Genomic DNA, 115343 nt, shown 5'->3' with positions numbered 1-115343 from the left:
TATTAACAGAGATGCAGGCAGAGCAAGATCAAATAAACTATATCGTGATTGGGATTGGTATAAATGTTAATCATGAACAAAACGACCTTCCAATAGATGTCCAATCTAAAGCAACATCAATAAAAATAGAAACAGGGAAGACTTGGGATATAACTAAATTAATTCAAAACATATTCGTTACCTTTGAGAAAGCATATTCAGATTATATGTCACAAGGCTTTTCTATAGTAAAGAATAAATGGGAAAGTTACGGTTATCGTCTAGGGGAAAAAACAACCATTAAGACTTTTCAAGATGTCCAGGAAGCTACTATTGTGGGAATTGCTGAGGATGGGGCATTACTTGCGAAATACAATGATGGTTTGATAAAGAAGGTCTATTCCGGAGAAATTGATTGGTTTCAAAATCATTGATAATGGTGTGGAAGAGGTATCTCTTAGGCCAGAGATGCCTTTTCATCTTTCAATAAATACGGTGGCCTTTAATAAAAATATCCAATCAAGTTTAAACTATGAAGTGAAATAGAAAGGTGGTGAGGATATGAATCGTTTTGTTGTATTAGATTTAGAAACCACTGGGAATTCATCTGCCAACCAAGATAAAATCATTGAGGTAGGTATTGTAGTAATTGAAAATGACCAAATTATCGATGAGTTTTCCACCATGCTTTACCCTGATAAAACGATACCACCATTTATTACCAAGTTAACAGGAATTAAAGACGAGGATGTAAAAGACGCCCCGACTTTTAGTGAAATGGCAGACACCATTGTAAATTTACTGGAAAATAGTTATTTAATAGCACATAACGTTCCATTTGATATGGGATTTTTAAATGGGGAATTACGTGCAATTGGAAAATCAGGACTAAGAAATCCAGTAATAGATACGGTGGAACTAACAAGGATATTGTACCCTCAGGCACCTGGATTTAAGCTAGGTCTTCTTGCAGAGTATTTAAATATTGAGCACAATAATCCACATCGTGCATTATCGGATGCATTTGTAACGGCAAAGCTATTTATAAAACTAATGAACAAAATTTCTTCATTACCTTATGAGACATTAGAGCATTTATTAAAAATAGAAAAATCACTCAAATCAGACCTTTACGAGATATTAATAAATTATAAAGAAACCAAAGCATTTTCTACTGAAGAGTCAATATTTACTTCATACAATGGATTGGCTTTTCGTAACAATTCTCCTACTAATCGAGATAAAGTTTCTATAACTACTTCCTTTGGTGAATATCTAGACTCCATTTATGAAGAGAATGGAACGATGGAAGCACAAATGAAGAAATATGAGAAGAGAACAGGTCAACGGATAATGTCTGAGGATATCTATGATTCCTTTCAGGCGAAAATGCATGCTTTGATAGAAGCGGAAACAGGGACAGGAAAATCCTTAGCATATCTAATCCCAGCGGTTTACGAAGCGGTTCAATCGAGTAAAAAGCTAGTAATAAGTACATATACGACCCAGTTACAATCACAGCTATTAGAAGAAGAGGTACCATTAATCAGAGAATTAGTCTCATTCCCATTTAAGGTTGCTCTTTTAAAAGGTAAGCAGCACTATATTAGTATTGAAAAGTTCGCCAATGAACTGTATACATCCCAACAGGATAATTACGATATTGCACTGACAAAAGCAATGATCTTAGTATGGTTACTGGAAACAGAAACTGGCGATATTGATGAGCTACATTTACCGTCACATGGTCAATTATTTTATAAAAGAATATCTGCAGATACCGAAGGACAAGCAGATCCTTCATCTCCCTGGTATAAGTACTCCTTCTACCAAAAGGCTAGAAGAAATGCACAACTTGCAGACATAATAATCACCAATCATGCATTATTATGTGCAGATATTTTTAATGATTACCAGTTCCTTCCTAGTTATGAAAAAGTTATTATTGATGAAGCCCACCATTTGGAAGAGACAGCTTCTAAGCATTATGGGTTAAAGTTAGATTATGTTAATATGCAACATGTCTTTAACCAGATTGGATCTATTGGGGAAGGGAAATGGATCGATAAAATTATGGAAAAACAGAATCCATCGGCAAATGATTCATTCCAAGAGAAATGGAACGAATTGTTAACCTTAACGAAATATGAGTTGGATGATTTATTTCGATCGATTTTCCAATATGTAATCAAGCAGGAAGGAACTAAGAAAGTTTTAAGTGATGTTGGTCGCATGCAATATCGTTATGAAGGTAGAAAAGAAAATGAAAAAAGTTGGAATACAATAAAGGAAATGGCAACAAGGTTAATCTTCTATGTCCGTGATCTTATCCATCAACTTACCAAGTTAAGCCAACATCTTACAGAGAAACACAGGAAGGATGAAACGGAACATCGTATAGAAATTTTACAATCATGTATTGACGGTATTGAACAACTCTTCTTAATCGACAATGATTCTGTTGAGGTAAAATGGATAGAAATTGAGGCGTATGGAGCTAAGAATGCTGTTTATTTATATAGTGAACCAGTTAATATTTCCTCAGTGTTGCATGAGAGATTCTTCAATGTAAAAGATAGTGTGATCCTTACGAGTGCTACTTTAACAATGAAAAATTCCTTCCATTTTATCCAAAGGAGACTTGGGGTACAACAGACACGCTTGTTTTCGAGGAAAATAGAATCTCCATTCTCTTATCAAGAGCAGGTTCGTGTTATGGTACCTAGTGATTTTCCAGAGCTAAGCTATGGAAATACAGAAGACTTTGTAATTGCTACATGTGAGGCCATTCTATCTTTAGCAGAAATTACAAACGGAAGAATGATGGTTTTATTTACCTCCTATGATATGCTTAAAAAATCCTATTACCTATTAAAGGAAACGATGGAAAATGAAAAGTTCGTGTTAATTGCACAGGGGATATCAAGTGGAAGTAGGGAAAGATTAAAGAAAAATTTTCAGACATTCGAACAATCCATATTATTAGGAACTAGCTCTTTTTGGGAAGGAGTAGATATACCTGGTGACGACTTATCTTGTTTAGTAATCGTAAGGCTACCTTTTCAACCACCCAATCACCCTGTTTACGAAGCGAAGGCATTGGATATGAAGAAGAATGGTGGGAATGCATTTTATGATTTAGCTTTACCCAATGCTGTTATCCGATTTAAACAAGGGTTTGGTCGATTAATCCGATCCACTAATGATAGAGGTATCGTGTTTGTTTGTGATGCGAGAATAATGAAATCATCCTACGGGAAGTATTTTATCGATTCAATTCCAAAAGTACCAATTGCTTTTGATTCGACAAAGGAATTAATGCAAAGGGCGAAAGAGTGGTTTTAAGTCGATTTGGCAGTTACAGTTGGGAAACAATAATTACACCATTTTGGGCAATAAAAAGAACTGATGCTGCAGCATCAGTTTAATAAGGTGGTATGGTGTTTAGAATTTTTTGGTTGAAATAAATAAAAACAAAACAAAAAACAAGAATTGCTTGGTATAATATAGGTGTTTCATCTTATTTAAGTTCAACGTAGTAATAGTATAAGCACTAGTTAGAGAAGTATGATTAACAATAATTGATAAGAATAGAAGCATTTTAATAGGTATAGTTAAAAATGGAGGGTTTCAAAATGGATTATCATCAAGTTGATAAAAATATAATTAGAAACAGACTTATAAATGTATAAGCGAGAAGTAAGGTTACCCTCCTGGACTAAATGGACACTTCTTTCTGTCTTTCTTTTAATTGTTGCAATAATAATTTATCTTCTGTTTCTATATCATGATGTTCAACAGAGTAAAACGGCTGGTTTTGATAACGCTGAAGAAAGAGTTATCAGAGATACTGAAGTTAATCAGATTGTTAAAACAATGAGATTTCATGGGAATAGCCTATATTATATAGTATACGGAATTACAGCTAGCGATGAAGAAGTTATTGTGTTTGTTCCACAAGATTCAGAAGTTGACGTGAGAGTCGTGTATCAAAGTGAGATTATACCTGAAGACGCATTGATACAGAAATGGGCAAAAGACTGTGTTGGTTGTGAGTTCATAGAAATTACTCCAGCTTACATAGACGATACTGCACTATGGGAGATTACCTACTTAGATGAAGTAGGACGTTATGTTCTGGATTATGTTTCGATTGTTGATGGTACGAAGTATGAAGAGTTTCGCTTTAATAAAATGTTCAATTAAGTGAGGGACCGACAAATGGAAATGGCAAATAGAGTGAAAACATTAACACCTTCGTCAACTTTAGCTATAACTGCTAAAGCGAAGGAACTTAAGAACAGTGGTCATGATGTCATTGGCTTAGGGGCGGGAGAACCAGACTTCAATACACCTGAATATATTATTCAAGCCGCAAAAGCAGCAATGGACCAAGGATTCACGAAGTATACAGCTACAGGTGGTATTAATGAGTTAAAACAATCCATTGTAGATAAGCTAAAAAGGGAAAATAACCTTGTATATCAGTTAAATGAGGTAATTGTAACATCCGGTGCTAAGCATGCGCTTTACACCCTATTTCAAGTGCTTTTAAATGATGGTGATGAGGTAATCGTTCCTACACCATACTGGGTGAGCTATCCTGAACAAATCAAACTAGCAGGAGGTAACCCCGTATTTATCGATGGTATGGAAGAAAACGAATTTAAAATAACACCAGATCAATTAGAAACCGCTATTACTAGTAAAACAAAAGCAATTATAATCAATTCACCTAGCAACCCTACTGGGATGATGTACAGTGAGAAAGAGTTGAAAGCTTTAGGGGAGCTGTGCTTGAAACATCATTTAGTAATTATCTCGGATGAAATTTATGAAAAATTGATTTATACAGATGATAAGCATGTTTCTATTGCACAAATTTCTACTAAGTTAAAGGAACAAACAGTAGTAATTAACGGAGTTTCTAAATCCCATGCGATGACGGGCTGGAGAATAGGATATGCAGCAGGTCCACAAGCCATTATTAAAGCTATGACCAATTTAGCATCTCATTCAACTTCCAATCCAACTTCAATAGCACAATATGGAGCACTTGCTGCATATGAGGCTGAAGAAGATCCGACCATTGAAATGCGTAAAGTATTTGCAGAAAGACTCAATGCGTTATATGATTTAATCGTGACTATTCCGGGTGTAACTTGTAAAAAGCCTCAAGGAGCTTTTTACCTATTTCCAAATGTGGCTGAAGCTGCTACATTAAATGGTTTCGATTCAGTTGATGATTGGGTTGCTACTTTATTAGAGGAAGAAAAGGTAGCAGTAGTACCGGGTTCTGGTTTTGGCGCACCCAATAATGTTCGTTTATCCTATGCCATATCGAAAGAACAATTAGTGGAAGCAGCTAATCGGATCAGAAGATTTGTAGAAAAAAACAAGCATTAAGGAATTCATCCAGATGGAGTAAAATATAGACTAATGGAGGTTTTTTGATTGAAAACAACAATCGCACAAGTATCCAAATATGAGGGACAAAAAGTAACAATTGGAGCATGGCTTGCCAATAAACGCTCAAGTGGTAAAATCGCATTCCTACAATTACGTGACGGGACTGGATTCATGCAAGGTGTAGTAGTTAAAAGTGATGTTAGCGAGGAAACATTCCAACTAGCAAAAAACATGAGCCAAGAATCATCGATGTACATAACTGGTACTATTGTAGAAGACACACGCTCGCCATTAGGCTATGAAATGCAAGTATCAGATATTGAATTAATTCATGAGGCTGTTGATTATCCGATAACGCCTAAAGAGCATGGTACCGAATTCTTAATGGATCATCGTCATTTATGGTTACGTTCTAAACGCCAACATGCAGTAATGAAGATTAGAAATGAAATTATCAGATCTACATACGAGTTCTTTAATGAGCATGGCTATGTAAAGATTGATCCACCGATATTAACAGGTGCATCAGCAGAGGGAACTACTGAGTTGTTCCATACGAAATATTTTGATGAAGATGCTTATTTATCACAAAGCGGTCAATTGTATATGGAAGCGGCAGCAATGGCATTAGGTAAAGTTTTTTCATTCGGTCCAACATTCCGAGCAGAGAAATCAAAAACACGTAGACATTTAATTGAATTCTGGATGATAGAACCGGAAATGGCGTTTGTAGATCATGATGAAAGTCTAGAAGTACAAGAGAACTATGTGAGTCATATCGTTCAATCTGTTCTTAAAAACTGTAAATTAGAACTAGATGTATTAGGTAGAGATACTGCAAAGCTTGAAAAAGTAAAAGCGCCATTCCCAAGGATAACTTATGATGATGCAGTAGCTTTATTACAGGAAAAAGGGTTTACAGATATTGAGTGGGGGGAAGACTTTGGAGCTCCTCACGAAACAGCAATTGCGGAAAACTTTGATATGCCAGTATTTATTACAAACTGGCCAAAAGATATTAAAGCATTCTACATGAAGCCAGACCCAAACAGAGAAGATCTCGTTCTTTGTGCAGATCTAATCGCACCAGAAGGTTATGGCGAAATTATCGGTGGTTCACAACGAATTGATGACTTAGAGTTAATGAAACAACGCTATGAGGAACATGGGCTGACTGGTCCTGCTTATAAGTGGTATCTTGAGCTTAGTCAATATGGAAGTGTCCCACACTCCGGCTTTGGTTTAGGCTTAGAACGTACTGTTGCATGGTTATCAGGTGTTGAACATGTACGAGAGACTATACCGTTCCCTAGATTATTAAACCGTCTTTACCCATAAATAAATCTGTTTTTGTGGCTGTCCCAAATAATGGGTCAGCCCTTTTATATAGCTTTAAATTATTAGTATTGATGTCGAATCATGCTATACTATGTATGAGGTGCAATGAAATGAAAAAATCTATTCCAATTCAAGAGATATTAAACAATCAAATAACAATACCTAATAAATTATTACTTAATTATAAAGCATTAGGACTCAATGAAACAGAGTTGATAGTAGTTTTACAGATATATCGATCCACCTTACACGGGAACTATTTTCCTACTATCCAAGAATTAACTGAAATACTAACCATTGAGGAAAATGACTGTTCTAAGATATTACGGAAATTAATCCAAAGGAATTTAATGAAGATTGAACGTACCGAAAATAGTCAGCAACAATTAAGTGAAGTATATTCTCTTGAACCATTATGGGAAAAGTTATTTCAACCGGTGATGGAGGAAAAGCCTGAATCTTCGGAGGATGGATCTTTATTTATTTTATTTGAACAAGAATTTGGTAGACCATTATCACCATTCGAGATAGAAACAATCAATGTATGGTTAGATGAAGATGAACTTTCTCCTGCATTAATTAAGGCTGCATTAAGAGAATCGGTTCTAATGTCAAAGTTGAATTTTAAGTATATAGACCGAATTCTTAGAGAGTGGAAGAAAAAGGGGATTCATTCCGTTGAACAAGCAAGAGAGGCAACAAAGAGATTTCATGATAACCAAACAACAAGACAAACCAAAACCACTACATCAAAAAGGGATACATCGTTTTATTATAATTGGTTAGAGGGAGAGGACTAATGTTAAATAAGAAACAAATACGATTTTGCTTAAACGAAATAGGAAAAATGTTTCCAGATGCTGAATGTGAATTAACACATCGTAATCCATTTGAACTTGTTATAGCAGTCTTATTATCTGCTCAATGTACTGACGCACTGGTTAATAAAGTGACGAAAGATTTATTTGAGAAATATAAGACACCTGAAGATTATTTAGCAGTTGAGCTTGAAGAACTGCAACATGATATACGTTCTATCGGTTTATTTCGGAATAAAGCAAAAAATATTCAGAAACTATGTAGAGTCTTATTAGAAGAATATGGTGGGGAAGTACCAAGAGAAAAGAAAGAACTAGAGAAGTTAGCTGGTGTTGGTAGAAAAACAGCAAATGTCGTAGCATCGGTTGCATTTGGTGAACCAGCAATTGCTGTAGATACCCATGTGGAGCGAGTATCGAAAAGACTAGGTATTTGTCGTTGGAAAGATTCCGTCATAGAGGTAGAAGAGACATTAATGAGAAAGATACCGAAGGAAGAGTGGAGTGTTACACATCACCGGTTAATTTTCTTCGGAAGGTATCATTGTAAAGCTAAAAATCCTAACTGTCCAGAATGCCCATTGCTAGAGATATGTAGAGAGGGTCAGAAAAGGATGAAAAATAGGGTAGCAATATAAAAAGCTGTCACATCGCTGTGACAGCTTTTTTCTAATTATTCTTCTTCATCATCACCGATACCTGGTATAGGGATCAGTGTTTCATCTGATTCTGATTCTTCCTCTGGATCTGGTTCTCCTGGAATTTCAACTGAAGTACTTCTAGTTTCGCTTCGGCTTCCTTCATTAGCACCATTTCGACCTATAGCAGTAACATAAATGGTGTATGTCTGACCTGGTTGAAAATTCCCATTGATTTCAATTCCTTTAGACTCAACTACTTGCGTTCCACCTTGAGGTCCTTCAACTGTAACTTCAAAAGCAGCTGGAGGTCCATTATACCCCCAAGATACATCAATAAATGATTGTTCTGCGTTGTATACAGCCGTTAGACTGTCTACAGGTCCTATAGGGGAATTAGCTTCCTCGTTGTCTATTTTAACACTAACTGTTTGAGGATCACTACGACTTTCACCATTCTCATTACTTACTACAACAACTTGAACCGTATATTCCGCATCAGGACTAACTTCTGATATTTCAATTCGCTTTTCATTAGTAGAAGAAAGAACCTGCATTTCTCCTCCGTTTACACTCGCTGAGATTTCAAAGGATACATCTTCATCGGAATCATATTCCCATTCAGCAATAATGGCATTATTACCTTTACTATATTCCGCTTTGAGTTTTTCTACAGGATCTAACTTATCATACTTCTCGGAAGTCTTGCTTGGCTCTGTTCCCTTAACAAATAGTTCGGTAACAATTTCTGACTCTGGTGTATACTTACTTGGAAGGGCAGCTGGATTAGATCCTTTTTCAACTGCAACCTCAACTACTGAATCGGGCTTAGCAAAGTCAGCAGTTTCCTTGCCCTCATGCATTTTAGTCATAATATGCTTAAACAGGGAATGGGCGAGCCATTTTTCATCTTCCATAGTCCTTTTATTTTCAGCATCATCGTAACCAATCCATATTGCTGTCGTATAATTTGTTGTATACCCCGCAATCCATGAATCTTTTGCCCCAGCAACATCCTTAAAGTTTGTTGTACCTGTTTTAGCCGCAACTGGTAGACCAGAAATACGTGCAGGTCCTCCGGAAGATCCTTGTGCTAAAGCAGTTTTTAACATGTCAGATACCATATAAGCAGTATAATCTGACATGGCAACCTCAGGTTCAGGTGCCAAATCAATTGATGGTCCATCTGGGTAGACAACTTTTGTTACAGCATAAGGTTCATAGCGAATCCCCTCATTACCGAATGCTTGATAAGCACCAGCGAGCTGCAATGGATTTACATTCGTCTCAGCACCACCAATGGCATCTGTTAATTGTGGGCGGCCATTTTTAAATTCAATTCCCAAGTTATTACCGAATTTCTGTGCATTATCATAGCCTGCTACATCTACAAGCACTTTTAATGTTGGAACATTTAATGATTCTTGAAGGGCATATCTAGCAGTCATCCAACCTTGGTATTTACGGTTCCAGTTTCGAACTGGTTCACTATCTGACCCAGCTATTTCGTATGGTTTATCATCATTAATTTGATGGTAAGTAGACATTTTTTGATATTCAATAGCTGGGCCATAGGCAACGATCGGTTTAAAGGTTGAACCAGGCTGACTACCACCTTGAATAGCATAATTAAAACCACTTTGATAATTTCGATCACCACCGATAGCACGGATTGCACCAGATTTTGTATCCAGTACAACTAAACCAGCATGCAAGTCATCGTTAGGGTAGGTGATAGGGTTATTTTCTGAATTAGATAAGACTAATTCGACATAATCTTGTGCTTTTTTATCTAGAGTCGTATAAATCTCTAAGCCTTCTGTATAGATATCTGCACCATCAAGTTTTTCTACAACTTCTTGTTCAACTTGTGAAATGAAAGCATCATATGGGTTGGACGCTTCCTTTTTTTCAACCAATAGAGAAGTGATATCCACCTTTAATGCTTCATCCGCTTCTGCTTGCGTAATTTTGTCATGTCGAACCATTAATTTTAATACTGTTTCCATTCTTTCCTTCGTTAGGTCAGGATTTTTAAAAGGATCATAAGCAGAAGGTCTTTGTGGCAACCCCGCTAAAATAGCTGCTTCTGGTAATGTTAGTTCGTGTAAATCCGTCTTTCCAAAATAAGTTTCAGCTGCTTTAGCAACACCATAAGCACCTGAACCGTAATAGATTTTGTTTAAGTACATCTCTAAAATTTGTTCTTTGGAAAAATCCTTTTCCAATTGAAGTGCAAGCCATTGTTCTTGAACTTTTAATTTTATTTTCTTGTCAGGGTCTAGGAATGATTTTTCCACAACCTGTTGGGTTATTGTACTTGCACCTTCAGAACCAAACCCATTTCGAATATTTCCGAGGACGGCTCCAAATATACGACGAATATCAATTCCAGGATGATCGAAGAAGCGAGCATCTTCTGTAGCAGTAACCGCATCTTCTAGAACTATAGGTATATCATCATATTGAATTTTTGTACGTTTAAATTCTCCAAGGTCGGCAATAAGTTCACCATTCATATCATAGACCTTAGAAGATAAAGGGTCTGACAATTGGGATGTATCAATATCTGGTGCTGTGGAAATATAATAAGTGAATAAACCAGCAACCCCAATTCCGATGGCGATACCTATTAGAAATAATGTTAAAAAGATTCTTTTCCATAATGGTTTCTTTTTTGACTTTTTTTGTTTTCTTCGTGCAGTGCGACTTTGGCTTGAATTTGCCATTTCTCACTACCTCCAATCTAAAAATAAAGCTGATCAATAATAGCAAGATAATCAACTCTAGTTTGGTATTTGAAAGGTATTAGGTGACCTTTTTGCTTTATTTGATTGTATGGTATTGATTTTCTACCATCCGCTTCCTTTTCATACCAAAAAGAGAATAATTTATCTGCTTCTAATAAATAAGTCTCATCGTGAAAAGCAAATCGGATTATCATAAAGCATATGCCACCATGTTTTACAGAGGCTTCCATATGTTTTATTTGATGTTCATGGACGTTCGCCAAGGGAAAGGACGTTTTATTTTTAGTTTCTTTCGCCTCAAAATCTACATATCGATTTCGATATAATCCATTATAATCCGTTGTTGATGCTTGTTTGAAATAAGCTTCAGTAATAACAGCAGCACTACGCTTTGGATAATTTACTTTAACGATTTGAATAGGAGTAGGCTTTTTATGAATGACCGCCATATCCCTATCTAAGTAGTATTGATTCGTTTGATTGATGTCTTCTTCAAGAGTCATCCCACGATTTGAGAATGTTTGGTTATTAACTTTACTAATGGATGTGGATTGTTTCCCGTTTGGATAATTCATGAAAATGCCCCCTAGCATAAACAGTATCATATCAAAAAAACACCTGCAGTGTAACTTTAAAGTCTAAAATTTAAAAAAATATCACAGATTAAGGCAGGGTTTATCTCATGAAAGTAGCAAAAAATGAGCGAGACTATCTTCATTATATAATAAATGAAACTAGGAAGCATAATATAGACAACATATCACGCACGAAAGCATATCAAAACTTCTACATAAAACACCAAGAGATTAAATGGTCTCTACTTGCTAGCGTTGTCTCTCGTAATGCTGGATGGAATATGACTGACTTAACATTACCCCCTTATAAAAAAATGTTAGGTGATAATGAAAGAAATAATTTATTTATGACTTATGAGCGTGCTAATTGGCTTATTTTTTCTGATGCATACCCGCAACTATTAGTATATAAATTATCGCTAAAATACGATGTCCCATTTCGTGAATTATTAGAGGAGCTTCAAATATCAACTTTTATGATTCGAGAATGGGAGATATTTAGAAAAAAAAGAGATAAGAACCGATTAATGATCGCTTTAATTATTAATGAACAAAATGTCATTCATAACCCTGTCATCCGACAACCATATTTTAAAAAGAAAGTATTCTTCAGTTTTCCTTATATATTACAGAATCAATTTTTAATTAATGCAGTGTTACTTCCAACGAGAGAAGGGAGGTTATATGGTACCTTTATTCAAGGATTTACTAATATAGATAACCGAATAACAATTGGCAAAAATCTTGCCACACAACTATTCCATCGAGATGTTTATCCGGCAATCATGGATTTTATTCTCCATGTTGAACATACTGGTTCCAGAATTGATTATGAGAGATATCTCTCTATTCACTTACCTAAGAGTTCCATGCTTCGTATGACTTTTCCAATAATAGATCATCAAGATAATATTCGAAATGATTGGTATTTATTGGGGGGTATGAAAAAGAAGTGGTTCAAACCTTTACAAGTTGATCCTTTGGAAATAGGGATGTCTTTTTATCAGAAACGACACCTATTATATGCGTATTATCATATTAAGAGTATGTTTGATTAACAACGTAACTATCTATAACTCATCAACCAAATAGAAAAGGATTTGCAAATAGCAAATCCTTTTCATCAAGTAGATGGTCGATTTGGACCATTTAATTTCTTGTCTCCAGTTTTTAATGATTTACCATTTTCTACTTCTTTTTGTTTGTTTTTTTGTTTGTCTTTCATGATGAATACCTCCTTTACTTGTAGTTTGTCTAATAACCGAAAAAAAATGAGTTAAAGCACTAGTTTTGTTTCATTACTTCTAGTTTTGTCGAACGTGAAGGATACTAGCTATCATACATAGAATTATGATTTAACACACTAATAATCTGTGAGGTGGAAATGATGGGATTAGCGTTATTGAAAGAAAATGAACCAATCGGAGTCGTACGGAAAGATTTTGAAGAAGCATTACTTCAACTAGGAGATATGGCAAGGATTAGCGAGCAAAGACTAACACTTAAAGTTGATCATTGGATTGATGAAACTTATCAAGTGCAAAAGAGAGAAATAGAACAAGTATGTTTAGCGATTCAATCTTATAAGAAATAAGTGTAGTCGTATCCGAGCATGGTATAATGCCTTGAAACTATAAACATGTTAAAATGTAGATAGAATCGTATGAATAGAGGCGTTACAATGGTAATAATTGATTATACCTTACAGCTTAAGGACGAATTAAATAAACTGAAGGACATTTTTGAACAAAACAATCCTCCTGAGGATCTTAGAGATAAAATTTTTTTTGAATCGGTAAAAGAAAAGACTTTGCCTGTTTATGAATTACTAGAGAAATGGGAAAAGCTTGCATTAGAAATAATTAAAGAGAGTAAGATAAGTGTACACCCAAATCAAATTGTTTCAACTAGAGAAAACATGGAGCTATTACTTATGCATAGTTATTTTGTAGATGTAAGAAGAAGACGCTATATGGAGTTAAACCAATCCATAATTTACGTTTTTGACCAATTACTTCGAGCGGTTGAATAGTCTTTTTTCTTTACAATTCTGATAACTTTTAATATAATTAGCTTCCAAACATCGAGAGGGGGAAGGGTAATGTCTAAAAATGAGTTAATCGACAAGGCTATTCAAATTAGAGAACGTGCTTATGTCCCATATTCAAACTTTCCAGTTGGCGCTGCTCTAGTTACGAAATCAGGAAAAGTATATACCGGTTGTAATATAGAGAATGCAGCATACCCTGTTTCTTTATGCGCTGAGAGAGTAGCTATTTTTAAAGCAATTTCTGAAGGGGAGACGGAGTTTGTCGAGATGGCTGTTGCAGCAGACACGGAACGACCTGTACCTCCTTGTGGTTCTTGTCGTCAAGTGATGAGCGAGTTCTTTCACTCCGATATGAATATACATTTAACAAACTTAAATGCGAATACGATGACGGTGAAAATGGATGAATTATTACCATTCTCATTTCAAAAATCGGATATGGAAAAGTAATACATACATTTTAAGTAAGAAGCGGATTGTCCTGCTCCTTACTTTTTTGCTATAATAAAATATAGAACACGTACATATAGTAAAATAACTTGTTCCAAATTAAAGTTACAAGCATTAGAATAAAATATGAAAAGAATGTTACGGGGTGAAGATACATTATGAATAATCGAGTTCAACTTAATGGGAAAGAAATTTTAGAAAAAGATTTCAAAACCGCTATGCGTGGGTATAATCAAGAAGAAGTAGATGAATTTCTAGATGTTGTTATTCAGGATTATGAGGCATTTGGACAAGAAATCGATCGACTAAAACAAGAAATTCAGCGTTTGAAAAAGTCTGGAGAAGGACAAGGCAGAACAAGGGCTACAAGTCCAGCACCACAGCAGGTTAACTATGATGTACTCAAACGTTTGTCTAATCTAGAAAAAGCTGTTTTTGGAAGTAAATTTGCTAATGCAGATTCATAAAGTTTACTATTATTACCAATGAAAAGCTAGGTTAATTATGTTAAGATAAATCTTAGTTAATTGTTGAATGCTCATGTAATCGCTGCATGCTTATGCAGAGGAAAGTCCATGCTCACACAAACTGAGATGTTTGTAGTGTTCGTGCTTGATGAATTCATAAGTCAAGGTAGCCATCTTTAGGCTAACGGCAGGTGAAGTTCCTAAGTTCTTCTAGAATATGGAATTATATCCTTGAAAGTGCCACAGTGACGGAGCTAAAGTGGAAACACTTTAGGTGGAACGAGGTAAACCCCACGAGTGAGCAACCCAAATTATGGTAGGGGCATCCTCTATTAGGGAAATGAACCGAACGAGGGACAGGTAATTACCTGTAGATAGATGATTACAACCTAAGTACGAGGCTGACCACCGTTTGGAGTACAATGGTACAGAACATGGCTTATCGAGTATTCAACGGTCTATAATATGAAAAATGTTTCATAACCTTTCTGCACATTTAGATGCAGAAAGGTTATTTTATTTATATACTAGATTTGTGGTAAACTAACCTTACTGTTAATACCAACAATGAAGGGATTTTGTAAATGTCTAAACATATAAAATTAATCGCAACAGCAGCCATGGGTTTGGAATCTGTAGTAGCAGACGAAGTAAGAGGACTCGGTTATGAGGTGCAAGTAGATAATGGGAAAGTAATCTTCGAAGCGCCAATCTCTGCTATACCTAGATGCAATCTTTGGCTTAGAACTGCAGACCGAGTTAAACTAGTAGTAGGAGAGTTTAAAGCAACTACGTTTGATGAACTTTTTGAAGGAACTAAAGCACTTCCTTGGGAAGATTTTATTAGTGAAGATGGACAGTTTCCTGTATCAGGAAAATCGGTAAAATCGACGTTGTATAGTGTACCAGATTGTCAAAAAATCGTAAAAAAGTCAATTGCTGAGCGTTTAAAAAGAAAGTATGGAATGATATCGAATATGCCAGAAACTGGCGCAATGTATAAAGTGGAGATTTCTTTATTAAAGGATATTGCTCTGTTGACTATTGATACTTCAGGAGTAGGTTTACATAAACGCGGATATCGTGTCGGCCAAGGGGAAGCCCCTTTAAAAGAAACGATGGCAGCGGCATTAGTATTACTTACAAATTGGCGGCCAGAATACACACTTGCTGATCCGTTTTGCGGTTCAGGTACCATTCTAATTGAAGCAGCATTAATTGGACAGAATATTGCCCCTGGTTTTAATCGGGAATTCGCTTCAGAAGAATGGCAGCTTATTCGACCGAAACTATGGGATCAGGCTTTCCAAGAGGCAGAGGACCTGGCGAAATATGATCAACCTTTAGAAATTATGGGTAGTGATCTGGACCACAAGATGATAGAAATATCTAAGGCAAATAGTTTGGAAGCAGGATTGGGAGATTTAATTATTTGGAAGCAAATGCAAGTAAGTGATTTAACAATCCGCAGGGACAATGGCTATATCATTGCTAATCCTCCTTATGGTCAGCGTATTGGTGACGAAGAGAGCGTACAAACCATTTACCAGGATTTTGGAAATGTAATGAAAAACCATCCTTCCTGGAGTGTTTATGTACTTACTGCCTTTGAAGCATTTGAAAAATACTATGGTCAATCCGCTACTAAAAAAAGAAAGCTATTTAATGGATTTATCAAAACAGACTATTATCAGTATTTCGGGAAGAAGATCAGGGAGGAATCGTAATGGCCAATCTTACAGAAAAAGAGCAGGCATTCCAAGAGTATTTAAAAGAAATGAATGCCATACGAGAAGCAGTGACATTAATTCAATGGGATCTACGAACTAAAATTCCCAAAAAAGGGGTAGAGCAACGCTCTGAAGTAGTGGGTTATTTATCTCAAAAGCTCCATCAAATGCAAGTTTCTGATAAGATGAAAGCTTTTATTGATGAACTTAGAGATAGGACAAAAAATGAAATTATCCAAAAGTCAGTACTAGAATGCTTAGAAAACTATGAGCGAAACAGAAAAATACCAGATTCTGAATACAAGGAATATGTCATGCTTCAATCTAAATCGGAAGCCATTTGGCAAGAGGCGAGAGAGAAAGCTGATTTCTCATTATTTCAACCGTATTTAGAAAAACTGGTAGCTTTTAATAAAAAGTTTGCCAATTATTGGGGATATGAAGACAATATATATGATGCGCTTCTAAACAATTATGAACCTGGAATGACTGTTAAAACGCTTGATGAAGTATTCCCAAAAGTACGCAAATCGCTTACAGAGCTACTTCAAAAAACGCAAGGCAGTTCTGTTAAACCTAATACTGAACTATTAAGTACGCATTTTCCTAAGTCCGACCAAGAATTGTTCTCTATTGAAATTTTAAACAGAATGGGATATGACTTTGAGGCAGGACGCTTAGATGACACGATTCATCCATTTGAAATTACAATCAATCTCAATGATGTACGAATTACAACTCGCTATGATGAACAAGATTTTCGAACGGCAGTTTTCGGAATTATTCATGAAGCGGGACATGCATTATACGAACAAAATATTGATAAAAAATTAGAAGGTTCACCGCTTGCTTCTGGTACGTCCATGGGAATCCATGAATCGCAATCACTGTTCTGGGAGAATTTCTTAGGTAGAAATAGAGTTTTTTGGGAATCTCATTATGACCTATTTAAAAAGTTTGCACCTAGTCATTTTGAGCGTGTAGAATTAAAAGATTTTTATCATGCAGTGAATGAAGTAAAACCATCACTTATTCGAATTGAAGCGGATGAATTAACTTACCCATTACATATAATGGTTCGTTATGAACTAGAGAAGGCATTAATTAATGATGAAATTCAAGTTAAAGACCTTCCGAAACTTTGGAATGAGAAGATGGTGGAGTACTTAGGAGTTGAACCACCATCAGATAGAGAGGGAGTTTTACAAGATATACACTGGGCTGGTGGTGACTTTGGTTATTTCCCTTCCTATGCGTTAGGTTATATGTATGCAGCACAGTTTAAGCATAAGATGAGTGAAACGATTGATATCGATGCTGCGATAAAGTCTGGTGATCTATCGCCGATTAGAAGCTGGTTAACGGAGCACATCCATCAGCATGGGAAAATGAAGAAACCACTAGAAATATTAAGCGATGTAACTGGGGAAGGGTTAAATCCGGATTACCTCATTAATTATTTGACTACAAAATACCAAGATATTTATAAGTTTTAATTTTAATATCATGATAATATAGAAGCCCGTTCCTAATTGTGGAACGGGCCTTTAGTTTGTACTTAGTTATCTTCCAATCGGGAAGTCGAATGGTACGGATTCTGGTGGTGATGTTTGCAGAATCTCTATAAATGGTTTTGTGTAAGCAGCAAGGATTAAGGCTACTGTAATACCAATCAATAACTTCCAATTTTCAAAGAATGCTGGAGTAGGTTCTGCGTCATCTTCTTCTTCAGCAATAGGGAATTCTTCTACACCATTTGGAGCAAAGAATGTAAGTTTAATAAAGATGTAAACCATTAATACGATACCAATGAATAAGATGGTTCCTCCAATAGCCTGAGCCATTTGGTATTTAACCCATTCCGTAACTTGTTCGTCACCACCATACTCAGAGTAAGAGAGCATCTTGGTGCGCCTAATAAACCTTGGATAGCATCGTGCCTGACATAATTGTCATACCAACAGTCCATGTAATGGCTTGAATGATACATAATCGATTAATTTTTGGTGTTAAAATCAACACAGCAGCTGAAACACCTAGTGATGCTATAAACCATAATAATGTATTAATTGTAACCATGAATGCAAGTAGTGGTGTTTTTTCAGGATGTGCTTTTTTCCATACTCTTAACTGTGACCAATTAACAAATCCTGCAACCCAACTACCAACGATAACTAAGGCAAGACCAATATAAAATGCAGGATGAGGTCATAATGGAGCATAAAACGTATAAAGAACACTTGCTTCACCATAAAGAAATGTAACTGCAGTCATTACTGTACCAATTACCTTAATCCAGAATGCGATCCAAGCAACTTTTCGTTGTTTTAATGAATTCCTACCGTTTTTCCCATTAATGAGAAATGGAAACCAATAATAAAGTAAGTAGTTAGTACAAGACCTAAGATTACACCATGCACTGTCAGAACTTGATAGTAATCAATTCCAGCTGGTAGAGTGAACTTTCCTGATCGTACTAGTACTTGTAGTAAACCCATTAATCCACCTATAAATACTGAAATAAAAGAAACAGAAATATAAGACATATAAAGCCTTGATTCAGGTATAGAGGTAGGTAGAGCTTCGATAGATGTTTTTGTATGAGTCTCATGTTTTGCTAAATGCATTATTCATACACCTCCACAGTGGCATACATCATGTGATGCCCAATTCCAAATAATAACCAAATATTTTCATACTTATGGAAATGCATAATTCATTCACACTCCCTTTTTGCTATAGTTACCTCGAAATAAATAACACAAAAGCTCCAACCCAAGAAATAATAATTAAGACACTAAAACCTTTACCGAAATGATTGTTCCTTTTAGACTGGGCTTTTCTTTCTCAGATGCTTCCTGAACTTCATCTTTTCGCATTAGAGATTGCCTCCCTTTTTATTTGTAGTCGTTGTTACAATTTCATCATACACAAATTTCACGCCAAAAAAATACCGTTATTCTAACGCTCAATTTTTGTGAAATAGTCGTTATGAACCCTTGTTATTCCACGTTTTTAACCTTTTTGCCCAAGTGAATTTTGGCAGAAGATGTAAAAAAAAGTAATAAATTATGAAAACCGTTACAAACTAACTCTAAAAATTGCTTTTTGAAAGGTGAGACAATGGCGATTATATGTTCTGTAGGTAAGGCTCTGCCAAAGTATGAATTAGAGCAAAATAGAGTTAAAGATATGGTCAAAAATATATTTAGTTATACAGACCGTGAAATAAATCGATTGCTACCAGTATTTGATAATGCATCAATTCATCATAGACAATTTGTTGTAGGAGAAGAGTGGTTTTTAGAAGATCACAGTTTTCAAGAAAGGAATCGCTTATACCATCAGAACGCCATTGAGTATTCATTAGTAGCTATGGATGATTGTTTAGCAAAAGCTAATTTGCATAAAAAGATATCATATGAGGATATTGATTTAATCGCATTTGTATCAAGCACAGGAATCTCAACGCCATCAATTGACACATTTCTCATGAATGAGCGTCCATTTAGAGAACAAGTAGAACGTATGCCGTTATGGGGATTAGGCTGTGCTGGAGGAGCTATAGGTCTATCTAGAGTATTTAATTGGCTAAGGGCAAATCCAACGAAATCAGCACTGCTTGTTAATTGTGAGATATGTAGTTTAACATTTCAAAAAAGCGACCATAAAAAAAGCAATTTAATTGGAACAGCATTATTTGGCGATGGAATTAGTGCAGCTTTGCTTATTGGAGAAAATTCACCATTTCGTAGTCAATTATCGAAGGCGTCCCCAATTATTAAGGATTATAGTTCTTATACCAAAAAAGATAGTACAGATGTTATGGGGTGGAAGGTAATCGATTCAGGGTTTGAAGTTGTTTTTTCAAAAAGTATTCCAGCACTAGTGGACTCGATATGGAAGAGCCATATGGAAGACTTTCTTCAATATAAAGGAATAACAGTAAAGGATATAGCTGGGCTTATTGCACATCCTGGGGGTAAGAAAGTAATTGATGCGATGAAAGATGCACTCTCCATATCCAATGAACAGATACATTATTCCTCTGAGGTACTTCAGGATCATGGTAATATGTCTTCAGCAACGGTCCAATATGTGTTACAAAAGTGGCTACAGGCCGATATGAATATGGGCGATAAGGGGATACTATGTGCATTAGGACCAGGTTTTAGTTCAGAAATATTATTATTGGAGTGGGATAAATAATGGAAGTATGGATGAGCTTATTAATTTTAATAATTATTGGGCAACGTCTTGTAGAGCTTGTTATTGCCAAAAATAATGAAAAATGGATGAAGGAAAGAGGGGGCATAGAAACTGGTAACGAACATTATAAGTGGTTCATTTATTTACATACACTCTTTTTTCTAAGTGTATTACTGGAGACGATGGTAAAGATAAACAATCAAGAAATAGCATTTAATTATTTTTACTTTTTGGTGTTTATTGCTGCACAACTAGCACGAATTTGGTGCATCTATTCTTTGGGACGGTTTTGGAATACGAAGATTATCGTGCTGCCAAGAGTTGCTTTAATAAAGAAGGGTCCATATAAATATGTTAAGCACCCGAATTATATTATTGTAGCAGTCGAATTATTTATTATTCCCATGCTTTTTGGTGCCTACATCACTGCCATTGTTTTTCCAATTCTCCATATAATGCTATTACGTATTCGTATTCCAGCAGAAGAAAAAGCATTATCAACAAATGTTAAGGTTTAAGAACAAAAGCGCAAGCGCCCGTTTAGGGACTACGGACTGGACTGAGCCGAAGGAGATAAAGGAAACACGACGACCGGAGGGAGTCGATGTTGACTTATCGTACGGAGGTGAGGGAAGTCTCGCTAGTCCCTGGGCGCTGGAGCTGGACGTGGCCGTTTATGTCTATTTATCCACAGGCAGTTATTATATATTTTTTTAAGGTATTAAAAAAACGGTAATCTAGTCGATTACCGTTTTTATTATATAGGTTTCTTTTACTTTTTAACTACATTTGCAGCTTGTGGTCCACGATCGCCATCAACGATTTCGAAGGTAACTTCTTGACCTTCTTCTAAAGACTTAAAGCCTTCACCTTGAATAGCAGAGAAGTGAACAAATACATCGTCTCCACCTTCAGTAGAAATAAAACCATAACCTTTTTCTGCGTTAAACCATTTTACTACTCCGTTTTCCATGTTAAATAATCCTCCTAAAAACTTTCACGTAAAACGTGTTAATACAAATCAGAAAAATGAGTATCAAAAAAGGTAACTAAGACAGAAAGATTGGATCAAATTAACCCACTTCTTTTAAGTCGAAGTCACCATTTTAATGATCCATAAATCCTCTTTGCTTGTGTCAACTATAGCTCATTTTAAAAAGTCAGTCAAGTTGCAAATTGGTACATAATGCTGAATAATCCAACCAATCTGTCTGTTATTTAACTGACATTCATTGTATAATTATATTATATCGATATTATGGTTATTTATGTACGTTTTAATCAGTTTTAAAGTCCAAAAAATGGTTGAAAGGATGGGAACATGAAAACAGATATTGAAATTGCCCAAGAAGCGACATTACTACCAATACATAAAATAGCTGAAGATCTTAATTTAACTTATGAAGATTATGAGCCGTATGGACATACGAAGGCCAAATTATCAGACAAGCTTCTAGAATCATTAGCTCATAAAACAAACGGTAAAGTAATTTTAGTTACTGCAATCAGCCCAACACCTGCAGGAGAGGGAAAATCTACTGTTACAGTGGGATTAGGCCAAGCATTAAATAAAATCGGTAAAAAGGCTGTTATAGCCTTGAGGGAGCCATCGCTTGGTCCGGTAATGGGAATTAAAGGTGGTGCAGCAGGGGGAGGTTATTCTCAAGTGTTGCCAATGGAGGATATCAATCTCCATTTCACTGGTGATCTGCATGCAATAACAAGTGCCAATAATGCATTAGCTGCAATGATTGATAACCATATTCATCAAGGCAATACGTTAAATATAGATCCAAGAAGAATTGAATTTAAGCGAGTTATGGATATGAATGACCGCGCTCTAAGGCAAATTGTGGTCGGACTAGGTGGACCTTTACGTGGTGTACCTAGAGAAGAAGGCTTTAATATTACCGTCGCTTCAGAAATTATGGCTATTCTTTGCTTGTCCAATAACTTGCAGGATTTAAAAGAGCGAATCTCGAATATAATGATTGGTTATACATATCAAGAAGAGCCTATATATGTCCGAGATTTAAAAGTGGAAGGTGCTCTAACACTATTACTGAAAGATGCTATTAAGCCAAATTTAGTCCAAACAATCGAAAATACACCAGCTATTATTCATGGTGGACCTTTTGCTAATATAGCTCATGGGTGTAATAGTATTATTGCAACCAAAACTGCAGCTAAACTTGGTGACTATGTGGTTACGGAAGCGGGATTTGGAGCAGACTTAGGTGCTGAGAAATTTCTAGATATTAAAACTAGAGCTGGTGATATTGATACTGATGCAGTTGTCATAGTAGCTACTGTTCGAGCTTTGAAAATGCATGGGGGAGTACCTAAGGACCAATTAACTAATGAAAACATTGATGCATTAAAAGCGGGTATGGAAAATCTGCAAAAGCATATAGAAACTATCCAATTCTTTGGTCTACCTTTCGTCATTGCCATTAATAAATTTCCGACAGACACATCTAATGAAGTGGAATATATTAAAGCTTGGTGTGATGAAAAGGGCTATGAGGTTGCCCTAACAGATGTTTGGGCTAAGGGTGGAGAAGGTGGATTAGAACTTGCTGAAAAAATCGTCCAGACTGTTGAGACGAAAGAGAAAAACTTTAAGCGAGTGTATGATTTAGAAGATTCGATAGAAACAAAAATTGATAAAATTGCTAAAACTGTATATGGAGCTGCGGGTGTGGAATTTTCTTCGAAAGCGAAGAAACAACTCGCATACTTTGAAAAGCAAGGCTGGGATAACTTACCGGTTTGTATGGCTAAAACACAATACTCTCTTTCGGATAACCCTGCTCTGTTAGGAAGACCAACAGGATTCACGATTACAATTAGAGAGTTACGACCATCTATCGGTGCTGGATTTATTGTAGCATTGACTGGCGATATCATGACAATGCCTGGTTTACCGAAGCGACCAGCTGCATTAAATATGAACGTAACAGATAATGGAAAAATAGTAGGGTTATTTTAATGAATTCTCACGAACGGATTAAGTTAATACAAGGTTATTGCCAGGAGCTGTTTGGAAACGATTCAACTGGACATGATTACTTTCATCTAAGGCGGGTGGCTAATATAGCTAGCAAGATTGCCGAAGAAGAAGGTGCAGATAACTTTATTTGTACAGTTGGAGCGTGGCTACATGATGTAGGTGATAAGAAGCTCTTCTCTGAACCTGTCAAAGCATTAAATGAAATGGATAACTTTCTCATTTCTATAAATGTTACCAAGGAACAATTGGAGAAGATTCATCTAGCAATTGATGATGTTTCTTTTAGTCAAGGTAAAGTCCCGATGACGATGGAAGGGAAAATCATTCAAGATGCTGATCGAATTGATGCTATTGGAGCGATTGGTATTGCTAGAACATTTGCCTATGGGGGCGCTAAGGGACAGCTTTTGTATCACGATGAAGATAAGGATGGCACCTCTGTCCAACACTTCTATGACAAAATTCTAAGGCTAAAGGACACGTTACATACTGACGCTGCTAAGATTATTGCCACGAAAAGGCATGCCTTTATAGAAACGTATTTAGAGCAATTTTTTGATGAGTGGAAATGATGCTGGAAGGAGAATGATGAAACTATGTCATTCTCTTTTTTTTACAGAGAGGGTAGACTTAAAATAGGGGGAATATTTTTGCCAAAAGCAATTTTTATAGATAGAGATGGTACGATTGGTGGATCTGAACATGTAATTTATCCAGGAGAATTTGAGTTGTATCCGAATGTCGAAACATCGATAGTCGACTTAAAGGAATTAGATTTTCTTATTATTTCATTTACCAATCAACCAGGAATCTCCAGAGGTGAAGCTAAAAGAGAGGACTATGAGAAAGAGCTAAAAGGATTCGGGTTTGATAAGGTCTTTATTTGCCCACACCAACATATGGAAGGTTGCTCCTGTAGAAAACCTTCTATAGGAATGTTGCTTCAAGCTGCAAAAGAGAATAATCTAGAACTGGAAGAATGCATTGTTATTGGAGATAGGTGGACAGATTTGATAGCCGCTAACGAGGTAAAATGCCTAAAAATACTAGTCAAGACTGGTGCTGGTAAAGAAGCATATCATAAATATAAGAATCAAGAATATTTTGGTAGTTGGGCAGATGTGGAACCTGACTTTATTGCTGAGAACTTTCAGGAAGCTGTATGTTGGATCAAGAACAGGGAAAGTCGATTTAAATAGGTGATTATACTCACTAATATAAATGCTAACTAGTTTGTTCATCAAGAATAAAGGAGCTTGAATCCAATTTCAAGCTCCTAGACATTTAATTACCACCAATTCGCTTTGCTCCTAAGTATCGTTGTTGCCAGTATGCTTCTCCCATGTTGCTTACTTCTACACCGTTATTACCTGCATGAATAAATTGACCATTTCCTAAGTAAATACCAGCATGTGATGGTCCAGGCTTATAGGTTTCATAGAAGACCAAATCACCTACGGATAGTGAGCTAACTGGAGAAGCAAAATTCCAAAGATCACTAACAGTTCTCGGAAGTGTTACACCGTGCACACTGTGAACATACTGTAAAAAACCACTACAATCAAATCCACCTGGAGATGTTCCTCCCCAGACGTACGGGGTTCCTACATGAGCATATGCAGTTTGAATAATTGCTGAATAGTTGGCAGAGACGGTAACATTTTTTATGTTGGCTTTAGGTTTAGTTTGTGCACTAGCAGTGACAGCCTGTTGTCTTTCCGAATTATACATGGCTGATAATGATTGCCGTGGAGCTTCATCAAGAAAATCAATATCATGCTTTTCCTCTGCAATTTCAACAGCCTTTTTCGTTAAGGGACCATACATCCCATCAATCTCACCTTCATAGTATCCAAAGTATTGTAATGACTCTTGCACAATCTCTACATCTTCGCTTTGCAATCCAGGATAAACAGAGTCAGATAAATTTTCAAGTCTTTTGATGTGTCTGTCAATATCTACTTCGATAAGTGCAAGAATTGTCTCTTTGTCTGCTTGACCTGTAATGGTCATATTATGATCACGCTGAAATTTTTTGATTGCGTGCTCTGTTAATACACCAAGCTCACCATCAACTTGGTCCTCATAGTAAGATAGCTCATTTAATTTATATTGTAATATTCGTACTGCTTCACCGTGGTCACCATATTCTAATTCCTCGGCTTCCAGTAATGTTTTATTTTCAAATATAGGATAAACTCCAGCATAAAGGGCAAATGGCTGACTCAATACAAAGCTATATAATAGCGTGTTTTTTGCTATACTTTCAACCGTACCGTTTAACATGCACAATAACCCCTTTCAGATGAACTCTTGTTAACTAGATTTATTGCTAATATAATGGAATTATGAATTACGATTATGTTACAAGAATGATACAATAGTAATAACTAGATAGATTTGGAGGAGAATTCACAATGGTAGCAGGAGAAAAAGCATACTTAGAACTATGTAACTATATATTAGAGAATGGCACACAACGAGATGACCGAACGAATACAGGTACTTATTCCGTATTTGGTTACCAAATGCGTTTTAATTTACAAGAGGGGTTTCCTCTATTAACCACCAAAAGAGTTCCATTCCGCTTAGTTGCAAGTGAATTACTATGGTTTATAAAAGGTGATACGAATATCCGTTACTTATTAGAAAACAATAATAATATATGGAATGAATGGGCATTTAAAAATTGGGTAGAAAGTGATGAATATACTGGACCTGATATGACAGATTTCGGAAACCGTAGTCAGGTTGATGCTGATTTTAATATAATTTACGAAGAACAAATGGAACATTTTAAACAAAATATTTTGGAAGATGACCAATTTGCTCAAAAGTATGGTGATTTGGGTTCTGTTTATGGTAAGCAATGGAGAGCATGGAAAACTTCTCAACATGAAACAATTGACCAGTTGAAAGAAGTAATTGAAGCAATTCGTAGTAATCCAAACTCACGTAGACATATCGTGTCCGCATGGAACCCTGAAGATGTCCCTAATATGGCGTTACCGCCGTGTCATACATTATTCCAATTCTATGTCGCTGATGGAAAACTTTCATGTCAACTTTACCAACGGAGTGCTGATGTGTTCCTAGGCGTGCCATTTAATATTGCAAGCTATGCCTTACTCACACATTTAATTGCACATGAAACAGGTTTAGAGGTTGGGGAATTTGTTCACACAATAGGTGATGCACATATCTATGCAAACCATATCGAACAAGTAAACATCCAACTGGAACGGGAAATTAAAACGATGCCACAGCTAAAGATAAACCAAGATAAAGAATCTATCTTTGATTTCGAATTAAGTGATTTTGAAATTATTGGTTATGAACCACATCCTACTATTAAAGCTCCTATTGCGGTATAAGGAGGAATTCGATGATATCACTACTTTTTGCAATGGATCGTAATCAAGTAATTGGTGCTAATAATGATTTGCCTTGGCACTTACCAAATGATCTGAAATTTTTTAAAGAAAAAACTACGGGACACACGATCGTTATGGGAAGGAAAACATTTGATTCCATCGGTAGAGCACTTCCTAACCGTCGTAATATTGTCTTAAGTAGGAAAGAAATAGGACTTCCTGATGGAGTAGAATTAATCCGTGATATAGAGGCAATTCTTGATATAAACCAAGAGAACCCGAATGAAGAGCTATTTGTAATTGGTGGAGGAGGTTTATTTGAACAGATTCTACCATATGCAGATCGAATGTATATAACCTTAATTGATGAGGATTTTCATGGAGATGTGTTGTTCCCTAGCTTTTCTATGGAAGAATGGGCGGAAGTCTCAAGGGTTAAAGGTGTAAAAGACGAAAAAAATCCTTACGATTATTATTTTATTCAGTATAACCGTTTGAAGTAACAAGGGTACTAGTTGTATATTGAAGCTTTAACTGATAAAATAAAGGTGGTTATTGGACATAACCATCTTTATTTCATGAACTTTTTGTGATATTTTCTGTGATACATATCAATTCATAGTTTTTTAATCTATAATGACATTAATTAGATAGAAGAAGGTGTAATGATGGGTCCTATAGGTATTCCAGGGTTAATATTAATTCTTATTATTGCGTTAGTTATATTTGGTCCAAAGAAGCTTCCCGAAATCGGAAAAGCTGCGGGGCAAACCTTGCGCGAATTCAGAAAATCAACGAAGGATTTAACCGAGGATGTAACGGATGAAATAAAAGATACAAAAGATATTGTACAAGGAAAAGAGAATAAATAAATCTTTTGGAGTGAACAATCATGGGTAATATTGGTGTTGGTGGGTTAATCTTAATTCTTATTGTTGCATTAGTAGTTTTTGGTCCCTCTAAGTTGCCAGAGATTGGAAAGGCTTTTGGTAGTTCACTGCGAGAATTCCGTAATGCTGCAAAAGATATTGTTTCAGAGGACAGCAATCCAGAAAAGTCGTCTAACGAAATGAAAACAACTATAAAAAATGATTAAGGAAAGGTGTGAGGTTCTTAACCTTGCATCTTCTTTTCTGTTCAAAGAAGTGTTGCTTCAAGCGCCTGGCGCTTTTCTTGAAAACAGATTATTAGCATTTGAACTCTTGGGGTGTAAATATGGCACGTAAAAATAAAGAGAAAGATATGAATTTTACCGGCCATTTGTCGGAACTTAGAAATCGGCTAGTTGTCACGGCTATTTTCTTTGTAGTGTTTTTTATAACCAGCTATATTTTTGTAGAAGATATTTATAAGTTTTTTGAAAGTCACATAGATTTTAAGTTAACTTTAATAGGTGTAGCAGAAGTTTTCTGGGTCTGGTTTACAATCGCAGGTATTGTAGCACTTGCAGCAACAATTCCCATTATTGCATTTCAACTATGGATGTTTATTAAACCAGGTTTAACTCCACGGGAAAGAAGAGCATCACTAGCATATATTCCAGCAATATTCCTTTTATTTGTTGGTGGACTAGTTGTTGGCTATATAATGTTTATTAATTTGATTCTTCCATTCCTATTATCGTTAAATAATGGAATGTTCAATGAGATGTTTACGGTAGAAAAGTACTTTAAGTTTATTTTCCAAATTACCTTACCATTTGCGATTATCTTTGAGATTCCAATTTTTTCTATGTTTTTAACTAGTATTGGTATCTTATCACCAAGCTTTATGAGAAAAATTCGCAAGTATGCTTATTTTATTTTAATTATCGTTTCTACGATGGTAACACCACCAGACTTTTTGCTACCAATTATCGTGTCGATTCCATTTTTTCTTTTATATGAAATTAGTGTTTATCTTTCAGCAATTGTGTATAAAAAGAAGGAAAGAAAGCACCAAGAATTTATGGAATCTTAAATCTGTATTTTGAGGTGTCCTTTATGCGTTCGTTTTATCATTTCATGATGAGCTACCGAGGAAAAAAGAAGCCAGATGAAGAAAGCAAACTAGCAGATTGGATGTTTGAGGATCACAACTTTCCGAAGCATTCTGATAGCTATGATGTGATTAGCGAGTATTTGGAATGGAATAGTCCGTTCACTGGTTCACTGTCAGTATTTGATTCACTATGGGAAACCTATTTAATAAAAGAAAAAGATTTATAGGAGAGGGTCTGTCCCCAAAGGGCAGCCCTCCTATTTATTCCACACGATAAATATCTGTAAATGGAACAGCTGTTTCTTCCTCACTACTTTGGATAACCACCGTTTGACTTAGCTGGTCAAACTTCTTGATCCCACCACGTATATTTACCATTCGACCTTTTTGATAATATTCTATTTGAATTAGTTGCTGTTCATTGTAAGCTTCTAACAAACGTATGTTTAAAACCTCTAGCTCCTGCTCATCTAATTTTGGTCTTGTAACTCGCTTATCTTCACTCCATATTGTTCGAAGCAATTCAACATGTTCAGGAAGCATTAATGATGTCCATTTGATTGAGCCTCTATCATTCACCATTTATCATCACCTCACTAACATTATATGCGAACACTTGTTTGTTTATCAAGAAAATATTATACTGTAGATAGAATAAACATGATAAAATTAGTAAAGAAAATTCACAAGGGGGAAGGTATCATGAAAATATTACACACCGCTGATTGGCATCTTGGAAAGATTGTAAACAGTGTTCACATGACAGTGGAACAGGATTTTGTTTTAAGCCAATTAATCAATATTATTCGGTCAGAACAACCAGATGTAGTGATCATAGCAGGTGATTTATATGACCGTGCAGTACCACCAAAAGAAGCAGTTGATTTACTAAACCGAGTGTTTACTACCCTTGTAACTGATATTAAAGTACCAGTCTTGGCGATATCAGGGAACCATGATAGTCCCGAACGATTAGAATTTGGAACAGAATTGTTTAGAATGCAACATCTTCATATTGAAACAAAGTTAAGTAGAAGTCTTAAACCAGTAGTTATCGAGGACGAATATGGACCGGTATACTTTCACCTAGTTCCATACATTGAGCCTGCGGAGGCGAAAGAATTATTTGATGATGATCGTATTCATTCTCATCAAACCGCAATGGAGGCAGTAATTAATTATATAAAAGAGAATAATGATCTTCGTGAACGTCATATTTTTGTTGGACATGCATTTGTTGCAGGTGGAATGGAATCTGAATCGGAAGAACGCCTTTCTATGATAGGTGGTTCTCCATATATAGATTCAAACATCTTTCAGGATTTTGTGTATGTTGCCTTAGGCCATTTACATCAGCCACAGCGGATTAAGCGCGATGTAGTTCGTTACAGTGGTTCCATCTTAAAGTATTCCTTTTCGGAAGCAAATCATAAAAAATCAGTCACTATTGTAGAAATCGACGGAGAAGGAAAGTGTAATATTAATCTTATTCCTTTAGTTCCTAAACACGATTTGCGGATCGTAGAAGGTTATTTTGATGAATTACTTTCTCATCCTTTAGACAATAATGAGGATTACTTGCATATCCGCCTACTTGATAAAGGTCAAATAATGGATCCGATGTACAAGCTCAGAAAAGTTTACCCAAATATTTTGCGACTAGAACGTGCTGGATTCTCAACTACCAAAAGTCTCTCTGATTTACAACAAATTCGCCAAAAACAAACACAATCTCATACCGAGTTATTTGCTTCGTTCTACCAAGAGATTACCGGTGAAGAGATGGATGATAAACGTATGGAATACATTGAAAAGACAATTTCAACTGTAATTCATAAAGAAAGAGGGGAATAGAATGCGCGCAATTAAACTCAGTATGACTGCATTTGGCCCATATTTAGAGAAGCAAACTATAAATTTTGATATGTTAGGTGATGAATCTATCTTTCTTATTACAGGTCCGACTGGAGCAGGAAAAACTACAATCTTTGATGCCATTTGTTATGCCTTATATGGAAAAGCTAGCGGATCAGATCGTGACCAAGATTCCTTAAGAAGTCATTTTGCAGCAGTGGAGGAGCCAACTGAAGTAGAATTTCAATTTGCATTAAATAATCATGTGTATGAAATTATCCGTAATCCTAAGCAACTAAAGAAAAAGGACCGCGGAGAAGGATTTACGGAAGAACCAGCTAAAGCTGTTTTATATGAAATTATGGATGGGGAGAAGCAGCTTATTTCATCACGCATCAAAGATGTTAATGAAACAATAGAGGAAAGATTAGGCTTTGACTATGAGCAATTTAGAAAAATGGTATTAATTCCACAAGGAGAATTTCGAAAGTTAATCTCTGAAAACAGTAGAGAAAGAGAAGCAATTTTACAGAAAATCTTTCGGACACATTTCTATGAGAAGATGACCGAAGAATTGAAGGCTCAATCCAAAGATTTAGAAGCAGGAATTAAAAAGCTAGAAGCGGACATGGAATATGAGTTTTCTAGAATTAGTTGGAAACAAGTGGAAATAGATGAAAACGATTCAGAGGAAGTTCGATTAGAAAAGCTAGAAACAGAAATAAAGGAAACGAAGAATATAGAACAAGAACAAAATAAATTAAAGGAAAATCAACAGGAAAAGGTAAAGCTTGCTGAAGAAAAGCTTCGAAATGCTAGTCTAATTGAGGAGAAGTTTAAGGAACAAGAAACTCTAATGAAAGAAAATGAACGATTAGAGCAGATGAGGGAATCAATAGTAGTAAAAAAAGAAAAACTTCATCTTGCAAAAAAGGCTCAACAAATAATCCCACTAGAAGAGCAATCCGCTTCCAGAAAATTAGAATGGCAAACACAAATTCAAAAATTACAAGAACAGGAAAAACGATTAAGCCAAATCCAAAGAGATTTTGAACATGCTAAAGCGAAGTATGTAACGGAGTCAAACAGGGAGCAAGAACGAGAAGATTTAAAAGAAGAGATTAAGCAAGCTAAGAAGCAATTGGAATATGTGAAAACATATCAAGTAATGACGCAAAAGGTCGGTGATCTTAAACAAAAGAAAACTGATAACAGTAGCAAGCTAAACCAGTTGCAGACAGAAATACAAAATAATGAAGCTACAGTTGCAGACTTGGAAGTGCAACTCAAAGAAGAAAGTAATCTTACGCAAGCATTATACGAAACAAAGGATGCTTTAAAGACGCAAGAGGAAATCCGCAAAAAAATAGCTGAATTTAAATTAGAAAATCAAAAGCTAATTGGTTTGCGTCAGAACTATACTAATGCGAAAAATACTTATATTGAGAAACAAGAAGAATTGAAAAAGTTAAAGGAAAAACATGATGAATTGGATCGTGCACAAAGAGACCAATTTGCGTTCATACTTGCTCACCAATTGATTCCAGGCGAGGCATGTCCTGTCTGTGGATCAACTGAACATCCAAATAAAGCAGCACATGATACTGTACAAGATGATTTTCAAGAATTAGAGCAGTTAAAGACCTTGATACGAAAAAAGGAAGTTGAATTTGACTCTCTACAGCAGGATTTTGTTAATCATAAGACTAATGGACAGACACAACGAACTGTAGTAGATAAAATTCAAGGAGAATTGAATGGAATATATCCAAACTATTCTGCTGAAATGATCCCATCTATTGAAGCTAGCCTAGATAATGAAATCAAAAGTATAAATAGAAAATTAGATGGAATTGCTAACAAACAGCAGGAAATAAAAACATTTCAAGATAAAAAAGCATCTCTACAAAATAAGAATATAGAATTAAAACAAACGTTTGATTTAATTACTAAGCATGCGCAGGAAATCAATGATGAGTTGGTTCGCACTGTTACTCAATTAGAAGAGTTGGAGAAACAGCTGCCTGAAGAATTACAGGATCCATATGAATTTACCAAAGCATTAGATGAAAAGGAAAAGTATTATTTACGCATCGTAAAAGAGTGGGAATTAGTAAAAACTACTTATGAACAGACAAACGAGCTCATGCAGAAACAAGCTACTGTGATAGAGCAACTACAGAGTTTTGAAAAGGACACGAAGAAAAAGTATGAATTGCAGTACGATAAGTTTCTTTCAGCTACTCAGGAGAGTGGATTTGATAATCTTGAATTATATAACCTTGCCAAGCTATCGAGCGAACTACAAAAAAAGATAGAAGTCGAAATTGACGATTATGAATCAAACTTTAAGAGAATTCGTTTTCGTTTAGAGGAGCTAAATAAACAGCTAACTAATATAGAGAGAGCTAATCTAGAAGTAATAGCTGTTGAGGTAGAGACTAATAAACATGAGTTGCAAGTTATTCAAGAGAAGCTATTAGAGCTGCAGTCTAAGATAAAGCATGACGAGGATACGAAGAGACGCCTTCAAGCCATTTTGGAAAATAGAAAGGATTTAGAGGCAGACTATTATATCGTTGGTACATTAGCGAACCTATCTAGTGGAAATAATACGTTGAGGTTATCCTTTGAACGGTATGTCCTAGCATCATTTCTAGAAGAAATATTATTACAAGCAAATGTTCGATTGGATCGAATGACAGATCATCGTTATCAGCTCGTGCGAAGTGGAGAGGTAGCTAAACGTGGTGCACAGAGTGGACTAGATTTAGAGGTAATGGATCACCATACTGGGATTACGAGATCTGTAAAAACACTTTCTGGTGGGGAAGGATTTAAAGCTGCACTTAGTCTAGCTTTAGGATTAGCAGATGTCGTACAAGCACATGCAGGTGGGGTACAGTTAGATACCTTATTTATTGACGAAGGATTTGGTACATTAGATGAAGTCTCCCTACAGCAAGCTATTGATTGCTTAAAAGACCTGCAGGAGAGCAATCGATTGCTTGGAATTATTTCCCATGTTCCATCGCTAAAGAATGAAATTCATACGAAGTTAGTAATAGAACCATCACACAGGGGATCTAATTTAGCGTTTCGATTTGGTAATTAGTCATATCAACACCAGGAAGCTCAATAATCTGCGCAGATTCGTCAATAAACGCACTAAAACGCATATAAAATGTTGTTTTCTGCGGTTACCCGGGAAATATAATTACTCTCTATTTATGATAATTTGTTTCGTGCGCCTACACGCTTTGTTGGTCACTACGTACAATGAACTAGATACAACAATTGAAATGAGGGATGGCTTTATGATATTCCCACCGCAGAGGCAATCGAGAAGCCTCAGGCCTAGAAATGATTTTATGTTTCCTAATCAAGGGCATGGACAGATGCCGACTAGAAATAATCCGATAACAGGGTTATTACAACAATTTATGGGACCTAATCAACATGTAGGACAAATGGCTACAAAAGGGGTAGACGGATTATCAAAAACCTTAAATGGAGTTCAACAATTCCTTCGAGTAGTAGATACTGCAGCACCTCTTGTAAAGCAATATGGTCCAGTGGTTAGAAACTTACCTACGATGTACCGAATGATGAAGGCATTTAAAAATTTGGAAAGTGCAGATACTGATATAGAAAGTGAAAATATTGAGAGTAGCAGTCTAAGATTTATTGAGAGTAGTGCTATATCAAATGAAGAATCACTTAACAATAGTGACAGAAGAGGGCAATCTACACCAAAATTATTCATCTAATAAAGCACCATACTTGATTTTTATAAGAAAACAAGAAAGAATGAATCATAGCAGCAATTAATGGAGGTAGTATATATGACAAAATCTATCGAAAAAGCAACCTTTGCGGGTGGTTGTTTTTGGTGTATGGTTGAACCATTTGACAGACGTCCTGGTGTCATCAGCATTGTATCTGGATATACAGGCGGTCACATAGAAAACCCAACTTATGAAGAGGTTTGTTCCAATACGACCGGACATGTTGAAGCAGTACAAATAACATATGATCCTGAACTAATGCCTTTTGAACAATTAGTGGATACATTTTGGCAACAAATCGATCCAACTGATCCGGATGGGCAATTCAATGATCGAGGAGAATCTTATCAAACTGCTATTTTCTATCACACGGAAGAACAGAAATTGATTGCAGAAAAGTCGAAGCAGAACTTAGAAGAAAGTGGAAAGTTTTCGAAACCAGTTGTTACCCAAATTCTTCCTGCCAAACCTTTCTATGAAGCCGAAGAAGCGCATCAAGATTATTATAAAAAACAATCTTTTCATTATCGTCTTTATAAAAAAGGATCTGGCAGGGAGGATTTTATCAAGAACACATGGAATATAGACAAATCTGACCTTAAAGAAAAGCTAACCCCTCTTCAGTATCACGTAACACAAGAAAAAGGTACAGAACGACCTTTTCAGAATGAATACTGGAATAATCTAGAAGAAGGAATCTATGTAGATATCGTTTCAGGTAAGCCGTTATTTTCTTCTAGGGATCAATATGATGCGGGTTGTGGTTGGCCAAGCTTTACGAGGCCGATTGATTCTTATGAAGTAGTTGAGGAGTTAGACACTTCTCATGGGATGGTTCGGACAGAAATACGAAGTAGAACCGCTGATTCTCATTTAGGACATGTATTTGAAGATGGTCCAAGGGATCAAGGTGGCTTACGTTATTGTATGAATTCAGCAGCAATGCGTTTTATTCCTAAAGCAAAAATGAAAGATGAAGGGTATGCGCATTTAGTTAATTTATTTGAACAATAATTAATATACCGTAATTACTTAATATTAACTGGAGGAGAAAGAATAGTATGATGCATCTAAAATGGGAAAACAATCCAACAACGAAACGAATTGAGTGTGTGCATGCAAATGCGAAAAAGTTTGTAGTAGATAATAAACTAACTCCAGGTAAGCTTTACGATGTCAAAAATGAAACCGAAGAATTTTACTTCATCTTTGACGATAGCAATCGTATTGGAGGATTTCGAAAGGATTATTTTAAGGTAGTATAATTACAAAAGCCGGTTATAAATGACCGGCTTTTTATTTTTTACTTGTTTTAAATTAAATCTTTACTATGGTACAATTTGTTCTATAATATTTGCCCCCGTATAGACTTCTACGATGAGAACAACTAAATAACTTACATATTTCTTCATACACATCTGTCATTTGCTATAATACGATATACTTTCAAAAATGAAACTTGATAAGTTAGGAGTTGATAGTTATGCATGCAATAAACTTAGAAACAGAGAACGTTCAAACTTATGTCAATCATTTATATGAAATGGTAAAAGTACGTAATCCAAGTGAAGTAGAACTTCATCAAGCGGTAAAGGAAGTATTTAACTCTTTAGTACCTGTATTAGTTAAAAACCCTTTATATATTAAACAACGGGTACTTGATCGTATTGTAGAACCAGAACGGTTTATCACATTCAGAGTGCCTTGGGTTGATGATGAGGGCGTAGTACAGGTGAATCGCGGTTATCGAGTTCAATATAATAGTGCTCTTGGTCCTTATAAAGGAGGCTTAAGGTTTCATCCGTCCGTCAATGCAAGTATTATTAAATTCTTAGGCTTTGAACAAGTATTTAAAAATGCATTAACAGGACAATTTATCGGAGGAGGCAAAGGTGGTTCTGACTTTGACCCCAAAGGGAAGTCGGATATGGAGATCATGCGATTTTGTCAAAGCTTTATGACAGAATTAAGCAAACATATCGGGCCGGATAAAGATGTACCTGCTGGAGATATTGGTGTAGGAGCAAAGGAAATAGGTTATTTGTTTGGCCAATATAAAAAGCTAAAGGGCGTATATGAAGCCGGTGTATTGACGGGGAAAGCCATTGATTCTGGCGGAAGTCTCGGACGCATGGAGGCTACAGGTTATGGGCTTGTTTACTTTGTTGAAGAAATGCTTCGTGAAAAAGGATTAAGCTTTGAAAATAGTAATGTCGTTATATCAGGTTCAGGTAATGTGTCCATCTATGCAATGGAAAAAGCAATACAACTTGGGGCAACTGTGATTGCATGTAGTGATTCCAGTGGTTACGTTTATGATCCAAGTGGAATTAATCTAGACACTGTTAAGCGGTTAAAAGAAGTAGAGAATAAACGAATTAAAGAATATGTCATATCACATCCCGAAGCAGTTTATCAACCAAATTATAAAGGGATTTGGAACGTACCTTGTGATATCGCTCTACCGTGCGCTACTCAAAATGAATTAGATATAAAATCTGCCAACCAATTAATAAAAAATGGTGTAAAAGCTATAGGTGAAGGCGCCAATATGCCAACTACAATAGAGGCAATGGATGAATTTCAAGCAAATAGCGTACTTTTTGCTCCTGCAAAAGCTGCCAATGCTGGTGGAGTTGCGGTATCTTCGCTAGAAATGGCTCAAAATAGCTCTCGTGTCTTCTGGACACAGGAAGAAGTGGACGTAAAATTAAGGGATATCATGAAAAATATATATAAAAAGAGCATGGATGCATCTCAAGAATATGGCTATCCAGGGAATCTAGTCATTGGTGCCAATATTGTTGGATTTGTCCGAGTAGCAGATACGATGATTGCTCAAGGAGTCATTTAAAATTTTAGTAGCCTATTTTGTATTCAATACCAAAACAGGCTATTTCTATGTAAGCTATTAATTTGACAAAGAATATTTTAATATTTATCGTTAATATAGTAATAATTTTTGCAATGATTCGTTAGGCTTCATCCACTATCTAAAGCAATCAGTGCAATACATAAGTTTACACGAGTGACTGAAAGTACTAAGGAGGAAAAATATGAAGATTGTAGCACTTGTAGGAAGTATTAGAGAAGAATCCTTCAATATGCGATTAGCTAAGTTTATGCAAGATCGATATGCAGAAGAAATGGAAATGCAAATTGCGGATATTCGTTCATTACCATTTTTTAATCAAGATGAAGAAAATGACCCTATTCAAGTAGTAAAGGATTTCAAAGAATTAATAAAAAATGCTGATGGAGTTGTAATCGTTACTCCGGAGTATAATTGGTCTGTTCCAGGAGTGCTAAAGAATGCACTGGATTGGACTTCGCGCGTAGAAAGAGTCTTTATGAATAAACCAGTAATGCCACTTGGTGTAACTCCAGGAATGATGGGAACAATTCGTGCGCAATTACATTTACGTGAGATTCTTTCTGCTCCTGGTATTCAAGCTAGAATTCTTCCACCAGCTGGTAATGAAGTACTGATCAATATGGCTGGGCAGAAGTTTGATGAGCAAACTGGTCAATTGAACGATCAGAGTACAATAGAATTTCTTGATAGCAAAGTAAAAGCATTTATTGAATTTGTAAAAGTTCAACGCGGTTAAAGTGGATAAACTATATAAATAATAAACTCTTTATAAGTCTCGTATGCCAATTCATTCTTGAATTCGCTATACGAGTTTTTTATTACATGTTGTTTGACATCAAACAAAGAAAGCTGAATAGTAATTGCATCAAGTATTGATTAGTAAATCTATAAATATATTAGCAAAGAAGAAGAATAGAAAAGAGCAAAAAGCATTCTCCTTTCTATTCAAAAATTACATATACAAATTCGCTAGTAGAATTCCGAGTGTTTCTTCATAGATCTCATTAAATTGTGAAATTGGTAATGGATTAACACCCGTTCCTAGCTCTACTGTGTACCCTGGTCTGCGATATACCATAATAAACCAATCTTTGAAACCAGCATAACTATCAATAAAGCGGATTGGATTATACCCACTAACTCGAGCATATTCACTCACAATCGTTTCCGCCTCTGGTGGTTCTAATCCTTCGTATCCCCAATAAATGACTTCGCCTTGTGTGTGAAGGGCATTCATTCTTCTAAAATTTCGATTACCTGTAAGTTCTGCCATAGCTACTGCTTCAGGTTCAGTTAGTGGCTGGTAACCAGGAAAATCTCTCGGTGCAGGGGATATTGGTTTTCGAGCTGCTTCGACTTCCCATTTAGCAGGATACTGATTATTTAAATCCACTCCACGAATATTCGCCTTCCAATTAGAAAAATCGGTATTGTTGTTGTTAATCGCTAGTACCTCACTTTCAAAACCACCAGCTACAGAAGAACCTTCGATAACAAGATCTACTCCATCAGGATTAACCATCGGTACAGCCGAGAGCATCGTCTGCACGAAATAAGGTAGCATATAGAGGCCACGAATGGCTTGATTATTTGTAAGTGATAAAGCATATTGGTTAAGAAAACGCATAATAACAGGAGTAGTAATCCATTCATTAGCATGGAAGGAACCATTTATATGCACTTGCTTGCTTCCAGAACTTATCTGCAACTCGATTAAGTCTTTTCCAAGCACAGATTGGCCAATTGTGTTTTTTTGAATAAAGGGATATATGTTTATTAGCCTATTTATATCTCGAAGCATTTTATCATAAGTATAATTTGATGGATCTGTAACCACAATGTTGGTAACGCGATAAGGGACTAAGATCAGTTGGCCAATTTGTAAATTATTAGGATTTATATTAGGATTTGCTCGTACTAAAGCATCGATACTGATGTTTTGTTTGGTTGCAATCTGCCACAATGTGTCATTTTGCTGGACTCTGTAAGATTGCATCTCATAGCCAGGTATTTGAATGGACTGGCCAATACTTAATTGTGAGGGTGAAATAGTAGGGTTTGATTGAATAATTAACGGGAGCGGAACATTAAATAATTGGCTATAATACCATAATGAATCACCACTACGTACGACTACTTGCATACTATCTCTCCTTTATTTCTACTAGTTAATCGTATGAAAGAAATGAAAAAAGGTGATTCTATTAGTAATTGCTTGAACTAAAAATTAAATTTCTGTAGTATAATTACTATAATATGGCATTTATATTGGTTTATATATTATAGAAGGAGGGGTCTTACATGGCATTCGTAATTACATCACCATGTAAAACGGAGAAAGCTGCCGAATGTGTGGAAGTATGTCCTGTTGATTGTATCGAAGAAGGGAAAGATATGTTTTATATAGATCCAGATATATGTATTGATTGTGGAGCTTGTGAAGCGGTATGCCCAGTAGAAGCAATCTTTATGGAGGATGAAGTTCCTGAAGAGGAAAATGAATATATTTTATTAAATCGAAAGTTCTTTGAAGAACGCTAATCCAAAAATGCTATCCATAGGGTAGCATTTTTTATTTTTGTAACGCTTGTCTATTAATAGATACAACTCAATATCGTAGGTCCTCCCACTAATGAACTTATGAAGCTTACTAACAATCTTTTTTTTAAAGACTAATACCAAATAATAGTAAAGGCAATTGGAGATACTGTTAGATGATGGTATATGTAGTCTTTAGAAGTTATTAAAAGGAGTGATTTGGATGGCTGAATCAAAAGATATGCCGCAATTTCCAGAACCATACTGGCGAGATCAGGTAGAATTTCCAAAGTTTAATAAGTTAGAGGAGAATATTAAAGTAGATGTTGGTATTGTTGGTGGGGGAATAGTAGGGATTACGGCAGCATATTTACTCTCGAAACAAAATTTAAAAGTGGCTTTGATAGATGCGGGTGTTATTCTAAATGGTACAACCGGACATACAACTGCAAAAATTACTGCACAACATGATATTATCTATGATGAATTTATTAAGCACTTCGGTAAAGATAAGGCCAAACTTTACTATGAAGCACAAATCGAAGCGAAGGAATTTATTGAGAAAGCAGTTAAAGAGCTTAATATTGATTGCGATTTCAAAGAACAAGATGCGATTATTTATACGAATGCAGATGACTACATAACCCAATTAGAAAATGAGAAAGCAGCATACGATGAACTAGGTATTGAGGGAGAACTCACGGATTCCGTTCCATTAAATGTGCCACACAAAAAAGCTTTAATTATGAAGAATCAGGCACAATACCATCCGTTAGATTTTTTAAAAGTGTTGGTTGAAGAAAGCGTTAAAAACGGAGCTCAGTTCTATGAAAATACGACAGCAATTGATGTTGAGTATAATAAGCATCCGGCCATTATTACAAGGGATGGGCACCGCATTGTGAGTAAGTTTGTTTTTGTAGCTTCACACTTCCCGTTCTATGACGGACAAGGGTTTTATCCTACTAGAATGTATGCGGAAAGAGCTTATGTCTTAGCAATAAAAGCAAAAAAGAAATATCCTGGTGGAATGTACATTTCAGCAGAACAGCCTACTCGCTCTTTACGTTCTGTTACGATCAATGGGGAAGAGGCGTGGCTTGTTATTGGTGATAGTCATAAGACTGGACAAGGTAAATCTACTATTGAGCATTATAAAGCCCTCCAGGACTTCGCGGAAGCGCATATTGGTATAGAGGATATTTTATATCGTTGGTCAGCACAAGACTTAATCACACTCGATAAACTTCCGTATATAGGACCGATCTCAGAGCATGAGAACGCAGTATTTGTGGCTACTGGATTCCGGAAATGGGGAATGACAAACGGAACAATCGCTGCGAAAATTATCACAGACAAGATCGTGGGTAAAGATAATCCGTATGAGGAGCTATATTCTCCATCTCGTTTCCAAGCAGATCCTTCTTTACGAAAGTTCACGAGTATCAATGCGGATGTCGCGAAACATCTTATCAAAGGAAAATTAGAGTTTACAGATAATAATATACAAACGCTATCACCAGATGATGCTACCGTAACTAGGGTGAATGGAAAACGTACAGGTGTTTACAAAGATCAAGAAAATAAGCTTCATGCTGTGGATACCACTTGCACTCATATGGGATGTGAGGTGGAATGGAATTCTGGTGAAAGAACGTGGGATTGTCCATGTCACGGCTCTAGATTTACTTACACTGGTGAAGTAGTTGAAGGACCTGCAAAACGGCCTTTAGAACAAATAGAGTTAGAGTAAAGTCTAGTATCAAGCTTAAATATCTGCACTCCAAGTAGGTACTTTTGGGGTGCTTTTAGTTTTTTCTAAATATGACAGGATAACTTTAGTGTGGGATCTATCTGTTAAATAATTATTTGTAGTATTTTTTAGTAAACAAAAAGGAATAGCAACCTATGTATCTAGCTCCTATTCCTTATTCAAGTAGTCCTAAGGGTATAAATTAAGCTTCCTTTGAGCGAACAATAAATAACATTAAAAAAGAAATAACAACAATAGAAATTACCCATAACCATGCTAGAGCCATGTTACCAGAATCCATTGCAACATAGATAGCAGTTGGAATTGTCTGTGTCACACCTGGAATATTTCCCGCAAACATTAATGTTGCACCAAATTCACCCAATGCACGTGCAAAACTTAATATACAACCTGATAGTAACATTCTTGAAGCAAGCGGGATGGAAACAAATATTAAAACCTTTTTCTCGTTCGCTCCATCTAAGCGGGCAGCTTCTTCGATAGCTCGATCAACACTTTGAAATGCCGATTTCGCTGATTGATACATAAGAGGGAAAGAAACTACTGCAGCTGCAATAACTGCAGCAAACCAAGTGAACATAATTGGTTGATTGAATAACCATTCTATAGCTCTACCCGCAAAGCTATTTCGCCCAAAAATAACAATGAGGAAAAATCCAATGACAGTAGGGGGGAGGACCATCGGTAGCATCATAATAGTTTCAATTACAGACTTGCCTTGAAAAGACTTCCTAGAGAAATATCTCCCTACTAATGTCCCGAAGAAAATGACTATAATACCTGCTAACGAAGCAATCTTCAGCGATAACCATATTGGATGTAGAAATTCTTCAGATAATATATTATTTAGTAATGAATCCATAATCTTCAAATACCTCTAATGAATTTTGTTTTTGTATATAGTTGTAAAAGTCCTTAGCAGCTATATAATTTTTGGTTCCATTAATAATACCTATTGGATAAACAATTGGTGAATGCAAGTTTGCGTCTGCTGTAGAAATAATGGTAACTTTTTCGGATTGAAGGGCATCGGATTTATAAACGATTCCCGCCTCAACATTTCCGGTTTCCACGTATGACAAAACTTGTCTAACATCTTTAGCAAAAACTATTTTCGATTCGATTTCTGTCCAGATTTTTAAGCTTTCTAATGTCTCTTTTGCATATTTTCCAGCAGGTACTGTTTCTGGTATACCAATGGAAATATGGCTAATCTCTCTATGTATTAAATCTTCAAATTTTGTTATATCGTAAGTATTATCAGTAGGAACAATAAGGACTAATTCATTCTGTAATAATGTAATACCATTGTCCTCCGCAATAAACCCTTCATCAACGAGCTTATTAAATTTATCTTCAGATGAAGAAAAGAATAGATCTACTGGCGCACCTTGAGCAATTTGTTGCTGCAACGAACCTGATCCACCGAAATTATACCTTAGTTTCACATTTGGATATTCTTTCTCATAGGATTGTTGTATTTTCTCCAACGATTCCTTTAGGCTTGCTGCTGCAGAGATGGTTAATTTTACTTCATCGGTTGGCTCATTAGATGAACAACCTGAAACTATAATTAGCATAACTATCGTGATAATAATAAATACTTTATGTTGGAACAATGGATTCACCTCATTATTTAAAAAAACAAGTAAGCTAGTATTAGTTTACTACAATTTTTTATTCTTTTCTGTAATTATTAATTAACTAAAATGAAAGGAAGAGATAAATTGCATTAATTCTTTATCAACTTGCTGTTCATTCTTGTAAACAAAATACATACTTGCCTTAGGGATTTCAATAAAGTGAGCAGGAATCTCTATGAATCTACCTTCCAGTAATTCCTTATTGACACTTGATTTAGGCAAAAAACTAACACCCATACCTTCTAATATAAAACGCTTCGTTATATAGGATTGATTGACCTTCATCGTTCTTATAGAAGGTATCTTTAGCGTAAACTGCTCCTTTAACTGATTCCAATAAAATGGATGATTATCCGTGAACACAATATTTTGCTCAAGAATCTCCATTGCATCAAGGATAGGTCCAGATTCAGCATCATATCCATCATGACGGGCTACCAATATCACATCCTCTTCATGAAATGGTGAGCTAATAACGAGACTTGTGCCAGGCAAACATGATAACCCTATATCTGCATGACCCATCTCAATACAATGAGATATTTCAGTTGACTCCATAACTTGAATGGTTAATTCTACAGTCGGATTCGATGTCATATATCGATGTAAAACAGAAGGCAAAATAGTGTCAGCAAGCAATGGAGAGATAGCAACCCGAATTAGTTTATGAAATCCTTGTTTAAATTGATTCATGCGATGTACACTTTTATCATATTGAGAAATAATTTCTAATGCTTCTTGATAAAACATTCTCCCGTATTCTGTTAGTGCGATATTTCTTCCATGCTTCATAAATAAAGAAGCTCCTAATTCTTTTTCTAATTGTTTCATTTGAAATGTAATAGCAGGTTGTGACACATATAGTTTTTCGGCAACTTCGCGATAATTTTCATACTCTGCTGCAAGAATAAAGGTCTTAATTGTTCGTATATCCATCAATACACCTCATTAATAAGGATTATTTATTATTATATTAAAAAATACTAAATTTTAATAATCTTTTACTTGAACTATAATTGTGTCATAAGGGAGAGGAGAGTGGAGGAAGTGTTTCAACCAGGGTTAAAAGGGGTAAACGCAGTTCAGACAGAATTAAGTAATATTGACGGACAGGTAGGTTTATTAACCTATCGTGGTGTACCTGTCAATAATTTAGTCGGTAATTATTCGTTTGAGGAGGTTGCTTACTTCTTGCTGTTCGGTAAGTTTCCAGAGCAGGATAAGTTAGAGCAATTTAAGGAACAATTAAAGACGTATCGGTCATTACCCGGATATGTAGAAAGCATTCTTGAAGAACTTCCTAGAGAAATGCCGCTGATGGATATATTAAGAACGATAGTGTCTGCTTATTATATGGATGAAACGGAAGATATCTATGAAAAAGCAATTAAATTGATAGCAATAATGCCAACGATAGTAGCATATCGGTATCGACAAATAAGTCAATTGCCTATAATCTCACCTCATCCTAAGTTAGATCATGTTGAGAATTTTATATACATGCTAAAGGGAGAAAATAACATAACACATGCTAAAATCCTCGAAACATATTTAATATTAACTATGGAACATGGGCTTAATGCATCTACATTTGCTGCAAGAGTTACGATTTCCACTGAAAGTGATCTCGTTTCTGCTGTAGCAAGTGCACTTGGTACTATGAAAGGTCCGTTACATGGGGGTGCGCCTTCAGGAGTCATTTCATTGTTGGAGGAAATTAGAACAATCGACAGGATTTGTGAAGTTATTCACAATAAGTTAGAAAATAAAGAAAGAATAATGGGATTTGGTCATCGCGTCTATAAAACAGTTGATCCACGCGCGGTAGCGTTAAAAAATACTATATTGAAAATAAATAACGTACCAGATTGGATTTCCTTGGCATTAGAAACAGAGACACAAACCATCAAGATTTTAAAGGAATTAAAACCAGGTAAAGAATTATATACAAATGTAGAGTATTATGCAGCAGCAATTATGAAATCGATAAACATAGACGATAGTATTTTTACTGCGATATTTAGCTCTAGTAGAATTGTTGGCTGGTGTGCACATGCAATTGAACAATTAAATAACAATACAATATTTAGACCGACTGCGATATATGTAGGTAAATAAATTGCACCAGGATTAAACGCTAAAAATATATTTAACGTATTTTTAGCGTTTTTTTCATTTTGTCTCACTATCAGGAGTAAACTTGGATTCTGAGATTAAATTAACTATTTTCCGCATAACTTCCCATAATAGATATTATGTCTACTAGAAAAAATATAAAAAAATACAACCCTTTAAGGTTGATGAGTAAATGTTCGCCTCTCTATTGTTTGTTTCTTTCACTAAGTGCATGAAAACATGGAACTTAGCATGTTAATGATATAAACAATTAGGTACATATAAACTATTGAAGACATCATAAGTGGTAATAAAACAATTAATAGAGCTCGTAACATATCCAATACAATCAGTAAACGTTTCTTATTTAGCCGATCTATAATGGTCCCAACCCAAAAGCTTGTAGTTATTGTTGCAAGCGGTTTGATAACATACAATAGCGATACCGCCAAAGGAGAACCTGTGATATCATAAACAATTAGATTTAAAGCTAAGAAGTATACCCACTCTTCGATATTAGAAACACCTATACCGAATAATAAAATAAAAGCATATTTTCTATCATCTTCTTGATCAATGCCATGTGATTTTCCCCCCTTCTATAAAACAAATAAAAATCCCGTCCTCAAGACATAAGTCTTGAGGACGGGATTATATACGTGGTGCCACCTCTATTTGTTAATATAACAATAATTAACCTTTTTCCGTAACGGGGATACCGTCAAACAATCATCCATAGATTCCTGTATGAAGCTCTGAGTCTTGTTTCAGTAATGAAATCTTACTCCATTCCAGCAACTGGAGCTCTCTGTAAAAAAATTCAATTACTTACTCTTCTCTTCTTCGCTTTTCCTTCATTTAATTGTAAATTAAAAATTATTATAATTAGCCCAATTCAGTTTGTCAATAGAGATCAATCAATCAAACAATTATTTGTTTTTTCTGTTTTTCGCTTCTAATAATCGCTTCATCCGCTCTTGAGAACTCTCTTGTTCAGTATTATCTTTGATTAGAGGCTCTTGTTTGGATTTTTCTTCTTTGTTAGGTTTACTTTTCTTTTGAGAAACTTCTGGATTATTAATTGGCTTGTTCTCTAGTTGGTTATTTGATACTCGTTTCGTAGTAGCAGTTTTCAATTGATCAAATGTTTGATTTAATTGCTGTTTCTTAACTTCGCGTTTTGCAGCGGTATTACCTTGTTTTTGCTTAAGTCTTGCAAATAGCGAAATTATACCAAATCGCCTAACAGCAATCTCTATGAAGAACAATAAAAACGCTAACAATAAGAGCTGACTATATATAGGTCTTTTCTCCACTTTTCCATTGTCTAATTCCCGAAATGCATCTTCTGGTTCTTCTAATATAATTCCACTACTAAGATCGGTAATTTCAGTAAGTATTAGTTTATTTTGGACGTTTAGTTCAAATTCCTTTGAATAAGGAACTACTATACCAGTTTGAAAGGTACTGGTGATTTTCTCATCCTCGACTCTCGCTAACTGAAGGTAATAAATCCCCGTATCAGCTTGGAATGTAATTTCATGCTCTCCAGGTGCAGTTGGCCTGATTTGCGCTTCAATTTCATTTCCTTTCTCATCAATTACGCTTGCTTGAATCGGCAAAAGACTAGCATTTTCTGAGGTAACTGTTAAGGTTATATCTTTACCGTTTACCTTCTGCTGGACATGGTACATTTCTTGCTGGTAGGATGGAAGACTCCAGGAAACCATTTCGTTCCATAGCATTGGCCACTTTTCCCAAGTTGGCCAATCTCCTGACCACGTTCCAAGAATATCCGATGTCCAGGCAATCGTATTTCCAAGACCATATTGCCACCTTATAAGAACAGGATCTCCTTTATCACTAATTAAAATAGATTCTGCTCGCGACTTTGGATCTGTAGCAACATAAACATTCATTTGTGGAACACCTTCTGAAAATATAGGATTCCACTCATTACCTTCAATCACTGTAGGATAAAAAGGATTATCTTCAATATAGGTCCTAGTCGTTAGGATCGTCTCACGTGATAGAATACTTGGAATAGTAGATGCATCGTATACATCATAGTAACGTCCGGTCCCCTCTTCTGCTAATTCTTCTAATAATGCATGATCTGCGTCACTACCAATCGCCACAGTGGATAGCGTTATGTTGTTCTCAAGCCCTTCTCCGATTAACTCTAGGTAATCAAAATTAGTAGCTGAATGTCCATCTGTTAAGAGAATAATATGCTTCCTTTTAAGGTTTAATGGTTCTAGTTGTTCGTAAGCCTTTTCTAAAGCAGGGAAAATATTAGTACCTCCACCTTCTGTGATGGAGCGTATTTGTTCTGCAGCTTCTTCTTTATTAGCTAAAGGACCTGTTTCAATAATTTGCCATGGCTGGTCATCAAATGCAATAAAACCTAGTGTGTCTTGCTCGCGAAGTAATTCTACGGAACGCGCAGCAGCCTCTTTTGCTAAATCCATTTTATAGCCAGACATACTGCCGGAACGGTCTAACACGATAACCATTCCTAATGATGGTAATTCTTTTTTCCCTTTTAAATCCATTTCTACAGGTAGTATCTGTTCGATTGGTGTTTTAAAATAGCCTCCTAAACCAAAGCTCTGATTTCCACCAGTCATTATGAAGCCAATACCAAAATCTTTAACCGCACTTTCTATAATATCCATTTGTTCTTGCGTAATATCCGTTGCTGATACATTACTGAAGATAATAGTCTCATAGTCTAAAATTCCTGTTAACGTCGTTGGAAGAAGGTCAGGCCTACTAGAGTCTACTATTAGACCAGATGCCTCAAAAACGGAAGCTATATTCCTACCCTCATCTGGCGTTCCTTCAACTAGCAAAACACTAGGAGTTCCTTGAACATTAGAAATTGCATAACTCACATTATTTTGTGGTATGCCATCATCGGGTGAACTAATTTCAGCTTGAAAGCTATGAGAACCAGTTGACTCGATTAAATAATCGAAAGAATACACATTTGTCCCTTGTTTAACTGGTATTTCTTCATCAATAATGGTTTCATTATTTTTACTAATACGAAGTCTTGTAGTTGTGTCGATTGTACTAGTTATTGTCGTATTTATTGTTGTTTGTTCACCATGAAATAAATTATTAGGTACATCAAAATTTTCTAGGACAACATCTCGTTCAATTGATGTTTGGAAAGGAAAAACATCTACTTCTATTTGTTGTGAATTTAATAAATTAACCTGGCGTTTCACATCCCCCATATTTTCATTACCGTCTGTCATTAGCACTATTCGACCATTAGAATTTGATGATAATAGACTTGATGCAACTTGTAGACCGTCTTCCAAATTAGTAAAAGCATTTTTTTCTACTATATTAGTTGAAATAATACCTTTTTCACGAGTAGAAATAGTCTGGGAAACTACCGCTTCTTCAGCAACCGTGACTATTGCATAAGAATCTTTTTCGTTCATCCCCTCAATCGCTTTTTCAATGGTTCCGTACATTTCTTGTTGCTGGTTCCGTACACTTTCCGAATGGTCCACAACAAATACTGTTGTTACCCCTTGAACAGGTAGTTTAATAAATGGACCACATAATGCTAATATAATAAAAGAAAAAATTAATAATCTTAAAAATAGAATGATTCTTTTTTCTAACATGGACTGAAGAGAGACACTTGTCCAAAAGAGAAAAGAAACAGCGATTACGGGTATTAATAATAGGAGGAATAATGGTTCATCAATTTGAAATCCCACGGCGATAGACCTCCCATTCTAAAAATAAAACGAGTAATGCTAGGATAGCAAAAATCGTCCAAATTTCATTAGGCTTTTCTTGATTTGTATTACTATTTTCATGCTTACCCTCGATTGAAAAGCTCGTATTTGGTTGAATATTCTTTTCCTGGGCATCTATAGAAACGGCAAATAATTTCTCTGATCGTCTTCCTAAATCACTTTCGGTTATCATTTTATACAAGCCGGGGTGGCTTGGAGCTTGGAAGGTTGGTTCGTCCAAGTTTATGTCTAGTACTTTCTCCTGATTTTCATTCAAGATAACACCACTTGTTGTACCAGCCTCAATGTTGATACTTAGTGATTCGCTTGGCTTCACATAACCCAATGCTTCTTGTTTCTCATTTAAGTAGTTAATTGCATTATATAAGAAGATTGGAAAGCTAGTATGCAATGGCCAATCGGTATCTGCTATATCAAAGCCCACCAAAATTAGTGGATTACCTTTATAATATCCTTTACTAATAAGCGGTGTTTCACCACTTGCCAGAATTGTGTCGAGTTCAGTTGCTTGAAAAGGAGAACTAGATTGAATATAAACCTCTCCAATGTCAACATACCTTAGGATTGCATCTTCCCTTATTGTTTTTACTTCAGCCTGCAGGTTCTCTTTTGGTGATACAGGAAAAGATTCTCCATTTGTAGGAGAAAATACTAGTGTGGGTCCATTAGGCCATTTGGTGTCAGGGATTTCTTCTAATACATAAATCACATTATCCCCAGAAACTGCTGTATCTTGATTGTATTGAACAACATCTGTACTTAAATAATGTAATGCTTTTGACGTAAAAGAATTCACATCACCAATTAAATGAATGGTAGGTGGTGTGTTATTCCCTAAAAATGAAAACAACTCATTATCAGCTTTATAGTCATCCTCTGTCGTTAACACTGCTTTATAGTAGGACTTAGCAGGTAAATCATTAATAGCTAATTGTTTTAATTTTCCTGGTTCTATCAGTTCTTGAATGGTGATGATGGATTCTCCATTACTTTCAATTGTGATTCTCGCAAGCTTTTCTTCATCGGACTCATTGAAAACCGTTAATATGCCGCTAATTTGCTGGTTGTTTTGTGATACTCCAAGCGTATGTAATGAAAGGTTATTTTTAGACATTCCGATATTATGTACAACCAACTTATTCGTTAAGTAACTAGTGTCCAGACTTTCTTTCGCAACACTATCGGAAAATACGTGAATTTCTCCACTTGTTCCCGACAATAATTGATTTGCTAGCTGAATAGATTTTACTATATCTGCAAATTGAAAAGAGGCTTCCACATCCTCAATACGAGATTTCATCGTTTGTTCTTCTGTTTCCGTAGAAAACAAGATTGTAGGAATTTCTTCGGCTAAAATAACAGTTAATTGCTGATCATCTAGTTGTTCAACGAGTTCAAGGGCTTCTTGTTTTGCGGTATCGAAGCGGGTCGTCTCTTCCTCCTCTACGGTCATAGAAGCAGATGTATCTAGTACAAATACAATATGTTCTCCTGACAATTCATTCACACCTAAAAATGGCCGAGCTAAAGCAAGCATCAGGAATAACAGTATCAGCAGTTGTAGGTAAAGTAGTAAATAGTTTTGTAATTTCCTCCACCACTTTGTAGCTTGCCATTCCTGCATAACTTGTTGCCAAAGAAGAGTTGATGGTATGATTTGACTCTCATACTGCTTTCTAAACAAATAGAAAAGAATAACTCCGATGATAAATACGATTAATGTAAAAAAGATAGGTGTTATAAAATTCATGAAATCACCCCTGGTTAAATCCACCCTTTTGCTGTCATACGGTTAAACAGAATATTCTCTAATGAATTCGCTACTTCACAAGAAAGATAACCAATGCCACGCTCAAAACAAAATCTTTCTAACTGTTCCCGATGTGTATTTAGTCGTAGTTGATAGCTGTTTTTAACCGCTCTATTCATCGTCACATTTACCTTATCTTGTGTTTCACTATCCAGCAGTTCAATATCCCCTTGATAGAATGGATCGATTTCTTCTTTTGCTAGTGGTTGAATGATAATAAGCTCTTGTTTGTATGCTTGTAATTTCTTAATCGCTTCTTCAATTAATTCGATTGGTTCCAGTAAATCACTTATTAAAACCGAAATACTAGATTTAGGCTGTATGTATCTTCCAACAGACTCAGAGAATGTAAACGAAGCCTCATCAGAAACTATTGTATCTACATAATGAACAAGGCGATTAGAAAAAGCTTTGCCTTTTTTATAGGCAAAGGGATGAGTTTGCGCACCAATTGGAAATATACCAACACGATCATCGGCACTCAAGGACATATAACCTAGTGCAGCAGCGAGTCCTTTAGCAAATCGCCACTTCTCTGGAATGAGAGTCATAGATTTCGTACAATCGAGAAATATAGAAACGACCATTTCTTGTTCATCTAAAAAGCGTTTGATATAATGCTTATTCGTTCTTGCAAACACATTCCAATCTATTTGTCGTAGATCATCTCCTGGTTGATACTGGCGATAATCGGAAAATTCTAGTGAAGTTCCTTGTTTAGTTGATCTTCTTGCACCTTTATGATGCCCTCGCTTCCTATTACGAGTCTGGAAGCGATGCTTGTCCAACCGATACATTAAACTACTAGTAAGTAGGGCTTCACTCATGACCTCTCACCAATCTTGGATAATACCTCATCAATTACCTCATCACTTGTAATTCCAGTTGCTTCTCCTTCAAAATTAAGGAATAAACGATGACGTAACACTGGTTTAGCTGCTTGTTTAATATCGCCTTTTGAAACATGAAAGCGACCAAGTGATAAAGCACGAACTTTAGCAATTCGAATTAATGCTTGAAGGCCACGTGGACCTGAACCATATCGAACATATTTTTTCACTGAATCCGTACTTTGTTCTTGATCTGGATGGGTTGCCATAATAAGATTCACAGCGAAATCTAGCATTTCATCAGAAACTAGTATTTCTGTAGCTAGACGTTGAATCGCTTGAATCGAATTACCATCCATAATTTTAGCAACTTTTGGTGTATCTAATCCTGTCGTGTGTAAAACAATCTGTTTTAATTCATCTTTCGTTGGATAGTTAACGTTTATTTTTAATAAAAAGCGGTCCATTTGCGCTTCTGGTAATGGATAGGTTCCTTCTAAATCAAGTGGGTTCTGAGTAGCTAAAACAAAAAAGGGCTCTGGTAGTTTTTTCGTACTCCCCATCACTGAAACAGTCTTCTCCCCCATTGCCTCAAGTAACGCACTTTGTGTTTTTGGTGTCGCCCGATTAATCTCATCTGCTAATACGATATTGGAAAATATCGGACCTTCATGAAAGGTAAATACTTGTTTACCACTTTCACTTGGTTCGATAAGCATCGTTCCAGTTATATCCGAAGGCATTAGATCAGGAGTAAATTGTATTCTAGAGAATCTTAAATCCATTACATCGGAAATTGTCCGTACTAACATCGTTTTCCCTAAACCGGGTAATCCCTCGAGTAAGGCATGACCACCAGAAAGAATAGTCCATAGTACTTGGTCTATGACGTCACTCTGTCCAACGATAAAAGAATTTATTTCTTGTTTTACTTTTACGATTTGTTCGGTTACTTCTTGCAATTGCTTCTCTTTTGATTCTAAATCAATCAAGATTCATTCTCCTTCCGGGTCTAGATCACTAAAATAATCTTTTACAACATCTTCTAGATATGCTGGCAATTCTAATCGTTCTACACTATTACGATAAGAACTAGCATAATCTCCATAAACTTCTTCATAGGAGCGAACAGAACCTTTTATAACTAATCCTTCAGGAGTAGTCTGAAATTCACTACTTCCTTCAGCAAATTCGCCAAAGTCTTCTTCAATCATGTCATTGCCTTCGATTTTCTCTGGAATAGTTAATTCTCGTGACCCTTGGCCGAATCCTGCACCTGCTCCACCTGAACCCGTTCCACCGCTGCCAGAGCCGCTTCCAGTTCCAGAACCTGAACCATTGCCTGTTCCGCTTCCATCACCACTTCCATTCCCAGAACCGTCACTACCCCCATTCCCATCACCATTTCCTTCAGAGGGATTTTGGCCACCCTCATTAGGGGCACCATTTTGACCTGAGTTCGATTGGTTACCATTTTGGCTTTGTTGTCCTGACTGATTTTGGTTTCCAAAAGCTAATTGATTCGAATCGGACAAACCAATGTTAGACATATTTTGTTGTAATGAACTAGCAATATCTTGAATTTGTTCTTGTAATGCTAGTAAATTATTGAATGAAATTGCACTTTCCATTAGAGTGTTCAGTTCTTCTTCTAATGCAGCAACTAATTCATCTAGTTGTTCATCTGTTAGTTCATCAAGTTTAGCGCTACTATCATTTAAGACTGAGGCGATTAAGTCTTCTAAAGCCTTTTTTTCTTCCGCTGTTAACGATGATAACTTTTGTTCTAAAAGATCTTTTATTGCTTCATCCAGTTTGCTAGCATCTAAACTTTCTAATGCCTCGGAGAGTTTTTCTAAAGCCTTCGTTTCTTGAGCAATCTCTTTTAACTTCTTTTCGTTATCTTCTGCAATTTGTTTTTCTTGTTCGAGCTTTGCTTCCTCTTTTAACAATTCTTCAAGCAATTCTTTACTCTCTTTTAATTCTTTTGTTGTTTCCTCAAATTCTTTCAACTTTTCTGTTTGATCATCTTTTGCCAGTTCTTCAATATCATCCTTCGTCTCTTCAACAATTTTCTCTTCCTTTTCTTTTTCAACAGCTAATTTCATCGTCTCATTAGGTAGATAATATAGCGTAATCGATAGGAATAAAAATAAACCAAGTAAAACAAGTGGCATTCCATGAATTATTTTTATTTTCTTAGCTTGTAATGCTGGTAGTGCTTCCGTCATTTTCGAGATTGTATCTCTACGCTGCAATTGACTCATCATCGATGTATCATCTATATAATGAAGCGAAGTCTTAATCCTATCTTCTGTTACAAACAAATCATAATAATCGGCTGCTGAAACTTTACTTGGTCCCTTTACAATACTAAGAACGATGACACCGATAGCAATGATCAGTGAAAAAATGATTATTTTATCAACTAGATGAGTAATAACAACAATCCTTGCAGCTATTATTAGAAGCAACGTAAACAAACCTAAACCAAGCATACCGTTGTAGATTTGCTTCGTGACATGTTTCAGGAATAATTTTCGTTTAGCAACTTTTAACAACGCAATAAACTGTTGTTTGTCATTCACTATTTATCGTTCCTTTTTTAGCCTTCATTTTAGGCCTTAGTTTTAGAATACTTACCCATAACGATAAAATGGTAATAACTACATACGTGATGATAAAACTAGTAACTAGTGAGAAGTCTATCCCTGTTTGACGCTGAATTTCATCAGTCATATATGGTTCAAATGTTGAAAGTAAAATGATGAAAGGGTTCACCATCGCTGTCAAATAAGGAAAGACAGTCTGGGTATTCTGATAAAAGAACATCTCGCCTATCATAATTGTTAAAAATGCTGTTCCAGCGGTCAGAAATAAAGTTATCCCATAAGTCACGATGGATGACACAATGGTCTTTCTAATAAGGGTTGAAAATAATACACCTAAGCTTCCAATCGTAATCATTGTCACAAAATACAAGCTAAATGTAGACACGATTAAACTAGGCGAAACTCCTCCAAAAAGAAACACAATACTATATAGTGGCATGGAGGATACCATCATTAATAATAAATATGAAATAGACGATATTAGTTTACTAAAAATAATACTTGTTGAAGACTGTGGTGTTGTAAGTAAAATATTCAGTGTCTGTCGCTCACGTTCTCCACTTATTACACCGGAGGTTAATCCTGGTGTCATAAACAAAATTAATGCCATTTGTACAAAAGACAACACCATGAACATGGCTCGACTTTGTTCCGGACTAAATATTGCAGAAGAGCTAAATATAGTATTTACGACAATGAATCCAATCGCAATTAACCCCAGAGCAAATAGATAAAAGAACACTCCAAGGAACCCTTTAAATGAACGAAAACGGAGCTTTATTTCCTTATTTAATACAGGATTGATAAATCTAGTTTTCAAGAGAAATCGACTCCTTTCGTTATTTCTAGGAATACATCCTCTAAATCAGTTTCTTCTTCGTTAAAGCTAGTAATTTGCAATCCTGCTAGAATTGCTTTTTTTAATAGTTCGACTTGTTCATCATCTGAACCGGTGTATGAAAATAGTAGTGTTTGATCGTGTCGTTCATGTTTAGATAAACCACTAATTTTCGGTTCATCCTCAAAGAACAACATCGCTAGCTCGATATCTGAAGTTACACGCACGTGAATGACTTTATTCGCTTGTAATTGTTTTTGAATGGATGCAACAGAACCTGATGCTACTAATTTACCATTTGTGATCACACCGATTTCATCACACATTTCGGCTAGTTCAGGTAATATATGAGAAGAAATAATAATCGTTTTACCCATATTTTTAAGTTCCTTTAAAATTTCCCTCATTTCAATTCTAGCCCTAGGATCTAGACCTGATGCAGGCTCATCCAAAATTAATACTTCAGGATCATGAATTAGTGAGCGAGCTAAACAGAGTCGTTGCTTCATCCCACGAGACAAAACATCCACATAAGCATCTTTTTTATTGGATAAATTAACTAATTCTAATAACTGAGGTATCAGTATTTCGCGCTCTGGTTTGGGAATACCATAGCTTGCTCCGTAAAAGTCTAGATATTCCACTGTTTTAAATTGATCATACACACCAAAGAAGTCAGGCATATATCCAATATGTTTTCGGACTTGTTTAGGATCCTTCGTTACATCAAAGCCATTAATAAAAGCTGTTCCAGATGTTGGCGAAAGGAGTGTAGCCAATATGGAAAAAGTAGTAGATTTACCGGCACCATTATGTCCAACAAAGCCAAAGACAGTACCCTTTTTAATCTTTAAGTTAAGAGAGTCTAGTGCCGTGAATGACCCATACTTCTTTGTAAGATTTATTGTTTCAATCATTGGGTAAACTCTCCTTCCAGTTCAATAGTAGGAATGTTAACATCTGGATTACTCATTCCTTCTTTTTCAAACGTGATAATAACCCTACCATCTTCTGCGATGAAGTCTTTAACATTTTCTTCGAATGTCGTTTGTCCTCCCTCAAGAGGAATAAATTCATTCGTATTTACATTGAGAATACTGAAAACTGTTCCACTACTAATTGGATGTCTGATTCGTAATTTATTCACGATAATATTGTTTAAATCCATCTGTACAGGAATCTGATAAGTAAGTTGGTACTTTCCTTGTTCAACAGCAACAAAATTTTCTCCATACATCAATCCGTTATGGTGTATAAGACCACTGTTACCAGATACGATTGAAAATTCAGGAGTGATACTATCTCTTCCAAGCTTAAATTCTCCACCTTTAAGAGAACGGATTTCAACATCCACTCCTTGGGTTACCACAGAGAGTAAATTATGTTCTTCCGTTTTCTTATCTAACTCAATTTCTGTAACTAGGTCTGTAGTAAATCCAGCAATCACTGGTTGTTTTAAATCCTTTGGTTGAATATCGAAGTACATGATGGAATCAAGTAAACCAAATTTTTTCCATTCCATTAAACTTTCTCTATCCTTCGGTTCTGCTAATCCACCATAGTAATTTTGACTATAGTAACCAGAGTAAATAGATGAAGCAATGTTGGAATTTGGTGCTCCGATTAAGTTTTGTACGTTCTTTGTGTCTAATGCTATCTCTACATTAACTGTTTCACCTGCTTTAATCTCGCCAATTGGGTAAGATTTAGAGCCGCTTAGCAGATATGCTTCGTTAAGGTCAAAGGATAAACTACTAGAAACACTACCGTTCAGTTGATTATTTTCAACCCATAATTCTGCTTCGAGTTTGCCTGTATCTAAAGAATGAATCTGTCCCATCGCAGAGCGAATTGACCAGTATTCCACGTCGGTAAATGTGATTTTTGATAGCTGTTGTCCCTTTTCTACCATTGCAAAAGAATCTATGGATGATTCTTCATAATAATTGTGTCTTTCTATTGGGAATGCCTCGAAGCCCTCAGTCTTAATTGTTATTGGATAGTTACCACCATTATTAGATAAAATAGAAAACGCACCATAACCATTGGCAACTCCGTTTTCGTCGATTGCTAGGATGCTAACATTATTAATTTGCGATCCTCCAATACGGTCTTTTGCTCCTACTAGGAAAATTGCTAAGCTAGAAATAATAGCGACAGCAGGAATGATAATCCAAGAGATTTCTCTTTTATCTATTTTCTTTAATAAGAAGTATAATCCCGGAATGATTACAATTAAATAGACAATAAACAAGACTACTAAAATTTTTACAGGGATAAACGAAGACGGATACGTTTCGGCAATTTTCCCAAGGCGATAGGATAGTTCATCCTGGGTATAACGTTGTCCACCTATATCTTTATCAACTGTCTGCTGTAATACGTCTGACCACCATGTGGTATACCCATTCCATTCTGTTAAAGTTTCACTACCTAAGTTAAATGCAAATTGGCTAATTTCTCCCATGCCATGGTTTTTGTTGAATACTATAGGAATTGATTGATGACTATAGACGACACTTACGTAGTCATCTAATACTCCAGTATGAATTTCGACATTTTCAAAGTTTGGTAGATTTTCCTCATCATCGTTATGTGGCACAAAAAAATTCAACTCACTAAATGAGGTCTGTCCTTGGATGTCTAGTAAAAATATTTCTCCAAATCCCTCATGCTGCTGGTTGAATGGATCACTTCCTAACATGAGGTGTCCACCAGCTGTTGTCCATTCCTTAATTGCTGTTACTTGTTGATCCGTTAAATTGGATAGTTGGAAATCATTAATAATTAGAACGTCAAAGACTTCTAACCCAATTGCCTCTGATGCTATATCTTCTTTTGTTAAATTTAAGAATTCAACAGATTCTCCATTATAGCGTGCACCCTTAATACTATTTAATGAATCGGCTGTTTCTGTAAGTGTACCAATTACGATTCGGTTTTCAGGAAAAAAGGCTGGCCTTTTTGTGACATTCCCTTTCAAAGCCTTCTCCGTTCCACCTTCCCAACCATTTTCGTAAAACTTCACAAAAGAGGAGCGGTTATTTTGCCCGCTATAATAATAATTATCGTTGTATCCAGGGATTGATACAGTAAAAGTACTATCTTCTCCTCCTGGAAATTCTACTGGAGCTACAATATTCCCAGCGGTTTCATAGGTAGGACTAGAAAAGAATACTAGATCTCCAGAAATTGTATCGCCATGGTTGATCACCTTTACTGTGATAGGAAATCCTTTTCCCATCTGAACTTTTCCATCTATTCCATATGTAATAGAAATTTCTAAATTGTCTTCAGCGGGGACTTCTAATGGTAATAAAAAACAGAAAAAACATAGAAATAACACGAATCTCTTTAGTTGAACCACATTAACCCTCCTAGTAAAAAAACAACTTCTAAGATGACTTAGCAAATTATGACATGAATGATTTTAAATTAACTATAACATAGCGAATACAAAAATTATATTATATTTATAAATTTCTGTTATTTGAAACAACCTGAACCGCTTAGACTTTAAAAGCATTTACTATACTATAAACAGAACATTCTACGTGTTCTTAAAACAAAATTTACAATAAGAAAAGAATAGTCGTGTATATTTTCGCTAAAATAAAATTAAAGTGATATTGGGAGGTATTAAAAGTGGCTAATCTAAAATTATTGGATTTTAGTTTTCAAAATCTAACCAATAAAAATATGTCATTTAATGAGGTTTTTCAACATATTATTCGCTTTATGAGAAAGGACCCAACAGGTAATTACCGATTAATTTTCGGAACTGATTCACAAATTCATCCGACCTATACAAGATTTATTACGGGAATTGTCATTCAATGTGAGTCAAAAGGTGCGTGGGCATGTTTTCGAAGAGTAGTCATACCGAGGAAAATGACTAATTTGCATGAACGGATTTCTTTTGAAACAACATTAACAGAGGAGGTTGTATCGATGTTTACAGAAAGGAAAAAAGAACAGCTAATAGATATTGTCTTACCGAATATATACAAAGGATCTTCCTTTACCATTGAGGGTCATATCGATATTGGTGCATCCAATAAAAACAAGACTAGAGTGTTTGTGAACGAAATGGTTGGAAGAATGGAATCTTTAGGCATAGAACCAAAGATTAAGCCAGATTCTTATGTAGCCAGTTCTTATGCCAATAGATTTACGAAATAGTGACCTGAAAATAGAATATTTAATTCTGTTATAGATATTTACTTCCCTCACGAATACTCAGTTTAGCCAGTTCGTGATTTTGTATAAAATTTCTTACTGATTCAGGATTTGTTTTTGAATATTCGCGGAGCGCCCATCCAATTGCTTTTTGGATGAAGAACTCCTTACTATCTGCATTACGTAATATATAGTCATATAGAAGTGATGCATTTGTCTTCTCTTTATATTTTAATTGAAATAATATTGCCGTTCTTCTGAGCCACATATTGACGTCTATTGACCATTGCTCCATTTTTACCTCAATTAATACTGGAGATTCCATCATGATTTTTCCGATAGGTTTTTGGGCTAGCATGTCAACTGTATCCCACCAAGATTTTGTCGTGATTAAATACTCCATCAGTTTAATGTCATCTTTCGTTACATTTCGAAGTGATCGTTCGATATAGTCTAAGGCAACATACTGGTACTCCCTCTCTTCCATATTCCAAAGAGCCTTAACAAATTTAGGATCAAAATTCTGTTTTAGTATTTTCGTTTCCTGGAAATACAGATTCGTTAGCTTTTTTCTTTCAGGTGACTTAATACCTAAAAAAGAAAAGTGGTTTTTCATATATCTTTCCATTTGATTCGCATTATCTTCATTTCGATATTGTTCGAACAGTTCCGTTAATTCTTCATACATTCTCGTTTCCCCTTTTTTATATGTAAATAAAGGTCCTATTAGGCGAACCTAATGAAGACCTTTATTGGTTGGTTTTAAGAACCAGTAAACATTTGCACCCATGCGCCGTTGTAGTAACCTACTCCAATAGAGTCAAAGTTCGGGTTTAGAATATTAGCTCTGTGTCCAGAAGAATTCATCCAAGCATTCATAACCTCTTGTGGTGTTTTTTGCCCCTTAGCAATGTTCTCTCCAGCTGTACGATAGTTAATTCCAAATGTTTTTAACATATCGAAAGGTGATCCATAATTTGGACTTGTATGAGAGAAGTAGTTGGAGTTAATCATGTCCATAGCCTTTTTCTCTGCAACAGCCTTGATATCAGCCCTGTGTTTTAACGGTGATAAGCCATTCTTTTCTCTTTCCTGATTCACAAGTTGAGCTACTTGTTCCTCAAAGGATGAAGGACTTGGAGCTGTAGCTCTAAGTCGAATAACGGATCCTACTTGCATGTTAGTTGGAACAACATTTGGATTTAATCGCATTAACTCACGATAATCTAATCCGTAACGTTTGGCAATAAACCAAAATGTATCACCTTTCGATACCTTATAAAAATCAAAAGGTGGTTCATTAAACATCTTTATTTGAGCACTTGCCCCAACTGGAAATGCAATACAAAACGCAAGTAGCAAGGGAACTAATCTTTTCAACATAAGTGTCACCTCAAAGTAGTTAATTGTTATCCCCTGCTCCTATTGTTTCTTATCATCGTTTAGTAATTCATGGGTTTTCTTGGTACATCCTGTATGATTAGTAAAAAAGTGTCAGGCCAATTAAGATTATCATAATATCAGCACAAATATGAATCATCCATGAAGCCCATATAGTTCGATTCTTTTCATTAACCATATGAAATACCAAACCAATAACCCATAATCCCACAAAGCAAAGTACAATTATGGCGGGACTAAACCATAGCATAATCATTGGAATATGATACGTAGCAAATAATAACGGACTGTATAGAAAACCTATTCGCCTTGACATGTTAAAGAAAATAAAACCTCTAAAAAAGTACTCCTCTAAGAATGAATTTCCAAACGTTACATAAAGTCCTACAATTATATAGGTAGTAGTGGTAATACCTAATCTTTCCGTTAGATCTGTTCTTATAGAATTTAAATCAATAAGTGGTAAAAAAGCTAGATAGGCAATTAACACAATTGCTGCAGAAGAAAAGCCAAGAATCACTATTCTTCTCCACTCTTGAAAGGTAATCTTTTCTATACTCACTACTGCTTTAAAGTGAAAATCTTTAAAAACTAAACTGTAGATCCAAATCGTTAAAAAGAATAATAAAATCTTTAATCCCGTTTTAATAAGATAGTTGATATCCATACCGTGCTCGATAAAAGCGAGTAGTCCACATGTAATTAGTGTACTAAAAATAATAAATATGTGCTTATTTCTCATAGAATCCCCTGATTTGTAGAATTTTTCTCAATTATTACATAGTTATAGCACATGTACAACTGTAAAATTTTAGGATTAAATGTAAAAAAAAGCGAATTAAAATCATAAATCGGGGTAACATACTTCTTGTAAGGGAAATGTACTATTTGTTTAGTTTATTTCCCCAAAAAAATATAGGAGGTTAGAAAATATGGCGAACAACAAAAATCGCAACAACAACAATAACAACAACAATAATAACAATAACAACAACGATAATGTTGAGTTTGCGAATGAGTTTCTAAATGACAATTTAGATAACAACAATAACAATAACAACAACAATAACAATCGCAATAACAACAATCGTAACAACAATCGCAAATAGTTATACCTAAAGCAAAAACCTGTATTAATCTAATACAGGTTTTTGCTTCGGGGCTATGACAAAACTTTAGTCAGATTGTTGATTTGGAGATCTGCAAATTTCTGTGACACTTTTTCTCGATTATATGTCCAAGTTGCTTGTTCTAAGTTAACAGTGATTGGCACGTCGCAGCGAATTTCTGCAAGCTTTCGAGACAAATGTAACATATCTAAATTGGCTTTGATTTTACTCTGTACACCTTTTGGCAATTGATCGACATTCTCTAGTAGCCCATCGATTGTTTCATGCTCCTGAAGCAACTTCAAGGCAGTTTTTTCTCCAATACCTTTTACTCCTGGATAATTATCAGACGTATCACCCATTAACCCTTTTAAATCAATAATTTGCTTCGGATATAGCCCCTTCTTTTCATAGAAATTCTCCTCTGTAAATACTTCATAATTCCCTTGGCCTTTTCTCATAATGGCAACACTAATGCCTGGTTCGACTAATTGAAGAATATCTTGATCACCAGTTAATATAAGAACTTGATGTTCATTAGAGTATTGCTTTGCTAATGTGCCAATACAATCATCAGCCTCAAAATTATCTAAGCCTACATTTGGCATTTCAAATGCATCCACTACTTCTTTAGCTAAATCAAATTGTGGTACCAGTTCTTTAGGTGGTGCAGATCGGTTCCCTTTATAGTCTTCGTACATTGTTGTACGGAAAGTCTTACTTCCCATATCCCAACAGCAGACAACATGAGTCGGTTGAAACTTGTCAACGGCATCTAATAAATATCTTAGAAATTGATAAATACCATTAGTCGGTACCCCGTTTTCGTTTCTCATGAAATTTCCTCTGTATGATGTTGCAAAAAAACCCCGAAATAATAGTGCCATTCCATCTACTAAGAGAATAGATTGTTGTTGCATGTCATTACACGTCCTTCATTATATAGTTTCTAACAGTTTGACTAGATTGCTTGCTTTAGTGTTAAGGACACTGATATCAATTTTGTCCTCAAGAACTTTAAGGCTACTATTCACATATTGGTTAATCTCGTTTTGTAAGTCTTGCTTTGTATTTTGTATAACGGCTTCCCATTGCAGGCTATATGCTTCGGACATCGTTTGTTCTGCTTCTGCGATAAAGCTTTGTATTTCTGGTAGTAAAATTTGATACAGTACGTCTTTCATTTTTTCCTTTTCCTTATTCACAAAGAAAGATTTCGTTCCTTTGAAAAGAGAAAAGGCGGTTTGAAACCTATCTAAGTCAATACTTTGAAGCGGCTGAATATAATTAGGGGTGTCTAATTCTACATTTTTTACAGCTGGTAGACTAAAGTCTTGGTCAATATGAAGCAGTGATTGTGTATAATCTTCCATCATTTGTGTATATTGTTCCTTTGCATATGCTTCAATACGAAGTGATACAGCCCGTGCCTCTTGTAACAGCTCATAACCAACATAATCTAATAGACCAAACATATTCTTCTCCAACTGATAATTTGCTTTTCGCCCGGATTCGGTTATAGTAGTTGGGTTGAACTTATCCTTAAACATATCATGGAAACGAATACCTATTCTTTCCACTACGTAATGTAACTGCTTCGTTACTTTTTGATTAATTCTATCCTTGTATACTTTGCCTTCTTCTCGATCTACAACTTGAAGTAAATGTTGTTCTCGTTTTAATAATTCCTGCTTATAATTTTGTTTCTCTTGTTCGTTTAGGCTAGCTTTTTGTATAACATGATCAAGGAGTTGTTTTGTACGACCAAGTTCATGTATTGACGACTTAATTGCTAATTGAGATAGCTCATTCTCTAAAAATGCATAAAATTCTTCTTCAAATGCATGGAGCTGTTCGTTAATTTGTTCTTTGGCTAGCTTTTCTGCCAGTGACTTTTTGCTAGATAGAGCATATAATCTTGGATTTCTAATACCTAGCCTAGCTAGCTGATCTCTAACATAATTATTTACTAAATTTAGTTCTGTTTGATCTTGTGCAAGGTCAGCTGCATTAATAATAAAGAACATTTTATCCAATTGGAAGGAGTCTTTTACCCTACCTAATTGCATTACAAAATCTTTATCTGCTTTTGTTACTGCATGGTTGTAATAAGTAACATATAAAATAGCATCTGCGTTCTTAATATAATCAAATGCTACGTTTGTATGTCTTGCATTTACCGAATCTGCACCAGGTGTATCCACTAATGTGATACCTTTTTGTGTAATGGAACAATCATAATACAGATCAATCGCTTCTACAAAACAGGCTTTTGTTTCATCCGTTACATATGCTTCGAAATCATTTAATTGAATCGTAATACTTTTTCCAATAACTGATTTATGCGCATCGTAGCCCTTAATAATTGCCTGTAAGTAACTTTGGTACATATGATTGAGTTCTTCATGGTATTGAGTATTATTTTGAATGATCCAATCAATTAAATCACCTATATCTGTAAATTCAGGTGGTGAGAATGGTTTCAATATGTTGATGAGGTCCTGTCTAATTGTATCTTGATCTTTTAAGTGGATAGCCACCGTACCATGACTGTGTTCCTCGGTAACTGGTGTAATTCGATTAATAACTGCTGTTGTCGGATTCGGTGAAGATGGTAGAATACCTTCACCAATTAAGGCATTGGCAAAGGACGATTTACCTGCACTAAAAGCACCGAATAACGCAATCGTTAATTCACGATTCTGAAGTTTTTCCTTTCTAGTTAACAGTTCCGACACTAAAGAATTGAATGCTGGTAGATCCTGAACAAGTTGTACTGTTTTATCTATTGCATGGATTACACGTTGAGCTTCGGGTGTGTCTTCTTTAATAGGCTCATGTTCTGTGTTTTCTTCTATATATGGTACAATGTTATTCATTTGTTGACTAGCAATTGTTTTTCCTTTATTAAATTCAATTCTTTTTAGTTTTTCTTTGATTAGACTTTCAGTTGCGTTAGTGTAGTCTGGTGTGTGAATTTGTTTATTCAATCGTTGCAGTTGATCTTGAGATTCGGCTTTTATTGCCAAGTATTGTTCATGTACCTCTAGTTGATCTTGTAAGTTTATTAGTTCTGCCTCATTGTGAGCAATCTTTTCTTTAGATTCCTGTTCAATTACATCGATAATCCTAGATAGTACTAAACGAGCTGCATTGCGGTATTTAGTTTTTATTGCGTGTCCAAGGTCATTCGTGTAATGTAAAACCGAGTCACCATTAACCTTTGCACCTTTTTTAATATGTTCCTGTAAATCATTCTGGTCAAAGGTAATTGTTAGCTGTTGTATGCTAGCATCTATACCAGTATCACGAATAGAATATCTATTTACTAACTCTGCCAATTTCTCGCGGAGCTTCCATTCAATGCTTGCTTTCATGCTTTCTTGAACACTTGTTAGAAAGTCATGTAGTCTATTTGTTTTTTCTTCCTCAGTTTTCTTTTTTGCACCGATAAATCCGACCCTAAAGTCTTTCTGTTGTGACTCTAGGAATTTCAATGCTTTATCACGTATTGCAGCTGGCATTAAATAAGCATTTTTTAACGTTTGATTTAAGTCATCGATAAAATCATTCTCAAAATGTTGCGCTTTCTGCTTCGTGTCTTTAATATTATTCCTGATTAATGTTATCTTCTCTAAAGTATTTTCATCAGTCGTGTCAATATTGGAAAGTCTAGCAAGTTTTTCTTCATGTCTCTCCTCTAAAAAATGCCTATGTGCATCCATAACAGTATTTAATGAAGATTCAATTCGTAGGATTCTCTCTTCATGAAATAATCGATGAATTTTATTCTTAATGTCATCAAATTGGTTATAGGATACATCCTTATTTAATAGTGAACTAAAATAAACCGCTTTTGGGGAAAGTCCCCATTGTTCAAACGTTTGTTTGACACTGTTCTCGAATGATTGGAATGATAATTCATTTTCATTATGTTTATCTATTTGATTAATAATTATATAGAATGGGATATTCATAGATTGGATTTTCTTGAGAAACATTAGGTTAACTTCAGACTGTACATGATTGTAATCCATCACATAAAATAGAACATCAACTAAATGTAACGATGACTCTGTAATCAGTCGATCCGTATCATCTGCAGCATCAATCCCTGGTGTGTCGATTAAAGAACAACCGTTTGGTATTATCGGTTCGCTAGAGCTAATTTCTATTTTCTTAATCAAGTCTTTATCTCTGCAATACTCCTTGATCATATCTAGATTATAAGGTTCGTCGTACTCAATAGGATCCTCACTATGGAAAAAAACTCGTGCCACTCCATCACCAGAACTCAGTTTAACAATATTTGCGCTTGTAGGAATCGGACTCTTAGGTAATAATTCCTTACCGATTAAAGCATTAATCATCGATGATTTCCCAGCTGAGAAGTGACCTGCGAAGCTAATAACAAACTCTTCTTCATACTTTTTCTTATAAAGATCAATTATCTTAATAGCATTAACTTCATCACCATGTTCAAGTAAAACATGATAGAGTCCCGTTAACGTATCGTAATCAATTATTGAAGTATTTTGCTCAATTGCCTTCACGTAAAATAAACCCCTTTATTTCATCATTATAACCTTATTATAACGTATATTCATTAGTGATTACTATAACTTTTCAGTATCCTAAAAGAAACGAAAAACTTCTTAAGTATCTAAGAAGTTTATTTTTCTTCTATAATTTTAATTGTTATATGACGTAATAAATCTCCCCTACTTAATACACCAACTACCTTCTTATTATCATCTAATATAGGTATTTTTTTAAAGCGATGTTGTGAAAAAATCTGTAAAGCATCCTCTAAATCATGCTCCGGGCTAAGGGATTTTATATCCTTTGTTTTCATCATTTTGGATACGGGTTCTTTCAGTGCATACTGTAATTTGTCAGTAAGCTTTTCTTGTTCACTAACCATAACTAGAGCAAACATATCAAAAACAGTTCGACTACTTGGTCTTAAATAACGGATGACATCCCCATCACTAATTACACCAACCAATATATTGTCATCACTAACTACTGGTACACCACCTATTCTTTTCGAAACTAACAGTGCAAGTAGTTCCTTAACCGTAGTATCTTCATTGACGCTTATTACATCAGGGATCATAAATTCTTTTATTCGCATTTTTTACACCATCTTATCGATTAATATAATGCTTACTTTTCTTCAACTAATTTTCGATATTTCCCATTATAGAAAATGACTGGTTCTTCATCTGAAACAGCGAATTCAGTAACTTCTGCAATAAATATTGTATGATCTCCAGCTCTTATGGAATCTACAATTTTACAAGCTAATATAGCAGTTGCTCCTTTTAAAACTGGTGTTTCATTTAAATTAACAAATTCAATTTCCTCGATCTCTTCTAGTTGTTTAGCAAGATAGCTAGATAGACTTTCTTGTTCTCGAGTCAATATGCTAATTCCAATGGGTTTTCCACTAGCAAATTTATTGTGCATACTTGCCTGCTGATTAATAGAAATAGCAATTAATTTAGGGGATAACGAAACAGACATAAACGCGTTGACAGTCATAGCGATTATTTGGTTACCATATTTCATCGATACAACCGTTATGCCGGTTGCAAATTTACCCATTGCATTTCTAAAGTTGCGTTCATCCAATTATATCCCCTACTTTTTTCTATATTTACCTTCTTTCTTTAGATTAACACGAAATGTAAAAGATATAACTCTTTTATTTAGTTTACATAATGTAATTATGGTTAACTTATACATGTATTAGTATAACATATGTACTTATTTGCAATCTTGTTAGGCATCTAATGAAATAAAAAATGCCACAGATGATGTAACATCACTGTGACATTTAATATTATACTGGGTAAACACCGTGCTTGCGTTCTGTAAATACAACATTTTTGGCTTCGTAAATACTATATCGCTTCATTAATTCCTTCCTAAGCTTGCTAGGTTCGACAATAGCATCAATAACTAGTTCACTAGCTAGTCGATATATATCGATATCGTCACGATATTCATCTTGCTTTTGTTTAATGAACGCTTCTCGTTCTTCTTCTGGTAACTCAGCAATTTTATTAGCATATACAGCATTTACTGCAGCTTCTGGACCCATAACCGCAATTTGTGCTGTTGGTAACGCAATGACAGCGTCAGGCTCAAACGCAGGACCAGCCATAGCATAAAGTCCAGCACCATATGCTTTTCGGACAATCACGGAAATTTTCGGTACGGTTGCTTCACTCATCGCAGCAAGCATTTTGGCGCCATGTCGAATAATTCCAGCTCGTTCTACCTTCGTACCAATCATAAATCCAGGAACATCCATTAGGAATAATAATGGAATATTAAAAGCATCACATAATTGAATAAATTTCGCGGCTTTATCAGCAGAATCTGGGAAAAGCACTCCACCCTTCATTCGCGGCTGATTTGCTATAATGCCAACTGATTTACCATTTATTCTAGAAAGGCCAGTAATTAATTCAGGTGCAAATTTCTTTTTTATCTCACAAAAACTATCTTCATCTATTATTCTATTAATGAGATCATGCATGTTGAAAGGTGCGTTTTGGTTTTCTGGTATAATGTCCTCGATTGACTTTTCAAATTCCTTCACTTCTTTTGTTTCATATGATTGAGGTTTTTCTCTAAAACTCTTAGGGAAATACGATAGGTAGTTTCGAGCATAACTTATTGCATCAGGCTCTGTTTTTACTAATACATCACCAACTCCAGAAACAGAGCAATGCATTTTAGCTCCGCCCATTTCTTCTAGTGTAACTTTTTCTCCAATAACCTTTTCAGCCATTCTCGGAGAACCAAGGTACATGGATGCATTACCATCTACCATGACAACAATATCACAGAAGGCAGGAATATATGCACCACCTGCAGCAGATGGACCGAATAGTAAGCAGATTTGTGGTACACGACCAGAGAGCTTAATTTGATTATGGAAAATTCGTCCTGCCCCTCTTCTTCCAGGGAACATCTCAATTTGATCCGTAATTCTGGCCCCAGCGGAATCAACCAAATATAGTATTGGTAATTCCAGGGTCATAGCAGTTTCTTGAATACGAAGTATCTTTTCAACTGTTCTTTTCCCCCAAGATCCAGCCTTTACAGTCGAATCGTTCGCCATGACACAAACATCCTGGCCGTTAATTTTACCAATACCTGTTACGACACCATCTGACGGTAAACTATCATCCATACAGTTAGCGAAAAATGCATCCTCTATGTCCATGTCCTCATCAAATAATAATTCTAATCGTTTGCGAACAAATAACTTCCCTTTTTCTTCGTTCTTTTGGTGGTATTTTTCATGCCCACCTTTTTCTATATGTTGTACTCTTTTTTGTAGTTCTTCCATATAAGACATTTGTATTACCTCCTTGCTAGTTTATTTACCTTGATATACCGGAGTACGTTTTTCTCTGAATGCTTCAAGCCCTTCCAAACGATCGTTTGTTTTAATTGTTTCTTTATAGCATAAATGTTCAATTTCTAAGCCTGTTGATAAATCAGACTGCATCCCTTGATTGATTGCAGTTTTAGCCTGACGTAAAGCAATAGGACCATTCTTGGCTATAGACTTCGCTACATCAATTACATAATTTAGTAACTCTTCCTTAGGGATAGTTTCTTCTACTAACCCTATAGAAAATGCATCTACTGCAGAGACTGCTTTTGCAGAAAAAATTAATTGTTTCGCACGGCCTATCCCAATTAATCGTGGTAAACGCTGCGTTCCTCCAGCACCTGGAATAATAGCTAAAGATGTCTCAGTTAAACCCATTTTGGCAATATCTGCAGCAATACGAATGTCACAGCCTAAAGCGAGCTCTAATCCACCACCAAACGCAACACCATTAATAGCGGCAATAACAGGTACTTTAATAGATTCAACAGCACGTACTGTTTTCCCAATATACCTGACAGCATCAACTACTTGATCATCATTCATGCCCCTTCGCTCTTTTAAATCGGCACCTGCACAAAATGCTTTATCACCTTGTCCAGTAATGATTACACAATTTATTTGTTTATTGCTGTTTATTTCTTGTACTGTAGAATTTAAATCATCTAATAATGCTATTGACATAGCATTAGCAGCCTCAGGTCTATTTAATGTAACGAGGGCTACATTGCCATCGATTATTTTAAAATCTACTAAGGACATAAAATTCCTCCCATATTTCACATATTAGGACTCAATAATTGCAATTACATCGCCTTCGTTAACAAAGTCCCCTTCAGCAACTTTAATTTCTTTTATAATACCGGATTCCTCAGCAGCAATCGGAATTTCCATTTTCATTGATTCTAGGATTACGATATCTTGATCTTCCTCAACCGTGTCACCTACTGCTACGACAATCTTCCAAACGTTACCAGCCATCATTGCTTTTACTTCTTCCATCTATTTCTCCTCCTCAGGGTTATTTTTTAATTGAGTTAAAATGTTCTTCAATAAATTTTGTTGTTGTATTTCCAGAGTTAAATGCTGGGTGCTTTGCAATATCTAGTAGTAGAGGAACATTCGTTTTAATTCCTTCTACCTTTGTATTTGTTAACGTTTCTATTAATAACTCAATTGCTGCTTTTCTTGAACTACCTTTAACAATTAATTTACTAATCATCGGATCATAGAATGGAGTTACCTGATAATTACTCGTAACGGCAGACTCCAATCTAATATTTTCCCCGCTAGGAACTTCAAATGTGGTGATATGTCCTGGTGAAGGGAAAAATGTTTTCGGATCCTCGGCATAAATTCGAGCTTCAATCGCATGACCACTAATGGTTAGGTCTTCTTGTTTAAAAGATAATTCTTTTCCGTTAGCGATATTAATTTGCTCTTCGACAATGTCAATACCTGTAATCTCTTCTGTAATTGGATGTTCTACTTGGATTCTAGTATTCATTTCAAGGAAATAAAAGTTCTCATCTTTATCGACTAGAAATTCAATGGTACCGGCATTCGTATATCCTAGTGCAAGTGCTGCATCGACTGCTGCGTTACCCATTTTTGTTCTAGTAGTTTCAGAAATAAATGGTGAAGGAGCTTCCTCAATGACCTTTTGATTTCTTCTTTGGATGGAACATTCTCGTTCGTATAAATGTACTGCATTACCATGACTATCTGCCAATAATTGAATCTCAATATGTCTTGCATCATCAATTTTTTTCTCCATAAACATGGCACCATCACCAAAGAAAGTCTCTGCTCGCTTAGCATTGTTCTGGAAAGCTTTTAGTAACTCATCGTCACTATTCACAACTTGCATTCCTATCCCACCGCCACCAGCAGAAGCTTTTAGCATAATAGGATATCCAATCTGTCTCGCTAACGCCACAGCCTCCTCAGCCGAAGGCACCGCCTCTTCTGTTCCTGGAACAATCGGTACATTAGCAACTTTCATAGCTTTTCTTGCCTCAATTTTACTTCCCATCATATCCATCACTTTACTTGTTGGGCCAATAAAAGTAATGCCTTCCGCTTCGCACCTTTCTGCGAACCTACCACTTTCACTTAAAAAGCCGTATCCAGGATGGATCGCATCAACTCCTGCTTCTTTTGCGATAGAAAGGATTTTGTCTACATTTAAGTAGCTCTCATTGACACGCGCTGGACCTAGTAAATAGCTTTCATCAGCCATACTAACAAATGGCGCACTTGCATCAGCTTCTGAATAAACAGCTACAGTTTTTATCTCCATCTTTTTACAAGTTCGAATTACTCTAGCAGCAATTTCGCCTCGGTTAGCTATTAGTACTCTTGATATCATTTCTTCACTCCTTACCAATAAAAAACTAATATACAGTAAACCTAGCAACCTAGTTGTCTAGCAATTACTAATCGTTGAACCTCAGATGTACCTTCCCCAATTTCTAATAGTTTTGCATCACGTAAATAGCGTTCTACTTCATATTCACGCATGTATCCGTAGCCACCATGGATTTGGATTGCTTGATTGGCTGCACGGAAGGCAGTTTCTGTTGCAAAAAGTTTTGCATAAGCAGATTCCTTCGTAAAAGGTTGATTATTATCCTTTAGCCATGCTGCTTTATATACCATGTTTCTAGATAATTCCACTTCCATTGCTATATCTGCAAGCTTGAACTGAATTGCTTGGAAGTTAGATATAGACTTACCAAATTGTTTACGTTCCTTTGCATATTGTAAAGCCTTATCTAGTGAGGCTTGCGCGATTCCTAATCCTAAAGCAGCGATAGAGATTCTTCCTCCATCCAATGTATATAAGAATTGACTAAATCCCTTTTGTGGATCACCTAGTAGATTCGATTTAGGTACACGAACATTATCTAGTACTATTTCTGCCGTATCCGAACCACGGACGCCCATCTTATCGTAATTACTAGTAATTGTAACCCCTTCTGTATCAGTTGGAACGATGATTGCAGAAATAATATTTCTACCTTTCTCGTTCTTTCCAGTAACAGCTGTAACAATTAATGTTTTAGCAAAGCTAGCATTTGTAATAAAACATTTTTCCCCATTGATGATAAAATCATCGCCATCTTCAACAGCTGTTGTCTTCGTACCTCCAGCATCAGAACCAGCATTAGGCTCGGTTAAACCGAATGAACCTAGTGCTTTCCCTTCTGCTAATGGAGTTAAGTATTTTTGTTTTTGTTCTTCTGTTCCAAAATAATAGATAGGACTAGCACCTAATGATACTGCTGCTGCATAGCTTAACCCGGTGCTTCCACATACGCGGCCAATCTCTTCTACAGCAATCGCGTAAGATAGTGTGTCACCACCAGACCCTCCATATTCTTCAGGAAATGGAATTCCAAGTAAACCTAATTCCCCCATTTGTTCAAATATATCTAATGGGAATTTTGCTTCTGTATCAATCTCTATTGTTCTAGGTTTAATTACTTCCTCTGCGAAATCACGTACCATTTTACGAATCATTGTTTGTTCTTTTGTTAAGTTAAAATCCATTTATTTCCCTCCTATGATGACGAGACCGACTGGTTGGTCTGTCTATTCCTTAAAAATATAGCTTTGTAATAAGCTATTAATTCAACTCTATAAATATAGCGCTTACATTTTTGGACTTACAATAGAACGCATAATTAAATCAACGTAAATATCACCAATTTCATCAATCGACTTTTCACCTGACTTTTTGTACCATTTATAAGTCCAGTTTACCATTCCAAGTATGGCCATACCTGTGATTTCCTCAGACAAGTCTTCACGAAATTCTCCAGTAGCCTTTCCCTCTCTTATGGTATCGATAATAATATCCTTAAATTGATCCCGCTTCTTTTTAATTAATTCCTCGTAGTTCGCTTTTAAATAAACATGTTCTTGGTAAAATACGGAAATATGTGGCTTATACAAATCAAAAACTTGCACAAAACTTTTAATGATTTGTTGTAGTTTCTGTGTTGGAGAGTCATAGGTGTTTTTTGCTATGTAAGCTTTCTCTAATACATACGTAATAAAGGTATCATGAATTACAAATAAAAGTTCATCCTTTGATGTAAAGTGATGGTAGAAGCCTCCTTTAGAGGTTCCAGTACTTTCTACTATTTCATGGACAGTTACACCATGAAAGCCTTTTTCTTCGAATAAGTGTAAGGCGGAATGAATAATTTTATCTCTTAAACTCGTTAGAAGCCCTCCTCTCCTAATAACTATTTTAGCTTATCATAATTTTCATAATTTATAAAGTTAAATTTAATCATACAACTCTAACGTTCCATAGTGAAACAAGGAGGATTTTCTCTTTAGTTGAGTAAAGCCTAAATCTTGAAATCTTTTACTTTTCCAATGGTCTTTCAATACAATTCTTTCTCTCGCCACTCGTTTTGCTTCGGTTAAAATTTCCTGCGTTAGTTCGGATGAGATAGCTTGTTCTCTAATAATATTGATCCCACAAGATTCCTCTATTCCTTCTTGGAACATTGGATCAAAATATACTACATCATATGATTTGTCTTCTGTATTTTGTAAAAAGTTCAAATGTTCCTCATGTAAAACCTGTACATTCCTCATAGCAAGATCAAATTCGATATTCTTTGTGGTGAGTGTTGATAGACCCTCTTTGACTAATAAATAAACTAGTTCTTTCCCTTCAATCCCTGTTACCTTCCCATTTGGGCCAACAACAAGGCTTGCTACAACACTATCGGAGGCTAAACCTAGTGTACAATCTAGAAATGACATGCCTTTGGATAGCTTAGCGGCAGAGACAAGTGGATCTAGTTCTCCTTTTAATAAACGTTTGGCTCGGATAAAAGCTAGATTCGGATGAAAAAACATAACCATCTCACTATTGAAAGGTGAAACAACAAGTCGTTCTTTACCAACAACAATTATGTTATCCTGATACTTTTCTTTTAGTTTTTTTATAGAATTTCCCTTTCTTTCTAAATATGGATAATTGTATTCTGTTGACAATTGCTTTGCTTTTGCTACTAGATGACTATTTACTCTTCCTGCAGTAGTTATATACATGTCTTCTCCTTGTCTTAGTCTAAAGATTGGGTATACAAAGGTTCACTTCTACTTCTAAATAAAGGGGTTGAGACAAAAGTATTTCTATCAAATGTAAAATCTAACATTGTTATTAGTGCATATAACACGCCCCGGAAATATACTGCGCTTTCCGTGGGCGGCTGGTGAGCCAGGCAACTACTTGAATTTACTTCAATTGCTGCCTTGCACCGAGGAAGCCTACTGCGTAGTGTTACTTGCAGACGCAGGTGCATTCTCGGGGTCTCACCGAAGCCTATCCTCCCACTGGAGTCTCCGTATATTTCCGGGGCTAATGAAGTGTTTATTCGTCTTTTAATGCCTTTGATGGAGTTATGTCCCAACTACAGCTTATCTTATTCCACCGTTGGATCAAATGGTTTTTCGTAACTTACTTCTTTCCATACTTCAATTACTTCACCTTGATTATCAGAATCTATAACAAATGAGCCATTGCTGTATCTGTCACTATTCGGTAATTCTAATGGAAACACTTGGTGTGTTTCCCCTTTGGAAGTAGTATAAGCTATCGTATCATTTTCATATGTCGCAAAGAATCCTACGATACGATGCGGTTTAGATTTAAGCTCTCTTAGCATGATTAGACCACGCTTAGCCCTGCTAGACTTCTCAAATTCTCGTAATTTCATTCGTTTACATGCGCCTCGTTGTGTTATTAAGAAAAGTGACGGTTCTGATAAGTCATCAAAGACTTGTCCACCGACAACAAATTCGCCATCTTTCAATTGAATTGCTTTAACACCACTAGCACGTTGGCCAACTACTGGTACTTCAGATTCATGATACCAAAGTCCATACCCTTTGTTAGAGGCAATAAAGAGATCCGAATATCCTTTAGTCTGGCAAACACTAACAACTTCATCATCTTTTTTTAGATTTAATGCTACTAATGCTTTGGAATAGCGTTGTGCTTCGTAAGTTTTTAATTCACTGCGCTTCACCATACCATTTTTAGTAAAGAATAGTAAGTATTCATTTTCTTTGAATTCCCTAACAGGAATCGTATGGATAATATACTCATCCTTATCAATTGGGACAATATTGGATACATGCTGTCCAATATCCTTCCATCGAATATCTGGTAATTCGTGAATAGGGATATAGAGATATTTACCTTTATTCGTGAAGAGTAGAATTTTGTCAGTCGTATTTGCCTCAATCAAACTAACCAAATGGTCCTCTTCTTTGATGGCAAAATCTTCCCCATTGGAAGCTGCATAGGAACGGATGCTTGTGCGTTTTACATAGCCGTCTTTAGTAACGGAAATTAAGACATCTTCACTAGCTACCGTAACCTCAATATCAATTTTCAATTCCTCAATTTTATCTTCAATTACAGATCTGCGACGTTCTGAAAACTGTTTTTTCATTTCTTTCAGGTCGTTTTTAATTGTCTGTAGTAATTTTTCTTCACTTGCTAGTATCGATTCATATTCAGCTATTTTCTTACGTAATTCTTCTGCTTCTTCTTGTAATTGTGTAACGTCCGTATTCGTTAGTCGATACAGCTGTAACATAACAATAGCTTCAGCTTGTCTCTCGGTAAAACCATATTTCTCAATGATCCTGTTTTTAGCATCCGCTTTATCCTTAGAAGCTCGGATTGTAGCTACTAGTTCGTCTAGTATAGAAATTGCTTTTATAAGACCTTCCACAATATGTGAGCGATCTTTAGCCTGTTTCAAATCAAATTTAGTAGATCGTGTTACAACTTCTTTTTGATGGCCAATATACGCATCAAGCATATTAGCTAAAGATAATAATTTAGGAGTCCTGTCTTGAATTGCAACCATATTGAAATGGTAAGTAACTTGTAAATCAGTATTTTTATAAAGGAAGTTAAGTACACCTTCACTGTTTACATCTTTTTTCAATTCGATAACAATACGAAGTCCTGTACGATCAGTCTCATCTCTTACTTCTGCAATTCCTTCTACTTTACGATCAAAACGAAGTTCGTCTATCTTTTTAACTAATAATGCTTTATTTACTTCAAAAGGAATCTCATCAATGACTATCTGTTCACGGTTTCCACGTATTGGCTCAACTATTGCTCTCCCACGAACAACGATCTTTCCTTTTCCTGTTTCATATGCCTTCTTAATTTCATCGACACCTTGAATAATTCCACCAGTTGGAAAATCTGGACCTTTAATGACTTTCATTAATTCTTCTGTTGTGGTTTCTGGTTTGTCTATTCGTTTAATTACTCCATCTATTACTTCCCCTAGATTATGCGGAGGTATATCAGTAGCATAACCTGCTGAAATACCAGTTGATCCATTTACTAGTAAGTTCGGGAATTTAGCTGGTAATACAACGGGCTCGTGATCTGTATCATCAAAGTTTGGCATTAAATCTACTGTTTCTTTGTTGATATCACGAAGTAACTCAGAAGATATTTTAGATAGTCTTGCTTCTGTATAACGCATTGCAGCTGGTGGATCCCCATCCATACTACCGTTATTTCCGTGCATTTCTATTAGCACATTACGCATCTTCCAGTCTTGACTTAAACGCACCATAGCTTCATAGACCGAAGAATCCCCATGTGGATGGTAGTTACCAATTACGGTACCCACTGTCTTTGCCGATTTACGAAAATGTTTATCATGTACATTTTTTTCTCGAAACATTGCATAGAGAATTCTTCGTTGTACAGGCTTCAAACCATCTCGTGCATCAGGAATTGCACGATCTTGAATGATGTATTTACTATATCTACCAAATCGATCACCGATTACTTCTTCTAATGGAAGATCGAGAAATTTTTCTGACTGTGTCAAGTCATTTCCCCCTTCACTTTCCTTTTCTACATTCTATTTCTAAGATTGTATTTTCTCGTTTTCTAGTATATTTGTTTCGTCATTAAGTCCAAATGCTACATTGGATTCAATCCATTTTCTCCTTGGTTCAACTTTATCTCCCATTAAAGTAGTGACTCTTCGTTCTGCGCGGGCAATATCGTCAATGGTTACTCGGATGAGCGTTCTTGATTCTGGATTCATTGTGGTATCCCATAATTGATCCGCATTCATTTCACCAAGTCCTTTATAGCGCTGAATAATATATCCATTCTTGAATTTATTAACAGCTGTACGCATTTCATCATCATCCCACGCATAGATAACTTGTTCCTTTTTACCTATGCCTTTAGATACTTTATATAAAGGTGGTAGCGCAATATAGATTTTACCAGCTTCAATTAACGGTCTCATATAGCGATAAAAGAATGTTAATAACAATACTTGGATATGGGCACCATCCGTATCGGCATCAGTCATAATTATTATCTTGTCGTAGTTGGAATCTTCTAATGAGAATTCTGCACCAATTCCAGCACCTATTGTATGAATGATAGTAGAGATTTCTTCATTCTTAAATACATCCTGAAGCTTTGCTTTTTCCGTATTTATTACTTTACCTCTTAAAGGTAATACAGCTTGGAATTTGCGGTCTCTACCTTGCTTCGCAGATCCACCTGCTGAATCTCCCTCTACTAAGTATAATTCGTTTTTATCTGGATTTTTGGATTGTGCTGGTGTTAATTTACCACTAAGTATCGTATCTTTGCGTCGTTTCTTTTTACCCGTTCTTGCATCATCTCGCGCTTTTCTAGCTGCTTCTCGCGCTTCTTTTGCTTTAATTGCTTTTTTTATTAGTAACCCAGATGCATCTGGGTTTTCTTCTAGGAAAAAGTTTAGCTTTTCTGATACTACGGAATCAACTCCAGACCGAGCCTCTGAAGTTCCTAATTTACCTTTCGTTTGACCTTCGAATTGTAGTTTCTCCTCAGGTATTCGAACTGAAACAATAGCTGTTAAACCTTCTCTTATATCTGTACCTTCTAAATTCTTATCTTTTTCCTTCAGTGCGTTCGTTCTTCTGGCATAATCATTAAAACTTCTAGTGATAGCTGCTTTTGCGCCAGATTCATGGGTTCCGCCATCTTTAGTGCGGACATGGTTAACAAACGATAACATATTTTCTGAGAACCCGTCATTAAATTGAAAGGCGAATTCAACTTCAATACCTTGATGTTCTCCTTCAAAGAACACTACCTCATGTAGCGTATCTTTATCCTCATTTAGATAATGAACAAAAGATTTCAGCCCATCAGGAAATTCATAAGCTTCCGTTTCCTCAGTACGTTCGTCCGATAACTCAATACGTAGCCCTTTTAATAAAAATGCTGCTTCACGTAATCGCTCGGAAATCGTTTCATAACTAAAAACAGTTGTTGAGAAGATGGATGAATCTGGTTTGAAGTGGATTTTGGTTCCTGTTTTTCTAGTCGTCCCAACTTTTTTGATGGTTCCGACAGGGATTCCTCCATTTTCAAATCGTTGAATATATACTTCTCCATCACGGTGTGATGTAACTTCTAACCATTCAGATAATGCATTTACTACGGAAGCACCTACACCGTGTAGTCCACCACTTGTTTTATAGCCACCTTGCCCAAACTTCCCTCCGGCATGAAGGACGGTGAAAATAACTTCCATTGTGGATTTACCTGTACTGTGTTTACCAGTAGGGATTCCTCTTCCACTATCTTCAACTGAGATACTATTATCACTATGTATCTTTACTTTAATTACGTTTCCATAGCCAGCTAATGCCTCATCAACTGCGTTATCAACAATTTCAAATACTAAATGATGTAATCCGCGATGATCAGTACTGCCAATATACATCCCAGGTCTTTTTCGAACGGCTTCAAGACCCTCGAGTACTTGTATGGAATCATCAGAATAATGTAATGGTGTCTTGTCCAATTCCTATTGCCCCCTTCACCAATCGTTGCTAATTATTATAGTTTATATACTAGAACAGGTGTTTGTTTTTGTAAAGGTCCCATTTTTATTACCAGAACAATATCTTTATAAGTATACTACAACCTATTTTAAAATGTATAGTTGTTCCTTATTACATGCTTTTACTTACCATCTATAACTAAAACGGATGACATGAGCCATCCGTTTATCGTTACTTTTTAATAAGTACTGCATGAGCAACTTTAATACATAAGTCCATGATGACGGTAAAGTCCTTAGCGATTAGGTATTCGTATGCTTCTTGGTTAACTATTCCTTGTTGAGCCCAAAATACCTTACAGTTGGTCTGTGCTGCTTCTTTGGCAAGACTTGGTAAATATTCAGGTCTTCTAAAGACATTAATAATATCAATTTGTTCGTTCACTTCAAGTAAAGAAGAGTATGATTTTTCTCCTAGCACCTCATCTACTGTAGGGTTAATTGGAATAATTCGATAACCAAGCTCTTGCATTATTTTTGAAATTTGATAGGATGTTCTTTCGGGGTTATCAGATAGTCCTACCACAGCAATCGTTTTTGCTTGTACTAAGATTTTACTAATTTCTTCATTTGATGGATTCTGCATACTTGGTAACTCCTTTTCTTTCGATTATACTTATTATTAGTTTAGCACGTAAGTATTAAGAATATCATTAGATATTAGTTTTAGTCATTCTAATTAAATATTAGTACCTTCTATTAATAGTTCGTGATAAAATATAGATTACATACATATTTTAGTATAAATAATCAATGAAAGTAGGAATTTAGATGGAATATGTTTTATTTGCTATTATAGCTTATTTGTTAGGTTCAATCCCATCAGCGCTAATTGTTGGCAAAGTTGGTTATAACATAGACATACGTGAACATGGAAGCGGAAACCTTGGTGGTACGAATACCTTTCGGGTACTCGGGGTAAAAGCAGGTATTATTGTAACTTTAGCAGATATATTAAAAGGTACACTTGCAACTCTTATTCCATTAATCTTCGATGCTGATGTTTATAGGCTGGCTATTGGTATATTCGCCGTGATTGGTCATACTTATCCATTATTTGCCCGATTTAAAGGTGGAAAGGCCGTAGCAACCTCGGGAGGCATTATTCTTGGTGTGAACCCGCTACTGTTTGGTGTGATGGTACTAACGTTTCTTGTAACATTAAAAATTTCAAAATTTGTATCACTTTCTTCTATGATAACTGGAGTAGTTTCTTTTGTCGTTTCAATCTTCTTTGGAGATGTTGGAATAATGATAGTTATAGGTGTACTCACCCTATTCGTTATATATAGACATATAGCAAATATTAAACGAATACTTAATAAGACGGAACCAAAAATCAAGTGGATGTAGATGCGGTATAATTGAAAAAAAAATAATAGTTGGCTTATACTTTGAATAGAGACAAGTCTTGCAGAATAGAAAGGGATATCAGTCACATGAATAATTACCGCGAAAAAACACTACCAACAAAGGAAGAAAGACATAAACTCTTTGGTTCTGTTAAACCAGGGCCAAAAACTAAGCCAGCTGAGAAAGATAAAATGGCAGATTTGCAAAACTTGCAACGAGATTTTCTATTTGATCTGGATGCTGTCGGGATTACAAATGTTAAGTACCCTGTTCAGATCTCAAGTAAAACTAATCCAAATACACAAACTAGTGTTGCAACCTTTACCTTTACTTCTAGTATTAAACAGACGAGTAAAGGTACTAATATGAGTCGGTTTATGGAACAATTAACCTCTTATAGTAAGAATGGTTTCTATGCCGAGTTTTCGATGCTTAAGGAATTTACTAAAGAGCTAGCAAACCGGTTGGACCAAAAAGATGCTACCATTGAACTTTCGTTTCCTTGGTTCTACGAGCGAACTGGTCCAAGTTCAGGATTAGCTGGATTAAACCATGCTGATTTAACGATGCGAGTAGTTTACCATCAAGATACTGGTTATGAACTCCAGGCTGGAATGTCAGTGTTAATAACCACCTTATGTCCTTGTTCAAAAGAAATAAGTGAATATAGTGCTCATAATCAACGTGGAAAAGTTACAATGGAAGTCTGTTTACCAGAAGACTTCAATGAACTAGAGTTTGACTGGAAGATAGCTCTACTAGAAGCTGCTGAAAGTAATGCAAGTGCTAGATTACACCCAGTTTTGAAACGTCCGGATGAAAAAATGGTTACCGAGGTAGCATATGAAAACCCACGTTTTGTGGAAGACATGGCACGACTTGTTGCTGCAGATTTATATGAGCTACCATTTGTTAGTGGTTTTGAAATTACGTGTCAGAATGAAGAGTCCATCCATATGCATGACGCAATTGCTAAAATACGTCATAATAAAAGCTAAGCATAAATTAAAGAAGGTTAGAATATGAAATACATTTTAATTGGCCTAATTAAGTTTTACCGAAGTGCAATTAGCCCATTTACTCCATCCACTTGTCGCTTCTATCCAACTTGTTCGGAGTACGGTCTTGAGGCCGTAAGAAAATTTGGCGCTTTCAAAGGTGGATACCTGACCATCAGGCGTATTAGTAAGTGTCACCCATTTCATCCTGGTGGCGTGGATTATGTTCCAGATAAACGGGAAAAGAAGCACTCGAGGTAGTTATTTGCCTTTGAGTGCTTCTTTATATATAAAATATCTTAGTTGTTCTTCAATACCTTCTTTTATTAATATTTCTTTTTGCCTTTCACCAAATAAATCAAAATGAGGGTATCTTTCATCTCGATGGATCCAATCTGGATTTAAATTATAGTTCTGCCCCCAGGCTATAAGTTTATCTATATCAGCGCACCCAACTTTTGTTACAGAAGTACATCCTGGAAATCTTTCATCTAACCAGTAATGAGTAAGAAAAGCTATTTCTCCTTTTTCCACCTTTGTTTTCCACTTTTTTAGTTCATCTCTTCTTAAACCAAAAGCCACTATTCTTCCTCCTCTAGAGCTTGTGTGTAACGTGCATGCCAGTCAGGAAAAGACTTACGTAATGACAAAGGTCTGAAGTTTTCTTTTTTTACAATAACATGTTTCGTCGACCCTTCCACTTTTACTTCCCTATCATCATCCATGATCCTATACCCATAAACCGTCCTAAGACCATCATATTCTTTAATCCACGTTTCAACATATACTTTTTCACCATAACGTACTGGTTTTTTAAATTTTATTTGCGCATCTAAAACTGGAGAAACGATATTATTTTTTTCCATTTCCACATAGCTCAGACCTAAACTTTCAATAAATTTAGTTCTTCCTATTTCAAACCATACTAAATAATTTGCATGGTACACTACTCCCATTTGATCGGTCTCTTGATACCTAACTTCAATAGGTATTTTTACTTTTTTCATTATGTCCCCTCAATTCTTTATTCAGTTTACCATACCTTATCTAAGTGGTAGTTATACAATGGTGCTCGTGTATGTTAGGTTAGTATTGTAACAAATAAAAAGAAATGTTTCATATAAAAAACCTCAAACCTATAATAGATTTGAGGTTTTTAATACTATTGCTCGCGTACTTCATCCTTAATTTCAGCACGAAAGCCTTCAATTGCTTCTTCGCGGCGTTTATTTTTTTCGGAAATATTCTGCTTTTCTTCTCCTGAAGCAAATTGCATCGTTTCATGGGCAGCTTCTATATTTTCAATTGTATCTTGGATCATGTTCTGTAGCTTCTCTACGTTATCACTTCGATCATCGGGCTTTGGTGTGTGATTTTTATGATTCATCAGTATTCCTCCTCCACATATCTTATTTCCATGCTACATTGTTATTTTTTGATAAACTCCCTTATCTATGCAATAAACAGAGGCTTCTAAAAAGGAAAAACCTCTCCTAATTGTAACTATATGGATACAGTTAGGAGAGGTAATTTTGATTAAGCTTCTCTTCGTTTCGTTAGTATTTCCTGTGCTCTTTTTTCAAGATTATCTTCTATTCGGTCCAATATGTCCCTATCAGCTAATATTTGTTGCCGATTGACTCGAACCAATTCCTCAAATGAAAGACGTTTCTTTAAAGAAATGGTAATCACTCCCTTTTTAATAGAAGTATTACCATTTCTGCTAAGTTTTATAATAATTCTTGCAAAATTTCAACCCGGTTATTGAAGCGTGTTCATCATATCAACCATAAAATCATAAGTCATAGGACCTACTTTGCGTGGTACTTGTATGGTTCCATCTGTGCCTATAAAATAAGAGGTTGGAATAGTAATTGCCATATAATCATCAGTAATCTGATTGTCCTTATCAATGGCTACTGGAAATGTATAACCATACTCATCTATAAAATCTTTTACTGCTTGTTCATTGCGTTCTGACCCTGTTGCATTAATTGCTATGATCGTTATTTCATCTCCGTATTCCTCATAGAACTCTTGCATTTCTGGCATTTCTTCTTTACATGGTGGACACCAAGTAGCCCAAAAATTAATCAATACCTTTTTCCCTTTTAGTTCAGATAACTTAACCATTTCACCAGTTAATAAGGGTAGCTCAAAGTCTGGAGCCGGATCCCCTTTATTAATTCCTGATGCACTCGAGGGTACAATAGTGACTCCTTCAACAGAAGTATCACCTGTGACATCAACTAGGTTTGGACCAGAAGTTTCTTTATTATTTTTATCATTTGTATTAATTACATTAATAACTAAAACAATACCGAGTACTGCTAATATTCCAATACCTAAGATTTTTTTTATCATTTTATAGAACTCCCTATATATCGTTATAAAGTTAGCTTTGTATATAGTATAGTATACAACCTTAGGCAAAATAATAAAGAAATAAACCCTTTATTTCAAAGAGTGTTCACAATTAGAAAAAGAAACGTAACCAATCTAGAATAGTCCCTAAAACTAGCTGTACAAAAAAACGAGCCCCTTAAAGGAGCTCGTATAAATTCTTACGCTAATTTGTTGCGCAATACCATTTGTAAAATACCACCATGACGATAGTAGTCAATTTCAACTTCACTATCAAAGCGAACAACAGCCTTGAACTTAGTTGTTTTGCCATCCTCATCAGTAGCAGTTACATTAAGTAGGTCGTGCGGTTGAACATCTTCTCCAATTTCTAGGTTAAATGTTTCTTTACCAGTTAGACCTAACTTTTCAGCACTTTGACCTTTTTCAAACTCTAATGGTAGCACACCCATCATAACTAGGTTTGAACGGTGAATACGCTCGAAACTCTCTGCAATTACCATTTTAATCCCTAGAAGATTAGTACCTTTAGCCGCCCAGTCACGAGAAGATCCCATACCATAATCTTTACCAGCTAAAATTACAAGACCTGTATCCTCTTGTTGATACTTCATTGCAGCATCATAGATAGGCATAATTTCACCGGTTGGCCAGTAAGTAGTATAACCACCTTCTGTACCTGGAGCGATTTGGTTACGAATACGGATATTTGCAAATGTACCACGCATCATTACTTCATGGTTACCACGGCGAGATCCATAAGAGTTAAAGTTTCTTGGAGAAACTTCTTTTTCTTGCAAGTAAAGACCTGCAGGCATATCTTTAGCAATTGCCCCTGCTGGAGATATATGGTCTGTTGTTACAGAATCACCAAACTTACCAATAACACGTAGGTTATTTAAGGCTTTTACTGTACCTGCATCTTTTGATAGACCTTCAAAGAACGGTGGGTTTTGAATGTAAGTTGAATCTTCGTCCCATTCAAATAGAGGTTCATCAGTAGTATTAATTTCATTCCATTTTTCATTAGAATTAAATACATTTTCATACTCTTTACGGAAGATTTCAGGGTTAACAACACTTGCTACTTCTTTCTTAATTTCTTCCATTGATGGCCAAATATCTTTCAAGTAAACTGGTTCACCATCTGCATCAGTTCCAAGTGCATCTTCTGATAAGTCAAAATCAACAGAACCAGCTAGAGCATAGGCAACTACAAGTGGTGGTGATGCTAAGTAGTTAGCTTTTACGAATGGATGGATACGACCTTCAAAGTTACGGTTACCCGATAATACAGAGGCAACTGTTAGGTCATTATTAGCAATTGCTTCCTCAATTTCAGGAAGTAATGGCCCTGAGTTACCGATACACGTAGTACATCCGTAACCAACTAGACTGAAACCTAATTTATCAAGATAGGGCATTAAGCCTGCATCTTCTAGATAACGAGTAACTACTTTTGAACCAGGTGCTAAAGAAGTCTTAACATAAGCTGGAACTTCTAGACCTTTTTCAACAGCTTTCTTAGCTAGTAATCCAGCACCCAACATAACATATGGGTTTGACGTATTCGTACAAGAAGTAATTGCAGCGATTGCAATCGATCCAGTTGTCATCACTGTTTCTTTACCGTTAGAAAGTTTAACGGTTACTTCTTTTTCAAACTCAGATTCATCTAAACCAAAGCCTTGGTTTCCTTGTGGTGCAGTAATTGCTTTGTTGAATTCCTTTTTCATTTCAGAAAGTGGGATTAAATCTTGTGGACGTTTCGGTCCGGAAAGGTTAGGTTCCAATTCTGATAAATTAATCTCAACCACTTCTGTGTATTCTGGATCCTTCATATCAGGAGAATACCATAGGTCATTCTCTTTACAATATGTTTCAACTAATTTAATATGATCTTCACTTCTTCCAGTTAGGCGAAGGTAGTTAAGTGCTTCTGCATCAACAGGGAAGAAACCACAAGTTGCTCCATATTCAGGTGCCATATTAGAGATTGTTGCACGGTCTGCTAAAGGCATATCTTGAAGTCCAGGGCCAAAGTATTCCACGAACTTACCTACTACGTTACGTTCACGTAATACTTGCGTAACCTTAAGTGCTAAGTCAGTAGCAGTTGTTCCTTGTGGGAAGCTACCAGTAAATTTAACTCCGATTACATCTGGTTGTGGGAAGTATGAAGGTTGACCAAGCATACCAGCTTCAGCTTCAATACCACCAACACCCCAACCTAATACACCTAGACCGTTGATCATTGTAGTATGTGAATCCGTACCTACTAATGTATCAGGGAATGCTTCAAATTCACCATTTCCATTTTCAACTTCATGTACGACATTTGCAAGATACTCTAAGTTAACTTGGTGAACAATACCAGTTGCTGGTGGAACTGCACGATAGTTATCGAATGCTTTTTGAGCCCAATGTAGAAACTCATAACGCTCTCCATTACGTTTAAATTCTAAATCCATATTTGCTTGTAATGCACTAGGAGTACCATATTGGTCAACTTGCACAGAGTGGTCAATAACTAAATCAACTGGAACTTCTGGGTTGATTTGTTCCGGTTTACCACCTAAATCAACCATCGCTTTACGTAAAGATGCTAGGTCAACTACAGCTGGTACACCTGTAAAGTCTTGTAATATTACGCGAGATGGTTTAAAAGGTACATCTACACCTTTACCATCTTTTGTGCCCCATTTAACAAGTGCTTTAACATGATCATCATTAATAACGCGACCATCATATTGACGAACAAGTGACTCTAATAGAACGCGAATTGAAAATGGTAATCTCTCAACTTTACCAAAACCAGATTCTTCTAATGTTTTCAAATGATAATAGTTATACGTTTTTCCATTTAGATCAAACTTTTTCTTCGCATTTAAAATTTTATTTTCTCCCATTTGTTCAAACCCCTCTCACATTCAGAATACCAGAATTGGAACGTTTTCAAAAAGTGATATCAATAATACCTATTAGCGTATCCAAATTCTATGTTTATCGTTCATTTTTATCTTAAATGAAAAACGAGTATAAAACAATTGTTTCATACTCGATTTACTATAGTAAAAAGTTATTCAAGGTGATAACTTTTACTTATATACAATTTAATATTACTTTTCCACTTAATTATAGCCATAGTAGTTACGTATTAGTCCTATTTCGGAAAAATAATCCTGAATGTACTTCCTTTTATGGGATTCTGGAGTATTTCCAAGCTAGCATTGTGTCTTTGTAATAACTGCTTAGTAATCATTAACCCTAGTCCAGTTCCTTGCTGTTTTGTAGTAAAAAATGGTTCACCTAATTTGTGAATAACTTCTTCATCAATCCCTGGTCCCTCATCAGAAATATCAATTCTAACATCCGATTCCAATTCATCAATCGAGACCGATATTTTTCCAGCCTCTTCCATTGCTTCAATTGCATTCTTAATGATATTTATTAATACTTGTTTAATTTGCGACTTATCACAATAAATATAGTTCTCATTACCGTTAGTTTCTAAGATGACATTTTTTAATTTTGCTTGCGGTTTAAGTAGTTCCATAACATCTTGAATCATTTGATTAATAGATTCTTGTTTCTTATTATCTGTAAGTGGTTTAGATATGAATAAAAGCTCGGAGGTAATTGTTTCCATTTTTTCAATCTCATCAATCATTATTTTATAATAGACGTCTTTTCTATTTACACCTGCTTGTAATAATTGCAGGAAGCCTTTTATTGATGTTAATGGATTTCGAATCTCGTGAGCAATTCCAGCAGCAAGTTGACCAGCAATAGACATTTTTTCCGAACGAATCATCATCTCTTCTGTTTCTTTCTTATCGGTTATGTCTCGAGTTGTACCTACATAGTGAACCTTTCCAGTACTAGGATCCTTAATTTTTGCTAACTTACACTCACACCAAATATATTTCTGATCAAAGTTTATAATATGTACGTTAAAGGTTTGGTTGGTAAATGTATCCTTACTAAATTGCTTTTTTATGTAATCAAGTTCCTCAGGTAAAATCATATCCCGGTATGATTTGCCTATTAATTCATCGGGTTTAAATCCGAGGGTTTTCTCCACAGCTTTTGAAAAATACTGACCGTTTCCCCTATCATCCCAAATGGAAAAGAAATCGCTACTATTCTGCTCTATCCAATCGAGTATAAAGTTGGGTAGATGAGATAGATTACCTTTCTTTGCTAAAGCTAGAACATTTTCAATAGGGCTGATTGTGGTTGTCGCACTTTGTTTTAAACTATCTTTAATTGGTTCTTTCTCCACATGAATCCGCCCCTTTACTACAAATAGATACAATTTCAATGCTATACTAAACTATATGTTGATATTTATACAAATATGAAAGTTGTTTAAAAAGAAAACTATAATTATAATAATATTAGCATACATAGTTATTAAAAGTAATAAGTTTATCAGAATTATTTTAACTCTTCAGTAGTAAAATTACAGTATTGTTACTTATAATTCAACTAAAATGGTAATAAAGAAAGTTCAATTCAATAGAAAAAGGGGGATATTATGTCATTTATTATAGTGTTTTGGGGATTTTTCATGATTGGATTCATGGCAATTGGTGGTTATTTCATGTTCCGTAAATTTCTTAAACAACTCCCTAAAGAAGACGGAAAATCAATGATGGACTGGGAGCTTCATTACATTGAAAAGACAAAACATATGTGGGAGAAGCGGGAACGAGAGTTACTTGAAGAACTAGTATCTCCTGTGCCTGAATTATTCCGTGATGTTGCAAGGCAAAAAATCGCAAGTAGAATTGGCCAAGTGTCAATAGAAAAAGGTATGGATTATATTAATCAAGATGTAGTTATTGAAGGATATATCTTAGCCACACCAAAGCGTGATCATAAGTTTCTAAGAAAGAAACTGAAAGAGAAAAAGATTGATGTTACACCATATGAGCCTCTGTTTAAATTATCGAAAGAAGGCTATCGAGCAAACTGGGAAGCAAGTTATAAGAAGAACTAACTATAAAGAAGGGTGCCATCAAGAAGATGGCACCCTTAATTCTTTCTCTAGTTGCTTATATTTATATAGCATTGCTAGTCTCCAACTACCAATCATACCAAAAGCTAGGAGAAAGAACATTCCACTAGTTTCCCCTATTGAAATAGTTCCACCAACAATGATCTTTAAGATAAGGCGTATAATTAGTAAACCTACTAGAATAATCGCAAAGGATTTAGAAGGAATTAGATAAATCTGTTCCCTGCGAATTTCAAACCTAGATGTCTTAATTAGAAGTATAGAAAAAACAATTCCTACTATTAATGCTTCTATCACTTGAATCCAAGCTAATCGAAATGCTGGAAACAGAAACATTAATGCACCTGTGCTCATAAAAATAGGCGGCAAAATAATTCTCTTAACAGAAGCTGGTTTCTTAGAAGCCTTTAACCGAATAACTATCATAATAGAAGCCATAATAAAAGCCACAACAGTACTAGCTATTACCCAAAACATAGTAACACTCTTTCCGTGGATAGATTAACTCGTGATATTTGATAAAACACGATTCACCGTTTCAAATACACGATGTTCATCAAAAGGCTTAACAATAAAATCCTTTGCCCCTAGTTCTATAGCCTCAACCACGACTTTTTGATGGCCCATTGCAGAACAGACAATTACTAAAGAATTCGGATCAACTTTCATGATTTCTCGAATCGCATCAATTCCATTCATAATCGGCATCGTAATGTCCATGATGATTAAATCTGGGTTAGTTTTTGTGAATAGTGAGATAGCTTCTTTTCCATTTTCTGCTTCCCCTACAATTTCATGGTTATCTTTCGTTAATATTGCTTGTAATGTCGTTCGCATAAATTTAGCATCATCAACTAACAGAATTCTTGCCATTTAACAAATCCCCCAATGTAAATAATCAAACTTCTGCTTCTCTATCATTCGCTATATTAATAATAATAGTAACCGTTACACCAACAACCGTTAAATAGACACCTAAATCAAATAACATCGCTGTCGCAAGTTCAACTTCTCCAAAGAATGGAAATTCAAAATATCCATACGTATGAGATAAGAATGGAACATCGAACAAAAACGATCCTACACCGGTTAACAATGCAACTAATAAACCGATGGGAATTAGTAATCGAAAATTGACAGGCAAAATCTTATCGACAAAATCTATTCCATAAGCCATATAAAGTAATACTACAGCTGCAGCAGTAACAAGACCACCAACAAATCCTCCACCAGGAGAGTTATGCCCGGCTAAAAATAAGTATAGTGAAAATCCTAATAATAAAAATGCAATTAGTGATGTTGCAGTTTGTAATATTAGATTATTAGGTTTATTCAATAACAACACTTCCTTATGTATAATCTATAGGTACAATAATAATATAGATTTGAATTAAAATCCATAGAAACCTATCCAGCCAGCTAGGAAGGCCGTTAGCTTTGTCATCCAATCGAAGAATAAAGCTATCCCCATAAATATCATAAAATAACCACCTATTTTAACTAATCTTTGGCTATTACGTTTAATCCAGTTTAGCTTACCAACAAAGAATGATAATAACAAGAACGGTATAGAAAAACCTAATACATATCCAATCATCATAATCATTCCAGAACCAGGATCTGTTGCTGCAAGTGATAGAACTACTGCTAAAATTGGCCCCGTACAAGGAGTCCATCCCATCGAAAACGCCATTCCTATCAGCACTGAACCAAAATAACCTGATGGTCTATTTTTAAAATGTATTTTTTTGTCCTTCATTAAAAACTGAAAATTAAAGATACCTACAATAACTAAACCAAAGAATATTATTAGTAAAGCCCCTACTTGTCTAATAATATCTTGATATGTAAGAAGAAAGTCAGATATAGCCGTAGTAGTAAAGCCAATCATAATAAATATACTCGAGAACCCAATCAAGAAGGATACAGTATGTAATATGCTTTTTCGGTTTAACATTTTATTTTCTTCTCTTATTTCACTAACACTCATTCCTGTAATATACGATAGAAATGCTGGGAATAATGGTAAAACACACGGTGAAATAAATGAAAGGAACCCTGCACCAAATGCAAGAAATATATTGATTTCAGACATAATTAGCCTCCTGATATTCTTTTTCTATTAATAAGTATAGCAGAAAGTCGGCTACCAAATTTATCTCGAATATGACAATTAGTCGAATATATTACATGAAAAAACCCCTACTATAAATTAGTGCGGGGTTATCTTGTGCAATGTATACGTATGTTAGTAATCGATTATTCCTATATACTATTTATCCATTTGGTTATTCATTGCACGCATCATTTGATTGATTTTCTTTTGTGAAGGCTTTTGACCCATTTGCATCATTAAAGTGCGAAGCATTTGCTCATTAATTGGTGGATTCTTTTTCAAATAACTCATCATGTACTTTCTTGCGATAAAAAATCCAAGAGCAACACCAGCGATTAAAGCTGCTATAGCAATAAGTACTACCCAAATTACGTCCATCTATCGTTTTCCTCCTTCGTGTTGTCTCTTATACAGTATAGTAAAACAGTTCTAAGAATACAATACCTGTTCATTATTATACGCTGTCGTGATTTTCGCAGGTGAAATCCAACCATGATTATCACTGTTTTGGTCAACAATGAATAAAAATGGATGAAACCGCCTCAACGTTGGAAATAATAAGCTTTCTGCATCCTGTAATGTTTCACAACGAAATTTTATATGTTTTTCTTCAATATGTAAAGTAATTAATTCTTGCTTATTTCCAATTGTAAGACTTTCACTACTGTTATCTTTACGATAGGTATTTCTGGGTTGTCTAATTAACTGAGAAATTAATGGATCCTTAGGGAAACTTTCAGTAATAAAATTAAATTGCATCCGTAAGTCATCTCTTTGTTGCTTTACATGGTATTCTTGTAAAAAACGATACAGAATATCACTTTTATAGTAGTAATGCTTTGCAAATTCTTCTTTAATCCAATATACTCTATATTCTTTCAATTTAGTTCCCCTCCCCTTTTTCTCTATTATACGTATTCTATTAAAATAAAATGTCATTCCATGGTACAAATTACCACTAGTTTTGTCGAAAGGGCAAATCTAGACAAAAAATAGTCCAATTCTTTTTGAATTGGACTATCCTATACGATTATTTCATTAGAGACTTAACATGGTTGATTACATTTTCTACTGTAAATCCATACTCTTCGATTAACTTTTCACCATTTGCTGATGCACCAAATGTATTTATGCCCATAATTTTTCCGTCTAGACCTACATAGCGCTCCCAACCTAAAGGTGATCCCATTTCAATTGCAAGGCGATTCTTAACAGATCTTGGAAGTACTTTTTCCTTATAAGTCTCATCTTGAGCATCAAATCGATCCCATGATGCTAGACTAACAACTCGCACGTCTATATTCTTTTCACGAAGTGTTTTTTGCGCTTCAATAGCGAGTTGCACTTCAGAACCAGTAGCGATTAGGATAGCATCCGGTGTTTCTTTTGTAGAATCACTCAGTATATATCCACCTCGTTTAACACCTTCATAAGCACTTTCTTTAGTACCTTCCAGTGTTGGTAGGTTTTGTCTTGTTAACACAAGTAAAGTAGGTTGATCCCTCGATTCCACTGCTAATCTCCATGCTGCTTGTGTCTCGTTACCATCAGCCGGACGAATAACTGAAAGATTAGGAACACTTCTGAATGAAGATAAGTGTTCAACTGGCTCGTGTGTCGGCCCATCTTCACCAACTGCAATAGAATCATGTGTAAATACATATGTGACTGGTGCATTCATGATTGCAGATAAACGGATTGCTGGACGTACATAATCGCTAAATACAAAGAATGTACCACCATACACTCTTACTCCACCGTGTAAGGCCATACCATTTAAAGCTGCACCCATTGCAAACTCACGCACACCAAACCAGATATTTCTTCCACCATAATTATTACGGGTCATGTCCTCTTCGCCTTTGATGGTAGTTTTATTTGAACCTGCTAAGTCAGCACTACCCCCAAGGAAATAAGGAATCGCTTGTGAAATAGCGTTTAAAACCTCTCCAGAGGAAGCTCTAGTTGCTAGAGATTTCCCTACTTCATACTGTGGTAAATTATTGGTCCAACCTTCTGGTAGTTCGCCATTAATTGCCGCTTCTAATTCCTTCGCTTCATTAGGGAATTTTTCTTTATATGCTGCAAATACATTATTCCACTCTTCTTCTGTGTTGCCACCCTTAACGGCAATCTTTTCTTTGAAATCAGCATAAACTTCCTCTGGAACATGAAAATCGTCATGTCCCCATTGGTAAAATTCCTTTGTTAAGACAACTTCATCTTTACCAAGAGGTGCTCCATGTGAATCGGACGAAGCAGATTTATTCGGGGAACCATAACCAATAACTGTTTTTATTTCAATAAGTGTTGGATGTTCCGTGTTTTCTTTGGCAGCTTTAATTGCTGAACGAAGCTCTGTTAAGTCATTTCCGTCTTCAACCCGAATTACTTGCCAGCCGTATGCTTTAAAACGCTCTTCTGTGTTATCAGAGAATGAGCGATTTAATTCACCATCTAAGGAGATATCATTAGAATCATAAAGTACGATTAACTTCCCTAACCGTAAATGGCCAGCTAGTGAAGCAGCTTCATGTGAGACTCCTTCCATTAAGTCACCATCACCAACTAATGTATATGTATAATGATCGATTAAGTTAAATTCATCTTTATTGTATTTTGCCGCTAGATGGGCTTCTGCCATAGCCATTCCAACAGACATGGCAATCCCCTGACCAAGTGGACCTGTTGTTGCCTCTACCCCATCTGTATGATGTACTTCAGGGTGTCCTGGAGTTCTGGAGCCCCATTGACGAAATTCTTTAACATCTTCCATTGTTACGTCATAACCGGATAGGTGTAGTAAACTATATAAAAGCATTGATCCATGTCCCGCTGATAAAACGAAGCGGTCACGGTTAAACCATTTGGAATTCTTCGGATTATGATTCATGAAATCAGTCCATAGTGTATATGCCATTGGTGCAGCACCCATTGGAAGTCCTGGGTGACCCGAATTTGCTTTTTCAATAGCATCAATCGATAGCGTACGAATCGTATTAATAGACATTTGTTCAACATTGTTCGACATAATTTATACTCCTTTCATCTTGCATCTTTAATATACCATGTTTATCTTATAATTAAATTGGTAGCTTAACAAGTAATAGTATTCCTAATTTATTCTAATAGTATGTTTAGTGCTTGCTATTTCTATCTTGCATATCTCGTAGCTTTTTCGGAGTAACATCGTTTCCAGCAGGGTCAATCACAGTCATCGTTTTTAATTGATTTTTGAACGAATTACGAACATTACCCAAATATTCTTCTCGTAATTGTTTTTGTTCTTTCTTCTCCTCATCAGTTAGCCCCTGATTCGTTTTTGCCTTTTTAGCTAGTTCATTAATGCGATCTAATTTCGACTTTGAAATCATTAGTAATACCTCCATAGGGAATCTATATCATATTTCAATTTTTACATTCAAAAAGCAAGAACATAATATGCCCTTGCTTTTTAATATTACCTTTTCTATTTATCTGAATCAATTAATTTAGACTCCTGATATCTTCTATGTATAGTTGCTTTTGAAATATGATAACCGAGTCCATTCAAGGTTGTAGCAATCTCACTAAAAGTAAGTCCATTTTCCCTCAATCTAACAATTTCTTTTATCGGTACATCTTTTCTTTCCCTACCAGGTGATAGGTTTTGATTAGATAGGTTTTGTGTTGGATCATAGCCATTAGCAATTGCTTTTTTTATACCACGCTTGATTTTAGCGTTGTGGATTTTCCGTTGATACTCTTCTACAATTCCAACAATTTGGAGCACCATTGAATCAGATTCTGATAGTTCTAGCTCACCATCGTTTATTGCAGTGTAGATGGGGATATTTAATTTTGATAGTTGATGGAACAAGGCTATCTTTGTATTTCCCCGTCCTAGCCTAGTTTCGTCTTGAATTAGAACCGCCTCAGCTTGCCCTTTTTCAATTAACTCTAGCATATGGAATATACCATCACGCTCCACTTCATAACCACTTGCTTGTTCTTCTATACAGGTTACGACACTAAACTGATAACGCGTTGCTAGTTGATATAACTCTTCTTTCTGTCTAGATAGTGATGTTTCTTGAACCTTTTTATCTGTACTTACGCGGCAGTATATGATAGCTTTCAAATTTTTATCTCCTATTATGCACTAATTAATGAAAGGTATAAGAAACCTAGGGTTAAAGCAAAAGCAACTATATAAAATAGGTCTGTCTTATTTACTTTACTAAACATTTCTTCATCACCCTTTCTTGTTCACTTAACGAGAACCTTTGTTCGATAAATTTATTATAACAGAACATACGCTCTTGTCAACTGTTTTTTTCGAACGAATGTTTGCTTTTTGTTAAGAACGATGGTAAACTAGCATTAATAAATAATATGAGCGAGGTGTTTAATAGATGACAAAATTATCAAAAAGACAACAAGCAATACTCGAATACATAAAAGAACAAGTCAAACTAAAAGGTTATCCGCCATCTGTTAGAGAGATTGCTGAAGCAGTAGGGCTTGCTTCAAGCTCTACTGTACACGGCCACCTCTCTAGATTGGAAAGCAAAGGATTTATCCGTCGTGATCCTACTAAACCTAGAGCTATCGAAATACTAGATTTAGATGAAGAAAATAATATTCCAAAAGATGAAGCACGTTATGCTCCAGTGATTGGGAAAGTAACTGCAGGTATTCCGATAACCGCTGTAGAGAATATAGAAGAATTTGTACCTATTCCTAGTTCAACTGCAGGTCCTGAAGAAAATCTATTTGTTCTTGTCATCGATGGGGAAAGTATGATTGAAGCGGGAATATTAGATGGTGACATGGTAATTGTTAAGCAGCAAAACACTGCCCAAAACGGCGATATTGTTGTAGCAATGACTGAGGATGATGAGGCAACGGTAAAACGTTTCTTTAAAGAGAAAGATTACATTCGTTTACAACCAGAAAATGCAACAATGGAGCCTTTAATTTACCAAAATGTATCAATACTTGGAAAAGTAGTAGGTTTATATCGCCACATTCGATAGTATTTAAATATTAAAAAGCCGATTAGAAAGGATTACCCCTTATAATCGGCTTTGTTTTTTAGTACATCGATAAATATTGTTCTCTCTCCCAAGGATGGACCGTCGTACGGAACATATCCCATTCAATCTCTTTTGCTTCAATAAAATGTTCAAATAGATGATCGCCTAGGGATTCTACAATAACTTCATTTTTTGTCAACAATGATAAAGCGTCCATTAGTGTAGCTGGTAAATCTAGGATTTGATTTTCTTCACGCTCTTCTTTAGTCATTACATATATATTGCGATCCACAGCAGGTGGTGGAGTCAAATTATTCTTCACTCCGTCAAGGCCAGCTGCTAAAAGAACAGATAAAGCCATATATGGATTCGCTGCAGGGTCAACACTACGCACCTCTACTCGTGTACTTAGACCACGTGAGTTTGGAATACGAAGTAATGGACTTCTATTAGATGCAGACCATGCTACATAACTCGGGGCTTCATACCCAGGTACTAAACGCTTATAAGAGTTCACGGTTGGATTGGTTACCGCTGTAAAGTCTGTAGAGTGTTTCATAATACCTGCTATAAATTGAAATGCCGTCTTGCTAAGTTGTAAATCACCACTAGGATCAAAAAAAGCATTCTCTCCATTTTTAAATAAAGACATATTTACATGCATTCCAGATCCATTTACACCGAACAAAGGTTTTGGCATGAATGTTGCGTGTAAATTATGTTTTCTTGCAATTGTTTTTACAACAAGTTTGAACGTCTGTATATCATCAGCGTGTTTTACGGCGTCTGAGTATTTGAAGTCAATCTCATGCTGACCAGGAGCTACCTCATGGTGGGATGCTTCAATTTCAAATCCCATTTCTTCAAGTTCTAATACAATGTCACGGCGACAATTCTCACCAAGATCTGTTGGTGCAAGGTCAAAATAACCACCATGATCATTTAATTCTAAGGAAGGGTCTCCCTTTTCATCTAGTTTAAACAAGAAAAATTCTGGCTCAGTACCAATGTTGAATGCATCAAAACCAAGTTCTTCCATTTTCTCTAAATTACGTTTTAGGTTATATCGTGGACATCCTTCAAATGGTGTACCATCTGGGTTGTAAATATCACAAATAAAACGAGCAACCTTTCCTTTTTCGGAAGTCCATGGGAATACAACAAATGTATCTAAATCAGGATAGAGATACATATCAGATTCCTCAATTCGTACGAATCCTTCAATAGAAGATCCATCAAACATCATTTTGTTATCTAGAGCTTTATCTAATTGGCTTAATGGAATCTCAACATTTTTAATTGTTCCTAGCAAATCTGTGAATTGTAAACGAATAAACCTTACATTTTCCTCTTTAATTTTCTTCTCAATTTCTTCTCTTGTATAACCCATAAATCTCCTCCTAAATTTTGACTTTTTAAATTATCGGTTTACAAAAAACCTCGACAGTTCTCCTTGGCGTAGGCTTGTTTTCCCGAATCTGCCAGCTTCATTAATCTCTCTTCGTAGTCTCTCACGAATTGCTTTATCAGTAAGCTCTGTTTGTTTCTTTTCCACTGCAGGCTTCCGAGTTTCTCTTTCAACGCTTTCATCTAGTAATAATTTAATTCCGGCAATGTTCAAGCCATTATCCAAGTAATTCTTAATTTCTAAAAGACGATCAACGTCGTTGAATGAGAATAACCGTTGATTACCAGAAGTTCTCTCTGGATTGACTAGTCCTTGTTCTTCATAATAGCGAATTTGCCTAGCTGTTAATTCAGTAAGCTTCATCACTATACCAATTCCAAACAAAGGCATCGAACGGCGATCTTTATCATTCATTAACATGACCTCCTCTCTTTCTATAAAACATTATATGTGATGTTAGGTATTCTGTCAACACAATGTTAGGTATCCTTACAAAAAAATAAAAAAGAGTCATTTAGACTCTTCTATTGTTCACGAAGTAAGACTTTTACTGCTTCAATGATCGCAATTTTTACATGGGAATAGGTTAATCCACCTTGAACAAAAGCCGTGAAAGGCTCCCGGATTGGACCATCTGCTGAAAGTTCAATACTCGCACCTTGTATAAATGTTCCTGCAGCCATAATTACTTCATCCTCATAGCCAGGCATTTCACTTGGGTACGGAGTTACAAATGAATTGACTGGTGAATTTTTTTGAATTTCTTGGCAGAAAGCGACCATTTGCTCAGAAGTCTGGAAGGTAACTGACTGAATAAGGTCTGTTCTTTTAGCTTGGTAATGAGGTTTGGTCATGAATCCTAACAATTCTAACAATCTAGATGTAAAGACAGCGCCCTTTAAAGCTTCTCCAACAACGTGAGGAGCTAGGAAAAATCCTTGGTACATCTCCTGCAGTAAGTGGAAGGTTGCACCTAGTTCTTTCCCTAAACCAGGGGCTGTTAAACGATATGCACATAAAGTTACTAAATCTTCTCTACCTACTATATAACCACCGGCACGTACTATCCCTCCACCAGGGTTTTTTATAAGAGATCCTGCTATTATGTCCGCTCCAACATGTAAGGGTTCCTTCTTTTCTACAAATTCTCCATAACAATTATCTACAAATACGACTAAATCTTTTCGGATACTTTTAACATACTCGACCATTTCAGAAATCTCGTCCACTGTAAAAGAAGGACGATCGGCGTATCCTTTCGAACGCTGAATCGCTATCACTTTTGTGCGGTGAGTGATTTTTTCTTTTATAGATGTGAAATCAATTTTCCCATCCACTGTTAAAGAAACTTCCTTATAGGTAATATGAAATTCCTTTAAAGAACCTGTATTCTCCCCTCTTGTACCAATTACCTCTTCAAGGGTGTCATAAGGTTTTCCTGTTATGTAAATTAATTCATCATCTGGTCTTAGTAATCCATACAGTACTGTAGTAATAGCATGGGTTCCTGAAACTAATTGTGGACGTACGATTGCAGATTCTCCTCCAAATACATCCGCATATACAGATTCAAGGGTATCTCGTCCAAAATCATCATAACCATAGCCACTTGTTGAATTAAAGTGGCTATCACTAACTCTATTCTTTTTGAATGCATCTAATACTCTTTTTTGATTTATTTCTACGGTTTGATTAATCTGTTGGTGAATTTCTATAATATCTTGTTCTGCTTGTTCTATGACTTTTTCTAACATGTTACTGACTGTTCTCCTTTATAATACCTAAAAGTGGATGATCAGGACGAATAAATCCATTAATTACATAGGATTCCGTCTGTTCATCAAAATGTTTTTCCACAAGAATTGTCTCATGCTCCAAACGATTTAGTAAATTTCCATTCTCAGCTTTGACCTTAATTTCATAGGACTTCCATTCTAATTTTAATACCTCTTCAATTTTATGGATTAGTCGAGTTAAATCGTCGCTTTCAAGTGCACTAATAATAATATAAGGGCGATTGTTCGGGATAAAATCGGCTAATATTAAGTCCTTCTTATTATAGACGGTTAGCATCGGTATTGAACTACTATCTAATTCATCTAACAATTTTAATACTGTATCCTGATGTTGTTCATAATCAGGATGAGAACTGTCCACTACATGAAGGATAAAGTCGGCCTCACTTACTTCTTCTAATGTAGACCGAAAAGCTGCTATCAATGTAGTTGGAAGTTGTTGAATAAAACCAACTGTGTCAGTTAATAAAACTCCTAAGCCTGATGGTAATTGAAATTTTCTTGTTAGTGGATCTAATGTTGCGAATAATTTATCCTCTTCTAGCGACTCGCTATTGGTTAACCTATTAAACAAGGTGGATTTCCCAGCATTGGTATAACCAACGATGGCAATTTGGAAAACTTCATTTTGTTTTCTTCGTTTTCTATAAATATCACGTTGCTTTACTACCTGCTTTAGTCTTCTCTTAATATCATCAATTCGTCTTCTTATGTGACGTTGATCAGTTTCTAGTTTTGTTTCCCCTGGTCCACGCGTACCAATACCTGCACCTAGGCGTGACAACTGAATGCCCTGTCCCCTTAGCCTTGGCAATAAATATTGAAGCTGCGCTAATTCAACTTGAAGCTTACCTTCTTTTGTCTTTGCTCTGCCAGCAAAGATATCAAGGATTAATTGACTTCTATCAATTACTCTCACTCCAAAGAAATCACTTAAATTTCGAGATTGACCAGCCGATAATTCATCATTAGATATGACTAAATCTGCATCAAGTTCTTCAACTCTTTCTTTGATCTCAGCCATCTTACCTTCACCAATATAAAAAGCGGAATGAATTCGTTCTCTATTTTGAGTTATAACTTCAACCACTTTTCCTCCGGCTGTATTTACTAGAGAGATGAGTTCTTCTAGAGATGAAGTGAAATAGTCATCTAATTGTTTGGGTTTTTTGACCGCTATTACAATTACTCTTTCTTCAGACATTGCGTATATTCTCTCCTTCAGGTATTGCAATGGATATTTCTAAATTGAAAGAAGATAAATCACCAGATAGCCTCAATATCTTCTAACCTTAAATCATTACCTGTTAATAATATTAACTCATCTGGTAATATATTGTCTTTATAAAGCAATCGTACAGCCTGCATTCGTATGGCGTGTTCAATAACATTGCGAATAAAGCGCGCATTAGAAAAATTTGAATTGGGATTATTCTTTTGCTTATACAAGAAGTTTCTTAATTTCCACTCCGCATCTTTTGATAACTGATATTCTCTTTCAGATGCCATTTGTCTTGTAATATCCATTAGTTGATCTATATCATAATCTGGAAAGTCTAAAATAAATGGAAATCTTGATTTCAACCCGGGGTTAAGGGTTAAAAATCGCTCCATTTCATAAGGGTATCCAGCTAATATTAACACAAAGTCATCCCCACTATCTTCCATGTGTTTCACCAGTGTATCAATAGCTTCCTTACCAAAATCTCGTTCTCCTCCACGTGCTAAAGAATAAGCTTCATCAATAAAAAGTATCCCACCCATTGCTTTTTGTATTAGAGCACGTGTCTTTTGTGCAGTTTGACCAATATATTCTCCTACGAGGTCCGCTCTTTCCGCTTCAATAAAATGCCCTTTTGATAAAAGGTTCATGTCAAAATATATTTTAGCTAATTTTCTAGCAACTGTGGTTTTTCCTGTACCCGGATTTCCCTTGAAAAGCATATGCAACACCTGTTTCGTATTCGAAAGGCCCATTTGTGCCCGTTTCTCATTTATAACAATAGTTGCATAGATTTCTTTTATTTTTCTTTTTAAATCATCAAGACCAACAAATGTGGCCAGCTCTTGATCGATGTGAGCGAAAGGGTCTTTACCGATAAAATCTTCACTAGTATTGTCTTCTATTTTAGATGCTTTATTATCTTTTAATACAATATTAATTTTCCCATTTTTATGATGGATCTTTTGCGTAGCCAACTTTATCACTCCTTAGTCATTTCATTATACGTTTCTAAGGATAAAGTTGTGACAAATGCCCATATGAATATAAATACTTCCTCTACATATAGAGAGGAAGAGGGGTCTGTCCCCCTAAAAACGAACGAGAGTGAACAACGTTTGTTTTTAGGAGGACAGACCCCTGTGCACTACCCTTATTTGAAATCATCAATTTAATTATTACTCTTTATCTAAATTCACATTTTTAGCAGGTGCAAAAGTAGAAATCGCATGCTTGAAAATTAACTGCTGTTTTCCTTCTGATTCCAACAAAACTGTAAAATTATCAAAAGCTTTTACAATACCTCTTAACTGAAAACCATTGGTTAAAAAGACTGTAACAGAAATATGCTCTTTTCTTAAAAGATTTAAATATTGGTCTTGGATATTCACAGATTGCGCCACCTAAGTTTCCTCCTCTTTTCTGTCTATATTATATATTTCTACTTAACTTCAATAAATCCTGCTAAATCAACTAAAATCTCATCAAATTTTTCACTAATTGTTAAAGGTGTCAAATTATACCAATTAACATTCATTTTATTTTTAAACCAAGTATATTGCCTCTTTGCATATCTTCTTGAATTACGTTTTAGTAATTCTATGGATTCTTCTAAGGAAGACTCACCAGCAAAATAGGGTACTAATTCCTTATATCCTATCGCTTTCATGGATTGACTATTTTCATAGCCTTTCTTAATTAGCAATTTGACCTCTTCTAACAAACCCTCTTGAATCATAATATCAATACGCCGGTTTATACGATCATACAATAGTGATCGTTCCATTTCTAAGCCTATTAACAAACTTTCATAAGGGCTTTCGGTTTTTTGTTGCATATGATATTCTGTCATGGTTAAACTTGTTTTTTCATAAACTTCTAAAGCTCGAATAACCCGCCTAAAGTTATTCGGGTGTATTTTATTGGCTTGTGTAGGATCAACCTCTTTTAGTCTACGGTACAAAGGTTCTATCCCATACTGTTCCAATTCAAGTTCGAGCTTTTTAGTTATAGCATCATCTCTCTTTTCATCAGCAAAGTGATAATCATTGAGTACAGCTTGTATGTAAAGACCACTTCCCCCAACAATAATAGGGATGTGGTTCCGTGCTGATATTTCATCAAAATATTTTTGTACATAGTATTGGAAATCTGCAACAGAAAAACTTTCATCAGGTTCTTTAATATCAATCATATGGTGAGGTATTCCTTGCGTATCCTCTTGTTTAATCTTTGCTGTACCAATATCCATTCCCGAATAAACTTGCATCGAATCTCCACTAATAATTTCCCCGTTAAATCTTTTGGCAATTTCTATACTTAGCTTTGTTTTACCTACAGCAGTTGGACCTACTATAGCGATAACCTTCTGTTTCATTCATCTTCCCCTAAAGTGTAATTCTATTATTTATATGCGCGGTATGCAGATAACATCCAAACATATTTTTCATAGCTTCCTAGAAGCGAAACTAGTACGTCTTTTGTAGGCTCGTCATTTCTTTCTTCAGCAAGCTTAAATCCAATATCTTTAATTTCTGCAATTAGTTTTTTAAAATCGTTATGTAATTGATCAATTATTTCGTCCTCTTCATCGTCTGCATTTGCTTCAACTAATGTTGTTTCTTTCAAATACTTAGACATTGTTGCTAAAGGTTTTCCGTCAATCATTAATATTCTCTCAGCTACAATATCAAGGTCTTCCGCAAATTTAAGGTACATCTCCTCAAATAACTCATGTAGTTGAAAAAAATGACTACCTTGTACAAACCAATGATAGCGGTGTAATTTAACATACATTACAAATTGATTGGATAATAGTTGGTTTAAAAAATTAATTAGTTTTTGATTTTCCATCTGCACTCCACCTCTTTATTATGATTCACGGAGTGCAGTGGAAATATACCTATTACATAACCCTTTTGAACATTTTTTCCAATTCATAAGTTGTAAAATGTACAATGATTGGTCTACCATGAGGGCAAGTAAATGGGTCAGTAGTTTTTCTCAAGTCCTCTAATAGTCGAAACATGTCATCATTATTTAAATAATGATTTGCTTTTATTGAACGTTTACACGACATTAAAATAGCTGCCTCTTCTCGGATTGATTCAACATTAATTCGCTCATCCTGCATAATTTGTTCAATCATTTCTCGTATGATTTCCTCTTCAAATCCTTTAGGAAACCAATTTGGGTAGGAACGAATGATATAAGATTGATTTCCGAAGTTTTCAAATAACAGACCGACTTGTACTAACTCGTCTTTATAATGCTCAATAAATATGGATTCCTGTCTCGAAAACTCAAACGTCATAGGGATTAATAATTCTTGTACTTCATTGGAAGTTTGTCCTAATTTTTTCTTGAAAAACTCATATTTAATGCGCTCTTGTGCGGCATGCTGATCAATCATATAAAAGCCATTCTCGTTTTGGGCTAGGATATATGTGCCGTGTAATTGACCAATAGGATACATTGTCGGCACTCGTTGTTCTGTAGCGAGGCTATCTACTATTCCAGTTGATATTGGTTGCACATCTAGCTGTTCAAATAAATCTACTGCTATCTCATCGTTATTGTTATCTTCAGTTTGAACAATCTCCCTACTTCCAGAATTATCCACTTTTGTATCAGAATCATAGTTTTTCACATTCTGCTGTTTCGTAGAGAAACTCATTGTTTCTTTTGCTACAAAAGCACCTCTGTCAAAATCTAACGTAGGCTGAAAAGATGTCTTAGGCCTTTCAACAGGTTTTTGCTTTTGCTCAATTTCAGGGATTAATCTAGTCTGCCTAAAAGTATTTTGAATTAATTGTTCTACTAATATAAAAAGTTCTTTATCTTTACTAAATCTAGCTTCTAATTTAGTAGGATGAACATTCACATCGACTAAAATAGGATCCATCTCAATTTGTATCACGACAATAGGCGAACGTCCTATTGGAAGTAACGTATGGTATCCTCTAATAATCGCCTGTGTCAATGGGATACTCTTGATATATCTCCCGTTTAATATAATAGAAATATAGGATCTAGATGCTCTTGTGATTTCAGGTTTGGCAATATATCCACTAATTTTGAAGTCTAATGTTTCCTGTTCAATCGGAAGCATCTTTCTGGCAACGCCCATTCCATATATTTGTGCAATTACTTGCAACATATCTCCTGTTCCAGGCGTTTTAAATAACGTTTTTCCTTTATGTGTAGCTTCAAAACGGATTTCTGGATGAGACAAAGCCAGTCTATTTAGCAGGTCAGTTATATGCCCCAACTCCGTATGAATTGTTTTCATATACTTTAAACGGGCAGGCGTATTGTAAAATAAATCAGATATGGTAATTTCCGTACCTTTTCTAGCATCCGCCTTACCCCTTTCCTTAACGATGCCACCTTCCAAAGATAAAAAGGTTCCTGCCGCCTCCCCTTGAGACGTTTTAATCGTTAATCGACTAACCGATGCAATACTAGCTAATGCTTCACCACGAAAGCCTAAGGTATTTACATGAAAGAGGTCTGATTCGCTTCGAATTTTACTGGTTGCATGGCGAAGGAAAGCTCTTTCCACATCTTCCTCAGCCATACCTTCCCCATCATCCGTTATTTTAATTTCTTCTAAACCAGCTTCCATTACATCTATTTTTATCCAAGTACTTCCTGCATCTATACTATTTTCCACTAACTCTTTTACAACAGAAGCTGGCCTTTCGACGACCTCTCCTGCTGCAATTTTATTTGCTAATGAATCTGGCATTTGAAAAATTTTCATTAGAAAGAACCCTTTCCATTCGTACTACTATTTGGTAATCACTTTTTTCCTCACTATCTTTTGTAAACGATGCAGTTCATTCATCGCTTCTAAAGGAGTCATATCAAATAAATCAATATTATCTAAGGCATTTAATATGCTTAACTCTTTCTCATTTGGGACAGAAGTAAGTTTATTTTCTTCCTTTACCGCTTCTTCAAAGAAAGACAATTGATTCGATTCCACTGGTGGAGATTGAATAACAGAAGCATCGTCACTTTCTAACTGTTTAAGAATAATACTTGCCCGTTCAATAAGCTTATCCGGTAAGTTTGCAAGCTGTGCTACATGAATACCATAGCTTTTGTCAGCAGCCCCTTCCTTGATTTGGTGAAGAAATACAACATTTCCCTCATATTCCTCCGCTCGCACATGAATGTTTCTTAATTTCGATAGACTCTCGTCTAATGCGGTTAACTCATGGTAGTGTGTGGAAAACAATGTTTTAGCATGAATATGATCATGGATGTATTCTACAATTGCTTGTGCAAGTGCCATCCCATCATAAGTGCTAGTCCCACGTCCAATTTCATCTAATAGAATTAAGCTTCGCTCGGTTGCATGTGCTATGGCATGATTGGCTTCAAGCATTTCAACCATAAATGTACTTTGACCCGATACAAGGTCATCAGCTGCACCAATTCGAGTAAAAATCTGATCAAATATAATTAATTGCGCTTCATCGCAAGGCACAAAACATCCGATTTGCCCCATGATTGCAATTAATGCAAGCTGTCTCATGTAAGTACTTTTACCAGACATGTTTGGACCAGTGATAAGTAGAATACTTTTTTCATCATCAAGTACAATATCGTTCGGTACAAAGGTACCATCGTCCATTACTTGTTCAATTACTGGATGCCGCCCATTTTTTACCTGTAACTTCTCATCTGTAAAGGTTGGACGATTGTAATTATTTGCTTCACTGACTGTTGCAAAGGCTTGTAGAACATCAATCTTACTTATAACCTCAGCCAAAGATTGTAATCTTGGTATCTGTATCTTTATTTTTTCTCGTATTTCCGTAAATAGCGTATATTCTAATTCGACACTTTTCTCTTCAGCTTCTAGAATTAGTTGCTCTTTTTCTTTTAAATCAGGTGTAATAAAACGTTCAGCATTCGTAAGAGTTTGCTTCCGTTCGTATTTACCTTCTGGCAACAGATGTAAATTCGCCTTTGTCACCTCAATATAATAGCCAAACACACGATTATATCCAATCTTTAACGATTTAATATTTGTCTCTTTTTTCTCTTTCTGCTCAAGTTCAGCAATCCACTTTTTACCATTTCTGGATGCATAACGATACTTGTCCAATTGTTCATGGTAGCCATCCTTTATTATTGATCCCTCTTTGATTGAAATAGGAGGCTCCTCCATAATACTATTTTCTAATAATTCAACCAGGTCTTCTGGGTACTCTAATAGATTTGCTAAATGATTGATTTGGTTATTATCAATGGAAGCTAACAACTCTTTCATCCCAGGCAGTCGTTTCAGTGATTTTTTTAGTTGAATGAGATCCCTTGCATTAACATTTCCAAATGCAATTCTACCTGCTAATCGTTCTAAATCATAAACTGATTTGAGACTTTCACGTAGTTCTTCTCTTTCCATAAATGCCTGATAAAATCCTTGCACCGCATCAAGGCGATTGGTGATTTGAATTTTATCTAGTAACGGTCGCTCTATCCATTTCTTTAACATTCTAGAGCCCATGGCTGTAACTGTTTTATCAAGTACCCATAAAAGACTACCATGTCTCCCTTTTTTTAAGATTGTTTCAGTAAGTTCTAAATTACGTTTAGAGTACATGTCTAGTGAAAGAAAATGATCAAGCTCTATGATTTCTGCTTGCTGCAAATGGTCTAGAGATCGTTTTTGTGTATATTGTATATAATTTAATAAGCGACTAAATGCTTTAATTAAACGTTCATCATTGAGATTTTCACAGATATTGCGATATTCTCCGTTAAATGTTACTTCATCCTGATAGGATAATGTAACTTGCAATTTATCAGTTAATTGTTTTTTCAACTCTTCAGGTAAATTAGAAGAAACAACAATTTCTTTAATTGGTTGATTATAAAACTCATGAATTACCCTGTCGAAATCTGAAGAAAAATGTGCAATTCTACTCTCACCAGTAGAAAGATCACAATATACAACGACAAACGAAGAGTCATTGAAGTGTGATAAACTTGCTATATAGTTGTTGTTCCGTTCGTTTAACATCGTACTTTCCATTACCGTTCCTGGCGTAATCAATTGTACAACTTCTCGTTTGACTACTCCTTTGGCAGTTTTTGGATCTTCCACCTGTTCACAAATGGCTACTTTATATCCCTTTTCTACAAGGTTTTTAATATAACCTTCTGCTGCGTGGTAAGGGATACCACACATTGGAATGGGTTCTTCTTTCCCACCATCACGCTTTGTAAGCGTAATTTCCAGTTCTCTAGAAGCTTTTATTGCATCATCAAAAAACATCTCGTAGAAGTCGCCTAATCTAAAGAATAAAAATGCATCTTGATAGTCTGCTTTAATTCTTAAATATTGTTCCATCATTGGTGTTAATTTCGCCATTACAAAATCCTCCAAAAACCTACATATTATTCTATTATTATAGCATAAAATATAATGTGGTTGCTATTAGGCTAAGACGGTAATCTTAATTAACTGCTCGTTAACTCAATTAGATATGATCCCCGGCGAAAGATAAAATTTGAGAGTTGTTAAAATCGAAATAAAAGGGCAAAAAAAACTTACGAGGAGCATACCTCGTAAGTCTTATTAATCTTTACTTCTGCTACTTGAGCTACTCTCTAAAAAATCTGGGTTTAAATCGCTCAACTCATCTTCTGTTACAGCATAATCCCAGCTTTCGTCATCGTCGTGATGCTTATACCCTTTAGGTTTAACTTTAACAAATACTTTTGTTTCGCCAACTACTTGCACTAAAAATTCTCTTTCAATATCAACAAGTACTTTATTTCCTTGATTCGCAATTCTGCATTCTAGGCAATTTGGTTGCTGTAATACTTTACAAATTACATCGTAATCATCATTAATGCAATTTTCATCTAGAACTCCTAGTGGAATATAGTCACAGTAAGTTACTCGCTCTGTTACTACCTCTGTTTTTGTATTATCGTTATAGGAATACCATATGTTAATGTCATAGCTTCCATTAACTTCAATAGTATCTTCTGATTTTTTCTTCGCATTATAAAGATGATTGATTACCCAGCAACCAAGGATACTTGTCGGTCTATGTGATGGCGAAACGGAATGAGTAGCCTGCGTGAATTTTTTACCCTTACCGATAACCGCTTTTGTAATAATTTCCCGATAGTCTTTATCTAGAAAACTCATAATAACGTTTACCTCCTCTTTTTTCATAGTCATTTTATGCAAGACAAATACCTAAAGTGCATAATGAATCAAGAAAGGCATGATAAGAATTTTTAAAAATGGGCTAAAACCGTTTCATATCAGTAATTACAGGGATATAAGTATTAAAAAACAAGCAAGAAATTTTCTTGCTTGTTTCTTCATTAATGATCACAACCGACGCTATTTTTTTCACCAGAAGCTGTCTTGCCAGATAGTGGGTCTCCACCTGTAGCTTCAATTACTTTATTCGTTACTTCTCGTGCAATTGTTTTGGAGACAAGCTGTAATACGTCGTTTACAACGATTTGAGTTTCTTTAAATTCTTGCACGATAGGAATCTCATCTATCTCTGCTTGCAGTCGATCAATTTCTTCTTCAATTCGCTTTAGTGCTTCCTTTTTTTCGTAGGCTTGGAAATTAACAGCCTGCTTTTGTAAGGTTTTAATTTTTTGAATTAACTTCTGAACTTTTTGGTTATCGTTAATCTTTGCCTCAACTTGCTTAAAACGGTCAATTTCTTCCGTGTTTGCAAGCATTTCTGCAAGTTTTTTTGCTTCATCAAGTATTTGTGTGCGTGTATAATCTGCCATTTATTTCACCTCTACCATATTTTCAACCATGACTCCATTTAAGGACCAGGTTTTTGTTTCTGTAATTTTGACGTCTACAATTTTACCAATTGCAGATTTAGGACCTACAAAGTTTACTAGTTTACTTTTTTCAGTATAGCCAGCAAGCACATTTGGGTCTTTTTTACTTTCGCCTTCAACTAATACTTTTACTGTTTTACCTTCATATGATTTCATGGAAGCTGCAGATTGTTTATTAACAAGTGCATTTAAGCGATATAGGCGCTGTTTCTTAACTTCCTCTGGAACATCATCTTTCTTTTTAGCAGCAGGTGTACCTTCACGTGGAGAGTAAATGAAAGTATAAGCAGCTTCAAAACCTACTTCCTCGACAAGTGTCATCGTTTCCTCAAATTGTTCCTCTGTTTCATTGGGGAACCCGACAATAATATCAGTAGTAAGTGTTGCATTAGGGATTGCCTCCCGAATTTTACGTACTAATTCAAGATAGTCTTCCCGAGTATATTTGCGGTTCATTCGTTTCAAGACCTCATTGCTACCGGATTGAACTGGTAAATGAATATGATCAAGCAAGTTACCACCTTTAGACAGAACTTCGATTAAATGATCATCAAAATCTCGTGGATGTGAGGTTGTAAAACGCACTCTAGGAATGTCTATTTTATGAATATCATCCATCAGATCCCCAAATTGGTAATCCAAATCTTCAAAGTCTTTTCCATAAGCATTAACATTTTGACCAAGTAGTGTTATCTCTTGGTAACCTTGTGCGGCAAGCCCTCTAACTTCTTGAATAATATCCTCTGGTCTTCGGCTTCTTTCTTTACCACGGGTCATCGGAACGATACAATATGTACAGAATTTATCACAACCGTACATAATATTTACCCATGCTTTAATTTTACCATTACGTACCTTTGGAAGGTTTTCAATAATGTCACCTTCTTTTGACCAAACCTCTACTACCTGAGCTTTTCCAAACATGGCATCTTTTACTAAATGTGGTAAACGATGAATGTTATGCGTACCAAACACTAAGTCAATATGCTGATGTTTCTTCATGATACGATCAACGACAGATTCTTCTTGAGACATACATCCACAGACACCTAGAATTAAATCAGGCTTCTCAACCTTTAAAGGTTTTAAATGACCGATTTCACCAAATACTTTATTCTCTGCATTTTCACGAATTGCACAAGTGTTAAGTAGAATAAGGTCTGCTTCATTTGTTTCTGTAGTAGATTCATATCCCATCTCAGTTAAGATACCTGCCATTACTTCTGTATCATGTTCATTCATTTGGCAACCATATGTACGGATAAGAAATTTCTTGCCTCTTCCGATTTCCTGCATATCTTCTGGAATAGTAAAGTCATAATGAAATTGAACTTCTTCTCTACGTCTTTTTCTAGCTTTCTTTAAATCAGGTGGTTGATAACTAGTTTGAAAATACTTTGTAATCATTTCATCACTAGACATCTTTTTGATACGTTCAACATTTTCTTGCTCTGAAATATTATCAGTAGATTGAACGGGATTTATTTGTGCTTGTTCAAGTAGTTGTTTTTCATTCATTTGACGTTCTCCTTTCTAGCGAATAAGGAAATATATATGTATAGTTACTCATTACTACAGTATAAAGCCTTTAAGCAAATTAAACAATAAATGTGGAAAAACGACACAATAAATTTATAAATATAAGATAGGTTTTGTAATAACAAAAAAGTGCTACGCATCTATAGCGTAACACTATGTAATCAAGTCTCTTATCTAGGTTCAACTATTAGTTTAATAGCTGTCCGTTCTTCGTTGTCAATCATAATATCTGTAAAAGCTGGAATACAAATTAAATCGACACCACTTGGGGCTACAAATCCTCTAGCGATTGCAACTGCTTTTACGGCCTGGTTTAATGCTCCAGCACCGATAGCCTGAATTTCCGCTGTGCCACGTTCGCGTAATACATTCGCAAGTGCTCCCGCTACTGAATTTGGGTTAGATTTTGCTGAGACTTTTAATATATCCACTACTAGTACCTCCTTCATTTCCTATTATAGTTCTACTCTCACTATATTCTGTTAGACGTTAGCTTATAACCTTATTATGCATCAACTATTCAAAAAATTCAATTTTCCTTTTTGCTAGAATGTCTATGAAAAAAATGGGTGGTCATCATTAATGATAATTCTTTCAATACTTTTCGCTTTCCCTGTTTCTGTATGGATTGACACCAAGACAGCATTTAATTGATTTCGTCCATCTGTATCTGGTTCAAATCGTACTGGTAAGCTAGTTAGGAATCTTTTCAACACTGCATCTCGTTCTACCCCCAAAATACCATCGTATGGTCCAGTCATGCCCACATCAGTAATATATGCTGTACCATCTGGTAAAATGCGATTATCTGCAGTTTGCGTATGTGTATGTGTACCAACTACAGCGCTGACTCGACCGTTAACGTACCAGCCCATAGCTTGTTTCTCACTAGTTGCTTCTGCATGAAAGTCAAGAAAGATAATATTAGTTCTTTTCTTCGCTTGTTCAATTAATTCGTCTGCTTTTGTAAAAGGGTCATCTATTGCTGGTAAAAACGTACGTCCTTGTAAATTCATTACTGCAATTTCAGTTCCATTAATATTAATAAAGGTTAATCCTTTCCCAGGATTACCAGTTGGGAAATTAGCTGGCCGAATTAAATTCTTCGCATCATCAATAAATTCAAAGATATCTTTCTTATCCCATGTATGATTTCCCATGGTTATAACATGAGCTCCAAGCCCCATAAATTGTTTATATATTTTCTCAGTTATTCCTTTACCAGATGCAGCATTCTCACCATTTATGATGATCGCATGAGGCTTATACTTTTCTTTTAATTTCGGTAAATAATCTTGCACCATATCTCTTCCGGGAGAACCAAATACGTCCCCTATAAATAATATTTTCATAAGTACAATCATCCTAACGTTTTATATGTATATTTAGTTTTTCATAACCTTATTATAAAGTCAAAATAATACGGATAAAAAATCAACGCAAAAAGAGGACAAACAAAAAGTGGGGGTAGTATTCCCCCACTTACGCAGTTTTATCTATTTAGCATATTCTACTGCTCTTGTTTCACGAATTACAGTCACTTTAATATGACCTGGGTAATCAAGCTCACCTTCAATACGTTTACGAATATCTCGAGCGATGCGAGCAGAATCTATATCGTCTATTTCATCTGGTTTCACCATGATACGAATTTCCCTACCTGCTTGAATTGCAAATGATTTTTCAACCCCTGCAAATGACTCAGATATTTCTTCAAGCTTTTCTAATCGCTTGATATAATTCTCTAATGTCTCACTTCTAGCTCCAGGGCGTGCAGCTGATAAAGCATCTGCTGCTGCAACTAGTACTGAAATGATCGATGTAGGTTCTTCATCGCCATGATGAGAAGCAATCGCATTAATCACTACTTCGTGTTCTTTGTACTTGATAGCTAGCTCCTTACCAATTTCAACGTGGCTTCCTTCAACCTCATGATCAATGGCCTTACCAATATCATGAAGCAATCCAGCTCTTCTTGCTAATCTTACATCTTCACCTAATTCAGCAGCAAGTAATCCTGATAAGTACGCAACTTCTGTTGAATGTTTCAATACATTTTGACCATAGCTTGTACGATATTTTAGGCGACCTAATATTTTAATTAAATCAGGATGTAGACCATGTACACCAACTTCAAATGTTGTTTCTTCACCAACTTCTCGTATAAATTCATCAACCTCACGTCTAGCTTTATCCACCATTTCTTCAATTCTTGCGGGGTGAATTCTGCCATCCTGTACTAGTTTTTCTAAAGCTATACGAGCAGTTTCTCTACGAATTGGGTCAAAACCAGATAAAATTACAGCTTCTGGTGTATCGTCAATGATTAAATCGATTCCTGTTAACGTTTCTAATGTACGAATGTTTCGACCTTCACGACCAATAATACGACCTTTCATTTCATCATTTGGAAGATTTACAACAGATACGGTAGTTTCAGCAACGTGGTCTGCAGCACAGCGTTGTAAAGCTAGAGACAAGATTGTTTTTGCTTTCTTATCTGCCTCTTCTTTCGAACGATTTTCAGATTCTTTTATCATAATTGCTGATTCATGTGCTAATTCCTTTTCTAACCGCTCTAAAATAATACTTCTTGCCTGATCAGTAGTATATCCAGAAATGCGTTCAAGCTCCGTTTGCTGCTCTTGTAGCATTGCTTCCACTTTGCTTTCCATTTCTTCAATTTGTTGTTGTTTTTCTGTAAGCGATTGTTCACGTTTTTCAAGGCTAAGTTCTCGCTTATCCAATGTTTCACTTTTTCTATCCAGATTTTCTTCTCTTTGCATCAGGCGATTTTCTTGCTTTTGTACTTCAGAACGACGTTCACGTAATTCTTGCTCTGTCTGCTGGCGAAGTTTATGATTTTCATCCTTCGCCTCAAGAAGCGCCTCTTTTTTGGCGGCATCTGCATTTCGATGTGCTTCTTCAACTATTTGCTTCGCTAGATTTTCTGCACTAGAAATTTTAGCTTCTGCAATAGATTTACGAATCAGATAACCAACAACAATACCGACTATAAGGAAAAATACGGCAAGCAAAATGGAGATGAGTAGATTTAATTCTTCCACGTTTTCACCTCCTCTTGCTATAAAATTGTTTCGGCTTTCATTCATTTAAAATGTCGGCATGTACCATATTCAATGAATAATTTAATCATCGTATAATAAAAATATAAAATTATACAAATTAATTTTATCTGTCTAGAAAAATAATGTCAAGGAATCGACATAAAATATTAATATTATACGTTCTAATTTTCTTTTTTACCATAGGTAGTACACGAGGGGTCTGTCCCAATGTCATTAAGTTAAGTTTACATTTTTTACCACAGTTAAACTAATTAGTTCTTCAAATCTCATTTATCCTATTAAAGTTTAAGTGAATTTTGATACAACATAAAAAAGGCAATAGGATGCCCGGGAGATGGAAATATCTATTTTTTCATCCCCTGGTAGGCATCCTATTCTATTTAGAGCGGGTTATAACGCAGCCTTCTGTACTAATCCATTTCTATTAGCGCTCAAGTTTCTAGTACGTCGTTTGTAACTTCGTCCTGGTCGTATTGGGATTCTACTCCTTTTTGCTTCTTCGAGCAACTGTTTGTAAATTTTATTTCGTTTTCTCGGATTATCTTCTAATATCAAATGAATAAGGTTTGATTTTAATTTACCAATTATTATGTTGGTATTTGATTTGTATAGATACTCTAGATTCTTTCCTTCTTGTTCCTTCAAAATAATTTCATCAACTTCATGTGCCATAAATGACGCCATATTCGATAGAAACATAGTGGCATAATAATCCTGCTCCACTGATAGTGGAGTATCACCTGTAAACTTCTGAAGCTTCAGTTTGTTTTTTAATTCATCAAACTTGCTTTCAATTCCCCATCTTTTGAAATAGAGTACTTTGAAATCTTCTAGTTTGAACCTCTTATCTACAATATTCGTTAGGAGTAATTCTTCTTGTCCAGAAGATAGTTTAATTCGAATAGCACGTAATCGTACTATCTTACCCTGCTTCTTAATTTCAACTAGTTGATCTGGAATAGATGGATCAATGAAAGCTTTATAATTATTGATGGGAGTTCTGATAATAAACTTTACATTAATGTCTACAAGATAGTCGAAGAAATCGATGGATGGATATCCTCTATCAAACAGAAATAGATCATTATCCGTAAGGTTCTCCTTGAAGGATTCCAGTAATTCTTTAGCTAAGTGACGCTCACTATCCGTACATTTTGTAATTAATGCTTTCACAATTAGATTATTTTCGATATCATAGATACAGGATGCCAGTGCGCGTGCCAATTCTAGCGAATTGCCTTTCGAAACGCCAAAGGCGTCCTTTAATCTTTTAGAATTATTTAT

At 35.6% G+C, this 115343-nt stretch carries 109 protein-coding genes, 1 other RNA gene, 1 pseudogene and 1 other annotated feature (1 of these 112 running past the window's edge); of the genes and pseudogenes, 42 read left to right on the top strand and 69 right to left on the bottom strand.

Annotated elements, in window-relative coordinates:
- The 7 genes from TE34_RS13240 to nth form a co-directional block, all read left to right on the top strand.
- On the top strand, positions 1–413 hold the final stretch of the coding sequence (locus tag TE34_RS13240) for a biotin--[acetyl-CoA-carboxylase] ligase (protein WP_047985290.1). It extends 574 nt beyond the left edge of the window; 413 of the gene's 987 nt are visible here — the last part of the coding sequence; its start codon lies off the left edge, out of view; the stop codon is at positions 411–413.
- A 127-nt stretch (positions 414–540) separates the two neighbouring features.
- Positions 541–3324, top strand: coding sequence for an ATP-dependent DNA helicase DinG (dinG, locus tag TE34_RS13235; RefSeq protein ID WP_047985289.1), 2784 nt, complete (start codon positions 541–543; stop codon positions 3322–3324).
- Positions 3325–3663: 339 nt separating this feature from the next.
- Complete coding sequence (locus TE34_RS13230; RefSeq protein WP_047985288.1) at positions 3664–4185, top strand: cell wall elongation regulator TseB-like domain-containing protein; 522 nt, start codon at positions 3664–3666, stop codon at positions 4183–4185.
- Between the two features lie 15 nt (positions 4186–4200).
- On the top strand, positions 4201–5385 hold the full coding sequence (locus TE34_RS13225) for a pyridoxal phosphate-dependent aminotransferase (protein WP_047985287.1): 1185 nt from the start codon (positions 4201–4203) through the stop codon (positions 5383–5385).
- Positions 5386–5433: 48 nt separating this feature from the next.
- Entirely contained in the window at positions 5434–6726 is a 1293-nt protein-coding gene (asnS, locus tag TE34_RS13220) for an asparagine--tRNA ligase (RefSeq protein WP_047985286.1), read from the top strand.
- 110 nt (positions 6727–6836) lie between these two features.
- Positions 6837–7526: a DnaD domain-containing protein gene (locus TE34_RS13215; protein ID WP_047985285.1), complete on the top strand. Its 690-nt coding sequence runs from the start codon at positions 6837–6839 to the stop codon at positions 7524–7526.
- Positions 7526–8182 carry an endonuclease III gene (nth, locus tag TE34_RS13210; protein ID WP_047985284.1) on the top strand — a complete coding sequence of 219 codons (657 nt, stop codon included), beginning with the start codon at positions 7526–7528 and terminating at the stop codon, positions 8180–8182. The genes TE34_RS13215 and nth overlap by 1 nt, the downstream gene beginning before the upstream one ends.
- 35 nt (positions 8183–8217) lie before the next feature.
- Here the strand turns inward: nth and TE34_RS13205 are convergent, their stop codons facing one another.
- Both TE34_RS13205 and recU read right to left on the bottom strand, forming a co-directional pair.
- Positions 8218–10911, bottom strand: coding sequence for a PBP1A family penicillin-binding protein (locus TE34_RS13205; RefSeq protein WP_047985283.1), 2694 nt, complete (start codon positions 10909–10911; stop codon positions 8218–8220).
- Between the two features lie 17 nt (positions 10912–10928).
- Complete coding sequence (recU, locus tag TE34_RS13200) at positions 10929–11507, bottom strand: Holliday junction resolvase RecU (protein ID WP_047985282.1); 579 nt, start codon at positions 11505–11507, stop codon at positions 10929–10931.
- A gap of 107 nt (positions 11508–11614) precedes the next feature.
- On the opposite strand from recU, the gene TE34_RS13195 reads away from it, so the two are divergent.
- Entirely contained in the window at positions 11615–12565 is a 951-nt protein-coding gene (locus TE34_RS13195; protein ID WP_047985281.1) for a DUF2515 family protein, read from the top strand.
- Between the two features lie 65 nt (positions 12566–12630).
- Here TE34_RS13195 and TE34_RS21325 read toward each other — a convergent pair whose 3' ends face one another.
- Positions 12631–12732, bottom strand: coding sequence for a spore protein (locus tag TE34_RS21325; protein WP_201777699.1), 102 nt, complete (start codon positions 12730–12732; stop codon positions 12631–12633).
- Positions 12733–12894: 162 nt separating this feature from the next.
- Between TE34_RS21325 and TE34_RS13190 the strand changes: the two genes are divergently transcribed.
- From TE34_RS13190 to TE34_RS13165, 7 genes are all read left to right on the top strand, one after another.
- Positions 12895–13101 carry a hypothetical protein gene (locus TE34_RS13190; protein ID WP_047985280.1) on the top strand — a complete coding sequence of 69 codons (207 nt, stop codon included), beginning with the start codon at positions 12895–12897 and terminating at the stop codon, positions 13099–13101.
- An 87-nt stretch (positions 13102–13188) separates the two neighbouring features.
- Positions 13189–13539: a DUF1798 family protein gene (locus TE34_RS13185; RefSeq protein WP_047985279.1), complete on the top strand. Its 351-nt coding sequence runs from the start codon at positions 13189–13191 to the stop codon at positions 13537–13539.
- Positions 13540–13608: 69 nt separating this feature from the next.
- Positions 13609–14007: a cytidine deaminase gene (locus TE34_RS13180; RefSeq protein WP_047985278.1), complete on the top strand. Its 399-nt coding sequence runs from the start codon at positions 13609–13611 to the stop codon at positions 14005–14007.
- A gap of 158 nt (positions 14008–14165) precedes the next feature.
- Positions 14166–14474 carry a cell division regulator GpsB gene (gpsB, locus tag TE34_RS13175; protein ID WP_047985277.1) on the top strand — a complete coding sequence of 103 codons (309 nt, stop codon included), beginning with the start codon at positions 14166–14168 and terminating at the stop codon, positions 14472–14474.
- Between the two features lie 67 nt (positions 14475–14541).
- An RNA gene (rnpB, locus tag TE34_RS20440) (RNase P RNA component class B) lies at positions 14542–14921 on the top strand.
- A 137-nt stretch (positions 14922–15058) separates the two neighbouring features.
- On the top strand, positions 15059–16201 hold the full coding sequence (locus tag TE34_RS13170) for a THUMP domain-containing class I SAM-dependent RNA methyltransferase (protein WP_047985276.1): 1143 nt from the start codon (positions 15059–15061) through the stop codon (positions 16199–16201).
- Positions 16201–17700, top strand: a complete 1500-nt coding sequence (locus TE34_RS13165) for a carboxypeptidase M32 (protein ID WP_047985275.1) — start codon at positions 16201–16203, stop codon at positions 17698–17700. The genes TE34_RS13170 and TE34_RS13165 overlap by 1 nt, the downstream gene beginning before the upstream one ends.
- 66 nt (positions 17701–17766) lie before the next feature.
- Here the strand turns inward: TE34_RS13165 and TE34_RS20435 are convergent.
- Positions 17767–18750: pseudogene (locus tag TE34_RS20435) on the bottom strand (cbb3-type cytochrome c oxidase subunit I).
- A 577-nt stretch (positions 18751–19327) separates the two neighbouring features.
- Here TE34_RS20435 and TE34_RS13155 point away from each other — a divergent pair.
- Complete coding sequence (locus TE34_RS13155; RefSeq protein WP_047985274.1) at positions 19328–20413, top strand: type III polyketide synthase; 1086 nt, start codon at positions 19328–19330, stop codon at positions 20411–20413.
- Entirely contained in the window at positions 20413–20931 is a 519-nt protein-coding gene (locus tag TE34_RS13150; RefSeq protein ID WP_047985273.1) for an isoprenylcysteine carboxyl methyltransferase family protein, read from the top strand. The genes TE34_RS13155 and TE34_RS13150 overlap by 1 nt, the downstream gene beginning before the upstream one ends.
- A 254-nt stretch (positions 20932–21185) precedes the next feature.
- Here TE34_RS13150 and TE34_RS13140 read toward each other — a convergent pair whose 3' ends face one another.
- Positions 21186–21386: a cold-shock protein gene (locus TE34_RS13140; RefSeq protein ID WP_047985271.1), complete on the bottom strand. Its 201-nt coding sequence runs from the start codon at positions 21384–21386 to the stop codon at positions 21186–21188.
- Positions 21387–21734: 348 nt separating this feature from the next.
- Here TE34_RS13140 and TE34_RS13135 point away from each other — a divergent pair, with 348 nt between their 5' ends.
- The 3 genes from TE34_RS13135 to TE34_RS13125 are packed head-to-tail and all read left to right on the top strand — an operon-like array spanning position 21735 to position 24625.
- Positions 21735–23405 carry a formate--tetrahydrofolate ligase gene (locus TE34_RS13135; RefSeq protein WP_047985270.1) on the top strand — a complete coding sequence of 557 codons (1671 nt, stop codon included), beginning with the start codon at positions 21735–21737 and terminating at the stop codon, positions 23403–23405.
- Entirely contained in the window at positions 23405–23998 is a 594-nt protein-coding gene (locus TE34_RS13130) for an HD domain-containing protein (RefSeq protein WP_047985269.1), read from the top strand. The genes TE34_RS13135 and TE34_RS13130 overlap by 1 nt, the downstream gene beginning before the upstream one ends.
- A 24-nt stretch (positions 23999–24022) precedes the next feature.
- A complete protein-coding gene (locus TE34_RS13125; RefSeq protein WP_047985268.1) occupies positions 24023–24625 on the top strand; it encodes an HAD-IIIA family hydrolase in 603 nt (200 codons plus the stop codon).
- A gap of 85 nt (positions 24626–24710) precedes the next feature.
- Here the strand turns inward: TE34_RS13125 and TE34_RS13120 are convergent, their stop codons facing one another.
- Complete coding sequence (locus TE34_RS13120; protein WP_047985267.1) at positions 24711–25712, bottom strand: C40 family peptidase; 1002 nt, start codon at positions 25710–25712, stop codon at positions 24711–24713.
- Positions 25713–25843: 131 nt separating this feature from the next.
- Here TE34_RS13120 and TE34_RS13115 point away from each other — a divergent pair, with 131 nt between their 5' ends.
- The 6 genes from TE34_RS13115 (at position 25844) to TE34_RS13090 (ending at position 29007) form a co-directional block, all read left to right on the top strand.
- Entirely contained in the window at positions 25844–26800 is a 957-nt protein-coding gene (locus TE34_RS13115) for a thymidylate synthase (protein WP_047985266.1), read from the top strand.
- Positions 26801–26811: 11 nt separating this feature from the next.
- A complete protein-coding gene (locus tag TE34_RS13110) occupies positions 26812–27303 on the top strand; it encodes a dihydrofolate reductase (protein WP_047985265.1) in 492 nt (163 codons plus the stop codon).
- 162 nt (positions 27304–27465) lie between these two features.
- Positions 27466–27672 carry a twin-arginine translocase TatA/TatE family subunit gene (gene tatA / locus TE34_RS13105; RefSeq protein ID WP_047985264.1) on the top strand — a complete coding sequence of 69 codons (207 nt, stop codon included), beginning with the start codon at positions 27466–27468 and terminating at the stop codon, positions 27670–27672.
- Between the two features lie 17 nt (positions 27673–27689).
- Entirely contained in the window at positions 27690–27896 is a 207-nt protein-coding gene (locus tag TE34_RS13100; protein ID WP_169749101.1) for a twin-arginine translocase TatA/TatE family subunit, read from the top strand.
- Between the two features lie 119 nt (positions 27897–28015).
- Positions 28016–28759 carry a twin-arginine translocase subunit TatC gene (tatC, locus tag TE34_RS13095; RefSeq protein WP_047985262.1) on the top strand — a complete coding sequence of 248 codons (744 nt, stop codon included), beginning with the start codon at positions 28016–28018 and terminating at the stop codon, positions 28757–28759.
- Positions 28760–28782: 23 nt separating this feature from the next.
- Positions 28783–29007 carry a YozE family protein gene (locus TE34_RS13090; RefSeq protein ID WP_047985261.1) on the top strand — a complete coding sequence of 75 codons (225 nt, stop codon included), beginning with the start codon at positions 28783–28785 and terminating at the stop codon, positions 29005–29007.
- A gap of 34 nt (positions 29008–29041) precedes the next feature.
- On the opposite strand, the gene TE34_RS13085 is transcribed toward TE34_RS13090, so the two are convergent.
- Positions 29042–29362: a YolD-like family protein gene (locus tag TE34_RS13085; RefSeq protein ID WP_047985260.1), complete on the bottom strand. Its 321-nt coding sequence runs from the start codon at positions 29360–29362 to the stop codon at positions 29042–29044.
- A 120-nt stretch (positions 29363–29482) separates the two neighbouring features.
- On the opposite strand from TE34_RS13085, the gene TE34_RS13080 reads away from it, so the two are divergent.
- The 7 genes from TE34_RS13080 (at position 29483) to TE34_RS13050 (ending at position 38033) form a co-directional block, all read left to right on the top strand.
- On the top strand, positions 29483–30634 hold the full coding sequence (locus TE34_RS13080) for an exonuclease SbcCD subunit D (protein WP_047985259.1): 1152 nt from the start codon (positions 29483–29485) through the stop codon (positions 30632–30634).
- A gap of 1 nt (position 30635) precedes the next feature.
- Positions 30636–33749 carry an AAA family ATPase gene (locus TE34_RS20315; protein ID WP_053075079.1) on the top strand — a complete coding sequence of 1038 codons (3114 nt, stop codon included), beginning with the start codon at positions 30636–30638 and terminating at the stop codon, positions 33747–33749.
- 202 nt (positions 33750–33951) lie between these two features.
- The gene (vrrA, locus tag TE34_RS13070) at positions 33952–34404 is read left to right on the top strand and encodes a VrrA/YqfQ family protein (RefSeq protein ID WP_053075078.1); all 453 of its coding nucleotides are present in this window, start codon (positions 33952–33954) and stop codon (positions 34402–34404) included.
- A 75-nt stretch (positions 34405–34479) separates the two neighbouring features.
- A complete protein-coding gene (gene msrA, locus TE34_RS13065) occupies positions 34480–35436 on the top strand; it encodes a peptide-methionine (S)-S-oxide reductase MsrA (protein ID WP_047985258.1) in 957 nt (318 codons plus the stop codon).
- 47 nt (positions 35437–35483) lie between these two features.
- Positions 35484–35687, top strand: coding sequence for a DUF6501 family protein (locus tag TE34_RS13060; RefSeq protein ID WP_047985257.1), 204 nt, complete (start codon positions 35484–35486; stop codon positions 35685–35687).
- Positions 35688–35905: 218 nt separating this feature from the next.
- Positions 35906–37276, top strand: coding sequence for an NADP-specific glutamate dehydrogenase (gdhA, locus tag TE34_RS13055; RefSeq protein WP_047985256.1), 1371 nt, complete (start codon positions 35906–35908; stop codon positions 37274–37276).
- Between the two features lie 202 nt (positions 37277–37478).
- The gene (locus tag TE34_RS13050; protein WP_047985255.1) at positions 37479–38033 is read left to right on the top strand and encodes an NADPH-dependent FMN reductase; all 555 of its coding nucleotides are present in this window, start codon (positions 37479–37481) and stop codon (positions 38031–38033) included.
- Positions 38034–38249: 216 nt separating this feature from the next.
- Here TE34_RS13050 and TE34_RS13045 read toward each other — a convergent pair whose 3' ends face one another.
- Positions 38250–39440 (bottom strand): M14 family metallopeptidase, encoded by a 1191-nt coding sequence (locus TE34_RS13045; protein ID WP_047985254.1) that lies wholly within the window; start codon positions 39438–39440, stop codon positions 38250–38252.
- A 158-nt stretch (positions 39441–39598) separates the two neighbouring features.
- Between TE34_RS13045 and TE34_RS13040 the strand changes: the two genes are divergently transcribed.
- Together TE34_RS13040 and TE34_RS13035 are read left to right on the top strand one after the other, a co-directional pair.
- The gene (locus TE34_RS13040) at positions 39599–39838 is read left to right on the top strand and encodes an indolepyruvate ferredoxin oxidoreductase subunit alpha (RefSeq protein WP_047985253.1); all 240 of its coding nucleotides are present in this window, start codon (positions 39599–39601) and stop codon (positions 39836–39838) included.
- A gap of 220 nt (positions 39839–40058) precedes the next feature.
- Positions 40059–41588 (top strand): FAD-dependent oxidoreductase, encoded by a 1530-nt coding sequence (locus TE34_RS13035; RefSeq protein WP_047985252.1) that lies wholly within the window; start codon positions 40059–40061, stop codon positions 41586–41588.
- 202 nt (positions 41589–41790) lie between these two features.
- Here the strand turns inward: TE34_RS13035 and modB are convergent, their stop codons facing one another.
- The 3 genes from modB to TE34_RS13020 form a co-directional block, all read right to left on the bottom strand.
- Positions 41791–42471, bottom strand: a complete 681-nt coding sequence (gene modB / locus TE34_RS13030) for a molybdate ABC transporter permease subunit (RefSeq protein ID WP_047985251.1) — start codon at positions 42469–42471, stop codon at positions 41791–41793.
- The gene (gene modA, locus TE34_RS13025; RefSeq protein WP_236687155.1) at positions 42452–43228 is read right to left on the bottom strand and encodes a molybdate ABC transporter substrate-binding protein; all 777 of its coding nucleotides are present in this window, start codon (positions 43226–43228) and stop codon (positions 42452–42454) included. Before modA ends, modB begins: the two co-directional genes overlap by 20 nt.
- A gap of 81 nt (positions 43229–43309) precedes the next feature.
- Positions 43310–44188, bottom strand: coding sequence for a LysR family transcriptional regulator (locus TE34_RS13020; RefSeq protein ID WP_047985250.1), 879 nt, complete (start codon positions 44186–44188; stop codon positions 43310–43312).
- A gap of 102 nt (positions 44189–44290) precedes the next feature.
- Here TE34_RS13020 and TE34_RS13015 point away from each other — a divergent pair, with 102 nt between their 5' ends.
- On the top strand, positions 44291–45370 hold the full coding sequence (locus tag TE34_RS13015; RefSeq protein ID WP_330218315.1) for a citrate/2-methylcitrate synthase: 1080 nt from the start codon (positions 44291–44293) through the stop codon (positions 45368–45370).
- 635 nt (positions 45371–46005) lie between these two features.
- Positions 46006–46220 (bottom strand) — a binding site (T-box leader).
- 76 nt (positions 46221–46296) lie between these two features.
- Here TE34_RS13015 and TE34_RS13010 read toward each other — a convergent pair.
- Genes TE34_RS13010 through TE34_RS12975 form a run of 8 tightly spaced genes read right to left on the bottom strand, consistent with a single transcriptional unit; the run spans position 46297 to position 58609 of the window.
- The gene (locus tag TE34_RS13010) at positions 46297–49110 is read right to left on the bottom strand and encodes a VWA domain-containing protein (protein ID WP_047985249.1); all 2814 of its coding nucleotides are present in this window, start codon (positions 49108–49110) and stop codon (positions 46297–46299) included.
- Positions 49094–50902: a vWA domain-containing protein gene (locus TE34_RS13005; RefSeq protein ID WP_047985248.1), complete on the bottom strand. Its 1809-nt coding sequence runs from the start codon at positions 50900–50902 to the stop codon at positions 49094–49096. Before TE34_RS13005 ends, TE34_RS13010 begins: the two co-directional genes overlap by 17 nt.
- Positions 50903–50916: 14 nt before the next feature.
- Entirely contained in the window at positions 50917–51789 is an 873-nt protein-coding gene (locus tag TE34_RS13000) for a DUF58 domain-containing protein (RefSeq protein WP_047985247.1), read from the bottom strand.
- Positions 51786–52784, bottom strand: coding sequence for an AAA family ATPase (locus TE34_RS12995; RefSeq protein ID WP_047985246.1), 999 nt, complete (start codon positions 52782–52784; stop codon positions 51786–51788). The genes TE34_RS13000 and TE34_RS12995 overlap by 4 nt, the downstream gene beginning before the upstream one ends.
- 3 nt (positions 52785–52787) lie before the next feature.
- The gene (locus TE34_RS12990; protein WP_047985245.1) at positions 52788–54380 is read right to left on the bottom strand and encodes a hypothetical protein; all 1593 of its coding nucleotides are present in this window, start codon (positions 54378–54380) and stop codon (positions 52788–52790) included.
- The gene (locus tag TE34_RS12985; RefSeq protein WP_047985244.1) at positions 54373–55224 is read right to left on the bottom strand and encodes an ABC transporter permease; all 852 of its coding nucleotides are present in this window, start codon (positions 55222–55224) and stop codon (positions 54373–54375) included. The genes TE34_RS12990 and TE34_RS12985 overlap by 8 nt, the downstream gene beginning before the upstream one ends.
- Positions 55221–56159: an ABC transporter ATP-binding protein gene (locus TE34_RS12980; protein ID WP_047985243.1), complete on the bottom strand. Its 939-nt coding sequence runs from the start codon at positions 56157–56159 to the stop codon at positions 55221–55223. Before TE34_RS12980 ends, TE34_RS12985 begins: the two co-directional genes overlap by 4 nt.
- The gene (locus tag TE34_RS12975) at positions 56156–58609 is read right to left on the bottom strand and encodes a hypothetical protein (RefSeq protein ID WP_047985242.1); all 2454 of its coding nucleotides are present in this window, start codon (positions 58607–58609) and stop codon (positions 56156–56158) included. The genes TE34_RS12980 and TE34_RS12975 overlap by 4 nt, the downstream gene beginning before the upstream one ends.
- 278 nt (positions 58610–58887) lie before the next feature.
- Between TE34_RS12975 and TE34_RS12970 the strand changes: the two genes are divergently transcribed.
- Positions 58888–59424: a ribonuclease H-like YkuK family protein gene (locus TE34_RS12970; RefSeq protein WP_084710713.1), complete on the top strand. Its 537-nt coding sequence runs from the start codon at positions 58888–58890 to the stop codon at positions 59422–59424.
- A 28-nt stretch (positions 59425–59452) separates the two neighbouring features.
- Here the strand turns inward: TE34_RS12970 and TE34_RS12965 are convergent, their stop codons facing one another.
- The 17 genes from TE34_RS12965 to TE34_RS12885 form a co-directional block, all read right to left on the bottom strand.
- Positions 59453–60109 (bottom strand): DNA alkylation repair protein, encoded by a 657-nt coding sequence (locus TE34_RS12965; RefSeq protein ID WP_047985241.1) that lies wholly within the window; start codon positions 60107–60109, stop codon positions 59453–59455.
- 74 nt (positions 60110–60183) lie between these two features.
- Positions 60184–60804, bottom strand: a complete 621-nt coding sequence (locus TE34_RS12960) for a CAP domain-containing protein (RefSeq protein ID WP_047985240.1) — start codon at positions 60802–60804, stop codon at positions 60184–60186.
- 97 nt (positions 60805–60901) lie between these two features.
- Positions 60902–61564, bottom strand: a complete 663-nt coding sequence (locus TE34_RS20310) for a CPBP family intramembrane glutamic endopeptidase (RefSeq protein WP_053075077.1) — start codon at positions 61562–61564, stop codon at positions 60902–60904.
- 420 nt (positions 61565–61984) lie between these two features.
- Positions 61985–62851 carry a 5'-3' exonuclease gene (locus TE34_RS12950; RefSeq protein WP_047985239.1) on the bottom strand — a complete coding sequence of 289 codons (867 nt, stop codon included), beginning with the start codon at positions 62849–62851 and terminating at the stop codon, positions 61985–61987.
- A gap of 18 nt (positions 62852–62869) precedes the next feature.
- Complete coding sequence (locus TE34_RS12945; protein ID WP_053075076.1) at positions 62870–66484, bottom strand: dynamin family protein; 3615 nt, start codon at positions 66482–66484, stop codon at positions 62870–62872.
- Positions 66485–66603: 119 nt separating this feature from the next.
- On the bottom strand, positions 66604–67068 hold the full coding sequence (locus TE34_RS12940; RefSeq protein WP_047985238.1) for a CBS domain-containing protein: 465 nt from the start codon (positions 67066–67068) through the stop codon (positions 66604–66606).
- Positions 67069–67100: 32 nt separating this feature from the next.
- On the bottom strand, positions 67101–67568 hold the full coding sequence (locus TE34_RS12935) for a flavin reductase family protein (RefSeq protein WP_047985237.1): 468 nt from the start codon (positions 67566–67568) through the stop codon (positions 67101–67103).
- A gap of 211 nt (positions 67569–67779) precedes the next feature.
- A complete protein-coding gene (locus tag TE34_RS12930) occupies positions 67780–69309 on the bottom strand; it encodes an acyl-CoA carboxylase subunit beta (RefSeq protein ID WP_047985236.1) in 1530 nt (509 codons plus the stop codon).
- A gap of 21 nt (positions 69310–69330) precedes the next feature.
- On the bottom strand, positions 69331–70110 hold the full coding sequence (locus TE34_RS12925; protein WP_047985235.1) for an enoyl-CoA hydratase: 780 nt from the start codon (positions 70108–70110) through the stop codon (positions 69331–69333).
- A gap of 24 nt (positions 70111–70134) precedes the next feature.
- Positions 70135–70350, bottom strand: coding sequence for an acetyl-CoA carboxylase biotin carboxyl carrier protein subunit (locus TE34_RS12920; RefSeq protein WP_047985234.1), 216 nt, complete (start codon positions 70348–70350; stop codon positions 70135–70137).
- A gap of 19 nt (positions 70351–70369) precedes the next feature.
- A complete protein-coding gene (locus tag TE34_RS12915; RefSeq protein ID WP_047985233.1) occupies positions 70370–71719 on the bottom strand; it encodes an acetyl-CoA carboxylase biotin carboxylase subunit in 1350 nt (449 codons plus the stop codon).
- 41 nt (positions 71720–71760) lie between these two features.
- Complete coding sequence (locus TE34_RS12910) at positions 71761–72903, bottom strand: acyl-CoA dehydrogenase (RefSeq protein ID WP_047985232.1); 1143 nt, start codon at positions 72901–72903, stop codon at positions 71761–71763.
- Between the two features lie 102 nt (positions 72904–73005).
- Positions 73006–73560 carry a TetR/AcrR family transcriptional regulator gene (locus TE34_RS21625; RefSeq protein WP_269083185.1) on the bottom strand — a complete coding sequence of 185 codons (555 nt, stop codon included), beginning with the start codon at positions 73558–73560 and terminating at the stop codon, positions 73006–73008.
- Positions 73561–73647: 87 nt separating this feature from the next.
- On the bottom strand, positions 73648–74427 hold the full coding sequence (locus TE34_RS12900) for a class I SAM-dependent methyltransferase (protein ID WP_047985230.1): 780 nt from the start codon (positions 74425–74427) through the stop codon (positions 73648–73650).
- Between the two features lie 374 nt (positions 74428–74801).
- Positions 74802–77252 carry a DNA topoisomerase IV subunit A gene (parC, locus tag TE34_RS12895; RefSeq protein WP_047985229.1) on the bottom strand — a complete coding sequence of 817 codons (2451 nt, stop codon included), beginning with the start codon at positions 77250–77252 and terminating at the stop codon, positions 74802–74804.
- Positions 77253–77291: 39 nt separating this feature from the next.
- Entirely contained in the window at positions 77292–79244 is a 1953-nt protein-coding gene (gene parE, locus TE34_RS12890) for a DNA topoisomerase IV subunit B (protein WP_047985228.1), read from the bottom strand.
- A 211-nt stretch (positions 79245–79455) separates the two neighbouring features.
- Positions 79456–79869: a CoA-binding protein gene (locus TE34_RS12885; protein WP_047985227.1), complete on the bottom strand. Its 414-nt coding sequence runs from the start codon at positions 79867–79869 to the stop codon at positions 79456–79458.
- A 185-nt stretch (positions 79870–80054) separates the two neighbouring features.
- Here TE34_RS12885 and plsY point away from each other — a divergent pair, with 185 nt between their 5' ends.
- The 3 genes from plsY (at position 80055) to yidD (ending at position 81895) form a co-directional block, all read left to right on the top strand.
- Positions 80055–80636 (top strand): glycerol-3-phosphate 1-O-acyltransferase PlsY, encoded by a 582-nt coding sequence (gene plsY, locus TE34_RS12880; RefSeq protein ID WP_047985226.1) that lies wholly within the window; start codon positions 80055–80057, stop codon positions 80634–80636.
- 86 nt (positions 80637–80722) lie between these two features.
- Positions 80723–81634 carry a GTP cyclohydrolase FolE2 gene (gene folE2, locus TE34_RS12875; protein WP_047985225.1) on the top strand — a complete coding sequence of 304 codons (912 nt, stop codon included), beginning with the start codon at positions 80723–80725 and terminating at the stop codon, positions 81632–81634.
- Between the two features lie 24 nt (positions 81635–81658).
- Positions 81659–81895 carry a membrane protein insertion efficiency factor YidD gene (gene yidD / locus TE34_RS12870; protein WP_047985224.1) on the top strand — a complete coding sequence of 79 codons (237 nt, stop codon included), beginning with the start codon at positions 81659–81661 and terminating at the stop codon, positions 81893–81895.
- Here the strand turns inward: yidD and TE34_RS12865 are convergent, their stop codons facing one another.
- The 7 genes from TE34_RS12865 to TE34_RS12840 form a co-directional block, all read right to left on the bottom strand.
- Positions 81896–82216: a hypothetical protein gene (locus tag TE34_RS12865; protein ID WP_047985223.1), complete on the bottom strand. Its 321-nt coding sequence runs from the start codon at positions 82214–82216 to the stop codon at positions 81896–81898. It lies immediately after the preceding gene.
- Positions 82216–82641, bottom strand: a complete 426-nt coding sequence (locus TE34_RS12860; RefSeq protein ID WP_047985222.1) for an acyl-CoA thioesterase — start codon at positions 82639–82641, stop codon at positions 82216–82218. Before TE34_RS12860 ends, TE34_RS12865 begins: the two co-directional genes overlap by 1 nt.
- A gap of 155 nt (positions 82642–82796) precedes the next feature.
- Positions 82797–83021, bottom strand: coding sequence for a small acid-soluble spore protein Tlp (tlp, locus tag TE34_RS12855; RefSeq protein ID WP_047985221.1), 225 nt, complete (start codon positions 83019–83021; stop codon positions 82797–82799).
- Between the two features lie 149 nt (positions 83022–83170).
- Entirely contained in the window at positions 83171–83317 is a 147-nt protein-coding gene (locus TE34_RS20770; protein WP_157037634.1) for an FbpB family small basic protein, read from the bottom strand.
- A gap of 78 nt (positions 83318–83395) precedes the next feature.
- Entirely contained in the window at positions 83396–83998 is a 603-nt protein-coding gene (locus TE34_RS12850; RefSeq protein ID WP_047985220.1) for a TlpA family protein disulfide reductase, read from the bottom strand.
- A 200-nt stretch (positions 83999–84198) separates the two neighbouring features.
- Complete coding sequence (gene acnA, locus TE34_RS12845; RefSeq protein ID WP_047985219.1) at positions 84199–86907, bottom strand: aconitate hydratase AcnA; 2709 nt, start codon at positions 86905–86907, stop codon at positions 84199–84201.
- A gap of 254 nt (positions 86908–87161) precedes the next feature.
- A complete protein-coding gene (locus TE34_RS12840) occupies positions 87162–88283 on the bottom strand; it encodes an ATP-binding protein (RefSeq protein ID WP_084710710.1) in 1122 nt (373 codons plus the stop codon).
- A gap of 255 nt (positions 88284–88538) precedes the next feature.
- Here TE34_RS12840 and TE34_RS12835 point away from each other — a divergent pair, with 255 nt between their 5' ends.
- Positions 88539–89003 (top strand): DUF2621 family protein, encoded by a 465-nt coding sequence (locus TE34_RS12835; RefSeq protein ID WP_047985218.1) that lies wholly within the window; start codon positions 88539–88541, stop codon positions 89001–89003.
- A gap of 18 nt (positions 89004–89021) precedes the next feature.
- Here TE34_RS12835 and TE34_RS12830 read toward each other — a convergent pair whose 3' ends face one another.
- The 9 genes from TE34_RS12830 to TE34_RS12790 form a co-directional block, all read right to left on the bottom strand.
- The gene (locus tag TE34_RS12830; RefSeq protein WP_047985217.1) at positions 89022–89498 is read right to left on the bottom strand and encodes a CcdC family protein; all 477 of its coding nucleotides are present in this window, start codon (positions 89496–89498) and stop codon (positions 89022–89024) included.
- A gap of 24 nt (positions 89499–89522) precedes the next feature.
- Positions 89523–89894 (bottom strand): response regulator, encoded by a 372-nt coding sequence (locus TE34_RS12825; RefSeq protein ID WP_047985216.1) that lies wholly within the window; start codon positions 89892–89894, stop codon positions 89523–89525.
- 25 nt (positions 89895–89919) lie between these two features.
- Positions 89920–90357, bottom strand: a complete 438-nt coding sequence (locus TE34_RS12820; RefSeq protein ID WP_047985215.1) for a Na(+)/H(+) antiporter subunit B — start codon at positions 90355–90357, stop codon at positions 89920–89922.
- A 54-nt stretch (positions 90358–90411) separates the two neighbouring features.
- Positions 90412–91116: a cytochrome c biogenesis CcdA family protein gene (locus TE34_RS12815; protein WP_047985214.1), complete on the bottom strand. Its 705-nt coding sequence runs from the start codon at positions 91114–91116 to the stop codon at positions 90412–90414.
- Between the two features lie 177 nt (positions 91117–91293).
- Entirely contained in the window at positions 91294–91515 is a 222-nt protein-coding gene (locus TE34_RS12810; protein ID WP_026907542.1) for a YneF family protein, read from the bottom strand.
- Positions 91516–91566: 51 nt separating this feature from the next.
- Positions 91567–92019: a sporulation inhibitor of replication protein SirA gene (sirA, locus tag TE34_RS12805; protein WP_047985213.1), complete on the bottom strand. Its 453-nt coding sequence runs from the start codon at positions 92017–92019 to the stop codon at positions 91567–91569.
- Between the two features lie 148 nt (positions 92020–92167).
- On the bottom strand, positions 92168–94168 hold the full coding sequence (gene tkt, locus TE34_RS12800; RefSeq protein ID WP_047985212.1) for a transketolase: 2001 nt from the start codon (positions 94166–94168) through the stop codon (positions 92168–92170).
- Positions 94169–94274: 106 nt separating this feature from the next.
- The gene (locus tag TE34_RS12795) at positions 94275–94511 is read right to left on the bottom strand and encodes a DUF896 domain-containing protein (protein WP_047985211.1); all 237 of its coding nucleotides are present in this window, start codon (positions 94509–94511) and stop codon (positions 94275–94277) included.
- A 95-nt stretch (positions 94512–94606) separates the two neighbouring features.
- Entirely contained in the window at positions 94607–95257 is a 651-nt protein-coding gene (locus TE34_RS12790; RefSeq protein WP_047985210.1) for a YneB family resolvase-like protein, read from the bottom strand.
- A gap of 274 nt (positions 95258–95531) precedes the next feature.
- On the opposite strand from TE34_RS12790, the gene lexA reads away from it, so the two are divergent.
- Entirely contained in the window at positions 95532–96155 is a 624-nt protein-coding gene (lexA, locus tag TE34_RS12785; protein ID WP_047985209.1) for a transcriptional repressor LexA, read from the top strand.
- A gap of 58 nt (positions 96156–96213) precedes the next feature.
- Here lexA and glnA read toward each other — a convergent pair whose 3' ends face one another.
- The 17 genes from glnA to TE34_RS12700 form a co-directional block, all read right to left on the bottom strand.
- Positions 96214–97545 (bottom strand): type I glutamate--ammonia ligase, encoded by a 1332-nt coding sequence (gene glnA, locus TE34_RS12780; protein ID WP_047985208.1) that lies wholly within the window; start codon positions 97543–97545, stop codon positions 96214–96216.
- Between the two features lie 30 nt (positions 97546–97575).
- Entirely contained in the window at positions 97576–97977 is a 402-nt protein-coding gene (locus TE34_RS12775) for a MerR family transcriptional regulator (protein ID WP_047985207.1), read from the bottom strand.
- Positions 97978–98087: 110 nt separating this feature from the next.
- Positions 98088–99317 carry a methionine gamma-lyase family protein gene (locus tag TE34_RS12770; protein ID WP_047985206.1) on the bottom strand — a complete coding sequence of 410 codons (1230 nt, stop codon included), beginning with the start codon at positions 99315–99317 and terminating at the stop codon, positions 98088–98090.
- 1 nt (position 99318) lies between these two features.
- On the bottom strand, positions 99319–100563 hold the full coding sequence (hflX, locus tag TE34_RS12765; RefSeq protein WP_047985205.1) for a GTPase HflX: 1245 nt from the start codon (positions 100561–100563) through the stop codon (positions 99319–99321).
- A gap of 59 nt (positions 100564–100622) precedes the next feature.
- Complete coding sequence (gene spoVK / locus TE34_RS12760; RefSeq protein WP_047985204.1) at positions 100623–101558, bottom strand: stage V sporulation protein K; 936 nt, start codon at positions 101556–101558, stop codon at positions 100623–100625.
- 201 nt (positions 101559–101759) lie between these two features.
- Positions 101760–101984, bottom strand: coding sequence for an RNA chaperone Hfq (gene hfq / locus TE34_RS12755; protein ID WP_047981192.1), 225 nt, complete (start codon positions 101982–101984; stop codon positions 101760–101762).
- A 38-nt stretch (positions 101985–102022) separates the two neighbouring features.
- Positions 102023–102958 carry a tRNA (adenosine(37)-N6)-dimethylallyltransferase MiaA gene (miaA, locus tag TE34_RS12750; protein WP_047985203.1) on the bottom strand — a complete coding sequence of 312 codons (936 nt, stop codon included), beginning with the start codon at positions 102956–102958 and terminating at the stop codon, positions 102023–102025.
- A 26-nt stretch (positions 102959–102984) separates the two neighbouring features.
- On the bottom strand, positions 102985–103434 hold the full coding sequence (locus TE34_RS12745) for a Dps family protein (RefSeq protein ID WP_047985202.1): 450 nt from the start codon (positions 103432–103434) through the stop codon (positions 102985–102987).
- Positions 103435–103486: 52 nt separating this feature from the next.
- Positions 103487–105346, bottom strand: a complete 1860-nt coding sequence (gene mutL, locus TE34_RS12740; RefSeq protein ID WP_047985201.1) for a DNA mismatch repair endonuclease MutL — start codon at positions 105344–105346, stop codon at positions 103487–103489.
- Positions 105347–105373: 27 nt separating this feature from the next.
- Positions 105374–107971, bottom strand: coding sequence for a DNA mismatch repair protein MutS (gene mutS, locus TE34_RS12735; protein WP_047985200.1), 2598 nt, complete (start codon positions 107969–107971; stop codon positions 105374–105376).
- A 207-nt stretch (positions 107972–108178) separates the two neighbouring features.
- Positions 108179–108760, bottom strand: coding sequence for an outer spore coat protein CotE (gene cotE / locus TE34_RS12730; RefSeq protein WP_047985199.1), 582 nt, complete (start codon positions 108758–108760; stop codon positions 108179–108181).
- Between the two features lie 182 nt (positions 108761–108942).
- Positions 108943–109371: a RicAFT regulatory complex protein RicA family protein gene (locus TE34_RS12725; RefSeq protein WP_047985198.1), complete on the bottom strand. Its 429-nt coding sequence runs from the start codon at positions 109369–109371 to the stop codon at positions 108943–108945.
- Positions 109372–110949 carry a tRNA (N6-isopentenyl adenosine(37)-C2)-methylthiotransferase MiaB gene (gene miaB / locus TE34_RS12720; RefSeq protein WP_047985197.1) on the bottom strand — a complete coding sequence of 526 codons (1578 nt, stop codon included), beginning with the start codon at positions 110947–110949 and terminating at the stop codon, positions 109372–109374.
- 191 nt (positions 110950–111140) lie between these two features.
- On the bottom strand, positions 111141–111401 hold the full coding sequence (locus tag TE34_RS12715) for a stage V sporulation protein S (RefSeq protein ID WP_026906194.1): 261 nt from the start codon (positions 111399–111401) through the stop codon (positions 111141–111143).
- A gap of 123 nt (positions 111402–111524) precedes the next feature.
- Positions 111525–112322 carry a TIGR00282 family metallophosphoesterase gene (locus tag TE34_RS12710; RefSeq protein ID WP_047985196.1) on the bottom strand — a complete coding sequence of 266 codons (798 nt, stop codon included), beginning with the start codon at positions 112320–112322 and terminating at the stop codon, positions 111525–111527.
- Between the two features lie 144 nt (positions 112323–112466).
- Positions 112467–114083 carry a ribonuclease Y gene (gene rny, locus TE34_RS12705; protein WP_047985195.1) on the bottom strand — a complete coding sequence of 539 codons (1617 nt, stop codon included), beginning with the start codon at positions 114081–114083 and terminating at the stop codon, positions 112467–112469.
- A gap of 366 nt (positions 114084–114449) precedes the next feature.
- A partial coding sequence (locus TE34_RS12700; RefSeq protein WP_047983132.1) for a transposase occupies positions 114450–115343 on the bottom strand: 894 nt, incomplete at its 5' end.

The sequence above is a fragment of the Ornithinibacillus californiensis genome, assembly GCF_001038485.1.
In the GTDB taxonomy this organism is placed as follows: domain Bacteria; phylum Bacillota; class Bacilli; order Bacillales; family Amphibacillaceae; genus Ornithinibacillus; species Ornithinibacillus californiensis.
Note: the sequence above shows the minus strand (reverse complement) of the source record. Positions and strands in the feature narration are given on the sequence as shown.

Coding starts and splice junctions, on each gene's coding strand:
- TE34_RS12910 (WP_047985232.1), bottom strand. CDS start 72,903: ATGGATTTTAACTTAACAAAAGAACAAACAATGATTCGTAAAATGGTA.
- TE34_RS12965 (WP_047985241.1), bottom strand. CDS start 60,109: ATGTATGAAGAATTAACGGAACTGTTCGAACAATATCGAAATGAAGAT.
- rny (WP_047985195.1), bottom strand. CDS start 114,083: ATGAATGAAAGCCGAAACAATTTTATAGCAAGAGGAGGTGAAAACGTG.
- TE34_RS21325 (WP_201777699.1), bottom strand. CDS start 12,732: ATGAAAGACAAACAAAAAAACAAACAAAAAGAAGTAGAAAATGGTAAA.
- modB (WP_047985251.1), bottom strand. CDS start 42,471: ATGGATTCATTACTAAATAATATATTATCTGAAGAATTTCTACATCCA.
- lexA (WP_047985209.1), top strand. CDS start 95,532: ATGACAAAATTATCAAAAAGACAACAAGCAATACTCGAATACATAAAA.
- TE34_RS12950 (WP_047985239.1), bottom strand. CDS start 62,851: ATGCAACAACAATCTATTCTCTTAGTAGATGGAATGGCACTATTATTT.
- TE34_RS12960 (WP_047985240.1), bottom strand. CDS start 60,804: ATGTTGAAAAGATTAGTTCCCTTGCTACTTGCGTTTTGTATTGCATTT.
- TE34_RS13170 (WP_047985276.1), top strand. CDS start 15,059: ATGTCTAAACATATAAAATTAATCGCAACAGCAGCCATGGGTTTGGAA.
- TE34_RS13150 (WP_047985273.1), top strand. CDS start 20,413: ATGGAAGTATGGATGAGCTTATTAATTTTAATAATTATTGGGCAACGT.
- TE34_RS12925 (WP_047985235.1), bottom strand. CDS start 70,110: ATGTCCTTAGTAGATTTTAAAATAATCGATGGCAATGTAGCCCTCGTT.
- TE34_RS13125 (WP_047985268.1), top strand. CDS start 24,023: ATGTCATTCTCTTTTTTTTACAGAGAGGGTAGACTTAAAATAGGGGGA.
- TE34_RS12835 (WP_047985218.1), top strand. CDS start 88,539: ATGTCATTTATTATAGTGTTTTGGGGATTTTTCATGATTGGATTCATG.
- TE34_RS12815 (WP_047985214.1), bottom strand. CDS start 91,116: ATGTCTGAAATCAATATATTTCTTGCATTTGGTGCAGGGTTCCTTTCA.
- TE34_RS12710 (WP_047985196.1), bottom strand. CDS start 112,322: ATGAAAATATTATTTATAGGGGACGTATTTGGTTCTCCCGGAAGAGAT.
- TE34_RS13120 (WP_047985267.1), bottom strand. CDS start 25,712: ATGTTAAACGGTACGGTTGAAAGTATAGCAAAAAACACGCTATTATAT.
- mutL (WP_047985201.1), bottom strand. CDS start 105,346: ATGAAAATTTTTCAAATGCCAGATTCATTAGCAAATAAAATTGCAGCA.
- TE34_RS20310 (WP_053075077.1), bottom strand. CDS start 61,564: ATGAGAAATAAGCACATATTTATTATTTTTAGTACACTAATTACATGT.
- dinG (WP_047985289.1), top strand. CDS start 541: ATGAATCGTTTTGTTGTATTAGATTTAGAAACCACTGGGAATTCATCT.
- gpsB (WP_047985277.1), top strand. CDS start 14,166: ATGAATAATCGAGTTCAACTTAATGGGAAAGAAATTTTAGAAAAAGAT.
- nth (WP_047985284.1), top strand. CDS start 7,526: ATGTTAAATAAGAAACAAATACGATTTTGCTTAAACGAAATAGGAAAA.
- TE34_RS12770 (WP_047985206.1), bottom strand. CDS start 99,317: ATGTTAGAAAAAGTCATAGAACAAGCAGAACAAGATATTATAGAAATT.
- TE34_RS12795 (WP_047985211.1), bottom strand. CDS start 94,511: ATGATTTCAAAGTCGAAATTAGATCGCATTAATGAACTAGCTAAAAAG.
- TE34_RS12825 (WP_047985216.1), bottom strand. CDS start 89,894: ATGGCAAGAATTCTGTTAGTTGATGATGCTAAATTTATGCGAACGACA.
- TE34_RS13195 (WP_047985281.1), top strand. CDS start 11,615: ATGAAAGTAGCAAAAAATGAGCGAGACTATCTTCATTATATAATAAAT.
- msrA (WP_047985258.1), top strand. CDS start 34,480: ATGACAAAATCTATCGAAAAAGCAACCTTTGCGGGTGGTTGTTTTTGG.
- TE34_RS13060 (WP_047985257.1), top strand. CDS start 35,484: ATGATGCATCTAAAATGGGAAAACAATCCAACAACGAAACGAATTGAG.
- acnA (WP_047985219.1), bottom strand. CDS start 86,907: ATGGGAGAAAATAAAATTTTAAATGCGAAGAAAAAGTTTGATCTAAAT.
- TE34_RS12930 (WP_047985236.1), bottom strand. CDS start 69,309: ATGTCTTATATGGAAGAACTACAAAAAAGAGTACAACATATAGAAAAA.
- TE34_RS13020 (WP_047985250.1), bottom strand. CDS start 44,188: ATGGATATACGAACAATTAAGACCTTTATTCTTGCAGCAGAGTATGAA.
- TE34_RS13130 (WP_047985269.1), top strand. CDS start 23,405: ATGAATTCTCACGAACGGATTAAGTTAATACAAGGTTATTGCCAGGAG.
- TE34_RS13215 (WP_047985285.1), top strand. CDS start 6,837: ATGAAAAAATCTATTCCAATTCAAGAGATATTAAACAATCAAATAACA.
- TE34_RS12900 (WP_047985230.1), bottom strand. CDS start 74,427: ATGTATATAACTACTGCAGGAAGAGTAAATAGTCATCTAGTAGCAAAA.
- TE34_RS12725 (WP_047985198.1), bottom strand. CDS start 109,371: ATGGCAGATTATACACGCACACAAATACTTGATGAAGCAAAAAAACTT.
- TE34_RS13110 (WP_047985265.1), top strand. CDS start 26,812: ATGATATCACTACTTTTTGCAATGGATCGTAATCAAGTAATTGGTGCT.
- TE34_RS13140 (WP_047985271.1), bottom strand. CDS start 21,386: ATGGAAAACGGAGTAGTAAAATGGTTTAACGCAGAAAAAGGTTATGGT.
- tkt (WP_047985212.1), bottom strand. CDS start 94,168: ATGTCGAACAATGTTGAACAAATGTCTATTAATACGATTCGTACGCTA.
- TE34_RS12810 (WP_026907542.1), bottom strand. CDS start 91,515: ATGGACGTAATTTGGGTAGTACTTATTGCTATAGCAGCTTTAATCGCT.
- tlp (WP_047985221.1), bottom strand. CDS start 83,021: ATGAATCATAAAAATCACACACCAAAGCCCGATGATCGAAGTGATAAC.
- TE34_RS12745 (WP_047985202.1), bottom strand. CDS start 103,434: ATGGAAAATCAAAAACTAATTAATTTTTTAAACCAACTATTATCCAAT.
- tatC (WP_047985262.1), top strand. CDS start 28,016: ATGGCACGTAAAAATAAAGAGAAAGATATGAATTTTACCGGCCATTTG.
- TE34_RS13190 (WP_047985280.1), top strand. CDS start 12,895: ATGGGATTAGCGTTATTGAAAGAAAATGAACCAATCGGAGTCGTACGG.
- TE34_RS13035 (WP_047985252.1), top strand. CDS start 40,059: ATGGCTGAATCAAAAGATATGCCGCAATTTCCAGAACCATACTGGCGA.
- TE34_RS13080 (WP_047985259.1), top strand. CDS start 29,483: ATGAAAATATTACACACCGCTGATTGGCATCTTGGAAAGATTGTAAAC.
- TE34_RS13000 (WP_047985247.1), bottom strand. CDS start 51,789: ATGAGTGAAGCCCTACTTACTAGTAGTTTAATGTATCGGTTGGACAAG.
- TE34_RS12850 (WP_047985220.1), bottom strand. CDS start 83,998: ATGATAAAAAAAATCTTAGGTATTGGAATATTAGCAGTACTCGGTATT.
- TE34_RS13005 (WP_047985248.1), bottom strand. CDS start 50,902: ATGAATTTTATAACACCTATCTTTTTTACATTAATCGTATTTATCATC.
- TE34_RS13050 (WP_047985255.1), top strand. CDS start 37,479: ATGAAGATTGTAGCACTTGTAGGAAGTATTAGAGAAGAATCCTTCAAT.
- glnA (WP_047985208.1), bottom strand. CDS start 97,545: ATGGGTTATACAAGAGAAGAAATTGAGAAGAAAATTAAAGAGGAAAAT.
- TE34_RS12940 (WP_047985238.1), bottom strand. CDS start 67,068: ATGCGAATAAAAGAATTTATGATCCCTGATGTAATAAGCGTCAATGAA.
- TE34_RS12920 (WP_047985234.1), bottom strand. CDS start 70,350: ATGGAAGAAGTAAAAGCAATGATGGCTGGTAACGTTTGGAAGATTGTC.
- TE34_RS13155 (WP_047985274.1), top strand. CDS start 19,328: ATGGCGATTATATGTTCTGTAGGTAAGGCTCTGCCAAAGTATGAATTA.
- TE34_RS13185 (WP_047985279.1), top strand. CDS start 13,189: ATGGTAATAATTGATTATACCTTACAGCTTAAGGACGAATTAAATAAA.
- TE34_RS13165 (WP_047985275.1), top strand. CDS start 16,201: ATGGCCAATCTTACAGAAAAAGAGCAGGCATTCCAAGAGTATTTAAAA.
- TE34_RS13205 (WP_047985283.1), bottom strand. CDS start 10,911: ATGGCAAATTCAAGCCAAAGTCGCACTGCACGAAGAAAACAAAAAAAG.
- TE34_RS13180 (WP_047985278.1), top strand. CDS start 13,609: ATGTCTAAAAATGAGTTAATCGACAAGGCTATTCAAATTAGAGAACGT.
- recU (WP_047985282.1), bottom strand. CDS start 11,507: ATGAATTATCCAAACGGGAAACAATCCACATCCATTAGTAAAGTTAAT.
- plsY (WP_047985226.1), top strand. CDS start 80,055: ATGGAATATGTTTTATTTGCTATTATAGCTTATTTGTTAGGTTCAATC.
- miaA (WP_047985203.1), bottom strand. CDS start 102,958: ATGAAACAGAAGGTTATCGCTATAGTAGGTCCAACTGCTGTAGGTAAA.
- vrrA (WP_053075078.1), top strand. CDS start 33,952: ATGATATTCCCACCGCAGAGGCAATCGAGAAGCCTCAGGCCTAGAAAT.
- TE34_RS13115 (WP_047985266.1), top strand. CDS start 25,844: ATGGTAGCAGGAGAAAAAGCATACTTAGAACTATGTAACTATATATTA.
- yidD (WP_047985224.1), top strand. CDS start 81,659: ATGAAATACATTTTAATTGGCCTAATTAAGTTTTACCGAAGTGCAATT.
- TE34_RS12885 (WP_047985227.1), bottom strand. CDS start 79,869: ATGCAGAATCCATCAAATGAAGAAATTAGTAAAATCTTAGTACAAGCA.
- hflX (WP_047985205.1), bottom strand. CDS start 100,563: ATGTCTGAAGAAAGAGTAATTGTAATAGCGGTCAAAAAACCCAAACAA.
- TE34_RS20315 (WP_053075079.1), top strand. CDS start 30,636: ATGCGCGCAATTAAACTCAGTATGACTGCATTTGGCCCATATTTAGAG.
- TE34_RS12915 (WP_047985233.1), bottom strand. CDS start 71,719: ATGATATCAAGAGTACTAATAGCTAACCGAGGCGAAATTGCTGCTAGA.
- TE34_RS13225 (WP_047985287.1), top strand. CDS start 4,201: ATGGAAATGGCAAATAGAGTGAAAACATTAACACCTTCGTCAACTTTA.
- mutS (WP_047985200.1), bottom strand. CDS start 107,971: ATGGCGAAATTAACACCAATGATGGAACAATATTTAAGAATTAAAGCA.
- tatA (WP_047985264.1), top strand. CDS start 27,466: ATGATGGGTCCTATAGGTATTCCAGGGTTAATATTAATTCTTATTATT.
- TE34_RS13085 (WP_047985260.1), bottom strand. CDS start 29,362: ATGGTGAATGATAGAGGCTCAATCAAATGGACATCATTAATGCTTCCT.
- TE34_RS13045 (WP_047985254.1), bottom strand. CDS start 39,440: ATGCAAGTAGTCGTACGTAGTGGTGATTCATTATGGTATTATAGCCAA.
- cotE (WP_047985199.1), bottom strand. CDS start 108,760: ATGAGTTTTCTAGATAAAGACTATCGGGAAATTATTACAAAAGCGGTT.
- TE34_RS12980 (WP_047985243.1), bottom strand. CDS start 56,159: ATGATTGAAACAATAAATCTTACAAAGAAGTATGGGTCATTCACGGCA.
- TE34_RS13090 (WP_047985261.1), top strand. CDS start 28,783: ATGCGTTCGTTTTATCATTTCATGATGAGCTACCGAGGAAAAAAGAAG.
- miaB (WP_047985197.1), bottom strand. CDS start 110,949: ATGAATGAAAAACAACTACTTGAACAAGCACAAATAAATCCCGTTCAA.
- folE2 (WP_047985225.1), top strand. CDS start 80,723: ATGAATAATTACCGCGAAAAAACACTACCAACAAAGGAAGAAAGACAT.
- TE34_RS13135 (WP_047985270.1), top strand. CDS start 21,735: ATGAAAACAGATATTGAAATTGCCCAAGAAGCGACATTACTACCAATA.
- TE34_RS13040 (WP_047985253.1), top strand. CDS start 39,599: ATGGCATTCGTAATTACATCACCATGTAAAACGGAGAAAGCTGCCGAA.
- TE34_RS12775 (WP_047985207.1), bottom strand. CDS start 97,977: ATGAATGATAAAGATCGCCGTTCGATGCCTTTGTTTGGAATTGGTATA.
- gdhA (WP_047985256.1), top strand. CDS start 35,906: ATGCATGCAATAAACTTAGAAACAGAGAACGTTCAAACTTATGTCAAT.
- TE34_RS12860 (WP_047985222.1), bottom strand. CDS start 82,641: ATGAAAAAAGTAAAAATACCTATTGAAGTTAGGTATCAAGAGACCGAT.
- TE34_RS12830 (WP_047985217.1), bottom strand. CDS start 89,498: ATGTTTTGGGTAATAGCTAGTACTGTTGTGGCTTTTATTATGGCTTCT.
- TE34_RS13230 (WP_047985288.1), top strand. CDS start 3,664: ATGTATAAGCGAGAAGTAAGGTTACCCTCCTGGACTAAATGGACACTT.